Origin of the sequence: Methanothermobacter marburgensis str. Marburg (genome assembly GCF_000145295.1) — an archaeon.
GTDB classification, from domain to species: domain Archaea; phylum Methanobacteriota; class Methanobacteria; order Methanobacteriales; family Methanothermobacteraceae; genus Methanothermobacter; species Methanothermobacter marburgensis.
In genome coordinates, this window is the sequence record NC_014408.1 from 1,522,509 (window position 1) to 1,633,113 (window position 110,605).

Annotated in this window: 126 protein-coding genes, 4 tRNA genes and 1 other RNA gene (2 of these 131 only partly in view); 61 read left to right on the forward strand and 70 right to left on the reverse strand. The window is 49.2% G+C overall.

Annotation, left to right across the window (positions count from 1 at the left end):
- The 4 genes in view from gatB to hisE are tightly spaced (at most 5 nt apart) and all read left to right on the forward strand, a layout consistent with a single transcriptional unit that may run on beyond the window.
- Positions 1-105, forward strand: the 3' end of a protein-coding gene (gene gatB, locus MTBMA_RS08135; RefSeq protein ID WP_013296448.1) for an Asp-tRNA(Asn)/Glu-tRNA(Gln) amidotransferase subunit GatB. Its footprint begins 1,245 nt before the window's first position; 105 of the gene's 1,350 nt are visible here — the last part of the coding sequence; its start codon lies beyond the left edge, outside the window; it ends in the stop codon at positions 103-105.
- A gap of 5 nt (positions 106-110) precedes the next feature.
- Entirely contained in the window at positions 111-350 is a 240-nt protein-coding gene (locus MTBMA_RS08140; RefSeq protein WP_013296449.1) for a DUF504 domain-containing protein, read from the forward strand.
- Between the two features lies 1 nt (position 351).
- A complete protein-coding gene (locus tag MTBMA_RS08145) occupies positions 352-1,161 on the forward strand; it encodes a CBS domain-containing ParB/RepB/Spo0J family partition protein (protein ID WP_013296450.1) in 810 nt (269 codons plus the stop codon).
- Positions 1,151-1,441 (forward strand): phosphoribosyl-ATP diphosphatase, encoded by a 291-nt coding sequence (hisE, locus tag MTBMA_RS08150; RefSeq protein WP_013296451.1) that lies wholly within the window; start codon positions 1,151-1,153, stop codon positions 1,439-1,441. Before MTBMA_RS08145 ends, hisE begins: the two co-directional genes overlap by 11 nt.
- Before the next feature lie 69 nt (positions 1,442-1,510).
- Here the strand turns inward: hisE and MTBMA_RS08155 are convergent, their stop codons facing one another.
- Positions 1,511-2,080 carry a GNAT family N-acetyltransferase gene (locus MTBMA_RS08155; RefSeq protein WP_013296452.1) on the reverse strand — a complete coding sequence of 190 codons (570 nt, stop codon included), beginning with the start codon at positions 2,078-2,080 and terminating at the stop codon, positions 1,511-1,513.
- A gap of 310 nt (positions 2,081-2,390) precedes the next feature.
- Between MTBMA_RS08155 and MTBMA_RS08160 the strand changes: the two genes are divergently transcribed.
- Positions 2,391-2,723, forward strand: coding sequence for a winged helix-turn-helix transcriptional regulator (locus tag MTBMA_RS08160; protein WP_048901240.1), 333 nt, complete (start codon positions 2,391-2,393; stop codon positions 2,721-2,723).
- Here MTBMA_RS08160 and larB read toward each other — a convergent pair whose 3' ends face one another.
- Entirely contained in the window at positions 2,724-3,473 is a 750-nt protein-coding gene (gene larB / locus MTBMA_RS08165; RefSeq protein WP_048901241.1) for a nickel pincer cofactor biosynthesis protein LarB, read from the reverse strand. It abuts the gene before it with no gap.
- 138 nt (positions 3,474-3,611) lie between these two features.
- On the opposite strand from larB, the gene hypF reads away from it, so the two are divergent.
- Entirely contained in the window at positions 3,612-5,912 is a 2,301-nt protein-coding gene (gene hypF, locus MTBMA_RS08170) for a carbamoyltransferase HypF (RefSeq protein WP_013296455.1), read from the forward strand.
- Between the two features lie 96 nt (positions 5,913-6,008).
- On the opposite strand, the gene MTBMA_RS08175 is transcribed toward hypF, so the two are convergent.
- Complete coding sequence (locus MTBMA_RS08175) at positions 6,009-6,512, reverse strand: ArsR/SmtB family transcription factor (protein WP_013296456.1); 504 nt, start codon at positions 6,510-6,512, stop codon at positions 6,009-6,011.
- A 108-nt stretch (positions 6,513-6,620) separates the two neighbouring features.
- On the opposite strand from MTBMA_RS08175, the gene MTBMA_RS08180 reads away from it, so the two are divergent.
- The 4 genes from MTBMA_RS08180 (at position 6,621) to MTBMA_RS08195 (ending at position 10,955) form a co-directional block, all read left to right on the forward strand.
- Positions 6,621-7,145 carry a nucleotide exchange factor GrpE gene (locus tag MTBMA_RS08180; protein WP_013296457.1) on the forward strand — a complete coding sequence of 175 codons (525 nt, stop codon included), beginning with the start codon at positions 6,621-6,623 and terminating at the stop codon, positions 7,143-7,145.
- 14 nt (positions 7,146-7,159) lie between these two features.
- Positions 7,160-9,001, forward strand: a complete 1,842-nt coding sequence (gene dnaK, locus MTBMA_RS08185; protein WP_013296458.1) for a molecular chaperone DnaK — start codon at positions 7,160-7,162, stop codon at positions 8,999-9,001.
- Between the two features lie 81 nt (positions 9,002-9,082).
- Entirely contained in the window at positions 9,083-10,213 is a 1,131-nt protein-coding gene (dnaJ, locus tag MTBMA_RS08190; RefSeq protein ID WP_013296459.1) for a molecular chaperone DnaJ, read from the forward strand.
- Positions 10,214-10,535: 322 nt separating this feature from the next.
- Positions 10,536-10,955 carry a hypothetical protein gene (locus MTBMA_RS08195; RefSeq protein WP_370511816.1) on the forward strand — a complete coding sequence of 140 codons (420 nt, stop codon included), beginning with the start codon at positions 10,536-10,538 and terminating at the stop codon, positions 10,953-10,955.
- Between the two features lie 102 nt (positions 10,956-11,057).
- Here the strand turns inward: MTBMA_RS08195 and rnpB are convergent.
- The 4 genes from rnpB to MTBMA_RS08210 all read right to left on the reverse strand — a co-directional run bounded on the left by rnpB (position 11,058) and on the right by MTBMA_RS08210 (position 12,448).
- Positions 11,058-11,357: RNase P RNA component (rnpB, locus tag MTBMA_RS08830), an RNA gene on the reverse strand.
- Between the two features lie 30 nt (positions 11,358-11,387).
- Positions 11,388-11,462 (reverse strand) — tRNA-Met (locus tag MTBMA_RS08200).
- Between the two features lie 92 nt (positions 11,463-11,554).
- Positions 11,555-12,019: a hypothetical protein gene (locus tag MTBMA_RS08205; RefSeq protein WP_013296461.1), complete on the reverse strand. Its 465-nt coding sequence runs from the start codon at positions 12,017-12,019 to the stop codon at positions 11,555-11,557.
- Between the two features lie 15 nt (positions 12,020-12,034).
- Positions 12,035-12,448: a membrane protein gene (locus MTBMA_RS08210; protein WP_013296462.1), complete on the reverse strand. Its 414-nt coding sequence runs from the start codon at positions 12,446-12,448 to the stop codon at positions 12,035-12,037.
- Between the two features lie 86 nt (positions 12,449-12,534).
- On the opposite strand from MTBMA_RS08210, the gene map reads away from it, so the two are divergent.
- Positions 12,535-13,425: a type II methionyl aminopeptidase gene (gene map / locus MTBMA_RS08215; protein WP_013296463.1), complete on the forward strand. Its 891-nt coding sequence runs from the start codon at positions 12,535-12,537 to the stop codon at positions 13,423-13,425.
- 78 nt (positions 13,426-13,503) lie between these two features.
- Here the strand turns inward: map and frhB are convergent, their stop codons facing one another.
- Genes frhB through frhA form a run of 4 tightly spaced genes read right to left on the reverse strand, consistent with a single transcriptional unit; the run spans position 13,504 to position 16,888 of the window.
- Entirely contained in the window at positions 13,504-14,349 is an 846-nt protein-coding gene (frhB, locus tag MTBMA_RS08220) for a coenzyme F420 hydrogenase subunit beta (protein ID WP_013296464.1), read from the reverse strand.
- Positions 14,350-14,361: 12 nt separating this feature from the next.
- Positions 14,362-15,189, reverse strand: a complete 828-nt coding sequence (gene frhG, locus MTBMA_RS08225; protein ID WP_013296465.1) for a coenzyme F420 hydrogenase subunit gamma — start codon at positions 15,187-15,189, stop codon at positions 14,362-14,364.
- Complete coding sequence (gene frhD / locus MTBMA_RS08230) at positions 15,186-15,662, reverse strand: coenzyme F420-reducing hydrogenase, FrhD protein (protein ID WP_013296466.1); 477 nt, start codon at positions 15,660-15,662, stop codon at positions 15,186-15,188. The genes frhG and frhD overlap by 4 nt, the downstream gene beginning before the upstream one ends.
- Positions 15,663-15,670: 8 nt before the next feature.
- Positions 15,671-16,888, reverse strand: coding sequence for a coenzyme F420 hydrogenase subunit alpha (gene frhA / locus MTBMA_RS08235; RefSeq protein ID WP_013296467.1), 1,218 nt, complete (start codon positions 16,886-16,888; stop codon positions 15,671-15,673).
- Between the two features lie 240 nt (positions 16,889-17,128).
- Between frhA and MTBMA_RS08240 the strand changes: the two genes are divergently transcribed.
- The 4 genes from MTBMA_RS08240 to MTBMA_RS08255 all read left to right on the forward strand — a co-directional run bounded on the left by MTBMA_RS08240 (position 17,129) and on the right by MTBMA_RS08255 (position 18,496).
- Entirely contained in the window at positions 17,129-17,569 is a 441-nt protein-coding gene (locus tag MTBMA_RS08240; RefSeq protein WP_013296468.1) for a PepSY domain-containing protein, read from the forward strand.
- A complete protein-coding gene (locus MTBMA_RS08245) occupies positions 17,569-18,279 on the forward strand; it encodes a proteasome assembly chaperone family protein (RefSeq protein WP_238523370.1) in 711 nt (236 codons plus the stop codon). The genes MTBMA_RS08240 and MTBMA_RS08245 overlap by 1 nt, the downstream gene beginning before the upstream one ends.
- Positions 18,280-18,324: 45 nt before the next feature.
- Positions 18,325-18,399: transfer RNA gene (locus tag MTBMA_RS08250), tRNA-Arg, on the forward strand.
- Positions 18,400-18,421: 22 nt separating this feature from the next.
- Positions 18,422-18,496: transfer RNA gene (locus MTBMA_RS08255), tRNA-Arg, on the forward strand.
- Between the two features lie 82 nt (positions 18,497-18,578).
- Here MTBMA_RS08255 and MTBMA_RS08260 read toward each other — a convergent pair.
- From MTBMA_RS08260 to hpt, 16 genes are all read right to left on the reverse strand, one after another.
- The gene (locus MTBMA_RS08260; RefSeq protein WP_013296470.1) at positions 18,579-19,739 is read right to left on the reverse strand and encodes a TIGR00375 family protein; all 1,161 of its coding nucleotides are present in this window, start codon (positions 19,737-19,739) and stop codon (positions 18,579-18,581) included.
- A gap of 28 nt (positions 19,740-19,767) precedes the next feature.
- Entirely contained in the window at positions 19,768-20,541 is a 774-nt protein-coding gene (locus MTBMA_RS08265; RefSeq protein ID WP_013296471.1) for a proteasome assembly chaperone family protein, read from the reverse strand.
- Positions 20,542-20,552: 11 nt separating this feature from the next.
- Positions 20,553-20,717: an RNA-protein complex protein Nop10 gene (locus MTBMA_RS08270; protein ID WP_013296472.1), complete on the reverse strand. Its 165-nt coding sequence runs from the start codon at positions 20,715-20,717 to the stop codon at positions 20,553-20,555.
- Positions 20,714-21,493 (reverse strand): translation initiation factor IF-2 subunit alpha, encoded by a 780-nt coding sequence (locus MTBMA_RS08275; RefSeq protein ID WP_013296473.1) that lies wholly within the window; start codon positions 21,491-21,493, stop codon positions 20,714-20,716. Before MTBMA_RS08275 ends, MTBMA_RS08270 begins: the two co-directional genes overlap by 4 nt.
- Before the next feature lie 14 nt (positions 21,494-21,507).
- Entirely contained in the window at positions 21,508-21,687 is a 180-nt protein-coding gene (locus MTBMA_RS08280; protein ID WP_013296474.1) for a 30S ribosomal protein S27e, read from the reverse strand.
- A 14-nt stretch (positions 21,688-21,701) separates the two neighbouring features.
- Positions 21,702-21,980: a 50S ribosomal protein L44e gene (locus tag MTBMA_RS08285; RefSeq protein ID WP_013296475.1), complete on the reverse strand. Its 279-nt coding sequence runs from the start codon at positions 21,978-21,980 to the stop codon at positions 21,702-21,704.
- A 142-nt stretch (positions 21,981-22,122) separates the two neighbouring features.
- A complete protein-coding gene (locus MTBMA_RS08290) occupies positions 22,123-22,797 on the reverse strand; it encodes a DNA replication complex subunit Gins51 (protein WP_013296476.1) in 675 nt (224 codons plus the stop codon).
- Positions 22,798-22,816: 19 nt separating this feature from the next.
- Positions 22,817-23,551, reverse strand: coding sequence for a proliferating cell nuclear antigen (pcna) (gene pcn, locus MTBMA_RS08295; RefSeq protein ID WP_013296477.1), 735 nt, complete (start codon positions 23,549-23,551; stop codon positions 22,817-22,819).
- A gap of 51 nt (positions 23,552-23,602) precedes the next feature.
- Entirely contained in the window at positions 23,603-23,893 is a 291-nt protein-coding gene (locus MTBMA_RS08300) for a hypothetical protein (RefSeq protein ID WP_013296478.1), read from the reverse strand.
- Between the two features lie 185 nt (positions 23,894-24,078).
- Positions 24,079-24,393 carry a transcription factor S gene (locus tag MTBMA_RS08305; protein WP_013296479.1) on the reverse strand — a complete coding sequence of 105 codons (315 nt, stop codon included), beginning with the start codon at positions 24,391-24,393 and terminating at the stop codon, positions 24,079-24,081.
- 78 nt (positions 24,394-24,471) lie between these two features.
- Positions 24,472-24,891 carry an NUDIX domain-containing protein gene (locus MTBMA_RS08310; protein ID WP_013296480.1) on the reverse strand — a complete coding sequence of 140 codons (420 nt, stop codon included), beginning with the start codon at positions 24,889-24,891 and terminating at the stop codon, positions 24,472-24,474.
- A 9-nt stretch (positions 24,892-24,900) separates the two neighbouring features.
- The gene (locus tag MTBMA_RS08315; RefSeq protein ID WP_013296481.1) at positions 24,901-25,500 is read right to left on the reverse strand and encodes an endonuclease dU; all 600 of its coding nucleotides are present in this window, start codon (positions 25,498-25,500) and stop codon (positions 24,901-24,903) included.
- Between the two features lie 9 nt (positions 25,501-25,509).
- Entirely contained in the window at positions 25,510-25,767 is a 258-nt protein-coding gene (locus MTBMA_RS08320; protein ID WP_013296482.1) for a DNA-directed RNA polymerase subunit L, read from the reverse strand.
- A gap of 13 nt (positions 25,768-25,780) precedes the next feature.
- A complete protein-coding gene (locus tag MTBMA_RS08325; protein WP_013296483.1) occupies positions 25,781-26,350 on the reverse strand; it encodes an exosome complex RNA-binding protein Csl4 in 570 nt (189 codons plus the stop codon).
- A gap of 244 nt (positions 26,351-26,594) precedes the next feature.
- Positions 26,595-27,584 carry a diphthamide biosynthesis enzyme Dph2 gene (gene dph2 / locus MTBMA_RS08330; protein WP_013296484.1) on the reverse strand — a complete coding sequence of 330 codons (990 nt, stop codon included), beginning with the start codon at positions 27,582-27,584 and terminating at the stop codon, positions 26,595-26,597.
- A gap of 8 nt (positions 27,585-27,592) precedes the next feature.
- A complete protein-coding gene (hpt, locus tag MTBMA_RS08335; protein WP_013296485.1) occupies positions 27,593-28,174 on the reverse strand; it encodes a hypoxanthine/guanine phosphoribosyltransferase in 582 nt (193 codons plus the stop codon).
- A 152-nt stretch (positions 28,175-28,326) separates the two neighbouring features.
- Between hpt and MTBMA_RS08340 the strand changes: the two genes are divergently transcribed.
- The 9 genes from MTBMA_RS08340 (at position 28,327) to MTBMA_RS08380 (ending at position 34,581) form a co-directional block, all read left to right on the forward strand.
- Complete coding sequence (locus MTBMA_RS08340) at positions 28,327-29,655, forward strand: signal recognition particle protein Srp54 (protein WP_013296486.1); 1,329 nt, start codon at positions 28,327-28,329, stop codon at positions 29,653-29,655.
- A gap of 26 nt (positions 29,656-29,681) precedes the next feature.
- Complete coding sequence (locus tag MTBMA_RS08345; protein WP_013296487.1) at positions 29,682-30,890, forward strand: tRNA pseudouridine(54/55) synthase Pus10; 1,209 nt, start codon at positions 29,682-29,684, stop codon at positions 30,888-30,890.
- Between the two features lie 188 nt (positions 30,891-31,078).
- Positions 31,079-31,369, forward strand: a complete 291-nt coding sequence (locus MTBMA_RS08350; protein ID WP_013296488.1) for a 50S ribosomal protein L21e — start codon at positions 31,079-31,081, stop codon at positions 31,367-31,369.
- A 5-nt stretch (positions 31,370-31,374) separates the two neighbouring features.
- Positions 31,375-31,716 (forward strand): RNA polymerase Rpb4 family protein, encoded by a 342-nt coding sequence (locus tag MTBMA_RS08355; protein WP_013296489.1) that lies wholly within the window; start codon positions 31,375-31,377, stop codon positions 31,714-31,716.
- Positions 31,717-31,755: 39 nt separating this feature from the next.
- Complete coding sequence (locus tag MTBMA_RS08360; protein ID WP_013296490.1) at positions 31,756-32,337, forward strand: DUF655 domain-containing protein; 582 nt, start codon at positions 31,756-31,758, stop codon at positions 32,335-32,337.
- 26 nt (positions 32,338-32,363) lie between these two features.
- Positions 32,364-33,185: a 16S rRNA (adenine(1518)-N(6)/adenine(1519)-N(6))-dimethyltransferase RsmA gene (gene rsmA, locus MTBMA_RS08365; RefSeq protein WP_013296491.1), complete on the forward strand. Its 822-nt coding sequence runs from the start codon at positions 32,364-32,366 to the stop codon at positions 33,183-33,185.
- 67 nt (positions 33,186-33,252) lie between these two features.
- Positions 33,253-33,693: a hypothetical protein gene (locus MTBMA_RS08370; RefSeq protein ID WP_048901244.1), complete on the forward strand. Its 441-nt coding sequence runs from the start codon at positions 33,253-33,255 to the stop codon at positions 33,691-33,693.
- On the forward strand, positions 33,690-33,893 hold the full coding sequence (locus MTBMA_RS08375; protein WP_013296493.1) for a helix-turn-helix transcriptional regulator: 204 nt from the start codon (positions 33,690-33,692) through the stop codon (positions 33,891-33,893). Before MTBMA_RS08370 ends, MTBMA_RS08375 begins: the two co-directional genes overlap by 4 nt.
- Complete coding sequence (locus tag MTBMA_RS08380; protein WP_333473115.1) at positions 33,880-34,581, forward strand: HemK2/MTQ2 family protein methyltransferase; 702 nt, start codon at positions 33,880-33,882, stop codon at positions 34,579-34,581. Before MTBMA_RS08375 ends, MTBMA_RS08380 begins: the two co-directional genes overlap by 14 nt.
- On the opposite strand, the gene dapF is transcribed toward MTBMA_RS08380, so the two are convergent.
- Together dapF and lysA are read right to left on the reverse strand one after the other, a co-directional pair.
- A complete protein-coding gene (dapF, locus tag MTBMA_RS08385) occupies positions 34,484-35,356 on the reverse strand; it encodes a diaminopimelate epimerase (protein WP_013296495.1) in 873 nt (290 codons plus the stop codon). The genes MTBMA_RS08380 and dapF overlap by 98 nt on opposite strands.
- 5 nt (positions 35,357-35,361) lie before the next feature.
- The gene (gene lysA / locus MTBMA_RS08390; RefSeq protein WP_013296496.1) at positions 35,362-36,648 is read right to left on the reverse strand and encodes a diaminopimelate decarboxylase; all 1,287 of its coding nucleotides are present in this window, start codon (positions 36,646-36,648) and stop codon (positions 35,362-35,364) included.
- Positions 36,649-36,732: 84 nt separating this feature from the next.
- Between lysA and MTBMA_RS08395 the strand changes: the two genes are divergently transcribed.
- Positions 36,733-37,140, forward strand: a complete 408-nt coding sequence (locus MTBMA_RS08395; protein WP_013296497.1) for an NUDIX domain-containing protein — start codon at positions 36,733-36,735, stop codon at positions 37,138-37,140.
- Positions 37,141-37,169: 29 nt separating this feature from the next.
- On the opposite strand, the gene MTBMA_RS08400 is transcribed toward MTBMA_RS08395, so the two are convergent.
- Complete coding sequence (locus MTBMA_RS08400; RefSeq protein ID WP_013296498.1) at positions 37,170-38,336, reverse strand: acetylornithine transaminase; 1,167 nt, start codon at positions 38,334-38,336, stop codon at positions 37,170-37,172.
- Between the two features lie 79 nt (positions 38,337-38,415).
- Between MTBMA_RS08400 and MTBMA_RS08405 the strand changes: the two genes are divergently transcribed.
- On the forward strand, positions 38,416-38,841 hold the full coding sequence (locus MTBMA_RS08405) for a peptidylprolyl isomerase (RefSeq protein WP_013296499.1): 426 nt from the start codon (positions 38,416-38,418) through the stop codon (positions 38,839-38,841).
- Positions 38,842-38,924: 83 nt separating this feature from the next.
- Here MTBMA_RS08405 and MTBMA_RS08410 read toward each other — a convergent pair whose 3' ends face one another.
- From MTBMA_RS08410 to hisF, 4 genes are read right to left on the reverse strand one after another with little or no spacing between them, the layout of a single operon-like run.
- Positions 38,925-39,434 (reverse strand): GAF domain-containing protein, encoded by a 510-nt coding sequence (locus tag MTBMA_RS08410; protein WP_013296500.1) that lies wholly within the window; start codon positions 39,432-39,434, stop codon positions 38,925-38,927.
- Positions 39,427-39,930, reverse strand: a complete 504-nt coding sequence (locus MTBMA_RS08415) for a hypothetical protein (RefSeq protein WP_013296501.1) — start codon at positions 39,928-39,930, stop codon at positions 39,427-39,429. The genes MTBMA_RS08410 and MTBMA_RS08415 overlap by 8 nt, the downstream gene beginning before the upstream one ends.
- Positions 39,931-39,964: 34 nt before the next feature.
- On the reverse strand, positions 39,965-40,894 hold the full coding sequence (locus MTBMA_RS08420; RefSeq protein WP_013296502.1) for a DNA glycosylase: 930 nt from the start codon (positions 40,892-40,894) through the stop codon (positions 39,965-39,967).
- A 7-nt stretch (positions 40,895-40,901) separates the two neighbouring features.
- On the reverse strand, positions 40,902-41,741 hold the full coding sequence (hisF, locus tag MTBMA_RS08425) for an imidazole glycerol phosphate synthase subunit HisF (RefSeq protein ID WP_013296503.1): 840 nt from the start codon (positions 41,739-41,741) through the stop codon (positions 40,902-40,904).
- Positions 41,742-41,873: 132 nt separating this feature from the next.
- Here hisF and MTBMA_RS08430 point away from each other — a divergent pair.
- Positions 41,874-41,949 (forward strand) — tRNA-Arg (locus MTBMA_RS08430).
- A 53-nt stretch (positions 41,950-42,002) separates the two neighbouring features.
- Here the strand turns inward: MTBMA_RS08430 and MTBMA_RS09150 are convergent.
- The 3 genes from MTBMA_RS09150 to MTBMA_RS08445 all read right to left on the reverse strand — a co-directional run bounded on the left by MTBMA_RS09150 (position 42,003) and on the right by MTBMA_RS08445 (position 43,114).
- Entirely contained in the window at positions 42,003-42,269 is a 267-nt protein-coding gene (locus MTBMA_RS09150) for a dTDP-4-dehydrorhamnose 3,5-epimerase family protein (RefSeq protein ID WP_013296504.1), read from the reverse strand.
- Positions 42,244-42,396, reverse strand: a complete 153-nt coding sequence (locus MTBMA_RS09360; RefSeq protein WP_370511839.1) for a hypothetical protein — start codon at positions 42,394-42,396, stop codon at positions 42,244-42,246. The genes MTBMA_RS09150 and MTBMA_RS09360 overlap by 26 nt, the downstream gene beginning before the upstream one ends.
- Before the next feature lie 130 nt (positions 42,397-42,526).
- Positions 42,527-43,114 carry a flavin reductase family protein gene (locus MTBMA_RS08445; protein ID WP_013296506.1) on the reverse strand — a complete coding sequence of 196 codons (588 nt, stop codon included), beginning with the start codon at positions 43,112-43,114 and terminating at the stop codon, positions 42,527-42,529.
- Positions 43,115-43,527: 413 nt separating this feature from the next.
- Here MTBMA_RS08445 and MTBMA_RS08450 point away from each other — a divergent pair, with 413 nt between their 5' ends.
- The 6 genes from MTBMA_RS08450 to MTBMA_RS08475 all read left to right on the forward strand — a co-directional run bounded on the left by MTBMA_RS08450 (position 43,528) and on the right by MTBMA_RS08475 (position 47,163).
- Positions 43,528-43,920 (forward strand): hypothetical protein, encoded by a 393-nt coding sequence (locus MTBMA_RS08450; protein WP_013296507.1) that lies wholly within the window; start codon positions 43,528-43,530, stop codon positions 43,918-43,920.
- Between the two features lie 263 nt (positions 43,921-44,183).
- Positions 44,184-45,041 (forward strand): C39 family peptidase, encoded by an 858-nt coding sequence (locus MTBMA_RS08455; protein WP_013296508.1) that lies wholly within the window; start codon positions 44,184-44,186, stop codon positions 45,039-45,041.
- Between the two features lie 5 nt (positions 45,042-45,046).
- A complete protein-coding gene (locus tag MTBMA_RS08460; RefSeq protein ID WP_013296509.1) occupies positions 45,047-45,526 on the forward strand; it encodes a hypothetical protein in 480 nt (159 codons plus the stop codon).
- 86 nt (positions 45,527-45,612) lie between these two features.
- Positions 45,613-46,044: a hypothetical protein gene (locus tag MTBMA_RS08465; RefSeq protein WP_013296510.1), complete on the forward strand. Its 432-nt coding sequence runs from the start codon at positions 45,613-45,615 to the stop codon at positions 46,042-46,044.
- 251 nt (positions 46,045-46,295) lie between these two features.
- On the forward strand, positions 46,296-46,628 hold the full coding sequence (locus MTBMA_RS08470) for a hypothetical protein (RefSeq protein ID WP_013296512.1): 333 nt from the start codon (positions 46,296-46,298) through the stop codon (positions 46,626-46,628).
- Between the two features lie 235 nt (positions 46,629-46,863).
- Positions 46,864-47,163, forward strand: coding sequence for a hypothetical protein (locus MTBMA_RS08475; protein ID WP_048901247.1), 300 nt, complete (start codon positions 46,864-46,866; stop codon positions 47,161-47,163).
- 109 nt (positions 47,164-47,272) lie between these two features.
- Here MTBMA_RS08475 and MTBMA_RS08480 read toward each other — a convergent pair whose 3' ends face one another.
- Complete coding sequence (locus MTBMA_RS08480; RefSeq protein WP_013296514.1) at positions 47,273-47,788, reverse strand: FmdE family protein; 516 nt, start codon at positions 47,786-47,788, stop codon at positions 47,273-47,275.
- A 31-nt stretch (positions 47,789-47,819) separates the two neighbouring features.
- The gene (locus tag MTBMA_RS08485) at positions 47,820-49,574 is read right to left on the reverse strand and encodes a helicase C-terminal domain-containing protein (RefSeq protein ID WP_013296515.1); all 1,755 of its coding nucleotides are present in this window, start codon (positions 49,572-49,574) and stop codon (positions 47,820-47,822) included.
- A 92-nt stretch (positions 49,575-49,666) separates the two neighbouring features.
- Here MTBMA_RS08485 and cobI point away from each other — a divergent pair, with 92 nt between their 5' ends.
- Entirely contained in the window at positions 49,667-50,365 is a 699-nt protein-coding gene (gene cobI, locus MTBMA_RS08490) for a precorrin-2 C(20)-methyltransferase (RefSeq protein WP_013296516.1), read from the forward strand.
- Positions 50,366-50,417: 52 nt separating this feature from the next.
- Here cobI and MTBMA_RS08495 read toward each other — a convergent pair whose 3' ends face one another.
- Positions 50,418-51,167, reverse strand: coding sequence for a V4R domain-containing protein (locus MTBMA_RS08495; protein ID WP_013296517.1), 750 nt, complete (start codon positions 51,165-51,167; stop codon positions 50,418-50,420).
- Positions 51,168-51,290: 123 nt separating this feature from the next.
- Here MTBMA_RS08495 and MTBMA_RS08500 point away from each other — a divergent pair, with 123 nt between their 5' ends.
- The 3 genes from MTBMA_RS08500 to MTBMA_RS08510 are packed head-to-tail and all read left to right on the forward strand — an operon-like array spanning position 51,291 to position 53,460.
- A complete protein-coding gene (locus MTBMA_RS08500; RefSeq protein ID WP_013296518.1) occupies positions 51,291-52,505 on the forward strand; it encodes an FprA family A-type flavoprotein in 1,215 nt (404 codons plus the stop codon).
- A 5-nt stretch (positions 52,506-52,510) separates the two neighbouring features.
- Positions 52,511-52,924: a ferritin-like domain-containing protein gene (locus tag MTBMA_RS08505; protein WP_013296519.1), complete on the forward strand. Its 414-nt coding sequence runs from the start codon at positions 52,511-52,513 to the stop codon at positions 52,922-52,924.
- A gap of 2 nt (positions 52,925-52,926) precedes the next feature.
- Positions 52,927-53,460: a rubredoxin gene (locus tag MTBMA_RS08510; RefSeq protein WP_013296520.1), complete on the forward strand. Its 534-nt coding sequence runs from the start codon at positions 52,927-52,929 to the stop codon at positions 53,458-53,460.
- 103 nt (positions 53,461-53,563) lie between these two features.
- Here the strand turns inward: MTBMA_RS08510 and MTBMA_RS08515 are convergent, their stop codons facing one another.
- Together MTBMA_RS08515 and MTBMA_RS08520 are read right to left on the reverse strand one after the other, a co-directional pair.
- Entirely contained in the window at positions 53,564-54,349 is a 786-nt protein-coding gene (locus tag MTBMA_RS08515; RefSeq protein WP_013296521.1) for a hypothetical protein, read from the reverse strand.
- Positions 54,342-55,694: an FAD-dependent oxidoreductase gene (locus MTBMA_RS08520; protein WP_013296522.1), complete on the reverse strand. Its 1,353-nt coding sequence runs from the start codon at positions 55,692-55,694 to the stop codon at positions 54,342-54,344. The genes MTBMA_RS08515 and MTBMA_RS08520 overlap by 8 nt, the downstream gene beginning before the upstream one ends.
- 139 nt (positions 55,695-55,833) lie before the next feature.
- Between MTBMA_RS08520 and MTBMA_RS08525 the strand changes: the two genes are divergently transcribed.
- The 6 genes from MTBMA_RS08525 to tusB are packed head-to-tail and all read left to right on the forward strand — an operon-like array spanning position 55,834 to position 58,587.
- On the forward strand, positions 55,834-56,226 hold the full coding sequence (locus MTBMA_RS08525; RefSeq protein ID WP_013296523.1) for an arsenate reductase ArsC: 393 nt from the start codon (positions 55,834-55,836) through the stop codon (positions 56,224-56,226).
- Complete coding sequence (locus MTBMA_RS08530; protein WP_013296524.1) at positions 56,227-56,874, forward strand: DUF166 domain-containing protein; 648 nt, start codon at positions 56,227-56,229, stop codon at positions 56,872-56,874.
- Positions 56,875-56,931: 57 nt separating this feature from the next.
- Entirely contained in the window at positions 56,932-57,297 is a 366-nt protein-coding gene (locus MTBMA_RS08535; RefSeq protein WP_013296525.1) for a DsrE/DsrF/TusD sulfur relay family protein, read from the forward strand.
- A gap of 1 nt (position 57,298) precedes the next feature.
- Entirely contained in the window at positions 57,299-57,655 is a 357-nt protein-coding gene (locus MTBMA_RS08540) for a DsrE family protein (RefSeq protein ID WP_013296526.1), read from the forward strand.
- Positions 57,656-57,664: 9 nt separating this feature from the next.
- Positions 57,665-58,264, forward strand: coding sequence for a (Fe-S)-binding protein (locus tag MTBMA_RS08545; protein WP_013296527.1), 600 nt, complete (start codon positions 57,665-57,667; stop codon positions 58,262-58,264).
- Complete coding sequence (gene tusB / locus MTBMA_RS08550) at positions 58,264-58,587, forward strand: sulfurtransferase complex subunit TusB (protein ID WP_013296528.1); 324 nt, start codon at positions 58,264-58,266, stop codon at positions 58,585-58,587. Before MTBMA_RS08545 ends, tusB begins: the two co-directional genes overlap by 1 nt.
- Before the next feature lie 74 nt (positions 58,588-58,661).
- Here tusB and feoB read toward each other — a convergent pair whose 3' ends face one another.
- From feoB to MTBMA_RS08565, 3 genes are all read right to left on the reverse strand, one after another.
- Positions 58,662-60,608 carry a ferrous iron transport protein B gene (gene feoB, locus MTBMA_RS08555; RefSeq protein WP_148215635.1) on the reverse strand — a complete coding sequence of 649 codons (1,947 nt, stop codon included), beginning with the start codon at positions 60,606-60,608 and terminating at the stop codon, positions 58,662-58,664.
- A 10-nt stretch (positions 60,609-60,618) separates the two neighbouring features.
- Positions 60,619-60,849 carry a FeoA family protein gene (locus MTBMA_RS08560; RefSeq protein ID WP_013296530.1) on the reverse strand — a complete coding sequence of 77 codons (231 nt, stop codon included), beginning with the start codon at positions 60,847-60,849 and terminating at the stop codon, positions 60,619-60,621.
- A 132-nt stretch (positions 60,850-60,981) separates the two neighbouring features.
- Positions 60,982-64,986 (reverse strand): cobaltochelatase subunit CobN, encoded by a 4,005-nt coding sequence (locus tag MTBMA_RS08565; protein ID WP_013296531.1) that lies wholly within the window; start codon positions 64,984-64,986, stop codon positions 60,982-60,984.
- Between the two features lie 236 nt (positions 64,987-65,222).
- Between MTBMA_RS08565 and MTBMA_RS09095 the strand changes: the two genes are divergently transcribed.
- Positions 65,223-65,378, forward strand: a complete 156-nt coding sequence (locus MTBMA_RS09095) for a hypothetical protein (RefSeq protein ID WP_171770401.1) — start codon at positions 65,223-65,225, stop codon at positions 65,376-65,378.
- Positions 65,379-65,411: 33 nt separating this feature from the next.
- On the opposite strand, the gene MTBMA_RS08570 is transcribed toward MTBMA_RS09095, so the two are convergent.
- Both MTBMA_RS08570 and MTBMA_RS08575 read right to left on the reverse strand, forming a co-directional pair.
- Positions 65,412-66,569, reverse strand: a complete 1,158-nt coding sequence (locus tag MTBMA_RS08570) for a site-2 protease family protein (protein WP_013296533.1) — start codon at positions 66,567-66,569, stop codon at positions 65,412-65,414.
- Between the two features lie 74 nt (positions 66,570-66,643).
- Positions 66,644-67,858, reverse strand: coding sequence for a molybdopterin molybdotransferase MoeA (locus MTBMA_RS08575; protein ID WP_013296534.1), 1,215 nt, complete (start codon positions 67,856-67,858; stop codon positions 66,644-66,646).
- A 97-nt stretch (positions 67,859-67,955) separates the two neighbouring features.
- On the opposite strand from MTBMA_RS08575, the gene MTBMA_RS08580 reads away from it, so the two are divergent.
- The 3 genes from MTBMA_RS08580 to MTBMA_RS08590 are packed head-to-tail and all read left to right on the forward strand — an operon-like array spanning position 67,956 to position 71,065.
- The gene (locus MTBMA_RS08580; protein WP_013296535.1) at positions 67,956-68,861 is read left to right on the forward strand and encodes an ABC transporter ATP-binding protein; all 906 of its coding nucleotides are present in this window, start codon (positions 67,956-67,958) and stop codon (positions 68,859-68,861) included.
- A complete protein-coding gene (locus MTBMA_RS08585; protein WP_013296536.1) occupies positions 68,862-69,944 on the forward strand; it encodes an ABC transporter permease in 1,083 nt (360 codons plus the stop codon).
- A complete protein-coding gene (locus MTBMA_RS08590; protein ID WP_013296537.1) occupies positions 69,941-71,065 on the forward strand; it encodes an ABC transporter permease in 1,125 nt (374 codons plus the stop codon). Before MTBMA_RS08585 ends, MTBMA_RS08590 begins: the two co-directional genes overlap by 4 nt.
- 188 nt (positions 71,066-71,253) lie before the next feature.
- Here the strand turns inward: MTBMA_RS08590 and MTBMA_RS08595 are convergent, their stop codons facing one another.
- The 4 genes from MTBMA_RS08595 to MTBMA_RS08610 are packed head-to-tail and all read right to left on the reverse strand — an operon-like array spanning position 71,254 to position 78,335.
- A complete protein-coding gene (locus tag MTBMA_RS08595; RefSeq protein WP_013296538.1) occupies positions 71,254-71,814 on the reverse strand; it encodes a diacylglycerol/polyprenol kinase family protein in 561 nt (186 codons plus the stop codon).
- A gap of 8 nt (positions 71,815-71,822) precedes the next feature.
- Complete coding sequence (purL, locus tag MTBMA_RS08600) at positions 71,823-73,967, reverse strand: phosphoribosylformylglycinamidine synthase subunit PurL (protein WP_013296539.1); 2,145 nt, start codon at positions 73,965-73,967, stop codon at positions 71,823-71,825.
- 2 nt (positions 73,968-73,969) lie between these two features.
- A complete protein-coding gene (gene ileS / locus MTBMA_RS08605; protein ID WP_013296540.1) occupies positions 73,970-77,107 on the reverse strand; it encodes an isoleucine--tRNA ligase in 3,138 nt (1,045 codons plus the stop codon).
- Between the two features lie 22 nt (positions 77,108-77,129).
- A complete protein-coding gene (locus tag MTBMA_RS08610; protein ID WP_013296541.1) occupies positions 77,130-78,335 on the reverse strand; it encodes a methionine adenosyltransferase in 1,206 nt (401 codons plus the stop codon).
- Between the two features lie 93 nt (positions 78,336-78,428).
- Between MTBMA_RS08610 and MTBMA_RS08615 the strand changes: the two genes are divergently transcribed.
- Entirely contained in the window at positions 78,429-78,794 is a 366-nt protein-coding gene (locus MTBMA_RS08615) for a DUF192 domain-containing protein (RefSeq protein WP_013296542.1), read from the forward strand.
- A 40-nt stretch (positions 78,795-78,834) separates the two neighbouring features.
- Here MTBMA_RS08615 and MTBMA_RS08620 read toward each other — a convergent pair whose 3' ends face one another.
- The 7 genes from MTBMA_RS08620 to MTBMA_RS08650 all read right to left on the reverse strand — a co-directional run bounded on the left by MTBMA_RS08620 (position 78,835) and on the right by MTBMA_RS08650 (position 87,918).
- A complete protein-coding gene (locus MTBMA_RS08620; protein ID WP_013296543.1) occupies positions 78,835-79,227 on the reverse strand; it encodes a HEAT repeat domain-containing protein in 393 nt (130 codons plus the stop codon).
- A gap of 106 nt (positions 79,228-79,333) precedes the next feature.
- Positions 79,334-80,029 (reverse strand): dihydromethanopterin reductase (acceptor), encoded by a 696-nt coding sequence (locus MTBMA_RS08625; protein WP_013296544.1) that lies wholly within the window; start codon positions 80,027-80,029, stop codon positions 79,334-79,336.
- Positions 80,030-81,301 (reverse strand): serine hydroxymethyltransferase, encoded by a 1,272-nt coding sequence (glyA, locus tag MTBMA_RS08630; RefSeq protein WP_013296545.1) that lies wholly within the window; start codon positions 81,299-81,301, stop codon positions 80,030-80,032.
- Positions 81,302-81,493: 192 nt separating this feature from the next.
- Positions 81,494-83,473 carry a H(2):CoB-CoM heterodisulfide ferredoxin reductase subunit HdrA gene (gene hdrA, locus MTBMA_RS08635; protein WP_013296546.1) on the reverse strand — a complete coding sequence of 660 codons (1,980 nt, stop codon included), beginning with the start codon at positions 83,471-83,473 and terminating at the stop codon, positions 81,494-81,496.
- 182 nt (positions 83,474-83,655) lie between these two features.
- Entirely contained in the window at positions 83,656-84,555 is a 900-nt protein-coding gene (locus MTBMA_RS08640; protein WP_013296547.1) for an AEC family transporter, read from the reverse strand.
- 27 nt (positions 84,556-84,582) lie between these two features.
- The gene (gene radA / locus MTBMA_RS08645) at positions 84,583-85,518 is read right to left on the reverse strand and encodes a DNA repair and recombination protein RadA (RefSeq protein WP_013296548.1); all 936 of its coding nucleotides are present in this window, start codon (positions 85,516-85,518) and stop codon (positions 84,583-84,585) included.
- 21 nt (positions 85,519-85,539) lie between these two features.
- Positions 85,540-87,918, reverse strand: a complete 2,379-nt coding sequence (locus MTBMA_RS08650) for an OB-fold nucleic acid binding domain-containing protein (RefSeq protein ID WP_013296549.1) — start codon at positions 87,916-87,918, stop codon at positions 85,540-85,542.
- A gap of 325 nt (positions 87,919-88,243) precedes the next feature.
- Here MTBMA_RS08650 and hacA point away from each other — a divergent pair, with 325 nt between their 5' ends.
- The 6 genes from hacA (at position 88,244) to mmp11 (ending at position 93,653) form a co-directional block, all read left to right on the forward strand.
- Entirely contained in the window at positions 88,244-89,500 is a 1,257-nt protein-coding gene (gene hacA, locus MTBMA_RS08655) for a homoaconitase large subunit (protein ID WP_013296550.1), read from the forward strand.
- A gap of 15 nt (positions 89,501-89,515) precedes the next feature.
- Complete coding sequence (locus MTBMA_RS08660; protein ID WP_013296551.1) at positions 89,516-90,004, forward strand: 3-isopropylmalate dehydratase small subunit; 489 nt, start codon at positions 89,516-89,518, stop codon at positions 90,002-90,004.
- 5 nt (positions 90,005-90,009) lie between these two features.
- Positions 90,010-90,990: a 3-isopropylmalate dehydrogenase gene (locus MTBMA_RS08665; RefSeq protein ID WP_013296552.1), complete on the forward strand. Its 981-nt coding sequence runs from the start codon at positions 90,010-90,012 to the stop codon at positions 90,988-90,990.
- A 4-nt stretch (positions 90,991-90,994) separates the two neighbouring features.
- Positions 90,995-92,188: a cysteine desulfurase gene (locus tag MTBMA_RS08670; protein WP_013296553.1), complete on the forward strand. Its 1,194-nt coding sequence runs from the start codon at positions 90,995-90,997 to the stop codon at positions 92,186-92,188.
- Positions 92,189-92,285: 97 nt separating this feature from the next.
- Positions 92,286-92,702: a 6,7-dimethyl-8-ribityllumazine synthase gene (gene ribH / locus MTBMA_RS08675; RefSeq protein WP_013296554.1), complete on the forward strand. Its 417-nt coding sequence runs from the start codon at positions 92,286-92,288 to the stop codon at positions 92,700-92,702.
- A gap of 18 nt (positions 92,703-92,720) precedes the next feature.
- On the forward strand, positions 92,721-93,653 hold the full coding sequence (gene mmp11, locus MTBMA_RS08680; RefSeq protein ID WP_013296555.1) for a methanogenesis marker protein 11: 933 nt from the start codon (positions 92,721-92,723) through the stop codon (positions 93,651-93,653).
- Here mmp11 and MTBMA_RS08685 read toward each other — a convergent pair.
- Entirely contained in the window at positions 93,647-95,350 is a 1,704-nt protein-coding gene (locus MTBMA_RS08685) for a glycosyltransferase (protein ID WP_013296556.1), read from the reverse strand. The genes mmp11 and MTBMA_RS08685 overlap by 7 nt on opposite strands.
- Positions 95,351-95,487: 137 nt before the next feature.
- On the opposite strand from MTBMA_RS08685, the gene purE reads away from it, so the two are divergent.
- Both purE and MTBMA_RS08695 read left to right on the forward strand, forming a co-directional pair.
- A complete protein-coding gene (gene purE / locus MTBMA_RS08690; protein ID WP_013296557.1) occupies positions 95,488-96,492 on the forward strand; it encodes a 5-(carboxyamino)imidazole ribonucleotide mutase in 1,005 nt (334 codons plus the stop codon).
- A gap of 10 nt (positions 96,493-96,502) precedes the next feature.
- Positions 96,503-97,774, forward strand: coding sequence for a UbiD family decarboxylase (locus MTBMA_RS08695; RefSeq protein ID WP_013296558.1), 1,272 nt, complete (start codon positions 96,503-96,505; stop codon positions 97,772-97,774).
- Positions 97,775-97,908: 134 nt separating this feature from the next.
- Here the strand turns inward: MTBMA_RS08695 and amrS are convergent, their stop codons facing one another.
- From amrS to MTBMA_RS08715, 4 genes are read right to left on the reverse strand one after another with little or no spacing between them, the layout of a single operon-like run.
- Positions 97,909-98,916: an AmmeMemoRadiSam system radical SAM enzyme gene (amrS, locus tag MTBMA_RS08700; protein ID WP_013296559.1), complete on the reverse strand. Its 1,008-nt coding sequence runs from the start codon at positions 98,914-98,916 to the stop codon at positions 97,909-97,911.
- A gap of 18 nt (positions 98,917-98,934) precedes the next feature.
- On the reverse strand, positions 98,935-99,918 hold the full coding sequence (gene thiL, locus MTBMA_RS08705; RefSeq protein WP_013296560.1) for a thiamine-phosphate kinase: 984 nt from the start codon (positions 99,916-99,918) through the stop codon (positions 98,935-98,937).
- Between the two features lie 28 nt (positions 99,919-99,946).
- Positions 99,947-100,372 carry a sirohydrochlorin nickelochelatase gene (gene cfbA, locus MTBMA_RS08710; RefSeq protein ID WP_013296561.1) on the reverse strand — a complete coding sequence of 142 codons (426 nt, stop codon included), beginning with the start codon at positions 100,370-100,372 and terminating at the stop codon, positions 99,947-99,949.
- Positions 100,344-100,742 carry a Zn-ribbon domain-containing OB-fold protein gene (locus MTBMA_RS08715; RefSeq protein WP_013296562.1) on the reverse strand — a complete coding sequence of 133 codons (399 nt, stop codon included), beginning with the start codon at positions 100,740-100,742 and terminating at the stop codon, positions 100,344-100,346. The genes cfbA and MTBMA_RS08715 overlap by 29 nt, the downstream gene beginning before the upstream one ends.
- Before the next feature lie 265 nt (positions 100,743-101,007).
- On the opposite strand from MTBMA_RS08715, the gene MTBMA_RS08720 reads away from it, so the two are divergent.
- Genes MTBMA_RS08720 through MTBMA_RS08730 form a run of 3 tightly spaced genes read left to right on the forward strand, consistent with a single transcriptional unit; the run spans position 101,008 to position 102,698 of the window.
- The gene (locus tag MTBMA_RS08720) at positions 101,008-101,910 is read left to right on the forward strand and encodes a hypothetical protein (protein ID WP_013296563.1); all 903 of its coding nucleotides are present in this window, start codon (positions 101,008-101,010) and stop codon (positions 101,908-101,910) included.
- On the forward strand, positions 101,907-102,143 hold the full coding sequence (locus tag MTBMA_RS08725; protein WP_013296564.1) for a hypothetical protein: 237 nt from the start codon (positions 101,907-101,909) through the stop codon (positions 102,141-102,143). Before MTBMA_RS08720 ends, MTBMA_RS08725 begins: the two co-directional genes overlap by 4 nt.
- Before the next feature lie 30 nt (positions 102,144-102,173).
- Positions 102,174-102,698, forward strand: coding sequence for a hypothetical protein (locus MTBMA_RS08730; RefSeq protein WP_013296565.1), 525 nt, complete (start codon positions 102,174-102,176; stop codon positions 102,696-102,698).
- A 49-nt stretch (positions 102,699-102,747) separates the two neighbouring features.
- Here MTBMA_RS08730 and MTBMA_RS08735 read toward each other — a convergent pair whose 3' ends face one another.
- From MTBMA_RS08735 to MTBMA_RS08750, 4 genes are all read right to left on the reverse strand, one after another.
- Positions 102,748-104,079 (reverse strand): magnesium transporter, encoded by a 1,332-nt coding sequence (locus tag MTBMA_RS08735; RefSeq protein ID WP_013296566.1) that lies wholly within the window; start codon positions 104,077-104,079, stop codon positions 102,748-102,750.
- A gap of 36 nt (positions 104,080-104,115) precedes the next feature.
- Complete coding sequence (locus MTBMA_RS08740; RefSeq protein ID WP_171770417.1) at positions 104,116-104,679, reverse strand: potassium channel family protein; 564 nt, start codon at positions 104,677-104,679, stop codon at positions 104,116-104,118.
- Positions 104,680-104,783: 104 nt separating this feature from the next.
- The gene (gene cobJ / locus MTBMA_RS08745) at positions 104,784-105,857 is read right to left on the reverse strand and encodes a precorrin-3B C(17)-methyltransferase (protein ID WP_013296568.1); all 1,074 of its coding nucleotides are present in this window, start codon (positions 105,855-105,857) and stop codon (positions 104,784-104,786) included.
- 87 nt (positions 105,858-105,944) lie between these two features.
- On the reverse strand, positions 105,945-106,442 hold the full coding sequence (locus tag MTBMA_RS08750) for a hypothetical protein (RefSeq protein WP_013296569.1): 498 nt from the start codon (positions 106,440-106,442) through the stop codon (positions 105,945-105,947).
- Positions 106,443-106,584: 142 nt separating this feature from the next.
- On the opposite strand from MTBMA_RS08750, the gene MTBMA_RS08755 reads away from it, so the two are divergent.
- Together MTBMA_RS08755 and MTBMA_RS08760 are read left to right on the forward strand one after the other, a co-directional pair.
- Positions 106,585-108,048: a DNA-directed DNA polymerase II small subunit gene (locus MTBMA_RS08755; RefSeq protein WP_013296570.1), complete on the forward strand. Its 1,464-nt coding sequence runs from the start codon at positions 106,585-106,587 to the stop codon at positions 108,046-108,048.
- 17 nt (positions 108,049-108,065) lie between these two features.
- Positions 108,066-108,629 (forward strand): class II aldolase/adducin family protein, encoded by a 564-nt coding sequence (locus tag MTBMA_RS08760; RefSeq protein ID WP_013296571.1) that lies wholly within the window; start codon positions 108,066-108,068, stop codon positions 108,627-108,629.
- A gap of 88 nt (positions 108,630-108,717) precedes the next feature.
- Here the strand turns inward: MTBMA_RS08760 and MTBMA_RS08765 are convergent, their stop codons facing one another.
- From MTBMA_RS08765 to MTBMA_RS08775, 3 genes are all read right to left on the reverse strand, one after another.
- Positions 108,718-108,972 carry a UPF0147 family protein gene (locus MTBMA_RS08765; RefSeq protein WP_013296572.1) on the reverse strand — a complete coding sequence of 85 codons (255 nt, stop codon included), beginning with the start codon at positions 108,970-108,972 and terminating at the stop codon, positions 108,718-108,720.
- Between the two features lie 74 nt (positions 108,973-109,046).
- Positions 109,047-110,036, reverse strand: coding sequence for a cobalt-precorrin 5A hydrolase (locus MTBMA_RS08770; protein WP_013296573.1), 990 nt, complete (start codon positions 110,034-110,036; stop codon positions 109,047-109,049).
- Positions 110,033-110,605, reverse strand: the 3' portion of a protein-coding gene (locus tag MTBMA_RS08775) for a cobalamin biosynthesis protein (protein ID WP_013296574.1). Its footprint extends 321 nt past the window's final position; only the last 573 of its 894 coding nucleotides appear in the window; its start codon lies beyond the right edge, outside the window; it ends in the stop codon at positions 110,033-110,035. Before MTBMA_RS08775 ends, MTBMA_RS08770 begins: the two co-directional genes overlap by 4 nt.

Here is a 110,605-nt window from a genome sequence, read left to right on the forward strand (position 1 = left end):
GGCAAGGAGGCTGCCATAAACTTCCTGGTGGGGCAGGTGATGAGAATCACCCGCGGAAAGGCAGAGCCTGAACGGACAGTTGAACTGATAAAGGAAAGGATCTGAGGTGCATGGCCAAGAACGTCCTGGATCTTCTTATGTGGCATCCTAAATGGGATATTAAAAGGTGCAGGATAAGTTACATCCACAGGGGGGCTCAGAGGAACCTCAAAACAGTTCAGGGATCAGATATTGAAAGGCTCGAAAGGGGCTTCCTTGTGCTGAGTAACGGTGCATCGATACCCTACCATCGTGTGGTTAAAATAGTCTGCGATAACAGTTTCATCTGGAAAAAACAGAAAAAGGGATAGGATGAGCAATAAGGCACTTGTGAAGGATTACATGACCCGGGACGTTATAACGGTCTCCTCAGACACATCAACCGCGGAGATCATCAAGCTCATGAAGGAAACAGGTCACGATGGATTTCCGGTCAAGGATAACGGTACCGTGATCGGAATGGTGACTGCCTTTGACCTCCTCATAAAGCCATGGGTCAAAACAGTATCAGAGATCATGTCAAGGGATGTGGTGGTTGCAGACCAGGATATGTCCCTCAATGACGCTGCGAGGGTCATGTTCAGGATGGGGATCTCAAGACTGCCGGTCATAGATAAGGAAGGTAAACTTGTGGGTATAATAACAAACACCGACATCGTGAGATCCCATATTGAACGTTCCACCCCCATGAAGGTTAACTACTTCAAGAAGACACTGGAACAGCTCTATGGTGTTAAACCTGAGGTTAAACGGATGAAGGTCCCCATCGAGAAGCTGCGGCCCACCCAGAGCAAGGTATACGCCGATGAACTCCAGGGTAGAACCTATGAAATTAAAAGGGGCCTTGCAGAGCCCACGATAGTTGTGAAGACAGGTGACAGGTATGTCCTGGTCGACGGTCACCACAGGACACTGGCATCCTACAGGCTGGGCTGCAAGGAGATAGACTCATATGTCATCGATATCAAGAAGGACATGAAGCTGGGTATGGAAAAGACAGCGGACCTCAACGGCGTTTATACTCTGGACGACATTGAGGTTATAGACGACGCCCAGCACCCCCTGATTGCGATAACAACCAGCATGAGAAAGGCTATGGCAGGTAAGAAGAATGGTGGATGAGGGAATTTTAAGGGAAATCTACGCTGTACTTGAGGACCGTCGCGATAACCCGGTGGACTCCTACACCTCCAGACTCATGACAGATGATGAGAAAAGGGCTGAGGATAAGATACTTGAGAAGATCGGTGAGGAGGCAGCAGAGGTGATCATAGCCTCAAAGAATAATGAGCGCCTCGTGGAGGAGTCTGCTGACTTGATATTCCACACACTTCTACTCCTTGTATACAAGGGGATCCCCTTTGAGAGCCTGCTTGAGGAGTTCGCTGCAAGAAGAAAATAAATAACAATGCAGTTACCTCAGTGAAGTGGTACTTCCATCATAAGAAAAAATAAGTGATAACCACACACCTCAGTGAAGTGGTAGTTCCATCTGGTGGAATTCTCTTTTTAAGATTTTTATCTCCTTTTTACCTGTGAATCTGAATCCAAACTTACTGTAAAGGTTCAGGGCGGGGGTGTTTGTGGGTGAGACATCCAGCGTGAGCCTATCAAGACCCCTCTCCTCTGCAATCATCTGGGCCTCCTGGAGGAGCCTGAAACCAACACCCTGACCCCTCGCCTCAGGCGCGACTGCAAGGGATGCTATGTAGAGGTCACCATCCTCAACCTTCTGGGTACTCAGGGAGTCAATGAGGTCCATCATCATGACCCTCATGGCATCTATGGGTCCCAGCTTTCTGAATAAATCAATAAATTCAAATTCACTGCCTTCAAGGTCATATGCCAGAACACCGAGAACATCTCCTTCACTGGTCGCTAGGATTATTCTCTCAGGGTCCCAGCAGACACCATTCCTTAGAAGTTTTTCCAGAGTCCCTTCGGGATTTTTGAAAAAGAGGTCAAAGAGTTGCCGGTCAGTCTCATAGATGAGCCTTCCTACAGTGCCCGAGAAGCGGGGTTCAAACTGGACAATATCCATAGTACCATCTTCATTGAATAGTTATTGATTTCCTGGACATGAGTACTTTATAATTAGAAATAATAAAAAGATGGGGGTGCTGTGAAAAAATGGGGGTAGTTAAAAAAATAATTACTGCTCTGCGTCGAGCATTTCGCCGTATTCAATCTCTATCTGGCAGCCCTTGGGGCCACAGCAGAAGTGCTGCAGATCAAAGTTCACAAGCATGATTTCACCTCTCAACCTTCTTTACTATAATAAAGTAACTTAAAGTATTTAAATAATGTACTTACATAAACTACATATACATACATAAAGTATACTGGATTACATGGTTGATACCATGAATGATGACGACTACATATGCTCTGTTGAGGCCGCCATTAACGAGATAGGGGGTAAATGGAAGTCACTTGTCCTCTGCGCCCTCAAGGATGGTAAGCTCCGCTTCAGTGAAATAAACCGGAAGATACCCAGGATAACCCAGAGGATGCTCACCAAGACCCTCCGTGAGCTTGAGACAAACGGCCTCGTAAACCGGCTGGTATACCCTGAGGTGCCCCCCAGGGTTGAGTACTGCCTCACTGAAAAGGGGAAATCAGTCATCCCCATCCTCGACGAGCTCTGTGAATGGGGCAAGAGGTACGGTACACACGAAAAATGATCAATCACCTGCAAAGGCCCTCAGTATTTTAACCGCAAGTACAGCGGCCCCAAAACCGTTATCTATATTGACAACCCCTATCCCGGGGGAGCACGACTGTAGCATGGAGTTAAGTGCCGCAAAACCGCCCTCACCGACCCCGTAACCAACTGATGTTGGTACCGCTATAACCGGCACATCAACAAGGCCCGCGACCACAGAGGGAAGCGCCCCCTCCATGCCAGCCACCACAATCAGCACCTTAACATCTGATTCAAGCATGTCCTGCAGTGGTTCAAGGAGCCTGTGGATGCCGGCAACCCCAACATCATATGCAGTGAGAACCTCACAGCCAGACTCCTCTGCAACCACCCTTGCCTCCTCTGCAACGGGTATATCTGAGGTTCCCGCAGAAAGTACCCCGATCCTACCCAGCCTTTCAGGTTCCCCTGACCTCACAGCAAGCACCCTGGCCGTTTCATGGTAATCGGCGGTGTAATCGTCTCCAAGATCCAGGCCATCCATGATCCTCTCAGCCCTTTCAGGCGGGAGCCTTGTTACAATAACGTCACCAACAGTTCTTATAATGTTAATTATATCCTCATCACTCTTTCCAGGTGCAAATACCGCCTCAGGGAAACCTGTTCTTTTCTCACGCAGTATATCAAACCTGACCCTATCACCCAGTTTAAGCTGGGCCGATTCAATCGCCCTTTCTGCCTCTTCAACCGAGATTTCACCCCTGAGGAGTTCCCTCAAAATCGATCTCACTGACATCACTACCTAATTTATAAGTTCATGAATATAATCTTAGCATGATGTACTGAACTGTCATCTGTATAAGTTCATGAATTAATCCTAGAATGATGTACTGAACTGTCATCTGTGAAAATCCTTAAAGGAGATAGAATGTACCGTGCCCAGCTCACTGTTGAGGGAATAGTGCAGGGGGTTGGCTTCAGGCCAGCCGTCTACAGGCTTGCACATGAACTTGGACTTACAGGATACGTCAGGAACATGGGAAACCTGGTTGAAATTGTCCTTGAAGGAGATGAAGAGAGGATAAAAAGATTTATCGAGCGTCTTAAGGCAGAAAAACCCCCCATCTCAAGGATAACCAGAATAAATAATGAGATGACCGCCATCGACAGCCCATCCTTCAGCGATTTCAGTATAAAGGAAAGCTCCTCAGAGTCATCAGGGACATCCGTGATACCTGCAGACGTTGCAACCTGCAGCAGGTGCCTTGAGGAGATAATGGATGAGGATAACAGGCGTTACCTCTACCCCTTCACCGCATGCACAGACTGCGGGCCCAGGTTCACAGTGATTGAATCCATTCCCTATGACCGTGAGAGGACCAGCATGCGTGAATTTCCCCTCTGTAGCTCCTGCATGGAGGAGTACCTCAACCCCCTTGACAGGAGGTATCATGCAGAGGCAACATGCTGCCCGGTATGCGGTCCCAGGCCATTTCTGTGGCGTGGAGATGTTATTGAGACAGATAACCCCCTGAAAATGGCTGCAGAGTTTCTTGATGAGGGTGAAATACTCGCGGTTAAGGGTATAGGGGGCACACACCTGGTCTGCCGGGCTGACGATGAGGATGCCGTTATGAAACTCCGCTCAAGGCTTGGAAGGCCCAGCCAGCCATTCGCCTGCATGTCTCCTGATGTTCCCTCAGTGGAGGTCTATGCATGCATATCTGAAGCAGAGGAGAAGGCCTTAACCTCCAGGAGAAGGCCAATAGTTGTCCTGAATAAAAACAGTGACTACCCCCTGGCCCCATCAGTTGCACCGGGCCTCCACAACATAGGGGTCATGTTACCCTACTCTGGAATGCACCATGTCCTCTTCAGGTACACCGCGGCCCCAGCCTATGTTATGACCTCAGCCAATAAACCCGGTGATCCCATGTTCATCAGGAACAGTGAGATAACCAGGGGCCTTGAGGGTATAGCCGATTACTTCCTTCTCCATGACCGTAAAATCATAAACCGCTGCGATGACTCTGTTGTCCGCTTCAGGGGTGGAGAGATGGCCTTCATAAGGAGGTCCAGGGGGTACGCGCCTGAACCCTATGACCTCACCCATCTATCAGAGAATCTGTCAGCCCTCTGCCTTGGACCGGAACTTGATGTGACCTTCTCTGTGCTCAAGGGGGGCCAGTGCTATGTATCACAGCACATAGGCAACACATCACGGTATGACACCCTCCTCTTCCTCAAGGACGCTGTGAATTACCTCATGGGTATAACAGGCACAGAATCCGTGGATGTAATAGCCTGTGACCTCCACCCCCAGTTCCTGACAACCTCCTATGCAGAGGAACTCTCTGAAAGGTTCTCTGCGGACATCCTGAGGGTCCAGCACCACCATGCCCATGCCCTGGCACTCATGCTCGATAATGGTGTCGGTGAGTGCGTGTGTATAGCTGCAGATGGTGTTGGCTACGGTGCAGATGGCACGTCATGGGGTGGTGAGATCCTCCACTGCCACGGCCCTGAATATTCAAGGGTTGGGAGCCTCATGCCCCAGAAGATGCCTGGGGGTGACCTTGCAACAAGGTACCCTGCAAGGATGTTGCTCTCAATGCTCCTGGACAGCTACGATGGGGACATCCGTGAACTCTTCATTGAAAGGTACCTGGATTACTTCCCCCACGGTGAAAGGGAGATTGATGTTGTATTAAAGCAGATGGAAACTGGGCTCAACACAGGCGTGAGCAGCAGTACAGGCAGAGCCCTTGATGCAATTTCAGCCGCCCTCAGAATATGCGGAATGCGAACTTACGAGGGCGAATGTGCCATGAAACTTGAATCAACCGCTTTCAGGGCTAAAGGAGAACTCAAAATACCCTTCAGAATCATGAAGAGGGATGGTAGGTACATCCTTGATACATCAGGCATACTCATGGATGTCATGGATTTTCTGGAATCCGGTGAGAAGAGGGCGGAAATAGCCCATGCAGCCCAGCGAGCCGTTGCAGAGGGGCTTGCAGAGATGGCTGTCCTTGCAGCCGAGGATCTGGGAGTTGAGGTTATAGGGGGAACCGGCGGTGTTTTCTACAATGAGGCCATAAGCCTTGCGGTGAGGGATTACGTTAAAGAGAGGGGTTACAGTTTCATTCAGCACAGAAATTCATGTGCAGGTGATGGCTCAGTTTCCCTTGGGCAGGCGGTTGCAGCTGCACTCGAATACAGAAAATAACTAGGGTCCTCTGATGTCCTCAGGAAATGGAATCTGGTGTCTCAGGAACTGCTCTACGGGCCTCAGATAAATGCAAAAAAGCCGGCTTGGTGGGAACTAATCCATCTTTCTTCTCATCTCTGCCTCGCGGAGGAGGTCCTCGGCCCGTTTCTTGAGGTGATCGTAGAGCCTTATGAGGTTCTTTAACTCCTCAATGGCCTCCCACTGGCCGTTCCTTATCTTATTTTCAAGGTTAAGCAGTCTGGACCACTCGTCACCTGGGGGGAGCTGTTTCCTCTGGAGGAGGTCATCCACCACATCCACCCTGAAGTTGTTCCTGTTTATGGTTATGCTGATGTGGATGTCCCTTGATATATCATAATATTTGCGGGGCCTTCCCCTCTCTATCTTCCTGAAGAAGGAGCTTAAAATCCCTGCCTCCTCCATCGCCCTGAGGTGCTCTATTATGGCCTTCTGGCCAATATCCAGTTCCTTTGATATTTCACTGACAAATCTGGGCTCCTCACGGAGGAGGTTTATGATCTCCCTCCGGGTCTTGCAGCCCATAACATCAAGTATAACTTCCATGTTCCGCTCTTCGGTGGATTTTTCTCTCATCATGGTATGGTATGTCGAAAGGTTTATATAACCTTTTGTAAGTATAATAGCTATAAGGTTATAGGTAACCTCTGGTAACTTTAATTTCTGTAAAAAATGAAAGGTGAAGCAATGTGCGAAGAGAAAAAAACTGATTCTAAGCCATCCAATAACTGTGAGGATGAATTAAAGGAACTTAAAAAACGACTGAAAGAACTTGAAAGTGAACTTGCGGTTAAGGAAGAGGAAATCAGCGAATACGTATCACACCTCCAGAGACTCCAGGCCGACTTTGAAAACTACAAGAAACAGAAGGAAAAACAGGAGCTGGAACTCATAAAAAATGCAAATGAGAAGCTCATACTGAACCTCCTGGACGTATACGAGGACCTTGAAAGGGCCATTGAAAACCGGGAGAATGATGGTGACGGCCTGGAGGTCATCTACAGGAAATTCAGGGACACCCTCAGGAAGGAGGGCCTGAGTGAGATACCCGCCGAGGGTGAAAAATTCGATCCATTCCTCCACGAGGCGGTTATGGTTGAGAGCCATGATGAATACGATGATGGAATCATAATAGAGGAGTTATCAAGAGGTTACAGACTCAACGACAGGATAATAAAACATTCAATAGTCAAGGTATGTAAGAAAAGCTGATTTGAGGTGATCATGTGGCAAAAAAAGAAAAAATTCTCGGTATTGACCTTGGAACAAGTAACTCTGCAGCCGCAGTACTTATAGGTGGAAAACCAACCATCATACCCAGTGCAGAGGGGGCTTCACAGTACGGTAAATCCTTCCCAAGCTGCGTTGCATTCACAGAGGACGGACAGATGCTTGTGGGTGAACCTGCAAGGCGTCAGGCAGTCACAAACCCTGAGAACACCATAACAGCCATAAAAAGGAGTATGGGTACAGACAGAAAGGTAAAGGTCCAGGGTAAGGAGTACACACCACAGGAGATATCCGCATTCATCCTTCAGAAGATCAAGAAGGACGCAGAGGCCTTCCTGGGTGAGGAGATAAAGAAGGCCGTCATCACAGTACCCGCCTACTTCGACGACAACCAGAGGACTGCCACCAAGGACGCAGGTACCATAGCAGGGCTCGACGTTGTAAGACTCGTCAACGAGCCAACAGCAGCAAGCCTCGCCTACGGCCTTGACAAGGAAGACGAGGACATGGTCATCATGGTCTTCGACCTGGGCGGAGGTACACTGGACGTTACAATCATGGAATTCGGTGGGGGCGTATTCGAGGTTAGATCAACCAGCGGTGACACCCAGCTGGGTGGAACCGACATGGACAACGCGATAATGAACTACCTCGCCGATGAATTCAAGAAGGAGACCGGCATAGACCTCATGGAGGACGACCAGGCAGTCCAGAGACTGAGGGAGGCTGCCGAGAAGGCCAAGATAGAACTTTCAACAACCCTCACAACCGAGGTGAACCTCCCCTACATCACCGTGGCCCAGGACGGACCAAAACACCTCATAAAGACCATCACAAGGGCAAAACTGGAGGAACTGGTTGATCCTATCGTTCAGAGATGTGCAGGGCCAATGGAACAGGCGCTGAAGGACGCCAAGATGACCCGGGAGGATGTGGATAAAATAATACTGGTCGGTGGACCCACAAGGATGCCCATAGTCCAGAAATTCGTTGAGGACTTCATAGGAAAACCCGTCGAGAGGGGAATAGACCCCATGGAGTGTGTTGCCATGGGTGCAGCCATACAGGGCGGTGTCCTTGCAGGGGAGATAAAGGACCTTGTACTGCTTGACGTGACACCACTGTCCCTGGGTATAGAAACCCTCGGAGGGGTCTTCACCAAGCTAATAGAGAGGAACACCACGATACCCACCAAGAAGAGCCAGATATTCTCAACAGCGGCAGACAACCAGACCTCCGTGGACATACACGTCCTTCAGGGCGAGAGGCCCATGGCCGCAGACAACACAAGCCTTGGAAGGTTCCAGCTGGTGGGAATACCCCCCGCGCCACGTGGAGTGCCTCAGATAGAGGTGACCTTCGATATAGACGCAAACGGTATACTGAACGTATCAGCAAAGGACCTTGGAACAGGTAAGGAACAGGCCATAACAATAACAGCACCCAACAAACTCTCAGAGGAGGAGATAAAACAGAAGATAGAGGAGGCCAAAAAACACGCCGAGGAGGACAGGAGAAAACAGGAGGAAATCGAGATAAGGAACAACGCCGATTCAATGATCTACACCGCCGAGAAGACCCTCGAGGAACTTGGAGATAAGGTGCCATCAGATAAGAAGGAGACTATTGAAAAACAGGTCAGTGAACTGAGGGAACTCATAGCAGGTGACGATGTCCAGGCCATCAAAGCAAAGACCGAGGAACTCACAAAGACAGTGCAGGAAATCGGAGCGGTTATATACCAGCAGGCTGCCCAGCAGCAGGCAGAGAACACCGCATCACAGGGTGAAAACCAGGGCGACGATACCATAGATGCTGACTTCGAGGTCAAGAACTGAGACCTCCCCCACCCTTTTTATTCTCTGATGTGCAACTATTTTTAGCTGATCACTTCCAGATTCTATACCAGGTGAAAATCGATGGCTAAGCGTGACTACTATGAGGTTCTCGGTGTGGATAGGGGTGCCGATAAGAAGGAGATAAAGAAGGCCTACCGGAGGCTTGCAAGGAAGTACCACCCCGACGTCAGCGATGATCCTGATGCTGCCGAAAAGTTCAAGGAGATAAGTGAGGCCTACGCGGTCCTCTCTGATGATGAGAAGAGGAGAAGATACGACCAGTTCGGCCATGCAGGTATGGAGGGCTTCAGTCAGGAGGATATATTCAACAACATAAACTTTGAGGACATATTCAGCGGCCTGGGATTTGATATAGGGAACATCTTCGACATGTTCGGTTTCGGTGGGGGAAGGAGACATGGCCCCCAGAGAGGTGCTGACCTCACATACACCCTTGAGATAAGTCTTGAGGATGCCTACAGTGGCCTTGAAACAGATATAAGGGTCCCCCACACAAAGAAGTGTCCCGTCTGTCATGGGAGCAGGGCCGAGCCAGGTACAGGTACAAGGACATGCTCCACCTGTGGGGGCAGCGGACAGGTGCGGCAGGTGCGTAACACCCTCCTCGGGCAGATGATGAACATAACCACGTGCCCTGACTGTCAGGGGGAGGGAACCATTGTTGAGAAGCCCTGCAGCAACTGTAACGGTAAGGGAGTTGTCAGAAAAACCAGCACAATCCACGTGAAGGTTCCTGCAGGTGTTGAGACAGGATCCAGACTCAGAATCCCCGGTGAAGGGGAGATGGGTCTTCGTGGCGGGGAACCAGGGGACCTCTACGTGGTCATTAAGGTCAAACCCCACAGCATCTTCAGGAGGGAGGGGGCAAACCTCTACACAGAGAAGCCAATAAGTTTCGTGCAGGCCGCCCTGGGTGACACCGTGGAGGTTCCAACCCTTGACAGGCCAGTAAAGTTGAAGATACCTGCAGGAACCCAGAGTGGCACAACCTTCCGCGTCAAGGGACACGGGATGCCCCACCTGAAGTGGAATGGCTACGGAAACCTCTACGTGAAGGTCAAGGTTGTAACACCAAGAAAGCTGAGTCCAAGGCAGAAGGAACTCCTCAGGGAATTTGCAAGTATCAGTGGGGATGAGATCCACGAGGATAAGGGATTCTTTGATAAGGTCAAGGATGCCATAATCCACTAACTACCATCCCCCACTCATTCTAAAGGTTAAAGATGCAATATCCACTAAAACCCTGTTTTACAATATTTTTTAGCTTTTACTGATCACAGGGTGAACCTCAGCCGATGGAATACTCCTCTTTAATACATTAAGAACTAACCGTAATATTTATATTATCTTTTTCCTTAAAGTTACTATAAACTTTGAGGTGAAGCATGAAAAATCCCGCAGGTATTCTAATTTTAAGGAAAATAGCAGCAGATTTCAGGGGATGATCAGATGAAAAAGAGTTATTTTCTGATTCTCGGTATTCTTGCTGGTTTCGTTGTGGGTTACTGTGTTAGTGAACTTCTTGCAGAGTTGTCCCTCTCCCAAGGGGGATGATCTTCCTCAACCCTTAACAGACGCTGAAGCCGCTAAATATAAGGAGGAGTGCCGTGCACTTGACCTTTCCACTTCAGGGGAGGATCCATATGCCCTCAACGGTCATAGGGTCTGGGTTGAGGGAACGGTGTATAAAAAGGGTGAATCATACGGCATCAGGCCACAGGAAACCTTCATTGCCCTCAAGATCAACACCACACCAGAGTACATACTCCTAAGCTACGCCGGAACAACCCCAATAAAAATTGGAGACCGAATAAGGGTCTACGGCGAATACTTCTACCCTGCAGAGGACACAACCACACCTGAACTCAAAAATAAAGAACTTCCCATGATAAAGGTCGTCTACATTGAGAGAATAAGAGTCAAAAGTCCCTAAAAGATGTGAAACTCACCGAACTTCTGCGCACAGTAGCTCCAGTGAATGCAGAACAGATAACGCACTTGCGGGGTATCCTGCCGGGCTGAATATTGATAAAGGGCATGCCGGGAGTAACCCACCTTCTGTTTCGGCAGCATTCATCTCGGCGGACTACCTCTGCCTCCTACAGTAATCACAGGCAGTATTTGTCCTTGCATCCCGCGGAATGGCCGTTTCACCGGTCCTCCTGGTGTCAGTCTGCTCCTTTAAGGGTGAAGCTTCATTATCATCCACCAGAAGACGTGTCGTTTCTGCTCCAGGGTCCAGCCTCTCAGCTGATGCCTCACGGCACCGCGGTTCTGTATGATGGGTGGAGTTTCCTCAGCCCAAAAATGGGCCGTCAGCTGCCCTCCGGCTTGCCCGATAGATGAACATGAGAATAAAAACTGATAGCGGGGCCTAGATTTGAACTAGGGATCTCGGGGTTATGAGCCCCGCGGGATCACCAGACTACCCCACCCCGCTAAACATTAGATTTGTTATTTTAATATATAAAGGTTGTGGTGAGGTCTGGTTTTACTCCATCAAACTTTAAAATAGGATGGTTTTGAGGTTGGTTATTCTTCCTCCTTCTCCTCAAGCTTCCTGAGCCTCTTGTCAAGGGACTCAATCTTCTTGTTGGTGTAACCCCTGTACTCGTTGAAGCGGTGCTCCAGTTCATCTATGTTCCTTGATACCAGTTCAAGCCTCTTCTCAAGGTCAGATATATCGTCCTTGGTGGCCAGTGACCAGTCCTCTATGAGTTCATCGCTCTTCTCATTAAGGAATGCGTCTATCTTGTTTGAGATGACATCCGTGCTTATGGGAACCTCCCTTACCTTGCCCATGATCCTGTCACTGACATCTGAAACCTTCTCTCCAACACCTGCCATGTAACCTTCCCTCCCTTCACCTGGTTTTTCAAATGCGCCGTAAACTCTCGTTACCGGCGCCATGTTCCCTGATTCCATCAGGTAGTAGTATATTAGGACAATTATGGCCCCTGCAAGTATCAGGATTGCAAGAAGCTCCACCGGTCCCACATTAAAACCTCCAGATCATTTTTTAAGTTTTGCATTGAGTTCTGCTTCCTTCTTCTCAATATCCTTCAGCATCCTCTCCAGTTTCCTGAACTCTGTTCTTGCCTCAAGGAGTGCAAGTCTCTCACTTATCTCACTCTGAAGATAACCCACCTCATGCATTATCTCAGATGTGTTCTTCCTTATGGCAGCCAGTTTCTCCTGCTTGTCCTTTGGGAGAGGTATGGTTGTCTCCATCAGGCGCTTTGCCTGCAGGTCGTTCTCAACAAGGGATATCTTTTTAAGTTCGATCTGCTTTTCAAGAAGCTGGATGTCGTTCTGGGATTCCCTAACCCTCCTCCACTGTATAGCCACAATGATAACTGTCACAAAAGCCAGGATGGATATTATAAGCCACAGTATGTTCTGAGGTATTGTTGCGGTGCTCGCCATATAGCTCCCCCTTGAAGTATTATCTGCTGGAAATAATATATAACTCCTTATTTAAATAAGTATCAGAACTCAGTTAAGTGGTAACGATGATCGAATCATACTTAAAGGCAGGTAAAATTGTATCAAAGGTTCGAAAAGAGGCTTCAGAAATCATAAGGGATGGTTTACCGGTAATAGAACTCGTGAATTACGTTGAGGATGGTATCAGAAGCAGGGGAGGTGAACCGGCATTCCCCTGCAATGTCTCCATCAATGAGGTCACCGCACACTACACTTCCCCTCCAGGTGACGAAAGCACAATATCCGAGGGCGACCTTGTTAAGCTTGACCTCGGGGCCCATGTGGATGGGTTCATAGCCGACACAGCCATCACAGTCCCTGTGGGTGATGTGGATGATAGGTGTTACAGAATGATGGATGCTGCAAGGGAGGCCCTTGAGAATGCTATCTCCACCATAAGGGCTGGTGTTGAGGTTGGTGAGGTTGGCCGTGTTATCCAGGAGACGATAGAGTCCCATGATATGAAGCCAGTGTCAAACCTTACAGGTCACAGCATGGACAGGTGGATACTCCACTCAGGGCTTTCAATACCCAACATAAGGGAAAACAATCCCCATGAACTCGAGGAGGGGGATGTGCTTGCAATTGAGCCCTTCGCAACCGATGGTGTGGGGCTTGTTACAGACATGCCCCAGACCCACATATTCAGGTTCCTCCGTGAAAGACCCCTCCGGCTTGTCCATGCAAGGAGGGTCCTCGGTAAGATAAGGGAGGAGTACCATTCCCTTCCATTTGCACAGAGATGGCTTGAAGAGTACTTTGAACCAAAAAGGCTCAGCGCCTCCATGAGGCTCCTGATACAGTCAAGGGCCATCTACCCCTACCATGTGCTTCGGGAGAAGAGCGGTGCCACCGTGGCACAGTGGGAGCATACGGTCATCGTTGAGGGTGATGGGTGCACCGTGATAACAGAATGAAATAATAGGTTGATGGGATCAGAATGGTGCGGGTAATCCATCTCCTTCCTCAAAATAAAAGAAAAACAGTTGATGGGATTAGAATGGTGTTGGTAATCCCATCTCCTTCCTTGCGGCGATGTTCTTCTCTGCTTTTTCCTTTTTCTGTGCGGCAAGTTTTTCAAGCAGTCCCAGGCCAGGTTTAACTTCCTCTATTGGTTTTGTCTCAAATAGGCCTGCTTCAACTGCCTGCTTGAATATTGAGTCCCCTGCGTCTGTCCTGGTTATGACGGTTGACCATCCATCAGGTGACCCCACTGAACCGGTTGAGACGTCTGCAAGTTCAGCCACGTAGTCCTTGCAGATCTTGCATCCTGCCTGCTCGTATCCATGGGTCTCCTTGAGTGGGAGGGTGAGGACATCATCCTGGGTGTATACCCAGAACTTCCCTTTACCTATATCCATCTTCTCAACGAGTTCCATGCTTACTCCGAGTTTCTCGCAGATGAAGGTCTGGAGTGATGTGTATGGGAAGTTTTCCATGCAGTATATACCCACCAGCAGCTTTATCTTATCTGCAAGGAACCTGACACCGAATGGGTAGGTCTGCATTTTCCTTATACCCATTGTCTGGCAGGGTATGGCAACTGTACCGAGTTTCTCTATACCGTACTGTCTGACGGCCTTCTTGAGCATCATCACGTTGGGTGAGAATGTGTACTTGGTACCGGCTGCTGCCTTGAGTTCATCTGAGCTCATGGCAACCATTGGCTGTGGTTTCCAGAACTCCTCACCTGGACCTGCAACAACTGCACCCTCAATGATACCCTCATCAAGGGCGTAAGCTAGAAGACCTGTGACTATTCCCCCGTCCTGGGCTAGTTTCTGAATCTCCCTGTCAGTTGATCTGGCGGAAACAATTTCCTTGTAAGTACCTAAAACCATTTTTCCAGCCTCCTATAGCCCTAACTCCTTTTTAATCTGTTCTTCTGGCCACCAGCTTCTTGGGCACTGCACGTAGCAGATTCCACATTTTATGCAGCGGTCACTGTTCAGTTCCGGCCTTCCGTTGGTCATATCAAGGGCCCTTGTCTGGCAGGCCATTGCACATGTTCCGCATCCAATGCAGAGACCCTGGTTCACGACCTTTGTCTGAAGGTCGCATCCGCATGCTTCGGTGTAACCTGCAAGGTCCAGCATTGGCTGCAGGTAATCCATATCATTGTTGAGAAGTGCAACAACGGTCTTTGCTATTATTTCAGGTGATGGTGGGCATCCTGGCAGTGCAAGGTCCACATCTATGAGGTCTGCTATCGGTACAAAGGACTCGTGTGATGGCTGTGCCTGCTGGCCACCCCTTGAGTACCTTGTGAAGCAGCCTGTTGCTGCGCATGAACCGAATGCGCAGACCAGTTTAGCCTTTTCCCTGAGTTCTTTGAGTTCGTGCAGGCTGTGTTCGTCCTGCAGACAGACAGAACCCTCCACAAGGGCCAGGTCCATCTCTGGCATCTCCCAGAGATCCACCAGGGTCTGTCCATATACTATGTCCACCATATTGGTGAGCAGTTCTGCGAGAATGTCGTAATTTTCAGTTAACGACATGGCGTCTCCGGTACATCCACTCAGGTGAATGTAACCTATTCTTGGTTTTGCATTTTCTTCAGCCACTTTTTCAACCTCCTCTTTTGAAGCTCCAACAGGTTCCGATTTTTCCTTTTCGGGTTCTTCCCTCTTAGCTTCAGCCTCCAATCCTAAAAATCTTTTGATTCGGGCGATTAAACTCATTTAGAAACCCCAATCTCCTCTAAGATCATCTGAATGGCCCTGGGAATAGCCTTCTTTACCGGGGGTGTGAGGCCCATTTCCACATTGGGAGCTGATATCTCCTCGGGTTTACACCCAATTACCACAACGTCAATTTTTTCACTGAGTTCATGGAGGGGCTGGCTCACTGGCCATGTGTGCATATTCTCATAGGATCCCTTTGGAATCTCAGTTACGTCGAATTTTCTGAGGGTTCCGGGTTCTGCATTGAATTCAACAACGTCCACAACTATCATCTTCTTCCACTGTTCATGTGGCAGTGAGAAGACAAAGTGTGGACCGCCAGTTCCAGCGTCTATGAACATTACATTTTCTGGTTTTTCCTTATCCTTGAAGTATTCTTCAAGGGCCTTGATAACCTCTGGGCCGAATCCATCGTCCTTGAAAAGGATGTTTCCACAGCCCACCACTAGAATCTCAGCGTCGTATGGCATGTTATTCCCTAGATTTTGACCATTTCGTTTTTAATCACTGATTTGTCCTCATCATCAACAACCATCACGTGTGTTGCGCATGAGAGACATGGGTCGTATGCACGTATAACGTGTGGTCCGTATTCATGGTGGAATCCTTCGGTTGCTGGACCCATTGTTGGGATGTTCCAGGTTGTTGGGACAAGTGCGCTGTAGAACTGAATCTTGCCGTTCTCAACCTTGGCCATGTGCACGTCAAGTCCCCTAGGAGCTTCTATTGCACCTATACCCAGTTTACCTGTACCTCTCTCATCGAAGTCTGCCCTTACAGGTGCTGATGTGTCGAGTTCATCCAGTATTTCTATTGCCCTTGAGAGTGCAGTTTTCATCTCAAGTGCCCTTGCAACGTGCTGTGCCACAACACCTCTTTCCTTGAAGCCCTGGAATTCGACCATCCTTGCCCTTGGGCCGACCTCCACGTTTCTTCCATCGTAGAGTGGTATTGTTGAGCAGGCCCTCTTGGCTATTTCAGGGTCATCGTACCAGCTTTCTGGCATTATCTCTGTGAACCTGTCAAGGTCGAATTTTGTCCTGTCACCATATATCTGGTGGCTTGCGAGTGTGGGCTGGTTGTGGACACCAAGACCTTCTGGAAGGCCCTTGTCCTCTATGAGGCCAATCATGAGTTCAACGTGTTCATTAACCTTTGGTTTGAGCTGTTTGAGCCTTGCGTAGAGCCTTTTTCTTGCAAGTTCTGTTATGTTGTCGGCCATTCCACCTATCCTCACATCTGATGGGTGGATACCCTCACCTGCCACCATGTCAACTACGTACTGTGCATTTTTCCTTATCTCAGAGACTGAGTTTATGGCATCTGCCATCAGGTTTTCAGGCACGAAGTCAGGTGCTATGAGGAAGTGGTGGATTGCATGGCTGTTTACGTGGTGTGCAGCCAGTGTGAGTTCCCTGAGGAGTCTTCCGGCCTTTGGAACCTCAATGTCAAGGGAGTCGTCTATTGCCTCAACGGAAGCCAGTGTGTGGGGTATAGGGCACACTCCACATATCCTCTGAACCATTACTGGAGCTGTTTCAGGTGCTTTACCTGTCACCATTTTCTCAAGGCCCCTGACAGGAGTAATACTGAAGTATCGCCCCTTTGTCACGATTCCTTCATCATCGACTTCCATGACAAGTTCTGCATGTCCTTCTTGTCGTGATGTCGGCGATATAACAATCCTTTCGCTCAAATGTATCACCTCTTGTTTTTAAAGTTCAAAAAACCTTCAATATTATAACTATTTTTAAATGTTATAAGTTTTTCAATTATAAAAAAAGTGAAAACTATTTATATTATGTTGTAAGTGAATTATTATTAGTAGAAAATCTACTTTATAATATTAATTTTTTATTCAGTAATACTGAATATTTATTTATATATGTACCCACATAGTCCATATGTGTTGTCAAACACGCAAGAAGGTGAGTTGATGATAAACTCAAAGATCCTAGCATCAGTGGCAATAGTCCTGATAATTGGAGCTGTTGCAGCAGGTTATCATGTGAGTCAGAATTCCGAAACACTGTGGAAGTTCACCAACCCCCAGGGGGGTCAGAGCCAGGGCCCACAGCAGGGTGAGTCAAGCGTCCACAGTGAATCCCCCTCAACCACATCATCTCAGGGTGGCAGTGGTTCAGGTTCAGGTGGGGCTTCAGATATGAATGTGAAGATCTCATCTTCAGAGGCAAAGAGCATCGCGCAGAAGTACATAAAACAGGAGGGTGCCACTGCAGGGACCCCAAGGCTTGTTACGTTAAACGGTAAAAGGGTTTACATTGTGCCCGTGGAGATTAACGGCCAGGCCGTTGGGGAGATCTACATTGACCCCATCACAGGCGAAAACCTTGGAGGGGCTGGTGGTGCTCCATGATGATCAAAACAGAAACCGAATGCTGTACAATTTATGCGGAGGATGTTGAGGATGCCGTTGTCCTTGAGGGCTCCCCTGGTGTGGGGCTCATAGGCAACATCCTCGGGTGGCTCCTTGTTGAGGACCTCAAAATGAAGGAGATAGGGTACATTGACTCCAAGTACTTCCCTCCACTTGCGGTTCTCTACAAGGGGGTCGCAATACATCCCTTCAGGATATATGAGGGGGAGGGGATAGTGCTCTTCCTCTCGGATTTCATCCTTCCACCTGCGGTGGTCTATGACATGACAAATGCAATTGTGGACTGGATGACCCGCAACAGCAGCAGGGAACTCATAACCTTCAACAGCATGGTTGTCCGTGAAAAGTCGCAGCCGGTTGCAGGTGCAGGTAACAGCCAGGAGGTCATCCAGAGACTCGCAGATCTCGGAATACCCATAGTCCCCTTCGGTAACCTCAACGGTATTTCAGGAACACTGCTTACAAGGTGCGCTGTTAAGGATATACCTGCCTCATGCCTCTTTGCAGAGATACTAAACCCCTACCCCGACCCCAGGGCCGCTGCAAGTGTTGTTGAGGTTCTAAATGAGATGCTGGGTACAAATGTTAACCCCGAGCCACTCCTACAGGAGGCCCAGGCCATAGAGTCACGCCTCAAGAAGCTCGCAGAGACCGTTCAGGGGGAGGCAGAAACACCCATCTACATGTAAAAGTTTATATATGAAGAGATCCAATATCTTTTTACTCTTTTGGTAGGGCCCGTAGCCTAGCCAGGATAGGGCGTCGGACTTCTAATCCGAAGGTCCCGGGTTCAAATCCCGGCGGGTCCGCTAAAAACAGGTGAGTACGGAGGGGCCCGTAGCCTAGCCAGGATAGGGCATCAGACTCCTAATCTGAAGGTCCCGGGTTCAAATCCCGGCGGGTCCGCTCACATTTTTCTATTCTGATTTTAAGGTTGACTTATAAAGGTATCTTTTAAATAAAAAGTCAATTTCCGTTGATTATAAATCTACCTGAAGTATGCGTCAAGTGTCTCGGCAGGGAACCTTATCTCACCGTATTTACCCCCGCCGCCGGGTATCACGGTGAGTGAGCCCTCTCGAAAGGCCTCAACTGCCACCGCAACACCGGCATCGATACTTCCAATATCCTCAATGGGGGCACTGAGAAGGACATCGATCTCTGTCCCGAACTCCCCCACAAGGCCCTCCCAGATGCCCTGCACGAACTTTGTTGTGACACCCTTACCATACTTCATCCCTATTATCTCTGCAAGGGGCATGATATGGACATACGGCGGCCTGTGGGGGGGATGGTGTGGCTCATCCCAGGTTGAAAGTTCATAGATCCTGTAGTCAACACCCTTCTTGATCCTGCCTCCGCAGGGGCATTTCATCTTCATCTGAAGTGCCTCTTCAGGGCTGTAAATCCTGTAGCACCTTGTACATGCGGTCATATGGTACTTTCCAAGGCGGGGGTCCAGGCCATAGTTTGCCCTGATCCTGCACTTCCTGATTGACCTTTTGAGGGATGTGAAGGATATGTCATCCATTTCAAGCTGGTTGAACTCCCTCCCAAGCCTGTGGGGCCACGGTGAGTGGGCATCTGAATTTGTGAGGAATGGTATATCTGCAAGTTCAGATATCTTATCGGCCATTTCAGTGTCCGCAGAGAGTCCCAGTTCAAGGAAATCCGGCCTTTTTCCGTAGCAGTCCATGTAGGTGTCATATGATTTGTACATGCTGGTCCATGGTGTGAAGGCATGTGCCGGACCCGCGATACCATCGTATTCATGTACCATTTCAAGTATCTGGGCCCCGTTCATCCGCACCCTGGGTCTTCCATCTGAGGTGGTGGTTGAGGGCATCCTCTCCCCCATTTCCTCTGCAGCCTCCAGGGATGGAAGTATTATGAGGTGGTGAATCCTCCTTGAGTCCTCAACCTCCGCGGTTATTATGAAGCTGCACTCATCCCGCACATACACACCATCCCCTGCGTATTCCGTGGATTCCTCAATGATTTTCCTCCACCCAGGGTGGAATGCGTCCCCTGTTCCCACGATATGGAGGCCCTTGAGTTTTGCCTGGGGCGCTATTGCTTCAATGACCATGTTGCGGGATGTTGCCCTTGAAAAACAGCTGTGTATATGTAGATCGGCATTTAAAATCATTTAATCAGCCAGAAAAAATAATTGAGAGTTAACCTATGTAACGGAGGTCCTCCTCGCCGGGTTTGAGATTCAGCCTGTCAATCATCTCCTGCTCCATCTGCTGGGCCCTGGAGATCATCTTCCGTGTCTCCTCTGCACGCTCCTCGAGTTTCTCAAGGTCAACCTGGAGCTTTGTCATCTCAAGGAGCACCTCCAGAAGCGCCCTTGCAGCCTCCGCATCTATGAAGTAGCCTGGTGTTTCACCCATGAGGCAAACTCCACGCATACCCCTCATCCTTCCCATTCCAAGGAGTAGTCCCGATGCACCTATTATACCCCCATCTGCAGAGCGAAGGATAACATCATGATCTTTAAGGCTCTCAGCAAGTTCCATGTCCGTGGCTGCACCGTAAACCCTTGCCTTTTCAACAGGCTGGCCGGTTGCAAGTCCTCCAAGGGTGTATATCCTCTCAACCCCGTAGCCCTCAACAAAGTCGAGTATCATGCCGCAGATCTCATACTGGCCCTCAGGTGAAAGACCCTGGGTGTTCCCAACAAGTATTATATAATCCCTTTTATCCTCACCTGCATCCCTGAGGTAGTAGAACTCGTTCTTCATTGGTTCAACTATGCCATTCTCATCTACCAGAACCTGTGGTGGGAATGATGGAGAGTAGAGTTCAGCGAACCTGACAGCCTGGAGTTCATCTATTATATGGTCAGCGGCGAGTTTCCCGACATGCCCTATCCCTGGAAGTGCCTCAATGAAAACCGGGCTGGAAAGTTCAACATCCTCCAGAATATTTATGGTTGTTTCCCTCATTTTATTCACCACTACTTCTCAAGTAAAACCTCTCTTTTGAGTCTTCTCCGGTATTCGCCATACCTGTCCTCAGGGGAAAATTTTGGGGGATAAACAACCCCTGTTGATCCACCGCAGCGGGGGCATACATCCCTAAGGGTGTACTCCATGCATGAACGGCATCTTCTCATCTTCATGTCAGTTCACGGAGGAATTCTCCCTCTCCACCCTCTTTTTCCACTATATCTATGCACCTCTGGGCCGCTTCCTTGAGCTGTTTCTCGGCCTTGAGGTAATCTGTTGATTTCACTATAAGCCTGTACCTGGGGGCCCCGACGGCCTGGACGGTTATGCCCTCATCCTGGGCGGATTTAAGGGCCTTCCTGATTATTTCAACACCGTTGGGTGCATATGACTTTATATCAACATATCCTGTGATCTGAACCTCGGGGGGTGTTATGTTACGTTTGGCAACCTCTGTTATGACAGCGGCCCAGTCCTCTGGGACGCCCTCCTCCAGAAGTGCATTTTCACCCTCCTCTGCAGCGGTTTCAAATGCGCCGTAGAGGTCGCCGAATATGTCCATGAGTTCGTATCCGACCTCCTCGTAGGCCGTGTCGAGGTCCTTTCCCAGGTCCTTTGCTGCCAGTTCAAGGAACTTTTCAGCCTTCTGCTCTATCTTCCAGGCCTGGATCTTCTTTGTACGCTGGTCCTCCCTTATCCTTTTCATGGAAACATCCACGTGCCCCTTCCTTGGGTTCACGCGGAGGACCCTGGCAACTATCTTCTGGTTCTCCCTTACGAAGTCCCTTATATTCTTAACCCATCCAGAGGATACCTCGGATATGTGAATGAAAGCCTCCTTCCCTGGATATTCCTCCAGGGTTGCGAAGGCGCCGTAGTTGAGGACCTTGTGAACGGTCCCAACCACCAGTTCACCCTCTTCAGGCCATTCATTTTTTCTTCTTACCATGAAAAACACCTAGATTAATCCAGGACCTCTAGAATCTGGGCTTTGATCTTTGATTTTCCTCCTGTTGGCTCAACAAGTGTTTTACCGCAGATTATGCACTGGACGTATGAGGCTGCCCTGTCAAAGACCACCTGCTGGTTCCCGCAGTCCATACATTTAACCCGGAGAAAATTACCTTTCGTATTGTAGAACATCACACATATCACCCCTAGGCTACAAATTCAACTCTTCCAGCCCTGAAGGACCTTTTCTTGATGTGTGATTTTCCACATTCCTTGCATTTGAGCCTGAGGTCAAGTTTCTTGACGGGTTTGTTACCTGAGGGTAGCGGACGTGGGTAACCCCTGTAACCGGCTGTTACACGTCTAAACTGCCTCTGACCCCATTTGAGTTCACTTGCCTTTCTTCTTTTTGATTCAAGTACCTCGTGAACTGTGTGTTTTCTACAGTTTGGACAGTAAGTTCTTCTTTCCTTGGGAATCTTCATATCTAATCACCTCTTAAGTGAAAAAGTAAGCCTTTAAAATAACTGGAACTTTTTTTATACTGGGTTAGTATATCTCAAATCTCTATTTATACCTTTGTATGGAACCTTTCAGACAGACAGAAATGTACCAGGAGAATGGTATTTATGAGTACCTTATCCTCCTGCCCTTCCTTGCATTTATAAACACATCTGCATTGAGCGATGGGAGTGTAACAATGTCCTGCGGTCGAAATGGGCCGTAAATTTTTTCATCGACCCCCATTATCCTTGCAGGCACCTCCTCAAATATCAGCACCGTCTCAATGCCTCCCCTATCATCCAGTGCATTGGCCCTGATTTCATTTTCAGAGGGTTGGGAATCTTTTTTCTTCGGCTTCTGGATAACTTCAGGTTCTGCACGGGGTTTCTTTTTCTCTTTATCAAGTTCTATCGAAGGAATTATTTTCTCCCTGAATTCCCTCAGGGTCTCTATAAGTGAAAAGTAGAGTTCCTCCTCCTCGGGTGTCATGTTGAGGGGGGTTGTATCCTGGAGGTCAAACTGGGGTTTCCCGTTGAACAGGTGGTATGACCTCTGGACGTTCATCACTGCACTGTCTGTTATCTTGTGCTCCCTTCTCTCGCAGATCTCGGTGGCTATCCTCTGGGTGTCCCTTATAAGGTAGTGTTCCTTTGCAAAGGGGTCATTTCCAACCGCCTCGAGGAGATCCTCCAGGTAGCTGTGGACCCTCTCATAGAAGTCATCACCAACCCTTGCAAGACCGCTTTCAGTTCTCTCCTTTTTCTGAATCCTCCTCAGTTTCTGAAAGAATTCGTCCAACCCCATTCCTCACCAGCAGTTATTCCTCTGCCTCGATTCTTGGAGCAAGGAGGAAACTCAGCTCTCCCTCATTGCTGGCCATCTTCAGTGTTAGTTTAAGGGGCATGTCATCTCCCAGGTTGATGATTGCTGTCTCACTGAACTTATCGGCCTTGAGCATCTCCTTTATCTTGTCAAGTGAGTAAACACTCCTTGCAGGTTTAGTTATCTTTTCACCATGGAGATATTCTATCTCGGCGTCTCCGAATTCCCCCTCGGCAGATGCCATGAAGCGATCCTCATCAACACGGAATGTTATCTTATCGGAGAATATGTCTATATCTGCTATTGAGTCCTTGAGGAGCTGGAATGGCACCTCAAATTCGTTCTCATACTGGATTTCAGGAGGACTTGGGGTTTCATATTCAATGTCAATCAGCCTTATCTTGAAGGTCCTTACTGCCTCTCCCTCAAACTGGACTATAAGGTTCCCCTCATCGGTTGATAGTATAACCCTGTCGTTTGCCTTGGCCCTCTTGAGGACCTTCATGAGTTCCTCTGTATCCACGTTTATTTTCTCTGGTTCATCGCAGACATATTCATCGAACAGTTCAGATTTCAGTTCAAGGTGCACGTATGTGATATGGGACCTGTCAAGGGCGTCGAGACGCAGGCCTTCGGCACTGATCTGTATCTGAACCTCATCAACAATGGATGATATGGCATCGAAGCTCGTCCTTAAAATGTTAGGATCATTCAATTCTGCCTTGAACATTTTCGTCCTCCTTATCCTATATAGCTAGATATTGGGGTCATTCTTTATATACTATTTCTCCTCTTTTTCCTCTTTCCCTGTTTCAGCACTCTTAACCTGTTTATAGAATCTTTCAAGGGGGGTCCTGCCTACAATGCTCTGTACCATTGAGGCACCCAGCAGCAGGAGACCAGTGAGTATGAGGAATGCTGCAATGACTGTGTTCTCACCTGAGACAACGTTATCCACAACCCTCTCTGATGAGCCGATAATTGCGATTATTCCTGCGATTATAAGGACCGCTCCAAGGGCCATGGCTGAGTACCTGACTATTTCATCCCGGTACCTTATTATCAGTGTCACCGGGAACCCATGATCAGATTCATCATTCTGGATTTCTTCCCTTATCCTTGATATGAAACCCTTCAGAAACTGGGTTCCTCTGGTTTTTCCTTGTTTTCAGCTCCGGAATCTTTGGTTCCGGTTTTTTCGGTGCTCATCGTGAACCGTCCTCAATCTTCAGAATCTAAAGCAGAGCACTTCATGCCTCAATCGTATTCCCTCCAGGTGTACTTGCAGCGGGTGCACCTGAAGAACCTTGTTTCAGATTCATCAGCCCTTCTTGTCTGCTGCAGCCACCAGAAGGCCTCCATGTTACCGCATTTTGGGCATTCCACCCTTGTTGTTGGTAGTGTGCTCACATCATCTCCTGTGAATATGACGTTGTCCTTTGATTCAACTTCCTCTGAAAAGTTGTATTTGTCCTTGAGTTTATCTGTGATATCCTTTTCATAGCCACACTGACAGCTGAATTTTCCCTTCGCAGGAAACATTACAGCTCCGCACTTGGGACAGAACTCCATTTTCTTCCTCCTGATAAGAGAAACTAAATTTTTTGATTTTTAAAATTTTTCTGCAATGACACTTATAATTTTTTTGATTTAATTTACTCCATTCTGGTTTCTAATGGATTTTATGAAGTCATCAAGTATCCGTGAATGGTCAAATGCAAGGTTATCATAGGGTATATCCTCAATATGAAACACCCTGGCTTCGGCAGCATCGGATCCTCCAACAGGTCTTCCTGAAGCAACTGCAGTGAAGCAGATGCTCACAGTGTGTCCCCTGGGATCCCTTGAGGGGTCCGAGTATACGCCAAGAAGACCCTCCAGTTCCACCTCAAGTCCGGTCTCCTCGAGGGCCTCCCTCCTTGCAGCTTCTTCCACTGTTTCTCCGTATTCAACGAATCCTCCTGGAATGGCCCATGAGCCCTCATATGGGGGTTTTCCCCTCCTTACAAGTACCAGGGTGTTCTCTGATAACCTTATTATCACATCCACCGTGAGTAGTGGTGTCCTCATATCAATACCTCATGCGCTGCCCCTTGACTCACCAAGTTTAACCCCTGATGCAATGAGATGTGCCGCCCGGAGGGGCTCGGGAATGGAACTTCTGGTCGTTGAGAGCCTCACAATCTCAGCTGCATCCTCCTGGTCTATACCGGCAGTCTGTATGTAAACTGTCTCGGTGGATTCTACCCGGTGGATCTCCCCGGCGTCATCTATCATCTGCCACCTCTTCTTCCAGTCAGGGAATCTGTGCTTCAGGGCTATCCTTATCCCCTCAAGGTCAGGGTATTTGCGTACAACCACTATGACAGGGAGTCCAGTTCTTGAGGATATCTCATTTATATCCGCCACGTTGAAGCCGCCGAAGGTGAGGCCATCCAGCATTATAACCCTCAGCTGGTTGAGGTGTCTTGAGCCATTCACCATTTCAACTATCTTCTCTGTGGCATCATCCCCATCCACCCTTATCTTCGTTGTGAGGACCCCGTCAAGCCAGTGCCCTCCCCTGAAGACTGTGCCCACGAGGAGCACGTCCTCGTCACTTTTGGGTGTGAATGGGGCGTCATCTATCCCGAGAATCCTTATCTCGGATTTTATCTGCCTGAAATTACGGTTCTCCATAAAAAATAGTTAGGCGGACTCTATGAGTGACCTGAACTCATCGCATCTCTCAATTAGAGTCCCAGCTGCCTTGATGAGTGATTTCTTGGGGCTCCTTGCCCTTATGTAAAGCTGTGGTTCCCCCACTATGGGGTGGTCGATGGAGTAGGCCGCGGCCTTAACGGTTTCATCCTCCATCAGTATGCTCCTCAGTACATTGCAGAGGGTGTGTGTTTCGCCCTCGAATACTATCTCCATTTCATATCTCTTGTTAAGAATGATTTCCATTTTTCATTACCCCTTAACCTTCATAATTCGCTGATAGTTTCCTTTTTTCCCTGTTTTCACAGTTGGGACACCTCACCTCGTCCCTGCCGTTCATCTCCATGAAGTGCCTGCACCTTGTGCACATGGCCTTTATGACACCAAGGTCACGGGATGAGGTCTGGAGGTCTATACCATCAAGGCCCATAACCTTCGTAACCCTTGCCTCCACTATATCCCCTATCCTGAAGGCCTCTGTAAGTTTAGAGAGGTAGCCCTTCTTTGCCTGTGAAACATGGACGCCCCCAACAAAGTAGGTTGCAAGGGCCCTCCTGTTACCCTTGATGCTGTGTATTCTCACAAGGGCCCTCTGGCCCCTCACATCTATTACCTCTCCAATAACCCTTGAGCCTGTCCTGAGGACGGGGGGTGTGCTGAACTTTGAGATTACCTTTATGCTCTTATTCCTATCATCCCTTGCAACCTCTCCAACAACAAGGGACTTTATTTCTCCATCGTCGTCGTAGGTCCCCTCTGAGGGGAGTACCTCTTCACTTACAGCTAAAAAGTCTCCGGGAAAAACTATGTCCCCAGATTTAACTTTCATCCATTCACCTCTTGAAGGTAAAAACAATACCTCATAGTTATAGTGGGTTATGATTACTTTCTGATTATATATATGCTTTTTGTATGATAAGTTGAGGATCGATCGTTACTCACAGCGTATGGCTGTAAGATGTCAACATGGTTTTCTGCAGGATTATCCGTCTGCTTCTCAGTGAACCACCGATCCCAGGTAAGATCGTTAACATGGTTTCTGCAGGATCCAGTTAAACCATCAGTGAAGCTATTCAAGAAATTATCTCATCGAGGACGTAATCCTCCCATTCCCTTTCACCAAGGGCTATCTCAAGTTCCGATGGGTTAAGGAGTGGTCTATCATAGATCTGTGAGTCGTCAATGGCAATCCTTGGGCAAGCTGTAACCACGAACGCCTCGATCTCCCTGAATGGCAGCAGTGCCTCCGGTGATACGTTTTCAAGCAGGAAGATGAATGCATCCCTTCCAGCAGCCTCCAGCTTCCTCTTTACCTCAAGGGCCAGTTTGAATCTCCTCTGCCCCTCCTTTGATGAAACTATTATCCCCCACCTACTGGCGGAGGAGGCCCTGTTTATCCTTGCGAATCTGATCCTGAGGACCCTATCTGCGAATTCATCCAGTCTCCTTACTTCACCATGGTAGGGGTCAGCCACCACAACATCCCTTCCTGTTAAAAGTTTTATGCCCAGTGGATGGAAGTTTCCGCTTCCGATGAAGAGGTATGCATCTGCATCGGTATTTCTGATGGCTGAAAAGTTACACCCGAGTACCTGGCCCTCGGCGGTGTTTACCCCTGAGCCCTTAACAACCTCAAATCCCCTCTCCTCAAGGAAAGACGCTGCCTCATCAAGGAGGTGGAGGTGCTGTGCGGTTGTTGCAAGGCCCACCCTTTCGTGGCCATCCAGGAGACGGGCAGCATCCTCAAGGACCCCCCTTACATCAACCCCTGAACGGGCCTCGATGAATATGACGGGCACCTCATAGTCAATGGGAAATGGTGTGTGCCCGTAGTGGATTATGAGATCAGCCATGCCCTTCATCTTCCTGTCTGAAACATCACATGCTCCGAAGCATGGGTCTGCAGATATAAGAGCTGTCGCATCCGTTTCTGATTCTATAATCTCTGCAAGTTCAACAGCCCTTGTTTTAAGTCCCTCAGGAAATTGAAGTCCAACAACATCTACTTTGAGGCGTTTTATTTCCCTGATAACCCTTTCTGTTTCAAGATCATAGAGTGACATTTAATCATTCAGCCCCCATCCGGGATGTCCTCAACGGTGACCCGCCCGTCAACAACATCTGCCTTCACAAGGCTCCTTACAGTGAACCCTGTCCTCTCCTTCACCACCCTTGAGCCCTCACCCTTATCTATGACGGTTACAACGTCCACAACCTCCACTTCCATCTCCCTGAGGGCCTCGAGGACAGCCAGCAGTGTTCCGCCGGTACTCACGACGTCATCTATTACCATTACACGGTCGTCCCCATCAACACCGTTTATGTAAAGTTCTCCCTCACTGTAACCTGTCATCTGGTGGACCGCAACCTCCCCGGGGAGGCCGTACCTCCTTTTTCTCACGACAACAAAGGGTATGCGGGTTTTGAGTGATAGCACCGTGGCATGGTGTATACCCATGGCCTCAATGCACACTATCTTATCCACACTGGCCGGATCTGGGTTGAATCTTCTCACTATTTCATCTGCAATTTCCTCAAGGAGTTCAGGCTCTGTGAGTGGTATCCCATCAGTTACAGGGTTAACAAAGTAGTCATACTCCCCCTTCTTTATTACAGGGGAATTTCTGAGGCTTTCCTTTAGTTTATCAAGCATTTTTCAATCACCCGTTATGGTCTGTGAACAGTGATAATAACCGGGACTATTCAGTGTATCCACAGCGTCACAGGATACGCTTTATAAAGGATCTTAATATATAAGTTGGCCCCAACAATAGTTAATGATTACTGATCACTGCAGGTGAAACTATGCTTGGAAATCTGGGCAGGAGTCTCAGTAAAACTATGAAAAAACTGGCAGGGATGACCATAGTTGATGAGGAGGTCGTGAAGGAAGTCATTAAGGATATACAGAGGGCCCTGATCCAGTCTGACGTTAACATAAAACTTGTATTCAACCTTTCAAAATCAATAGAGGAGCGGGCTCTTAACGAGGAGCCCCCAAAGGGGATAACACCCAAGGAGCACATCATAAGCATAGTCTACGAGGAGATGGTTAAGCTCCTTGGTGAAAGGTCCCATGAATTAAAGATAGAGGAGAAACCCTACAGGATACTCTTCCTGGGGCTTCAGGGAAGCGGTAAAACAACAACCATCGGTAAACTTGCAAGGTACCTTCGTAAGAAGGGTTTCACCGTGGGTGTGGTCTGTACAGACACCTGGAGACCCGCGGCCTTTGAACAGCTGAAGCAGTACACAGAGGGCCAGGATATCAGTGTCTATGGGGACCCTGAAAACAAAGACGCCCTTGACCTTGCAGAGAAGGGGCTTGAAAGGTTTCAGAAAAAGGATGTTATCATATTCGACACCGCAGGAAGGCACAAGGAGGAGAAGGACCTCCTCAGGGAGATGGAGGAACTTTCGGCCGTCATTAAACCCCATGAGGCCATACTCGTAATCGATGGGACAATCGGCCAGCAGGCAAGGGAACAGGCCCTTGCATTCAGGGAGGCCACAGATATCGGGTCAATAATCGTTACAAAGCTTGATGGGTCAGCCAAGGGTGGAGGTGCACTCTCAGCGGTTGCAGAGATTGGTGCCCCCATCAGGTTCATAGGTACCGGGGAGCGAATAGATGACCTTGAGGTATTCGACCCTGAAAGGTTCATATCAAGACTTCTTGGAATGGGGGACCTCAAGAGCCTCCTTGAAAAGGTTGAGGAGGTCTCAGATGAGGAACTTGCTGAGGAATCCCTCGACGCCATACTATCCGGGAAGTTCACACTGAAGGATATGAGGGTCCAGTTTGAGATGATGGGCAAGATGGGGCCCCTGCAGCAGGTCATGAATATGCTCCCGGGTGTCGGGAAACTCCCCAAGGACGCCACAAAGATGACCGAGGAGACCATAAGGAAGTACCTTATCATAATGGACTCCATGACAGAGGAGGAACTGGAAAAACCCGACATAATCAAGCAATCCAGGATCAGAAGGATATCAAGGGGGTCAGGTACCCGGAACGAGGACGTCAAGGAACTTTTAAAGTACTACAGGGTCACCAGGAAGGCCATGAAGGGCCTTGGCAGAAGGAAGATGGGTGGCCCAATGGGTCAGCTGATGAGGCAGTTCATGAGGTAGATCTGATTTAAACCAGGAGAATTAAAATGGACGTTCAGGAAAGACTTGATGCCATCTTGGATATCACAGACTCTAAAATATGTCCCCACTGCCTTGGAAGACGTTTTTCTGACGTCATGGAGGGTCCTGGAAACCGCCTGAGGGGTGAAAGGCTTGTTGAAAAATTTTCACTCCATCTGGAAGGCCCCTGCCTGGTATGTGGCGATGTGTTTGAGAGGCTCGATGAGGCTGCCCTGAGGGTCAGGGAGAAGGTGGATGACCTAAACCTGGAGTACTCATCGGTACTCGTGGGTACAAGGCTCCCTGATGATGTGCTCAGAATTGATGAAGAGATAGACAGGCGCCTTGGAATCCAGGTGGAGGGTATCAAAAGAGAGGTGAACCGTGAACTCGGCAAGAGGGTCACCTCCATCCTCCGATGCCCTGCGGACTTTGAATCACCTGACCTTGTAATAACTGTTGATCTCAGGGGGCAAATAAGGGTCCATGTTCAGATAAACCCCATCTTCATTGAGGGACGATACCGTAAACTTGTCCGTGGTATACCCCAGACAAAATGGCCCTGCAGGAGCTGCCGCGGGAGGGGGTGCAGCAGGTGCGATTATACCGGTAAAATGTACCCCACATCCGTGGAGGAACTCATATCAGAACCTGTCCTCGAGGCGACAGGGGGAAGTGACAGTAAGTTCCATGGCTCTGGCAGGGAGGATGTGGATGTGCGGATGCTTGGAACCGGAAGACCCTTTGTGCTGGAGATTAAGGAGCCGGCAATCCGCACACCGGATCTAAGGGCACTGGAGGATGAGATAAACAGAAGAGCGAGGGGCATGGTTGAGGTGGCTGATCTGAGGTTCTCCTCAAGGAACCGGAAGGTGGAACTCAAGGAGTCATCAAGGAAAAAGTACAAGGTCTACCGTGCCATTGTTGAACTCGAGGGTGCCGTGTCTGATGAGGACCTGGTAAAGCTTGAGAAACTTGACCTGATAAGGCAGCGGACCCCGTTGAGGGTTTCACACAGAAGGGCTGACAGGATCAGGGAACGCAGGGTCCTTGAAATATCCTGGAAACGCCTTGACGATCACCTGGAACTTATAATAAAGGCTGAGGGTGGACTGTACATAAAGGAACTGATCTCAGGGGACTCGGGCCGTACAGAACCCAGTGTGAGCAGCATCCTGGGTGTACCTGCAAGGTGCGCCAGCCTTGATGTCCTTGAGGTCGGGGAGCCCGCATGAAGCTTCATCTGACCCTGAAGACAAGCTGATGATGATCTCCCCCTTCAATTTGAGAGATCCCCTGCCCTGAGGAAAAATATATATTTATGGAAATGTTAAATACAGAACTTATAAGTTTAGATGTCTGATTCTTGTAAGGTTTTAATAACTGTTACAAGCCATCACAGGCTTTTTATGGAGGTTAAAAAATGAGAAGATCAAGAGGTTTCAGAAGTAAAACAAGACACAAGCTTCAGAAGGTCAAAAGGCCTGGAAGATCAAACCCGATAACAAGGAAGATCCAGAGCTTCAGTGAGGGTGACCTTGTACACATAATAATAGATCCAAGCATCCACCGGGGCCAGCCCCACCCCCGCTTCCATGGTAAAACAGGCCGTGTTGCCGGTATGATGGGCAGATCATATGTGGTGTCCATAAGGGATGGTAACAAGGAGAAACAGCTTGTGGTGAGGCCAGAGCACCTTCAGATGCAAGAGTGATTCCCATGATAGGGAAAAAGGTTCTGGAAAGTGAACCTGTTTCAATGGCAGAGGTTAAGGAGATACTTGAAAAATTCGGGGAAGAACATGAGCTCACCTACGAGCAGAACCTTGTCCTTGACCATGTAACCCGCTTTTCAAGGCTTGACCCTGAAACCAGCAGGGGTCTCATTGAGGAACTGATGGGTATCCCCAACATAAAGAGGAGGCATGCTGTCAAGATCGCAGATATCATGCCTGTGGACCTATCTGACCTCCGTTTAATCTTTGCCAAGGAAAGGGTCCCCATAAAGGCAGAGGACCTGCCAGGCATACTCGAGGTAATAGATAAATACCGGGTCGAATAAAAATAATATCTGACCTGAAAAATTAGAGTATGTGATTTCATGGAAGAGTACGCTATCATACTGGATTACCTTCCACTTGGTTACGTGAGTGAAGGTTTCGGTACATTCAAGAAGAGGCCTGTTGCCCAGGCTCTGGGAAAGGATGAGTTTACCCTCCTTGAGTTAACACCCAGGCCAGATGTTGACCTTGAGATTCATGAGGAGGTCTACATAGGTAAGGGTAAAAGGGATAAGATAGCCAGGATCAACAGGAGACTCCGGCACAATGAACTCACGGCCACAGCCAGGGTTGAACTGCCCTACGTCATTGAGGAAATAATAAAGTCCAACGAGGACAGGTTCGTGCGTTTCTTCAATGAGGCGGGCCCCATAAGCACCAGGCTTCACCAGCTTGAACTTCTTCCAGGAATCGGTAAAAAGCATATGTGGGATATCCTGAAGGCCCGTGAGGAAAAGCCCTTTGAGAGTTTTGAGGACATAAAGAACAGGGTCCCGATGCTATCAGACCCTGTTAAACTCATCGTCAGGAGGATCCTCATGGAACTGGATGTTGAGGGCGCCAAGCGGGGAAAAAGGAAGTACACAATATTCACAAGACCTCCCCAGAAGAAGAGGGACTGATTTTAACCCAATAACCAATTTATTTTATGACGGGACTCTACAGAGAGACAAGGGACGTTCTGAGGAAGTACGGTGTCAGGCTCAGAAGGAGTCTGGGGCAGAATTACCTTGTTGATGACGGCAAGAGGCAGCGCATACTGGGATATGGCAATCTGGGACCCGATGATCATGTCCTGGAGATAGGGGCCGGCATAGGTACACTGACACTCCCTATGGCAGAACTTGCAGGTCATGTTACTGCAATCGAAAGTGACCCCTTCATCGCAGGGATCCTTGCCGATAGAATAAAAGGGGACAATGTGGATATCATTGTTGGCGACGCCCTTAAGGTTGATTTTCCCGCATTCAACAAGGTGGTATCCAACCTGCCCTACCAGATATCGTCCCCTGTAACCTTCAGGCTTCTGAGGCATGAATTCGAGTTAGGGGTCCTCATGTACCAGAAGGAGTTTGCTGCAAGGATGGTTGCAGAGCCGGGTACACGGGATTACTCAAGACTCTCTGTAATGCTGCACTTCCTTGCAGAGGTCCAGATAGTTGATTACCTCAAACCGGGCTGTTTTTTCCCAAGGCCCCGTGTTGACTCTGCAGTCGTGACCGTAAGGCCCACGGGATTCAGTCTCCCTGCACTTTTTGAGGATGTGTGCCGTGCCCTCTTTCAGCACAGAAAGAAAAAAACCTCCAAGTCACTCAGGGAGTCTTTCCACGAGATAAAGGCCGACCTGGACTTCAGTGAGGTTCTGGATGTTCTTCCATCTGAGATACTTGAGAAGAGGGTCTTTCAGCTGAAGCCAGAGGAGATACTTGAAATAACAGAACGCATGGAGGAACTCTCAGCGTCCTCATGAGCAGGGGGACCCTCTGAAGTGCAGTCCACTATAGAAAAATATAAATATTATGTAAACTATTTTTTACATGGTGGTTGTTTTGATAATAGCAAGACCCGAATGGTTTGGAAGAAGAAAGTATGGTGGCTGGGGAGTTTCAGTTAAAACCTGGCAGGGCGCTGCATACCTGGCATCTGTGCTTCTAATCCTTGTAGCGGTCCAGCTCCTGCCCCTCAGTACCATGGCAAGAATATATGTGACAGCAGCATGGCTGGTATTCCTCTTCCTTGACATGTTTGATGTTATGTGGAAAGTCAGGAGGGATGAAAGGGAATACATCCACGAGGCAGTAGCCGAGAGAAATGCGGCCTGGGCCATGATGCCGGTCCTTGTTTTGGGAATATTCATCCAGCTCATCTCAAGTTCCCTTAAGGGTGACCCCTACGTGGATCCAGTCCCGGTGATTGCACTGGTTGCAGGGGTTATCGCCAAATCAGTGACAAACTATCGCCTGGAGAGGGAAAATTGAAAACCCTGATAAGGGAATACAGAAATAAACTTGGACTGACCCAGGAGGAACTGGCAGAGATGGTGGGGGTTACAAGGCAGACCATAATAACCCTTGAGAGGGGTCGCTACAACCCCTCCCTCATCCTCGCCCACAGGATCACAAGGGCCCTCGGGGGGGAGCACATCGAGGATATATTCCTCCTTGATGAGGATGGTTGAAATGATAAGGTACGGTGATCTGAAAATCGAAACATGCAGGGACGTATATGAGCCTGCAGAGGACACCTTCCTCCTTGCAGATAACCTTGAGGTTGGAGAGGGCGAAAGGGTCCTTGAAATAGGCACCGGTACTGGGCTGGTTGCCATAAAGGCCTCAGAGAAGGCTGATGTGACTGCAACAGATATAAACCCCGCTGCAGTTGAATGTGCCAGGAAAAACGCTGTCCTGAATGGCTCCGGGTTAAGGGTACTCCAGGGTGACCTCTTTGATCCTGTGAGGGGTGAGAAATTCGATGTTATACTCTTCAACACCCCCTACCTCCCTGTGGGGGAGGAGGATATCACAGAGGGTTCCATAGACCTTGCCTGGAATGGGGGACCCGACGGGAGGAGGGTTATAGACCGCTTCCTGGATGATGTGGCTGAACACCTCAAGCCCGGTGGAAGAATCCAGCTCGTTCAATCCTCACTCTCAGACACCAAGAGGACACTTGAAAGGCTCAGGAATCTGGGTTTTGATGCAGAGGTTACTGCAAGTGAAAGGTACTTCTTTGAGGAGATAGTCCTCATAAGGGCTGTTATGAGGGGGGCTAGGGATCCCTTACCAGTATCCCATCGAACACGAGGACCGCATCACCCTCCATGTAGGCCCCCAGCTCTGTACCCTCCTGGTAGACGTCTATTTTAAGTTCACCTCCAGGTAGATGCACCAGGACGCTGTCATCCAGTTTTTCAAGTTTAACCCCTGCAATCACACTGGCTGTGGCCCCTGTTCCACATGCCATGGTTGGCCCGGCGCCCCTCTCCCATGTCACCATGATGATCTCAGATGGGTCAACCACCTCAACAAAGTGCACGTTGATTCTCTCAGGGAAGAGGGGGTGGTTTTCTATTGCGGGGCCAAGCCGCTTCAGGTCCACCGATCCGGTATCATCCACAAATATCACCGCATGGGGGTTCCCGACGCTCAGAGCTGTGAGTTTGATATCCTCACCCTCAACCGGGAGGAAACGGTCTATGAACTCGCATTCCCCCACATCCATGGGTATCTGGTCTGTCTTGAATGTTGCTGTGCCCATATCAACCCTTGAGGAGACCACTGAACCATCATCCCCAATCTCAAGCTCCACGGTTTTGATGCCTGCAAGGGTTTCAACATCAAGTTTTCTCTTTCTCACAATGGCATTGTCGTATACAAACTTTGAGAAGCACCTTATTCCGTTACCGCACATCTCTGCCTCGCTTCCATCGGCGTTGAATATCCTGAACCTTATATCCCCATCACCAGCTGCTGGCTGGACAAATATGACGCCATCAGCCCCAACAGAGAATCCCCTCGTGCAGACTTCCCTGACGAATTCAGGCTTTTTATCCTCGGGTATGCACTCCTGGGTGCTCTCATCTATAACCACATAGTCATTTCCAAGCCCATGCATCTTGGAGAACATTACCATCCTCGTCATTCTATCTACCTCTTAAGGAGCCTTGCAGGTACAACCTGCCCTGCCAGTAGATCAGCGAATGTTTCCCTCCTCCTCACAACCTCGGCGTCACCATCCCTTACAAGCACCTCGGCTGGTCGTGGGCGGGAGTTGTACTGGGAGGCCATTGAGAAGGAGTAGGCACCTGCATTCATGATGGCAAGGATGTCACCCTCATTGACCTCAGACATGGGCCTGTCCCTTGCAAATAGGTCCCCTGATTCACACACATTCCCTGCTATGTCTATCTTTCCTGAGGGCCCAGCAAGGGGCCTGTCTGCAACCAGGATGTGGTGGTAGGAGCCATACATGGCAGGCCTCAGCAGTGTGTTGAAGCCTGCGTCAACCCCTGCGAATTTCCTGTAGCTCTCCTTTACTGTGTTAACGCGTGTTAGGAGATATGATGCATCCCCAACTATGTACCTTCCAGGCTCAAGGCACATCACAGGCCTTCCAAGGCCATAATCAGATAGTTTATCCTTGAAGAGGCCCGTTATCCTTGATGCGAATTCATCGATGTCCAGTGGCTCCTCATCTGGAGTGTAGGGTATGCCCAGGCCGCCGCCGAAGTCTATGAATTCAAATTCGATCCCTGTCTCCCCATGGACCCTTCCTGCGATATCCATTAGGGACTCAACTGCCAGCATGAAGGGCTCCGGGTCAAGTATCCCTGACCCTATATGGGCATGTATACCCACCGGCTTAAGGCCAAGGTCAAGTGCGAGACTGTAAACCTCCGGGGCCTCGCTTTCCATGATACCGAACTTGCTCATCTCCCCGCCGGTGATGCAGTGCTCATGGTGGCCTGCACCCACAAGGGGGTTGACCCTGAATGATACCTCAAGTCCCTCAGGGGCCATCTCCGCCAGCCTCAGAAGCTGTGACCTTGAATCAATATTGATCCTCACACCCGCTTCAAGTGCAAACTGCAGCTCATCATCCCTCACATTGTTGCCGGTGTAGAGAATCCTTTCAGGGTCAAAGCCTGCCATGAGGGCTATGTATATCTCCCCGGGAGACACGGCATCGATTCCGCTACCCTCCTCCTCCAGTATCCTCATGACCGCGAGGTTGGTGTTGGCCTTGCATGCGTAGAATACCTGGAAATCTGAATAGTTCCTGGAGAATGCCCTGTGGAGCCTTCTGTAATTTTCCCTTATTCTCATCTCATCGATGACATAGAGGGGGGTGCCGTATTCTTCTGCCAGTTCAACTGCATCGGCACCCCCAATCACAAGGTGTCCCTTATCGTTAACCTCAATATCAGAAAACATAATGGATGATCCTCCCAGATTAATTAATGAATCAATCAAATCTTTCATTCAACTGACTAATAAAAGTTCGTGGGATGTGAAAATATGAAACCATTCATACCGGTCGTTAGGGCCCTTATAAGGGGTGATGATGGTGTTCTCATTCTGAAAAGATCCCGTGATTCGGCAACAAACCCCTCAATGTGGGAGCTTCCCGGTGGAAAACCTGATGGTGGTGAAACACTGGATGAGGCACTATCACGGGAAGTCCATGAGGAGACAGGCCTTGAAATCAGGCCCATGCATGTTCTGGGCGCATTTGAGCAGGTTTTCCCGGAGAAGGTATCTGTCAACATTATCTTCTCTACTGAGTTTAGAGGGGACGTTCCGAAAATCAGCAGCGAACACGAGGACTGGTGCTGGTTCAGGGGTGGTGAAATGGACTTTTCACCCTGGCTCCGCGAATTTAAAAATAAAAATCCATGGCTTTTTGAGCACCCCAGACCTCGATGACACCCCTTAAACCATGAATCTTACTGAAACTAGGAGATGACCTGTCCGAGGACATCGACCGCTGCGTCTATCTCCTCCTTCTTTATGACAAGTGGAGGAACCAGCCTTATCACGTTACCCGCAGTGCAGTTTATAAGCACGCCCATCTCCCTTGCCTCGTCAACGACCCTGCTGCAGTCGCCATCAAGTTCTATCCCGATCATGAGGCCCACGCCACGGATGTCCCTCACAGAATCACAGCCCTGCAGAACCTGCCTGAGCCTTGCCATGAAATAGGAACCCATCTTGGCCGCCCTCTCAGGTAGCTTCTCATCCAGCAAAACCTCAATGGTTGCTATGGCAGCTGCACACCCCAGCGGGTTCCCCCCGAATGTTGATCCATGGTCCCCTGGTTTGAATGCCGATGCAACCCTTTCATCTGCAAGCACGGCGCCTATGGGGTATCCTCCGCCCATGGCCTTTGCAACCGTGGTGATGTCAGGTCGCACATCAAACAGCTCCGATGCAAACATGGCGCCGGTCCTTCCAAACCCTGTCTGCACCTCATCGAGTATGAGGAGAACATCGTTCTGCCTTGCAAGTTCCCCCACGTCCCGCAGGTAGCCCTCAGGGGGGACTATAACCCCGCCCTCACCCTGCACGGGTTCAAGTATTATGGCTGCCGTGTCATCGCCTATGGCATCTGCCATTGCCCCCAAGTCACCGTAGGGGACATGTTTGAATCCCTCTGGCAGTGGCCTGAATGGTTCGCTGTACTTCCTCTGTCCCGTGGCGGTTACAGTTGCAAGGGTCCTTCCATGGAAGGAGTTCTCCGCGGCTATTATCTCAGATTTTCCTGTGAACTTTCTTGCAAGTTTTATGGCCCCCTCATTTGCCTCAGCACCGCTGTTTGCAAAGAAAACCCTGTCATGGGGGGATATACCTGTGAGGAGCTTTGCAAGTTCCGCCTGCTCCCTGGTATAGTATATGTTGGATGAGTGGATGAGCCTCTGGGCCTGGTGACAGATTGCAAGTGCAACCTTTGGGTGGGCATGTCCAATGCTGTTAACAGCAACACCAGCAAAGCAGTCAATGTAGGAGTTACCATCAATATCCCATACAGTGGCGCCCTTGCCATGGGAGAGCACAATGGGCTGCCGCGTGTAGGTCTGCATGATAAATTTTTTTTCAAGTTCAATTACTTCCTCTGAATCCATGATATCACCGAAACATGTGGTGGACTTATATTAATCTTGAACCTAAATGGATAATAAATATGTATGTTATGGTGGTTAAATGAAAAGGGCTGTTATTGAAACCGTTAAGGGAGAAATAGAGCTCATCCTCTTCCCTGAGGATGCCCCGAATACAGTTGCCAATTTTGAGAAACTTGCAAATACCGGCTTCTATGATGGACTCACGTTCCACCGGGTAATACCTGACTTTGTGATTCAGGGTGGTTGCCCGGTGGGTGATGGTACCGGTGGGCCAGGTTACACCATAAAGTGTGAGATAAATCCCAATAAACACGTGAAGGGGGCCCTTTCAATGGCCCATGCAGGGAGGGACACCGGTGGTAGTCAGTTCTTCATAACACTCTCCCCCCAGCCTCACCTTGATGGGGTTCACACCGTCTTCGGGCGGGTTGTGAAGGGCATGGATGTTGTTGAATCAATAGAGAGGGGCGACCGGATGCTGAAGGTCAGGGTCTACGACGAATGAGGATTCCCTTTTCGATTTCATTGAGGATTAGGATTAGGACATCAGGTCAGGGTCTACGAAGAGTGAAGATTCCCTAGAGGGTTCTATCTGAGGGGTATCTCGCCACGGTAGAACCTTCTAAGGACCCCTGCGTAAGTCTCTGCGATCTTCTCAGCCACCCTGAGGTGACCCTCATTGTAATTTTCAGGGGGATCCGCTGCCACTATCTGCCCTAGGATCCCCTCATCATCCTTCACTGCCAGAGATAGGAACCTTGAAACCTTTATGTGTCCCTCGGGTATCCCATGGGCTGCAGGGTGCCCTGCGGGGTTGTTGGTGAAGAATGACTCCCCTGTATCAAGGGAGTACCCGAGGAGGCCCCCGTACCTCCCGCTTTTTGGGAGCCTGAACCTTGCCTCGCCCATCTCCTCATAGTAACTGCAGTAGTCTGTCAGGTGGGAGAACCTTATACCGACACTGTCACCATTTTCAGGGTCAACGTAGGCAACATAGCAGTACCTGCTTCCGGTTCTCATTTTTATTTCATCAAAGACAATATCAGAGGCTTCCTTAACAGACGAGACAGATTCAAGTTTTTCCCTCAGATCATTCATCATGGCCCTCCAGTGACCTTATATACCTGTAGAATGGGTGCCCGGGTCGAACCCTGTCCAGGACCCTGCCCCGCACCTCATAAAGGGGGTACCTTCCCCCATCGGTTATGACAGCGGCACCATCCAGTCCCTCAACCCTGAGGATCCTGGAGCCAACCATAACCTCATGGCCCATCCTGAGGCCAGAGGTGCTATCCCTGATGATTATGTATCCCCCCTTATCCCTGATTATTTTAATGGTGGGCTTCTCAGTTTTCTCCCTGATCCTTAAGAGTACACCTTCATGATAAGTCTCGCCGAGTCCCTTCACCTGTTCTATGAGTTCCTCCTCAAGGGCCGATCTGAGACGCATCCATGCCTCAACCTCCCTGCAGCCTATCCTGTCCCTTGTTGACCGCTGGGGGCACTTCCAGCAGTATTTTTCATCCAGGACCCTTCTGAGTTTCCTGAAAGATTTCCCTGCGGCCCTCCTGAATTCATCAATAACATCCTTCATCTTAAAGGTCCCGGGCACAGCTTGCCCTTCATCATTAACCCCTGAGTTTTTCAAGTAGCCCTGACCTCCTTGCGTGGTTGAAGAGGTAGAGCTGGACGTAACCAGCCATTTCACCGTACTCGCGGGCTGCAAATTCAGCAATCTCCCTGGCACTGAAGTTTCTATCAGGGTACAGGTGGTTCATTATCCTCCTCACCCAAACATCAACAGGGAAGGCCTCGGTCTTCCTGAAACCATAGAGGAGTATGCAGTCAGCCACCTTCGGTCCGACCCCTGGCAGTTCAAGGAGGACCTCCCTGGCATCCTGGTAGTCCATCCTGTGGATTTTGCTGATATCAAGTTCCTCAGAGAGTATCCTTGAGGTCTCCCTTATGTAGGGGGCCCTGTAGCCCACCCCGCATGATCTGAGGTCAGTGAACCTGAAATCATCGGGTAGTTTATCCTCGCGCCTCTGAAGGTCCTCAAGTGATTCCTCCTCAACCCCTGCAAGGGTGGCAGGGGATGGGAAGGTGTAGAACCGCTCCCCCCTGAATAGGTGGCAGTCACCCCACCCCCTTTTGATGTCATCCACTGCCCTCGTCCATCTCTTAATGGAGCAGTTGGCAGAGGCTATGGATGAGATTATGCACTCAAATGGATCCTTTGCAAGGAATAGCCTCAGCCCCCTTGATGATTGAATGGTGTCTGAGAGCCCTTTATCCTCAAGAAAACTGTATAAATCTTCAATTTCAAATTTAAGGTCGAATATGTACTCTATCTTCTTCTTTAAAGGTTTTCTGGGGACATCAGAGTAGGGGTTCACCCTGAGGACTTCATCCCCAGCCCTCACCTCCACAGGGCAGGGCACTCCCCCGATTATGAGGAGCTCCCTGAAGGCGCCGTCAACCCTTTTCCATGGTGGCTGGGATGTCTGGCCGCTCTCCTGGGTCAGTTCAAGGTCGAATTCCCTTACAGGTATATCCATGTATAGTTTAACCCCGTTTTTCCTGTAGCCTGACCGGGATACCCCTTGAATGAAGGTACTCCTTCACAGCGGGGACCGGATACTCGTTGAAGTGGAATATGCTTGCAGCGAGGGCCGCGTCTGCCTTTCCATCTGTGAAGGCCTCGTATATGTGCTGGGGGTTTCCCACCCCCCCTGATGCTATGACAGGTATGTCCAGGTTCTCGCTCATGGTCCTTGTGAGTGGAATGTCATAGCCCTCCTTTGTGCCGTCGCGGTCCATGGATGTGAGGAGTATCTCCCCTGCCCCCATCTCCTGGCACTCCATTGCCCAGTTTATAGCGTCTATCCCTGTGAACTCCCTTCCACCGTATATGCTGCACTCGTACCAGCAGTAGCCGTCATCAACTTCTATTATGAACCTCTCATCTGATTCCCGGGGGTTTTCAATGTATCTCCTCTTGGCATCTATTGCAACGACACATGCCTGGGACCCCACGAGTTTTGATGCCTCACTGATGAGTTCAGGGTTTTTTATTGCCGCCGTGTTTGTTGAGCACTTATCTGCGCCGGCCTTCAGCATCTTAACGTAGTCCTCTGGTTTCCTTATGCCTCCCCCCACACATATGGGCACGAAGACGTTCTCGGTGGTTGCCTCTATCACATGGGTCATGGTCTCCCTTCTCTCATGGGATGCTGTTATGTCAAGGAAGACTATCTCATCGGCACCATCCTCGTAGTAGCGGGTTGCAAGTTCCACAGGGTCCCCCGCATATCTTATCCTCTTGAATTCAACGCCCTTCACGACCCTGCCATGAGGCACCTGGAGGTCGCAGTCAAGACATGGTATTATCCTCTTTGCAAGCATTTCAATCGCCACTGGCCCATAATATTCCTGAAACTTTATGTATATCTAAAGGGTACCCTCTATAAATCTGTGGTGGTGTACGGCTATGAGAAAATATTTAAATGGTTAAGTTTAAATAGAGAAGTGTCTGTAGGGCCCGTAGTCTAGCCTGGAATATGACGTGGGACTTCGGATCCCAAGGTCGGGGGTTCAAATCCCCCCGGGTCCGTATTTCATCTGGTTCTGAATTTATACCTGTTAATTATAAACTCATAAGGTCGTCTATTCCATTTTACAGCCCCATTCATAGGGTATCAAGTCATTATCATTAGGGTCCAGCCGTCTTTCATCAACGTTTTCAGGATCATATAGAAGGGACGGCATGCCTATGACCACAGCAATATCTGTACCAATATTCTTTGTTCCATGAAATATCCCGGGAGGTATGTAAACAGCTCTTGGGTATCTTTCGCCCATAAAGATTTCATTTATTATACCATAGGTGGGTGAATCCCTGCGGTAGTCATAGAGCCAGTTTAACCATTCCATGCACACAGATCAGGCGATCTTGTTGCCTGGAATGTATGTGCCACCCTTTAACCATCCCCGGATATGAGTAAGATGCTATTATCTGTTTTATATCCGCCGCTTTCATTCCATGATCATCCAGACGCATTAGCTCTATAAGAAACCCCCTTTCATCTGAAAATGTCACGAGGTCCTTTATCACCCCCCTTCAATGGGTCTCTCACCATTAAATCCTGGCATTTTCTGCACGCGGGGTTTATCCATTTCTTCAAATGTCTTCATGGACTTTCCTCCTTATACATCCATGAAAGGGGATCCTTCCCATCGGGGAACATTGCACCATAAGGTTCAAAATATTTAAGATCCGTTACTGTGCAGAAATGCATCCCCCTATCCGATTCTACCATCATCAATGGTCTGGCTGCTTCTGTATCCCATGAACCATCATTCCTGTTGTATATACGATCATCGACCTCCAGATGCACAACCTTACCTACTATCAGTAGATATGGTACCTCCATGTAGGTATCCTCATAAATTCTGTGAAGTTCGCATTCCATCCATGCATAGCATCCCCTGATTCCCGGCACTGTCACCTTTGCTGATGGTTTCTCTTCAAGACCAGCCAGTTCAAATTCATCAATCTCTGGGGGAACATGGGATGCTGTGGGGATTACTTTCTCAACCATGTCTGCACCTGGCAGATTTATAACAAACTCCTCTGTCTCCATTATGTTCACATATGTATCCCTCATCTTAGCTGATGCCACACAGATAAGGTCAAATGGCCTGAGAATGGGCATCAGACATGAATAGGGGGCTATATTCCTTATACCTTCACCACTCACGGTTGATATGAATGCCACCGAAGTGGTATTAATGATTCTCTCTTAAAATTTTTTAATATCATATAATCACCGTATTCTATATTAATTTAATAAATATATAAGGGTTTCAGTGTTATATAATTCCTAAATAATCGGACAGCCCGGTGGAAAAACCAGCCCCGAAAACCTAAGAAGAAGATCCAGACAACCAGCAACACAGAAAAACATCAGAACATCAAGCACCGAGGAAATGCAGAACATCAAAGGTAAATGCTGGCAGTTTGTGGGTGGTATTTTAGGAAGGGTCTTCTGGGCCTATTATACGGTCTATGGTCTGATTCAGTGGTATGGCGATAATATCAACCCCGGGTTTAAGAGGATCCCCCAGGCATACCGGTGGGTTCACAGGTACCATCTCGACAGATAAAAAAATAGATAAATGGTGGGTTTTAATGAAATCAGAGAAGAGTTATTTTGTAAGTATGGCTGGAATGGTGATTGTTCTCATATCAACACTCCTAATCCTATTCTCAGGGGGCATTCCGGCAAGCGGACTCTTTCAACTCATCTATCAGCGGCTGAACACAGCCCTCTTTTACCTGCTGCTCAATCTACTCCTGCTAAGTCTCCTGAAGGCATGGTGGGGGGAGAACTGGCCACCATGTCTCCTATCCCTTGCCATCATCAACATCACAGGTATCACCTATTCAACACTCATGGATATCAGTTTAACCAAAGGCACAATAGAGAGCCTATGGTCAGCCATTCTCCCAGCCGGAATAATCAACATCATCCCAGAACCCCTCAAACACAAAAGAACCCCAAAAGAGGGGATGAAAAAATAAATTAAATAAATCATCAACACCCTCGCCCATATCCACCAATTAACAGTATCCCCAAACCTGTACCAGAAAAAAAGGGGGATATACAGGGTTCCCGAAAACAAACCAGAAAAAAACCAATGACCCCGATGATCACCAGGTGACACGAAAGCAACCCCCCAGAAGAATCCTTTCCCATCAACGTGAATAATACATTAAAAGTGAACCGTAATATATATATGAGTTTTTCTTATAGATTTATTATCAATTTATGGTGGTGATAATGGATGAGAAAGTCGTGTCTTTGGGGTTTGCTGATCCTCCTCACACTCGCAGTATCCTTTAACGCTGCCGCAGCCGCAGAAACCCCGCAGGATAACAGCAGCAACCCCACCGATCCCATGGAACTATCCACAGCAGATAACCCTGAAGGGAACTTCACGGATCCAGCAGAGTTCACCATAGACGATAACATCACAGCCGACACCACAGGAGTGGTTATGCAGACCAGGAACTACACCTGCGGGCCGGCAGCACTCGCCACACTACTCCAGAACCTTGGAATAAACACAACCGAAGATGAGCTCGCAGACCTCGCCGAAACCACAGAAGACGGAACAACAATGCAGGGACTCATCAAAGCAGCAAAGGCCAAAGGCGTGAATGCAGTCGCAAAGAGGGTTTCTGTAGAAAACCTGAAACCTGGGATGATAGTCTACATGGACGGTCATTACAGTGTCATAAGAGATGTGGATAATGAGACAGTTTCACTGGCAGACCCCAGCCTCGGGAAGATATCAAGACCACTTGAAGAATTTAAAGATGAATACAGTGGTATGGCACTACTTATAAGTGGAAACAACACATCAGCGGACGGAACAGGAGATAACCTCTCAGAAAACACCACAGAAGAACCATCGCCAGAAGAAATTGAAAACATAAAAGGAAGATATCACACAAGCTACACGGAATACAGGAAAGTATACGTGCGTATAGAATATCGGTGGGTCTGTGGGTGGCACAAAGAGGTTGTAGGGGGTATACATACAATATTTGGAACTTTTCCACTTTACAGAGAAGTATGGGGCTGGTACAGAGTCTATGATCCGCACTATGAACTAAGAGTCATAGCCATTAAGAGGTGAAAAGTATGGATAGAAGGCATTTTCTGATTCTTGGTCTGCTTGCTGGCTTTTTTGTGGGTTACGGAGTGAGTGAGCTTCTTATAGCAGGTATTTCCCTTCCATCCAGTGGAAATGATCTCGCTAAACCCTTAACAGGCGCTGAAGCCGTGAAATATAAGGAGGAGTGCCGTGCACTTGACCTTTCCACTTCAAGGGAGGATCCATACGCCCTCAACGGTCAGAAGGTCTGGGTTGAGGGAACAGTGTATAAAAAGGGGGAATCATACGGTGTCAAACCACAGGAAACCTTCATTGCCCTCAAGATCAACACCACACCAGACTACATACTCCTAAGTTACGCCGGGAAAACCCCAATAAAAAAGGGGGACCATATAAAAGCATATGGTGAATACTTCTACCCTGCAGAGGACACAACCACACCTGAACTCAAAAATAAAGAACTCCCTCTGATAAAAGTCGTCTACATTGAGAAAATAAACAGCTGATACATCAAACACATGGAACACAAAACACTCCAACATTCTAGTTAATAGAACAGTAACCAATTATTTTTTAAAAGAGGGGAAAAGCTATGAAATATAAAAGGTTTATATTAACGTTACTGGCGGTTTTTGCCATAACTGCGGCTATAGTTCTATCAGGGTGGCTGCAGGGGGATGAGCTGGCCCCATTCTTCTATGTTGTCTCAGGGGACCCTGTTGATTCAGCAGCCTATATTCTCATTTTAGATGTCATTGCTATACTGTTCATGACTGGTTTGAAGGGGGTTATCATAGACACGGGTGGATGCTATGACCATGACTTTACCGGGACACTACTAATCAGCGCCCTGTTCACACTGGGATTCAACCTCATAGGTTTAACAAACGCCATCCTCACAGAAACACCCATCAACAAAAATGTTGTGGGCACCACATGCGTCGCGATTACAGTAACCGCCACCGCATATATCGCCTTTACAGTGTTAACCATAATCAAACCAGTAACTGATTCAAAAGATTGAGAAAAAAGCATCATTAAAATACAGCAAGCAAAAAACTGAAAGTATCGGTTGAAGATGAGGGGTGAATGGCATGGTGAGGAGTTTAACTGGTGGAAGGTTTATTATATGGTTTGCCGGGACAGTGTACGGGGGTCCCTGGGGCAAAGCGGGTGCCCTTTATCTCATCTTTGAACCTGCAGAAAGGCGTCGTACACATTGTGGGTGGTGGTATTAAAGTACCGCCATTCCTCCTTATTCAGGAGGTTTTATAAATGTCATTTGATGAAAGAAGGTTTTTAGGCCTATTCACGGTTTTGATGGTAATTTCATTCCTCTATGTGTTTGATGTCCATGGAGCCTCAGAATTCATGGTTTTTCTCTTGATGCTTACCATGCTCTCCCTCTATGGCTATAGAACTTCAAACCAGCACAAAGGGCAGCTTAAAATTTTTGTTGAAACGGTCCTAACAGCACTCCTCCTCTACATCATACTGGTACTTCAACCAGCGCTAAACACCTTAAACTGGTATGTTGCCATCATATTACTGACAACACTCCCTGATCAACACACCCCAACTGAAAACCCTCCCAAGAACCAACAGTAAAAACAAAGAAACATAGAGTACCTTTTTGGGATGCTAAGCCCTAACTTATATCAATTGTTGAGGTAGAAGGGTGGCTTCATTGTGGAGATATTTGGGGGTTAGATTTCGATGGGTTCCAGGATTACAGTGAAAGCTAAATGGTCTGGTACCGTCACGAGGGTTATAGATTTGCATCATAATGGGGCCTCCCTACCCATTGGTAGGTGGTGATCTAGTGCGACGTGCATATGTACTCATGGCTGGGGTTATATTGCTCCTTTTTCCCTGGATGCTGAGCAGAAATTCAGGTTTCCTTCTGGGCCTGGCATTCGCCATCTTCACGGGACTCGTTATCGCACGCTTCAGTAAGCCTGCTGAAGAAAAGACCAACATGATAATATCAGCAGTATCCTGTTATACAATCCTTGTCCTGCTGCAGGCTCTTAGAAGTTTTCCATTAAATTCCTGGACATTGCTGTTCACAGCAGGGTCATTTTTCCTCTCACTGATCCTCATGCAAACAGGAAGCATTCTAAACAGCGCCCTCCCCCAGTAAACATTTAATTTCTGGGAAGCCAATGCTGAGACCAGGTAATCAATTTAACGTTTTTATCTGGATGATCATCTGGTGAACTGAATATAACCTAATGATAAAAAATAAAATTTTAGGCCCTGAAACATGGGATGCAGACTATTTCACCATTCTTTATTCTTGCCCTGTGCTCCGAAACCGGTTCTCCGCATTCAGCGCATCTCACCGATCCATAGATCCTCGCCTTCTCTGGAATCTCCTCCACCACATCGGTGACATCAAAGAGTTCATGGGGGTCCATTTCAAGTATCCTGTCTGTCATTTCAGCCCTGTCAGCAGCTCCCAGTTCATCCATGAGTTCATCAATGGTCTTTTTAAGGGATATCCTTATTCCCTCCCCTGTTTTTCTGTTCAGGAACGTGTAGACATGTTTTCCATGGTCCCTGAATATCAGGTTTCCCTTACCGAATGTGCATCCTGTCATAAACTGGATGGAGTCTATGCTGCAGCTGTCGTTCTCAACAACCGCGACTATCTCCTCATCCTCTGATCTTCCAAACCTATCTGCCACGATCTTTCCAACCTTGTATCCAAGGGCTGTCCCTGCACAGGAATGACCGTGAAATTTGACTATGTCACTATAATCCATTAAATCACCTTTTAGAGTCTATCATATGAAATTATTCATTGACTATGGCCTCCTTGAAGAACTCAGGGAGGAGCGACCTGTAGAGGGGGCTTCTGAAGAGCATCTCTATGTTACCGTCCAGTATGTAGGTGTAGCATGAGTCGTCATGCGCCCTCATCCCACGCCCATATGCCTGCATCAGTGTCATTATGGTCTTGTAGGCGTACCACCTCTGGTCCATCCTCTGCCTCCTGTTCACCTGCTTATCCCCAAGGTAGGGGAAGGGTATCTTGTAGATCACCTGGAACCTGCACTTATCATAGGGTAGATCAACACCCTCACTCATCGATGGGCTCACAAGGACCAGCGGTTCAGTGGAGTCCTCAAAGTATCTTAGAACGGCCTCCCTGTTGGATGCCTTGTGGTCGATGAGTCTCCTGTTTGGTATGTTCTCCATTATGAACCTCTGGCAGCGGTAGTTGTGTGTATGTATGAGTCCCTTATCGTTTCTGTGCCTTTCAAGTATTCTGTTCAATATGGGGATGGTCTCCGGGGCCGTCTGCTTTATCCGGTTCCTTGACATTTTCCCGGCGATCTTCAGTTCTATGGGTCTTCTTGATGCCGGGAATGGGCTGTCGACCCTTACGATGTAGGCCTCATCGGGTTTTATGCCCAGCCACTGGCAGAAGAGCCTCTCATTCAGTATTGTGGCGCTCATGAAGAGGCATGACTCAGAGTAGGAGAAGAGGCGGTCATGTGCATAGTGGTGGACCCTGAGGGGTTTGAATGAAACCGATTCACCGTCGGAATCAATAACCCAGTTTTTTGGTTCATCCTCAAGGCTCATTTTAAGTTCCGAAAGCCTCTTGATGGTCCTCTTTATCCTGTCCCTCCTCTTCCTGGGCAGTGATTCCAGTTCAAGGTCACTGTAGTGGTCGGCTATGGCCTCAACCTGGAGGATCCACTCGGCGGGGTCATCCTCCTGCATCATACTGGAGGGTATTGTCCTCTTAATGTCCTTCCTGAGGCGCCTGTTGGATATGGTGACCTCCAGTCGCTTCATGAGTTTATCCTCGATGTTGTGGGCCTCGTCCAGTATCATGAGATTCCTCCTGTCAAAGTGGCCCACGTAGTTCAGTTCAAGGAATGCGTAGTCATAGTTCATGAGGGTTATGGGGCTGTTTATGGCCTCTGCCTTCTGTTCCCAGTAGTGGCAGTGCTCATCTGTCCTGAAGAATACCCTGTTGCCATATGAGTCCTGGAATGCCTCCTCACCCAGGAGTGTTTCGCCCCTCACAACACCGTAGGGGCAGTGGAAGTTCTCTGATGAGGGGGTTGTCTGGCAGGTGCCCATGTCACAGGTTGACTCCAGGTCGTCGTTGCGGCAGAGGAAGTTGCCCCTCCCCTTCACAACCGGAAACCCGAATTCAGTGGCATACTGGTCCTGGAGCTGTTTTGTCATTGTGAGTATGTATGCAGGCTGGTAGATGCCTGCGAGGGTGCATGCTATTGCCGACTTTCCAGTACCTGTACCTGCCTCGAGTATAACGTAGCGGTAGCCGTCCTCAAGTGCCTGGTAGATGTCGTTTATGATATCAAGCTGCCCTGGTCTCGGCTGGGGAAAGGGAAAGTTCTCTATGATTTCGCAGGGTATGTGGGGATACCTCTTCTGGAGGTCCTCGTTGATGGAATCTGATTTCTCATCGGATTTTATGAGGTTCCTGAAGAATGAAAGGCGCCCCCTGCCCCTGCATGTGCAGTTATCCCTCATCATTCCACAGTCGGGACAGAAAAGTGGGTTTTCCATGGAGTCTATTTAAGGGTGAGGAACTATATAAGTTTAGAGAGTGCCACTGAAAACAAATTCATTGACTGCAGAATGATTATCAGGTGTTTCTAATGAATGGAAAACTCATAGGTGTGGGTGTTGGACCAGGTGACAGTGAACTTTTAACCATAAGGGCCCTGAAGGTTTTAAAATCAGTTCCAGTTATATGCGCTCCCCGTTCGTCATCTGAAAGGGACAGCATAGCCCTTTCAATTGTGAAGGATGTTTTAAGTGAACGTGACGATGATTACAGGGTGATTGATCCTGTATTTCCCATGACAGATGATAGGGGGGAACTTGAAAGGCACTGGGATGAGGCTGCCCGCCTGGTTTCAGGGGAACTTGCCTCAGGGAGGGATGTTGCATTTATAACCCTGGGTGACCCCTCCATCTACAGCACCTTCAGTTACCTTCAGAGGCGGATTGAGGATATGGGCTTTGAGACAGAGATGGTTCCTGGTGTGACATCGTTCACAGCGTGTGCTGCAAGTGCAGGTACGTCGATCGTGGAGGGTGATGAGATCCTTGTTGTGGTGCCAAGGGTCGATGAGCGCTTCAGGAACATAATTGAAAACGTTGATGCCTGCGTTATAATGAAGACCTCACGTCATGGGAGGCGCGCCAGGGATGTTGTGGAGTCTGACCCCCGGGAGAGGGATGTCGTATCTGTGGAGAACTGCAGCATGGATGATGAGGTGGTTGAGAGGGGCTTCCCGTCACAGGGGAGGTACCTTGCAACGACCATAGTGAGGTTCAGGGGCAGCATCTAATCGTGAAAGCCCTGGTGGGGTTCCTGGGTATCCTGACCATGAACCGGAACCCTCATGGGTTTATGAGGAACGAGCACCTCTCATCCCCCCTTGCATAGCATTCTGTCTCCTGTATTTCAACATCAGAATTGAAGTATCTGCCAAAAACGGCCTCAAGTATCCCTAAGTCCAGGGCACAGGCGGATTCCCCGATGTCAGGAAGCAGTCCGCATTCAAAGCAGTCGTAGGCCCTGATTATAAGTGGATCAGTGCTTTCCACCTTGAGTGTCCCCAGCCGGTTTATTCTCCAGAATCTTCTGAGGTTTTCAAGGAGATCCTCGAGGTTCCCTGCCCCTAAACTGGGGTATATGACCTCCCCTATCTTCAATCCCGCCTCGTGGAGAATGGGGTCGATGTTTATACCCTCCTTTATGAGTTCAACCCTGAGTACATGGAACATCAGCCTGAAGAACTCAAATGGGTCCCCCACTGAGGTCAGGTGTTTTGCAAGAAACTCTGTTTTTTCCTCATCCAGTTCTCCGCGCTTTTTTCTTCTGAGTTTACCCAGGTACCTTGAGTTTATTGAGAAGACCTTTATTCTCCTGTCTGCAGGGTCCGGCCTTTCAACGATGAGTCCGGCCATTCTGAGATCAGATAGGTGCTTTGATACCGTGGACTTGGATTTCCCGGTTATTCTGACTATATCCTGAAATCTGAGTTCCCTCTTTATGAGTTCTGATAGTATAAGTGATTTAACGGGACTCTCGATTACCTCTATTCCCCTATCCGTTGCGAATATTGTGAACTGCTGTCTTTCCCTCATTGAGCAGAGTTATGTTTCACCACCCATAAAATTGTTTCACTACCATAGAACAGAAAAAATTATATATTAGTTCGTAGGTTATAGTACATTCGATGACATACGAACTAAATATCCGGTGATAAGATGAAGGCCGCAGCAAAAAGAATATCCGATGGAGTATACTGGACTGGAGTCCTGGACTGGGATCTTAGAAACTACCATGGATACACCCTGCAGGGCACCACATACAACGCCTACCTTGTCTGTGGAGATGAGGGGGTTGCACTGATAGACAACTCCTACCCCGGCACCTTTGATGAGCTCATGGCAAGGGTTGAGGACGCCCTGCAACAGGTGGGAATGGAGAGGGTTGACTACATAATCCAGAACCACGTTGAAAAGGACCACAGCGGTGTCCTGGTGGAACTCCACAGGAGGTTCCCTGAAGCTCCCATCTACTGCACAGAGGTGGCTGTTAAGGGGCTCCTGAAACACTACCCCTCCCTCAGGGAAGCAGAGTTCATGACCGTGAAAACAGGGGATGTGCTTGATCTTGGCGGGAAGACACTGACATTCCTGGAGACCCCGCTGCTCCACTGGCCAGACAGCATGTTCACCCTACTTGATGAGGATGGGATACTCTTCTCAAACGACGCCTTTGGACAGCACCTCTGCTGCCCCCAGCGCCTTGACAGGGAGATACCAGAATACATCCTCATGGATGCTGCCAGGAAGTTCTATGCAAACCTCATAACCCCACTCTCAAAGCTGGTACTCAAAAAATTCGACGAAGTTAAGGAGCTTGGGCTCCTCGAAAGGATCCAGATGATCGCCCCATCCCATGGGCAGATCTGGACAGACCCCATGAAGATCATAGAGGCCTACACAGGCTGGGCCACAGGCATGGTGGATGAGAGGGTCACGGTGATCTACGACACCATGCACGGTTCAACCAGGAAGATGGCCCATGCCATAGCAGAGGGAGCTATGAGTGAGGGGGTCGATGTTAGGGTCTACTGCCTCCATGAGGATGACCGGAGCGAGATCGTGAAGGACATACTTGAAAGCGGCGCCATAGCACTTGGAGCCCCCACCATATACGACGAGCCCTACCCAAGCGTCGGAGACCTCCTCATGTACCTCAGGGGCCTCAAATTCAACAGAACCCTCACCAGGAAGGCCCTTGTATTCGGGTCAATGGGTGGAAATGGTGGTGCCACAGGCACCATGAAGGAGCTCCTTGCAGAGGCGGGATTCGATGTTGCCTGCGAGGAGGAAGTGTACTACGTGCCCACAGGTGATGAACTCGACGCCTGCTTTGAGGCCGGTAGAAAACTTGCAGCTGAAATCCGGAGGTGAGTGACATGAACGAAAACAGGACAGGCATATGCAGGGATACTGAGATCGAGAAGGTGGTTGATGCCAACTTCAGGGGAGAATGCAGCGAGGTTGGCATGTACCTTGCAATGGCGAGGCAGGCCCAGAGGGAGGGCCTACCTGAGGTGGCAGAGGCCCTCAGAACCATAGCCCTTGAGGAGGCTGAGCATGCCGCCAGGTTTGCAGAGCTCAATGGCGTGATCAGAGACAACCTCAAGGAGAACATCGAGATGATGCTTGAGGGTGAAGAGGCTGCCAGCAGGGAAAAGGGTGAAGCGGCCCTCAGGGCCACAGAGTGTGGTGTTGATGAGGCCCGTGACTTCTTCCATGAGAGCTCAAGGGATGAGGGAAGGCATGCCCGTATGCTCAGGGGCATTCTTGAGAGGTACTTCAAGGGATAGAGATGTACGTCTGCAGGATATGCCAGTACCAGGTCCCTGACAGGGATTTCAGCGAACTTGGGGATGGCTGGGTCTGCCCCCAGTGTGGTGTGGGAAGAGACGAGTTTGAACACTCAGCCGATTCATCATCCCCTGAGCAGCCATTCATGCTCATGTTCAGGGCCATCACAGAGAGCCTCTGGAAGGTCCTCGGCAATGGTTCCCAGGGAGTCACAAGGGAGATGGGCTTCGTCCTGGCAGAGATCATTGACCCTGAGGATCCTGTAAAATCAACAGCAGAATACTTCCTCAGCCATGGATTCGCGGCATCCATCGAGTGCTCTGAAGGAGAGAAGCATGTGATGGATGTGAAAAACTGCAGGTTCTATGGTTTCTGCCGCTCCCTTGAGGACGATGGGGTCACAGTATCCACCTGCCCCTATGCAAACACCGCTGCAGCGGCCCTTGAGACCTCCACAGGATACAGGTACAGGATAAGGAGGCTTCCAGGGGAATACGGTCACATCATCGAACTTTCAGGGGTATCAAAAAAATAGGGGCTACCAGATTCAAACCCTCCATCCTCTTAATTGAATTTTTTCTTATCCTTGCCAGATAAAACAGAATTTTTATGAATTTGAATAAAATCAGGGCCCTGCACTATTTTTTATTATAATAAAGGTTGGCGTAGGGTGGTTCGTCTGCAATTTCTCCAACTATCCTCTCTGCAAGTTCAAGTGATCTCTCACTGCCCTCAACCAGCATATAAAATGCCCCCTCGGCACCGCAGACTCCTCCAGCTGCAACCGGCTCTGCAGATGCGCCTGTTAGAAGTTCCAGGGCATCAACCTCGGTGAATACCCTGCCGGGTATGGGAAGCATGCCTGGCCCATCGGCAGCTGCTGAGTTGAGTTTGAGTGCAGTAGCATCAAGGTCCCCGGGTATTATCTTCTCAAGGCCCACGGGTACTATAAGACCTGTTTTTCTCCCCACCGCGGCCTGCAGTGCAGCAAGCACCGTGCCCCCCATGGGGTGACCTATGTAGACAGCGGCCCTTCCTGATCGATAGTCGAGGGCGTTGGCACCCTTGAGTACGAGGTCCCCCCTTCCAAGTTCGTCTGCAACATCAAATATTTCAAGACCACGCTCCCATCTGCCGTCTCTGATCACGACGTCACCTGGAAAATCTGTGCCCATGCGACCCATATCATCCCTTCTGATATTTGCGGGGACCGTTATACCCCTGTGAAAGCCCCTTCGATCAAATCCATCCTCACCGATTCCGGCCAGGATCTCCTCTGCTATGTAGCCATTGGTTGTCCCTGCAATTATAACAAGGGTTCCATCCTCAAGAACCCTCTCCACCTCTGGGTGCCGAAGCATTCCCCTGGCAATCAGGCGTTTACCCGCCGCAGGGGTTATGAGAAACTGCTTCATTTCAATCATCCTGCTTGCTGTTCACCCTTTTGAGTTTTTCACATGCAGCCTCCGCTGCAAGGATTATGGGGTCGATGACCATTGAAACAGGGGGCGCATACGAAAACTCTGTCCAGGCAAGATCTGAACATGTGAGTCCCTGTGATATGGCAAGTGACATGGTGTCAACCCTTTCAGCCACCCTCTCCTTTGCAACCATCTGGCACCCGATTATCCTTCCCTTAAGGTCACATATCATCTTCACATCAATCCTCTCGGCGCCGGGATAGTATCTGGCCTTTGTAAGGGCCCTCTTCTTTCCTGAGACCACCTTTATCCCGCTCTGGAGTGCCATGACCTCTGTGAGCCCAACAGCACCGAACTCGAGTTCACCTATCTTTGATACCATGGCGTTGAGAACCGGCCTGAAGGTTGCATCAAGACCCACTATGTTCCTTGCAGCCACCCGGGCCTGTCTCACAGCAGTTGAACCCAGTGGTGACTGGGTCCTGAAGCCTGTCACGGCATCGTAGACCTCAACGCAGTCCCCGACGGCATAAATGTCAGGTACGCTTGTCTGCATCCTCTCATTGACCCTTACCGCCCACTGTCCCAGTTCGCATCCCGCCATCCGCGCAAGTTTTGTCTCTGGCCTCACCCCTGTTGCGAGGACCACAAGGTCTGCCTCAATGCACTCATCTCCCACAGCAACCGCCTCGACCCTTTCGTCTCCGGTTATCCTCTCAAGTGCCTTTCCAAGGACAACCCTTATCCCCTTCTCCTCAAGGTACTCCTGTACTATGGCTGCCATGTCAGGGTCCAGGGAACGGGGGACGATCTGTGGCAGCATCTCTGTCACGGTGACTTCAAGTCCCATTTTCAGAAGCCCATATGCTATCTCAAGACCTATGAGCCCTGCGCCCACCACTACGGCTTTTTTACTTTTGGAGGCCCATTCACTTATCCTCTCACCGTCTGTGAGCGTCCTTATGGTGAACACCCCCTCAAGGTCAACCCCCTCAACCGGTGGTATGAATGGGGAGCCCCCGGTTGCAAGGACAAGGACGTCGTAGGGTATTTCATGGCGTTTACCATCCTTCACATAGGTCACGGTTTTTTTATGGGAGTCAACCTCTTCTACCTCGGTTTCTGTGAGGATATCTATGTTGCGTTCCCTGTAGTCCTCTGGCTGGTGCATCACTATATCATCAAAGCACTCAACCTCCCCGCACATAACGTAGGGTATGGCGCAGGGTGAATATGCCACGTGCTTATCACGGGTTATAACAGTTATCTCTGCATCCTTATCATATTTTCTTATGTTTGAGGCCGTTGAAAGTCCTCCGGCCCCTCCACCAACTATAACAACTCTCATTTATCCCTTTCTCCCTCAGAGTTATCACTTATGGTTTTATTTTTTATCTCATAAATAACTCGATATATTTATAAATTTGGATGTATGAATAGATTTCAGTGCACGGGTTTATGTGCCAGAAACTGTAAAGAGGATCACCATGAAGAAGAGGGTTCTTTTCATATGCAGAAACAACTCAGGAAGGTCCCAGATGGCTGAGGGTATTCTCAGAAACATGTACGGGGAACACTACCATGTCCAGAGTGCCGGAAGCCAGCCAAGGGAAATCAACCCCCTGACAGTGAAGGTGATGGAGGAGATTGGAATCGATATGAGCTCCCATAAGCCCACCGACCTCAGGGAACTCGAGGGTGAGGAGTTTGATGTGGTTGTGAGTCTCTGTGATGAGACATGCCCTGTATTCCCTGGTGGTAAGAGGTACATCCATGCTGAGTTCCCGGACCCTGCAGGTGGGGATATAGCCAGATTCAGAAGGATACGCGACGAGATCGCAGAGTGGATAAGGACTGAATTCAAGCCGGGGGATGATTGAATGGTCAGGGTTGCAATAGTGACAGACGGCCCCTACGGTGAAAGGACCCACGAGAACATAGGTGAGGAGTTTGAAACAGATTTCATTGAACTTGAGGCCCCCTCAGGCATATTCGCAGATGAAGTTGAAATACCAGAGGAAAAGATTGAGCAGATAGTATCAGCGGATATCGTTATAACCTACATACTCCATCCTGACCTCACACTTGAACTTGTGGACCGCATCCACAATCAGGTTGACTGGATAATAGTGGGTGCCTGGAGGGGTGAGGGCTTCAGAAATCAGCTGCTGGGCTACGGGAATGTCACAGCACCAGAGAACATGTGCGACCTTGAGGAGAACGGGAATCCCTCCTTTGATGAATTCGTATCGAAATTTGGAAAGCCAGTGGTTGAGGTTGATGTTGAAGACGACAGGGTAAAAGATATAAGGGTCCTCAGGTGTTCACCCTGCGGTGCAACACGGTTTGTTGCAGAGGAACTTGTCGGAACTGAGGTGAAGGATCTGCCTGTACGTGCAGGTCTTAAGATACAGCATTACCCCTGCAGAGCCGCCAAGATGAGGTTATTTGCAGATGATGAGTGCAAGAAGGAGCTGGCTGCCAGGATCCACTGTGAGGCCTTTGAGAGGGCACTTGAAAATCAGTGAAAACTATCATTATTATTCATAATAAATTATTTATTTTATGGATGCGAAGATAGATCCATGGAGAAAAAACTGCTCACAATAGTCCTCCTTGAGGGTCCCTACCGCCATCAGTATGCGGATATAGCATCAGAACTGGCAGAAAGCGCCATGAAAAATGGCTACGATGTTAACATATTCCTTTACATGGATGGAACACATGTACCGAAAAGGGACCAGGCCCCCCAGTCATTCCCCAATGTGGCGGAAAAATTCAGGGCCCTTGTAAGGTCCGGTGTTAATGTGATATCCTGCATAAGGTGCTCCACAGCACGGGGCTACACCTGTTCAGAGAAGCCCTACATAAAGGGCGTGGAGATAAAAAGTGTTTATGAACTGGCAGAATGGATAAAGAAAAGTCACCGTGTGATAAGTCTGGGTTGTTAAAATGAAATCCTCACTCATAATAATAGACAGGGCCCCCTATGGATCTGAAGATGCGTTCAGTGGTTTCTATGTTGTCATAGCATGTCTGAACAGTGGCCTTGACTCTGATGTTCTCCTAATGGAGGACGGTGTCTACGCTGCAGTTGCAGATCAGAAATCAGAGAGCATAGGGTACCCGAATGTGGAGGAGCTCACATACCTCATATTTCCAGAGGGTAGCATACTGGTACATGAGGGGTCCCTCAGGGAGAGGGGGCTTGTGGAGGAGGATCTTGTTGAGGCTGCAGAGATAATAAACGATGAGGAGCTCCATGAGATAATCTCTGCAAAGGGTGAAACCGCAGTTATCAGGATATGAGGTGCCGTTATGGAAATGGATGAGGTTAAAAGGGAGCTCATCCCTGATGGGTCCCTTGTAAGGGAGGTTACCCTCAAACAGGTTAAGCCATGCATTGCAAGTGAGGGGAAAATAAGGGTCCTTATGGAGCTTGACTCTGAAATCGGAGACATCATACCCCTCCTGGCAAATATGTATCCGCCAGGTGCTGTGAATTATGTTAAGAAGAAAAACATTCTCACTCTCACCATCTACGACAGGCTCATAAGCCTCTACCCCTCAGGGAAGGTCAGCATGAACAAAAACCATGACGTGGAGGAGGCCTTTGATATCATAAGGAGGATCATGGAAAGGATAAACCAGGCCTTCGAGGCCTACATGAGGGGTGTGCGTGGAAGGGACGTGGAAAGCATTGGACCCCTCGATATACAGAGGTGCCTCCCTGGTAGCAACTGTGGAGAATGCGGTGAATCAACATGCATGGCCTTTGCAATGAAGCTCCTGAACGGTGAGCAGAAACTCGATAACTGCTACCCCCTCAAGGAGCCATGGATGCAGGAGAATGTCCAGTGCCTTGAGAAACTTCTTGGTGAGCAGCTCATGGAGACACTGGGGTGGAGCGGTTACTGATGGGTTCTGTGGGGTTCCTTGTAACTAAAAGTCCATCTGAACTGGGTTTCAGGACATTCCTTGACCTTGTGGGGATATGGAGGGAGGATGAACTCACCGTGTACCTCATATCCAGTGGTGTGTATGCTGCAATGAAAAAAAACAGGTATTCCCACACCATCAGAGAACTGTCAGAGACCGAGGCTGTTTTTGCAAGGAAGGAGGATCTAATGGCAAGGGGCATAACCCGTGACATGCTCATTGATGGTGTGGAAATACTTGAGGGTTTTGACAGGATAGTTGTGGATATCATGGAGAAGCACCGGATGGTCTTCACCATCTAATCCTCTGGTTTTACAGGTTTTCTTGCACCCCTTATACCTCCACGGGAGACCATGATTTCACCTCCATTCTGTTATCATAAACCAGTCAGAGTACCTGCCGTGTAGACAAGGAATGACGCAATCCAGGCAACCAGCAGGGAATATGCGGGGGAGAAGAGGGCCCATTTTGTACCGGCCTCCTGCTTTATTACGGCAAGTGTTGCGAGGCAGGGGGTGTAGAGCAGTATGAATACCATGAAGGAGAAGGCCTCCAGTGGCGTGAATATCCCCTGAATGGTTGCTGCAACATCACCGGTGCCGTATACCGTCCCGAAGGTGCTTATTACAAGTTCCTTTGCGGCAAACCCGAATATGATTGCAACCGCGGACTGCCAGTCCCCGAAGCCCAGTGGCTGGAAGATGGGTGCTATCATGGACCCTGTAATCCCCAGGATTGATGATGAAACGTTCCCTCCCGGGAAGTTCGAGAGGAACCATATCACCAGTGAACCTGCCAGTATGATGGTCCCAGCCCTCTTTATAAACTGAACACCCCTCATGTAGGTGTGGATGAGAAGTGCCTTAAGTCTTGGAAGCCTGTAGGGTGGAAGCTCCATGAGGAAGAGTGAACCTTCACCCTCCAAGATTCTATCACCGAGTAAGCGGGCGGTCAGTATGGCCACCACTATCCCGAGAATGTAAAGTGAGAATATCACCCAGCCCTGGTAGATAACCGGGAAGAGGGCTGCTGTGAATAGCACATAGACAGGGAGCCTTGCGCTGCATGACATGAAGGGCACTATTAGTGCCGTTATTATCCTCTCCCTCTCAGAGTCTATCGTTCTTGTGGCCATGACGCCCGGTACGCAGCATCCGAAACCCAGCACCATGGGGATGAATGACCTTCCACTGAGGCCCCCCAGGGTGTTCATCACACGATCCATGACAAATGCAGCCCTGGCAAGGTAACCTGAATCCTCAAGGAAGGACAGGAGGAAGAAGAGGATGAATATGTTGGGTATGAATACCAGGACCGACCCTACACCACCTATCACCCCATCAGATAGAAGGGATGCCAGGATAGAATCACCCATGACGCCATGAACCGCATCTGCAAGGTATGAAAAGGCGGAATCCAGCAGGTCTGTCAGTGGGGCCCCTGCAGTGAATGTCAGCTGAAAAATCAGCCACATCACCCCAAGGAGTACCGGAAGGCCAAGGTACCTGTTGAGCGCAATTCTGTCAATAATCTCTGAACCTGTAACCCGATCCACCGGTGGCTTTCTGAGTGTACTCTCAAGGAGGGCCTCTATAAGCCCATACCTGGCATCGGATACAATCACGTCGGCCTTCACAGAGTATTCATCCTCAAGGATCCTGCGAATCCTCCTGAATTCATCATGAATTTCCTCTCCGACCATTGAGACCACCCTCTCATCGCCCTCAAGGAGCTTTATTATGATCCATTGCGGTGGAACTTTGAGTTCGCTACCCCTGATGAGTTCATATAATCTGTTCAGAGATTCATGTCTCAGGAATTCATATCCGGGGATCCTGGGTTCACCTTTACTCCATTCGATTACCCCTTCAAGGAGCTCATCCTGCTCGCCTTCAGTTGCCTCGATCCTCACAACAGGCACGCCAAGGAGTTCCTCAAGCTTCCCATAATCCAGACTGTAACCCCTCCTCTCAGCCTCCCGATTGAGGTTCACTGCGATGATGGTGTTAAGGCCAAACTCCATTATCTGGAGGGCCAGGTAAAGGTTTCTTTCGAGATTGGATGCATCGACAACGTTTATCACAAGATCCGGAGACTCCTCAAGGAGGTAATCAATCACCACCTCCTCCTCTGGAGAACCAGCTGCAAGGCTGTAGGTTCCAGGGAGATCTATGACCTCAATGTCACATCCCCTGAAGTGCAGGTATCCCTCCTTCTTTTCAACGGTTTTACCTGGCCAGTTGCCGACGTGCTGATTTAGACCTGTGAGGCTGTTGAATAGGGTGCTCTTACCCACATTCGGGTTTCCTGCAAGGGCTATCATCAGTGACAAGCTAATCTCTCCTTACCCTTATCCTTGAGGCCTCCTCCCTGCGGATGGATAAGGGGTGGCCCCTGACCCTCACCTTGAGGGGGTCGCCGAGGGGTGCAACCTTTTCAAGGGTTACCCTGGACCCCCTGACGATCCCCATCACCGTGAACCTGTGCTTTATCTTACCAGTAATGTCAACTGAGGTGACCGTTACCATCTCTGATTCGGATATTCTGTCGAGTGTAGTTTCCATGACACCACCTTTTTAGGTATTCCTAAACTTTAGTTATACCTAAACTCCCATCACATATAAATTTTTAGGTTTTCCTAAAATGGGTTTCATGAGGGTGAAAAATCAGACATCAAAAAAATAAAAAATAGGGGTTTAATTTCTTCCCTGATAGAAATACCCTGCTCCAAGGAGGCATACAATTCCTATGATGCCAGCAAGAGCATAAAATGGTGTCTGGGTGCTTGCTGAACCGCTCTGACTTGAAGCAGCAACCTCATAGGCCTTACCTGACTCACCGGCAGGTTCCGACTGTGAAACCTCACTGGCCTCAGATGACTCACCAGAACTGGCAGCCTCACTGGGTGTGGAACCTGATATTCCACCGGATGAACCTGATGACGGTGCACCGGTTTCACCAGCACCAAGACCATCATCCCTCCCTGTGGAGGTATCAGACCCGGTATCAGATCCCGGTACATCAATGGATTTGCCTGTGGCTGCAGCCATTGCACTTGCAAACTTCCTCAGGGCAGCCTGATTAAGGGAAGAGAGTTTCACAACCCACTCATTGAAGACGATGTTGGCACAGGTATGGTGACAGCAGACAACACCATACTCATTGACCGCCGAGATATACTCATCTGCAAGCCTCTGAAGCGTTGTTGAATCAGTCCTCCACAGGCCCCTTCTGCTGGCCTCAAGAAGCCATGCCACGGTGGAGGCATACGAGTAGGGCTGAACACTCCTGAACCTGTCCCTCACAGAGGAATCAAGGACATAGGTCTCGGCGACCCTCTGCCACATCCAGTCCTGTACAAGTTCAGGTGTGACTGCGCTCCACCCGAAGAGGTGTCCTATCTCCTTTGAGATCTGATGACCCCCTGAGAATCCCTGGCTTAGCATTCCCTCAATCCACTTTGGGTTGTAGGTCCTTGTCCTCAGTTCAGCTGCAAGGAAATCTGAGAGTGTCTCAATCCTCGGGGCGAACCTTGTGTTGGCAATGTAGGATGCAACATTCTTACCTGACATTGCCCTTGAAGCCATTGTGAGCCCTCCGAGGTACTGGTAGACATCATCGTTGTCCAGGACCCCGTAGACACTGTCCCTCACCTGCACGGTTGCATCTACATTTGATAGCTGCTTCATGAAGACCTCCTTTGCATCAATGGCGTATATGTCCTTTCCATAGATGAATCCCATGTGGTTAAGGTAGGTTTCAACAAGCTGTGACTGGTTGTTCCACTTGGCAGTGGACTCAACAACAGCAGGTATCCCTGTACCGTAACTTCCAGGTGCGCTGCCGAATATCCTTGCCCCTGCAAGTGTATCTGCCATTGGCAGACCCCTGGCGGTGTAATTCGTGAGATCCTGAAGGTAGTGTTTTCTGAGATAGTTCTGGTTCACCGGTTCATCCAGTTTCATCACAAGCCTTATTGCCTCGTCCATCCTGTCTATGCTGTAGGCAAAGGTATCCCTGAAGAGCCCGCTGATGGTTACAAGGACATCGATCCTTGGCCTTCCCAGGGTTGCGAGGGGGGTCACGTTGATCCCTGTGAATCTTCCTGACTTATCCCATACCGGCTCAGCACCTATCAGTCTCAGCACCATGGCTATTGTCTGTCCATTGGTCCTCATGGTTTCAATGGCCCAGAGAACAACCCCAACGGTTTCAGGGTACCTGCCGTTCTTTGCAAGGTAGTCTGCTATGAGATCATCGGCCATCTTCTTACCGATCTCCCATGCAGCCCTATCCGGTGCCAGTCTGGGGTCAAATGAGTAGGAGTTTTTACCAGTCGGCAGGAGATCGGGTATCCTGATGGGGTCGGCGCCTCTTCCCGGCTCAACGAATCTGCCTTCAAGGGCCCTCAGGAGATTGCTGATCTCACAGTCACTGGCCAGCTTCTCCCTTATGGCGTTCCTGAACTCTGTGGTGTTACGTGTCGCCGGGTCAAAGCTCACAATGGCCTCAACCATTGCATCAAGTAGCTGGCCGCTCAGTGGTTCTCCGAATACATGCAGACCGTAGGGTATCAGTGTTGCTGAGAGTTCATCGAGTCTGTGTTCGATCCTGTCAAGTGCCTCCTCAAAGGATGCGTTGAGGTCAAGGTTCAGTTCCCTGTGAAGGTCCAGCTTCACCGTGAGGTTCCTTATCTCATCTGCGATTATCAGTTTCCTCTGGGGATCCTCTGATGAGTGGTAGCTGTTGATCTTGTGCTGGAGTTCAGCCAGGTCTCCGTAGAGTTCGCCCACGACCATGGGTGGAATGTTGTGGTTGATGAGCACCGCATATCCCCTCCTCTTGGCCTGTGTTCCCTCACCGGGGTTGTTGACGATGTAGGGGTAGATGTGGGGAAGGTCACCTATCATGACGTCTGGCCAGTCAAGTGAGGAGAGTCCAACAGATTTGCCTGGCAGCCACTCAAGGGTTCCGTGTGTTCCAAGGTGTATAACTGCATTGAAGTTCTTCTGAAGCCACAGGTAGAATGCCAGGTACTGGTGGTGGGGTGGGAGCGTGGTTGAGTGTATGAGGTCAGCTGCGTCCTCGCCAAAACCGCGCATTGGCTGTGGCCCAAGGAATACGTTTCCCAGCATCACACCGGGTATCACGATGCTGCCATTGTATACCATCACGTTTCCTGGCGCTGGCCCCCAGGTTGCTGTTATGTTGTTCCTGAGGGCTTCAGGAAGGAGGCTGAACCATGCCATGTATTCTGATACGGGTATGGTTACTGCACCTGCCTTCACAACCTTTGCAAGTTCCCCTGGGGCCCATGATCCCACATTGAGGCCCGGTCCAAGGAGTATGTTGATTACCTCTGCAGTTGACTTTTCATCCACTGTGTAACCTGCTGCCTTCAGGGCCCTCAGTATCGTGCTTATGCTCTCTGGTACGTTGAGGTAGCTGGCACTGATACCATCCTTACCGCCCCCTATGTTGTAGTAGATGAGGGCTATCTTCTTCTCTGAGTTTGAAAGTTCCCTCAGTTTCACCCAGTTGATCATCCTCTCTGTGAGCCTCTCTATCCTGTCGGGTATGGGTACGTAGTACGTGTACCTCAGGCCTGTCTCCGGGTCAACCATCTCAACGCCGCCGCCGATCATGATGGGCTCTATTCTCCCATCAATCTCTGGGAGGGCTATCTGCCAGTAGACCTCGGATGAGAGTCCTGATATGCTCTCGTTCCATGTTTTGAGGTTTGACGCATATACCGCTGAGAGTGCGGGTACATCAAGTTCCCTCAGTATGCTGGTGGAGTTCACCGGATCCCCGTTATAGAGGTTGAACCCCATACAGGTTATGAGGCCACTTATCCTTGGTGTTCTGTTGCCATCCAGGAAGAACTTCTCTATGACATTCCTCTTTGTTGGTGTGTCCGCTGCAAATCCAAGCATCACATTGTAGCCCTTGCGCTCGAGGCTCTCAACTATCGCAGTGTGCATCCTCATGTCGCTTCCACGGTAGTAGGTGTCAAAGGTCAGGATCCCTATCCATGGTTTTCCCGGCTTGTAGTGTCCGCTCTGCACATACCATGAATAGTACTGGTCCCAGCTGGTGAACTGCTGTGCTGATTCAGGATGGTAGACAAAGGATTTTATGGCTGGAATTGCTGTGAGGTTCTCCCCTGGTCTGAGCTTCATCCCTGCATCCCTCAGAAGGAGAAGCATCATCCTCCTGAAATTTTCAGGGCCCCCCTGGTCCCATATATTCTTAACAGTTGCATTGTCCTCGCCTATCTGGGGATAGCTCTTGAATGTGTTCCCTGTTCCTATGGCTATGATCCTTCTTGCTGATGTGACGTTGAGGATCTGGTTGACCTTTGCAACCGTGTTTGGACTGCTTATCATCTGTATAAGTATCACGTCGGCCCTTCTGCCAGCTTCAATGGCTGCTGCATCGATCTGCGGGTCGTTTCTCAGGAGTTCATCATTGGTGAACATTGAGAGGTTGAATCTGTAGCCGTTCTGGCCTGCCAGTTTATACCCCTCCACTATCGCCTTTGTACTGGATGTTGACCCGGTCAGTATCAGAAGGTTGTAGTGGGATGAGTTCTCTGCAATAACGTCTCCCGTGGTGTTGCTGCTGTTATCCGCTGCTGAAACACCTCCTGTAAACATGAGTGCAATGATTAGAATTAATGGAATCACTGATCTTCTCATATTCTCACCTCCATTTAATTTTATTTTAAATCAAATATTGTTGAATTAAGATTTATATAAAATTTGCTTTAATAAAAATAAAAATTATTTTAATATGCTGTGTATCTGAATTTGATACCTGGCAGCCGTCAATGGCTCAAAAAAGATGAGTATCTTATCTGCAGATTCATGATCAAAGAGGGCCCGCTGGTGTGCTTTACAAAAATAATATCCTATCCGCAGCTAAATCAGATCACATGAAGAAAAAGAAGAAGATGGTGGGCGTGAGGTGCCAGTGCCACGAACCCCCGGCCAGGGAGAGCGGCATGAGGACTGTTATGTGTCCCCGCTGCGGTAAGATATACAGGACCGATAAGGAAGACGATCTCTGCTTCAGCTGCCAGAGGCGCTGATCAGAACTCGGTCTACAGCGTATAGCTCAGCTATCAGAACATCATCAGAATACCGCGCCCTGTACCCCAGATTATACTCACCGCTATGATGAGTATAACAAATATGGAGACATAGCTGACCGCCGGTTTAACAATCCTCTCCGGTAACCTGTAGCGCAGGAGCTCCTCAAACATGAGGCCTCCATCAAGGGGCTTGGCAGGTAGAAGGTTAACCGTACCCACCGCGAAGTTCAGGAAGAATATCCAGAAGAAGAGCTCCTCCAGGTAGGTGAGGGCAAATGGAAGGGTACCTCCAAAGACCGATGCCACAGACTCCCTCACCTTCAGGTGGTTGCTGGTTCTGATACCCATGTAGGCCCTGCTTGAGTTGTTGGGGTTTCTGCCTGTCTTAAGCCTGAATGTCCCCTGATCAGTGTCTATTGTGATAACCTCACCAACCCGTATCCTCTTAAGGGCCATTCCATAGGTGGTGAGGTTTGTGGTTGGCATTCCATTTATGCTCTCAATGACGAGGCCCGGTTTGAGGACCTCGCTTGCAGGACTTCCAGGGACCACACTGTCTATCTGAACACCGTCGGCCTGGAAGGCAGCGGGCATGGCATATGCTGAAATACCAAAGAATAGTGCAAAGCATATACCTGCAAGTATGAGGTTCGCCACTGATCCGGCGGCATATATCCTCAGCTTTGAGATGGGGCTCACCTTCTTGATGTCATCCTCGTCAGGTTCAACGAAAGCGCCCGGAAGTATTGCCAGAAGAAGGAGGCCAATGGATTTTATACGGACCCCCTCAACCCTTGCAAGTATCCCATGGGCGAATTCATGCACCACTATGACCGTGGCAAGGCCCACTATACCGTAACCCAGAGGCACGTAAACCGGTGATCCCGGTATGTCAACACCCGGCACGATGAGTGAAGCCTGTGGAGTCACGAATATGTTCTGAAGGGACATCACCATGAGGTAGAGCATGTAGAACATGAAGAAGAACGCCACAGGGATGCCCGCATTCAGTATCCACCTCCAGAGTCTTGGGTGGCCTGACGCTATGCTGTCGATGAATCCCCTCATCCTCTTTGTTCTCCTCAGGAGGAGAGGTCCCTGTATCTCAATCTTGAGTCTGTCCCTGAAAAGAACAGCGAGTGTCCATATCAGGATAAATGCGATGACGTAAAACCACAGTGCATTCATATTACATAACACCTGTTTTAATGGTTGTTGAAGCGGTCATATAAAAGCTCCCATTTATATGTGCTGGCAGGGTTTCAGAGTGTCATTGAATCAAAGAGGAGGACCTCACACTCCTCACCTTCAGCTATACCCTCAAGGTTCTCATCTATCACTATGTAGGCATTTGACTCCACCATTGACCTTATTATACCCGAACCCCTGCTCTGGACGGGTTTAACTGTTCCGTTATCTGCATTTGCCCGCACGTATTCCGTCCTGCCGGGTCCAGATGCAACCTTACCAAGACACCGCCTCTTCACTGTTCTGTGACTGTAATCCAGGTGCTGCATTCTGAGAAGATAATACCTTGCAAGGACATCGAACTGAACCATGGCAGCGACAGGATACCCTGAAAGCATGAATACAGGTTTACCCTCAACAATTCCGAATGCCACAGGTTTGCCTGGCCTCATTGCCACCCCATGGAAGAGTACGTCGCCAAGGCTATCCACGGCATCCACAACCACGTCTCCACGGCTCACCGCTGTTCCGCCGGTTGTTATGACCATGTCATGTTCCTTCACTGCCCCTCTGATTTCATCCACTATGATATCCATGTCGTCGGGGGCGTGGCTAACCTCTGCATCACCACCTGCACTCTCCACAAGGGCCTTGAGGGTGTAGAGGTTTGAGTTGGGTATCTTACCTGGTTCAAGGTCCGCTGAAGGCTCCATGAGTTCATTACCTGTTATTATCACCTTTACCGAGGGCTTTTTATACACCCTCAGCTGGCTGTAACCTGCCGATGCCGCCATGGCAATTTCTGCAGGCCTGAGGAGGGTTCCTTTACTCAGGACGGTATCCCCTGCCCTGAAATCCTCTCCTGCCGGTGACACGTTCTCTCCAGGAAACACAGGTCTTACAACACTGATCTCAGATCCTGAGCTGACAGTGTACTCCTCCATGACAACAGCATCTGCTCCGCGGGGTATGGGGGCCCCTGTTGCGATTTTAACAGCCTCCCCCCTATCCACATCCACATCAGATACATCCCCGGCCCCTATGGAATCTGTGACAGTGAATCTTGATGGATTCTCAGGTGACGAACCGAATGTATCCTCGGCCCTCACCGCGTATCCATCCATCGCTGACCTGTCAAAGGGGGGGGAGTCAAATCTGGCTTTTAAATCCTCCGCAAGAACCCTTTTATGGGCATATAAGAGATTAAGGGTTTCAGTCTCAGTTGATCTCTGATTTTCATCAAGAATCCTGAATGCATCCCTCACTGGTATGAGTTCTGATAGAAACATGTGACCATCACCGCTTAAGTACTGTTTATACTATTAATATATAAAGGGGGATATAAATTCCCGGCTGGAAAAATAATCTTTGATTCATGGAGGTTTCATGATAGAGGTGGACTCTGTCTCTAAAAGCTTTGGAAGAATCAGGGCCCTTGATAACCTCAGCTTCAGTGTGAGGGAAGGGGAACTCATGGGCATAATCGGCCACAACGGTGCCGGTAAGACCACCGCAATACGCATAATAGCAGGGATACTGCACCCTGACTCTGGCACAGTCCATGTGGGTGGCTATGATGTTACCAGGGACCCACTCAGGGTTAAAGCAATGATAGGTTATCTTCCAGAGGAGCCCAACCTCTATGAGCGTTTCAGGGCTGCGGATCTCCTGAGGTACTTCGGTGAGCTCTATGGTGTCCCCAGGGATGTGCTGGATGATAGAATATACGAGTTACTTGAACTCGTGGGTATGAGTGAACGTGCAGCGGACCCCATAAACACGTTCTCCAAGGGCATGCGGCAGAGGATCGGGATAGCAAGGGCCCTCATACATGACCCCCCAATCATAATATTCGATGAACCCACCATGGGCCTTGACCCGGCAACAGCATTCTCAATAAGGGAATTCATAAGGGAGCTCAAGGGCTCAAGGACCATGATACTCTGCACCCACTACATGGAGGAGGCCGATTACCTCTGTGACAGGGTCGCCATAATAAACAGGGGGCGCATACTCGACATCGGAACCCCAGATGAACTCAAATCCAGGGTCCAGGGGGACCTGATACTTGAAGTTAAGGTATCAGAGCCCTCATTGATCAACAGGGACTCTCTTATGAAGGTGAGTGGTGTTAAATCCGTTGAAATAGATGGTAAAATCATCAGATTCTCCCTTGGTAGCCGTGAATCCATAACAGAGGTTATAGAGAATATTCCTGGAACGGTCTTCAGTGTGAACACACGGGAGGCAACACTCAACGACGTATTCATACAGAGCCTGAAGGGGTCCTAGATGAATCTCCTAACAGTTACAAAATGGGAACTCACGGGGACATTCAGAAGCCGTAAATTCCTCTTCATATTCATATTCCAGATACTGGTACTTTCACTCACCATATTCATGTTCAGTGGCTTCATTGAGATGATAGGTGAGGGAAACACCTTCACCCCCTCCCTAAGGGGTTTTGCAGAGCTCAGTGTCACCGACCCCTCAGGTATCATCTCCGGGCAGCTAAACCCCGACGTCCTCTATATACATGGGGGTGCGCCCTCCAGGCTCCTTGTCGATAACTTCACAGGCATCCCCCTGAATGCAATGCTCTACCTTGACTATTCTGATCCAAGAAGGACCGTTGTAAGGGACGAGGTGGAAGCAGCGGTTGAAAGGGCCTCCACCGTGATAACCAGGGAACTCATTGAAACCCCAACGCCGAGACCTGAGGTCCGTGAGGAGACACGGGGTGAGGCCCTTCCACTTCAGCTTGTGAGGCGTGTCATGGTTTCAATACTCCTATTTCTCCCGGTTTTCCTGTTCGGAAACCTGGTGGTGGACAGTATTGTGGGTGAAAAGGAGAGGAAAACAGGTGAAGCCCTTATTGCAATGCCCATAAGGCGCTCTGAGATAATCATCGGGAAGTGCCTCTCTGTTACCGCAACGGTGGCGCTGCAGGTGGGTGTATGGATGATCCTCATAATGGCGGCCGGTTTCCAGATAAGCAACCCGGCAGGTGCCTATCTAACCGTTGTGCTCTCATCAACGCCCATCATAGGGCTCACTGCACTCATATCGGTTTATGCAAAGAACTACCGTGAGGCCGGGATAGGTATAACCTTTGCCTACATAATCGCAGCAGCATACCTGATTGTGCCGGCCCTCGCCTACATGGCCGGTTCCTCAGGGTCCCTCTCACCCATGACCCTCACCATAAAGCTGATATCAGGAGTTAACCTGAATGCAGCTGACCTCATACCGCCCCTGTTCTCGGTCCTCATACTCAACATCCTCTTCTATGGCCTTGCAGTCAGATTATTCAGCAGGGATGATGTGGTTTTTGGTCCAAGGCCCGGTATTTTAAGGTTGATGGTGAGACCATGAAACTGAAGGCCCTTACAGTTAAGGAGGCGCGGGACATATTCTCAAACAGGATCTACATGCTGCTTGTCCTGGTGCAGGTCATAATAATACTGGGTGCCTATGGACTTGCAGTTGTAAGTTCCGTTGCAGCAGATCCAGAGCTCATTGGGGAGTGGGGTGGTTCCAGGTTCCTCAAGGTGGGTGTTGTGGGGGATGAACGTCTGCTCATTGAGGGCCTTGAGAGGGAGGGTCTGGGTGTTACGAAATTCCCGGATCTTGCTGATGCCAGAAAAAGCCTTGGATCAGGGGTGGTTGCCATTGTCTACACCAGCGGTGGGGATGTCCGTATCGAAGCAGACACCGGCAGTGCATTCTACACCATCATGAGCGAAAGGCTTCAGCGTGCCGCCTCATGGTATGCGGAGCAGAAACAGTTCAGGGAGGCGGCTATTCCATCATCCAAAGTTAAAGCTCTGGAGAATCCTGTTAAACTGAAAATTATCCCCGTTAACAGGGAAAGGTATGCTCCACTTGCAGTTGAAAGCTCCTACTTTGTGGAGATAATGTACGGGTTCATAATACCCTTTGTGGTTTTCCTCCCATTCTTCCTAGGTAGTAACATTGTAACCGACAGCGTGGTTGGTGAGAAGGAAAGGAAAACCTTCGAGGTCCTCCTGATGGTCCCCCTATCCGAGACCAGCATAATTCTTGGTAAGATAACCCCTGCACTCATTTTTTCATTCATTCAGAGCCTCCTGTGGCTCGGGATAGTGATGCTCCTTGGGGTGCCTGTTTACAATATCCCCCTGCTGTCCATTATAATGTTCCTCACGGGACTGGGATTCACAGGGACCGGTCTCTTCATATCCATCCTCGCAGACAGCACAAAGGAGGCCAACTCTGCCATCACGGTGGTGCTCTTCTTTGCAACGTTCCTGCTCTTCGTGCCCCTATTCATGGATATGGGCATCTTCAACCCCATAATACGCTTCATACCAAGCATCATAATGGTCAAGCTCTCATCGAGCCCATATCTCAACCCGGGTCTCATCTATGACATGTTACCGGCAGCATTTTTATCTGTAATCCTCTTTGCGGCTTCAGTTGTCTCATTCAGGAGGGAAGGAGTCATAAGACTCTGACCCTAACAAAAACCATATTTTTTGTCTCATCAGATGATAAGACTCTGACTGTTACCATCCACCTGACTACAATGCCCCTACTGAGTTGTCTCAAGTAAAAACGCTGACAAGGATCCTTTTTTAAAGAGGTGAGGCAGGATCAGTTGTTTCATCAGGTGAAAAGACTCTGATCCTCACAAAAAATCTGTTCAGTGGACGAGGAGCAGCATCACAGCCCCGGCACCGATGGGAATGGTTATGTTATCCTCAACCGGGGTGTAGGCCTCCACCAGCATACCCGCAATAGCCCCTGTGAGTGCGGTTAGGGGGTCAAGGAAAAAGAGGGCCCCCAGGAACCCTGCTAAAAGGAAGGCCGCTGAACCCTCAATGCTCTTATCAGGGTTAAAGGGGAGGGGATGTGAACCATACTCCTTGCCGATGATTGTGGAGAGTGAGTCACCCAGGGTGAGTATTATAACTGAGGCACTGGCCACTGAAATGTTAAAACCAAAGAGGGCATATGTGAGGGCCATTCCCAGAAAGTAGTAGATGAAGCCCCTCTCGGTATCATCCCTCCGGCAGCTCCTGAGAACATAGGAGAAGAAGGGGAGGGTGAACCTTCTGTCAAGCTGAAATATCACCTCACCCATGAGTGCTGCTGCGAGGGAGAGGGCCACCATGGGGAGGGAGCCAAGGTAGCCTGCAAGGATCACGAACACTATGCCTGCTGCATGTATGATTTGCCTGAAGAACTCCCTCCTGTACCTCAAAAAAACACCTATGTGGACATGTATGCCTCAATAACCCCATGGTAGGCATCATAAAGTTCAGATACATCCAGGGCTACATCATCAAATTTCAGGGCACCACCGCCAGTGGTTCCTATCACAGCGCAGGGCACTTCAAGTTCCTGGATTATTTCCTCCACGGATCCTGTCACTGTTAGGATGTACCTTCCATTTGATTCAGAGAATAGTGCCTCATGGATGTTACTGAAGCTTCCAGGGATCTTCCCTGTGTCTATGGTTGCCCCGATACCTGACTTTATGGCCATCTCAGCGACTGCAACCCCTATACCGCCTGCTGAACAGTCATGGATTGCCGTTACCTTATCCCCAAATCTCTCAATTATCCTCCTGACTGAGTTTGCAGCGTCAAATTCTGCCCTGAGATCTGTCTCGGGTGGCTTACCATCAACAATGCCATGAACTGTCCTTAGGTACTCTGAGGCGCCCAGTTCAGGTTTTGTATCCCCGATGACGATTATCTTCTCGCCCTCAGCCTTGAAGTCCATTGTCTTTATGCTATCAAGTGGTAGCCTCCCTGCAACTCCAACGACGGGGGAGGGGTTCACTGTAACACCTTCGGTTTCATTGTAGAAGCTCACATTACCGCTTATTACCGGCGTGCCGAAGGTCTCTGCCATGTCAGCCATTCCCCTCACACATTCCCTGAACTGCCAGAAAACCTCTGGCTTCTCCGGGTTTCCGAAGTTGAGGCAGTCCACTATGCAGAGTGGCCAGGCGCCCATTGAAACAACGTTCCTTATTGCCTCCCCCACAGAGGCTGCGCCACCACCATATGGGTCCAGCTTTGTGTGGATGCTGTTGCAGTCAACGGTTAGCGCAACTCCAGTCTTCTCATCGACCCTGAGGACCGCCGCATCATCACCTGGCTTCACAACGGTCCTTATCTGAACCTCATGGTCATACTGGCGGTAAACCCACCTCTTGCTTGCAATGTTCGGTGATGACAGGAGTTTAAGGAGCGCTTCAGTGAGAAGGGGGTGCTGGACCTCCACCTGCCCCTCAGGTAAATCAGGTTTTTTTGCCTCCCTTTCAATCACAGGGGGATCCGCGAGGAGCTTTGCTGGCAGGTCCGCTATAACCTTCCCTTCGCTTTCAACTATCATCCTTCCGGTATCTGTAACCTCACCTATGACCGCGGCCGGAAGCTCATATTTCCTGCAGATCTCCATTGCCTCATCAACCCTGTCAGGGCTGAGCACGAATATCATGCGTTCCTGCGACTCTGAGAGCATTATCTCATAGGGTGTCATTCCCTCCTCCCTCAGGGGTATCGCCTCCAGGTTGACCCTTGCACCGTTATCACACTTGGCCACGAGTTCAGAGATGCAGCACGTTAAACCCCCGCCCCCGAGGTCCTTCACGCCTGAAACCTCTATTTTCTCCATTATCTCAAAGCTCGCCTCCATCACCATCTTCTTGGTGAAGGGGTCGCCGACCTGAACCGCTGGTCGGTCCTCCAGTTCAGATGAACTTGTGAGTTCCTCAGAGGCAAAGGTTACGCCATGAATTCCATCCCTGCCTGTTCTACCCCCCATGAGGAGGAATACATCGCCTGGCCGCGGGGCTATCCCCCGTTTTATCTCATCCTTGCGCACAAGGCCTGCGCACATAACATTCACAAGGGGGTTCAGCTGGAAGTTATCGTCAAATTCAACCTCGCCTGCAACTGTTGGAACCCCCACACGGTTCCCGTAGTCGGATATGCCCTTAACCACGTGTTCAAAGAGGTACCTTGATTTCTGGTCCTCAAGGTATCCGAATCGAAGGGAGTCAAGGAGGGCTATGGGCATGGCGCCCATTGAGATTATATCCCTCAGAATCCCGCCTATACCTGTACCTGCCCCCCCATATGGTTCTATCGCAGAGGGGTGGTTGTGGCTCTCAATTCCAATGGCCATGGCCAGTTCATCGGTGACCTCAACCACACCGGCGTCATCACCAGGACCTATGATTACCCCCTCACCCTCGGTTGGGAAGAAGCCGAGGACCGGGCGACTGCTCTTGTATGAGCAGTGCTCAGAGAACATCACATCCAGCATCCCGTATTCGAGGGGATTCGGATCCCTCCCAAGTTCTTTCCTTATGAATTCAATCTCTGAATCTGTTAAAACCATTTTCACACCTTATCTGAAGGTTTTATGGATATTATAAGGTTTTCATCCGATATCTTCCATTCCTTGGTGTATTCGAGTTCGGTGTAATCAAAGGAGAGATGACTGGCCCTGACCTCATTCTCAACGAATTCCCTCTGGGGCTCGGTCAGTTCCCTGAACTCTGGGCTACATTTCACTGAAACCTCTATTCTGGCCTCAACGTCCAGGTCAAGGTCCTTCCTCATATCCTGGATCCTCCTTACAAGTTCGCGGGCCATTGCCTCGCTCATTATCTCAGGTGTGAGTTCCGTGTCAACGAATACACTTCCGCCCTCAAACTGTGCATTCACGATGTTCTCAGGGAGCTCTGTCTCAAATATTATATCATCGGGTTCCAGGACGATTATTCTGCCGTCCAGATCAACCCTAAAGCTGCCCTCTGATTCCAGTGCGGCTTTAACCTCAGCGCCATCCGCCTCCTCAAGTTTTCTCATGACAGGTGGCATGTCCTGCCTGAGCTTTGGACCCAGAGTTGCGGGGTTTGGTTTGGCTATTATCCTCATATCAGGGAATTCAGTTGAAGTCCTGATGGACTTGGCGTTGGCCTGTTCAGCTATAACCCCCTTGAGGGATTCAGCGGCCTCCAGAACCTTATCGTCCTCTGATACCACAACTATCTCCCTTACAGGCCATCTCAGCTTGTACCTTGCAGTGTCCCTTGCCCTTGCACATGCCTCTATTATCTCGCGGACGATGTCCATCTCTGCCTCGAGTTTGCCATCCACCGCATCCTCACTCACCATCCAGTCCAGCATGTGTATGCTCTCAGGTGAGTCGGGTTCAGCCCCCCGCACAAGGTTCTGGTAGATGTCCTCGCATACGTGGGGTGCTATGGGTGATAGTGTCACTATCAGTGTCTTGAGGGCTGTGTAGAGGCTGTGGTAGGCTGCCAGCTTGTCTGGGTCGTCCCTCTCTATCCATGTGCGGCTCCTTATGAGCCTTATGTACCAGCGGCTGAGGTCCTCCACTATGAAGTCGTGGATTTCACGGGTTGCCCTGTGGAAGTGGAGGTTATCCAGGGCCTCTGTCACCTTCAGGGCCACAGAGTTAACCCTTGAGATTATCCATCGATCCTCATCCCTGAAGTGGAGGTCCTCCAGTTCATGGTCACCTGGCTGGAACCTGTCAAGGGACATGTAGGTTGTTGCGAAGACGTAGACATTCCAGAGTATGTTGAACATCTTATTAACATTCTTAAGTTCGTCCCATACGAATTTAAGGTCCTCCCATGGCTTGTTGGCCCATAAAAGGTAGAACCTCAGGACGTCTGCCCCGTACTTCTCTATGACATCCTCAGGTTCAACAACGTTCCCCAGGGACTTGCTCATCTTCCTGCCCTCTTCATCAAGGGTGAAACCGTGCATGAGCACCCGCCGGTAGGGTGTCTCATCAAGTGCTATCACACCGCAGCCAAGCTGTGAGTAGAACCAGCCCCTTGTCTGGTCATGTCCCTCGGTTATGAAGTCGTAGGGGAACCATTCACTGAAGAGTTCCTTCTCTCTGGGGTAGTGTAGGGCTGCCCAGCCTGCAACCCCTGAGTCTATCCAGACATCCAGGACATCGGGTGTCCTCTTCATTCTGCCCCCGCATCTACCGCACTCAAGTATTATCCTGTCCACATGGGGCCTGTGGATGAAGTCCCCTTCAAGCTGGCCCTCAACAGCCAGCTCCCTGAGCTCCCCTATTGATCCAACAACGTGTATGCTGTCGCAGTCCTCGCAGACCCATATGGGGATGGGTATCCCCCAGTAGCGCTGCCTTGAGATGGTCCAGTCCCTCGCATTCTCTATCCAGTTCCTGAACCTGCTCTCCCCTGCCCATGAGGGGATCCACTGTACCCTGTCGAGTTCACTGAGCATTTTATCCTTTATCTCTGTTATCTTAAGGAACCACTGCTCTGTGGCAAGGTAGATTATGGGTGTCTTGCATCTCCAGCAGAACCCGTACCTGTGACTGATGGTCTCTGCCCTCAGGAGGAGGTTCTTTGATCTCAGGTCATCTATTATGTCAGAATCGGCGTCCTTAACAAAGAGTCCCCTGTATTTCCCTGCATCCTCAGTGAAGACCCCTGCCTCATCCACAGGGCAGAATACGGGGAGGCCATATTCTTTACCTATCTCAAAGTCCTCTGGACCATGACCAGGGGCTGTGTGCACGCACCCTGTACCCTCTGTGAGTGTCACATGGTCCCCCAGGATGACCCTGTGCTCCATGTCCCTGTGGCATGGCACCTCCTCATCCAGGGGGTGCCTGTAGGTGAGGCCCTCAAGTTCAGATCCCCTGACGGTCTTTATGATCTCAGCTTCCTCCCCCAGGACCTTCTCAACGAGTGCCTCTGCCATTATGTAGGTTTCCCCATCCAGACGGGTGTGGGCATAATCAAAGTCAGGGTGGACCGCAACGGCCATGTTTGCAGGGAGGGTCCAGGGTGTTGTTGTCCATACCAGTATATACGTGTCCCCTGAGACTGGGAACTTCACGTAGATGGATGGGTCCTCCTTCTCATGGTAGTCTATCTCTGCAAGTGCCAGGGCCGTTTCACAGCGCGGGCACCACGTTATCACCCTGAGGTCCCTTAAAAGGAGGTCCTTCTCATGGGCCCTCTTCAGGGTCCACCAGCATGATTCCATGTAAGCAGGGTCGAAGGTCACGTAGGGGTCATCCCAGTCCATCCAGACCCCAAGGCGCTGGAACTGGGATGTCATAACAGCCTTGTTTTCCATCGCAAATTCCCTGCACTTCCTGACAAATTCCTCTATACCGATCTTATCCTCAATGTCCTTTTTGCTCCTGACACCCAGGATCCCCTCAACCTTGTGCTCTATTGGGAGGCCATGGGTGTCCCATCCAGGCTGCCTCCTGACATTGAAACCCCTCATTGATTTGAACCGGAGGTAGGAGTCCTTCATTATCTTGTTCCATGCTGTTCCAAGGTGAATCCTTCCGCTGCAGTAGGGTGGGCCGTCCAGGAATGAGTACCTTGGGCCCTCCTCCCTCAGTTCCTTCACGCGTTCATAGATATCCCTTTCTTCCCAGAAACTCTGAACCTTTTCCTCTATCACATGGGGCTTGTAGGATTTTTCGGCTTCCTGGATTGGCATGAATTTCTCCCTCAGCTGGATATTAGAATGTCCGGAGCTGGCCCTTGACCAGCATCTCGGTTATGCTTGGTATGTCCTCAAGCCATGCGTCCATTACTCCTGAAACCTTTCCTGTGATGTCATCCATGGTGTAGCCGTCCTCAAGGATCACCTGGGCTGTGGCGGCCTTGGGGTGGTCGATTGGCTTTCCTATCTGGCTGAGTATCATTATATGGACCTGTTTAACTCCCTCGATGCTCTCCACTATGTCTGCGGCCATCTGGTTTGAGAGCAGATTGTAGATCTTACCTACATGGTTTATAGGGTTCTTACCTGATGTTGCCTCCATGGACATTGGCCTGTTGGGTGTTATGAGGCCGTTGGCCCTGTTACCCCGTCCCACTGATCCGTCATCACCCATCTCAGCGGAGGTCCCTGTAACTGTTATGTAAACGGATGGCTCATCGTCCTCACAGCGGTCGGCTGTATTTACAAAAACCTCAAGGTTTCTCTCTGTGATCCCTGAGGCCAGCTTGAATACCTCATCCTTCACCACATTCTTGATCTCAAGGTATTCCTCTAGGTCTGATACGTATCTGTCCACCATTGCACAGGCAACTGTAAGGGTTATGTTGTCGTTTTCCCTGAGACCCATGACCTTTATGTCCTCACCCACTGCGGGGTATTTCTTCTTGAATTCAGGGGAGTTGAGGAGGTTCTCTGCCTCCATCACTATCCTCTCGGTCTCTGAGAATGGTGCGAATCCAACCCCGAATGATGTGTCATTTGATAGGGGCGCCCTTCCCTTCCTTGCAAAGACATCCCTCAGGTCCCCTGAACCGTGCCCGATCTTGCACTCCACCACGGTGCAGGTCTCAACATCAAGGTTTATTATGTTGTCCCTGAGGTACTCCTTGGCTGCTGATATGGCTATCCTGTCAAGGCCTATCTTCTCTCCATCAACCTCGGCGATGCCCCTTCCCGTGAGGAGTATCTCTATCGGTTTTATAACCTCACCGCCTCCAAACTGTGGTGCGGATTCTCCGGCTGTTATCTGTACCTCGTCGGTGTTGTGGTGCATTATGGCACCGAATCTGTCAAGGTAGGCGTTGCAGAGGGCCCTGCTCACTGATTCAGCGATCCCGTCACTTATACTGTCAGGGTGTCCTATGCCCTTCCTTTCAACTATTTCCACCTTCTGGTCCTCGATTGGTGTCTGGTTAAGGGGTTCAACGATAATATTTCTCACACTGATAACCTCCTGATGAATATGCACAATAATGGTTTATGGTTTTGAGCTGATGATATAAATAAATATAACACAGTGTTTTCAGGAGAATCTATGATGGAGAAAGAGGTGTTCAATAAGACAAGGGGCGCCACTCTTGGTGCTGTGAGGTTTGCAGATACATTCCTTTCACGTTTCAGGGGTTTGATGCTCAGGAGGAATGTTGAGACTGGACTTGTACTTGAAATACCCGAGGGACGTGGAAGATATGGCTCGGGAATACACATGTTCTTCATGCTGGTCCCGCTTGACGTTCTATTCGTTGATAAAAATATGAGGGTGGTGGATATGGCTAAACTCAAACCATGGCAGGTCTACAATCCAGTGAAACCTGCAAGGTATGTTATAGAACTTAAAAAGGGAAAAATTGATGAAACCGGGACCCGAATAGGCGACACGCTGGAATTTAAGGATATCTGATTCCACCTCAGGAACCCTAAAATGTGAAATCCCATGGGAGCTAGGATCCCGCCCTCTTTTTTATCTCGGAGATTGCAACCTCCGCCACCCTCCGAACCATTGGGCTCTCATCGTCAAGGAGGCCCTCAAGGTCCTCGACTGAATCCTCATCACCGAGTATTCCAAGGGCCAGGGCACAGGCGTACCTCACACCGGGTTTCTCATCTGAAAGATGCTCCCTCAGGGGTTCAACAGCCCTTTTATCATCAAAGGTTGCAAGGGCGAGTGCAGCCGCCTCCCGGACATGGTAGTCCTCGTCATCAAGGGCCTCTATGAGTGGTTCCACAGCCCGGGGATCTGCAACCTCTGCAAGGAGTTCAACAGCGTCCTCACGCACAACCCAGTCAGGGTTCTTGAGTTCCTCAAGGAGAAAATCAATCCTCTTACCCTCCATTAAAACACCCCCTATCTCCATTATTTCTGTTGCAGATGATAATTAAATTTTATGAAGGAGAATGGGTGCTGACCTTAAAACGTAATGTTGGAGGGCTTTGGAATGGTCATATGTTCCCGAGAATTTCCCCGGGCCTCTCAAACACGGTTATGCCCTCCATTGAAGAGAGCCTCTCTGTGTTTCTGATGTCCACCTCCCTCATGTGGATGGTTATTATCCTCCCCCCTGAGACAGCACCATATGGACATGCGCTCTGACACAGACCGCAGCCCCTGCACTTGAGGAGCCTTATCTCAACCCCCGGCACTATGGCGTCCCCGGGACATGCAGCTGCAGCAAGGCACTGCTCGCATCTCCTGCAGAGTTCAAGTTCAAGTTTTGATGGGAGGACCGTTTCAACGTCCCCCTCCTCAAGGTCCACCGGGACGCAGTACACCGGCACTCCCCCCTTACCTGCCTGGGCCACGGCGTTTGTCACAAGTGTGTCGGCTATGCCATGAACTATCTTGGCCACGGTATTGGATGTTACAGGGGATACCACCAGAAGGTCATACCTACCCATGGAGAGCCTGCCTGTTATGGGGAAGCTGTAGCCCTCGTCACTTTCAAGGACAAATTCCCTGTAGTATCCGCCAGAAAGTTTCCTGACCCTTTCAAAGAGGCCGTACATCCTCAGAACCTCCTCTGCGGCACCTGATAGGAGTATGGTTACCTCGTGACCCCTGGAAACCATCTCCTCCAGTGCCTCCACACTCTCAAGGAGGAGGTGCCCGGCCCCTGTGAATGCCCAGGCAATTCTCATCTACAGGATCTCCATGTACTTGTAGGCCCCTGACTCCTCAAAGGCGTAGTGGACCTTTGTATAGGAGGACATGAACTCTGAAACCTCTTCCTTAACATTCCTGCCATCAATAACAACCTTCTTTATGTATTCTGCAACCTCTGACATCTCTGACTCCTTCATTCCGCGCCTTGTTATCTCCTGTGTACCTATCCTTATTCCTGATGGGTCGTCTGACCTGTTAACATCGTCCCATGGGAGAAGGTTCTTGTTGAGTATTATGTTGTTGGCCTCGAGTTTTTTGGATATCTCGGCGGCCCTGCCAATGTCTGATACATCCATCACAACCTGATGGGATTCTGTGAAGTCGAGGTGCTCACAGAGTACGTTGAATCCAAGTTCATTGAGGTTTTCTGCGAGTTTCTTTGCGTTTCTGATTGTCTGTGCCGCGTATTCACTTCCAAACTCAAGCATCTCTGCGGTTGCTATTCCAAGTCCTGCCACGTGGTGGAGGTGGTGGTTACTCACAAGTCCCGGGAAGACAGCCTCATCTATGTCATCTGCAAGTTCCTCCCTGCAGAGGATTATGCCGCCCTGGGGTCCGGGGAATGTCTTGTGTGTGCTTCCCACCAGCATATCGGCGCCCTCCCTGAGGGGATCCTGGAAGTATCCGCCTGCAATTAGGCCAAGGACGTGGGCGCCGTCGTACATTATCCTTGCACCCACCTCCTCTGCGGCCTCAACTGCCTCCTCCACAGGGTGGGGGAAGAGGAAGAGGCTTCCGCCGAAGAGTATTATCCTTGGTTTGACCTCAAGGATCTTCTTCTTCATTGCATCGGCGTCTATGTTCATGTTTTCAAAGTCAAAGGGGTGGGTGTATATTTTGAATCCCCTCACACCGGCTGCACTGACCTTGGCATGTGATATGTGGCCGCCGTATGGGACCTCCATGGCCATCATGGGGTCGCCAACATCTGCAGTTGCAAAGAAGCAGGCGAGGTTGGCCACAACACCCGATGTTGGCTGGACATTTGCATGTTCTGCCCTGAAGAGTTTCTTTGAGAGTTCAATTGTGATCTCTTCAATCTCATCTATGTACCTGCAGCCCTCATAGAGCCTCTCACCGGGAAGACCCTCTGCATAGCGGTGTGAAAGGTCAGAGATGAGGGCCTCCTTGACCCTTGAACTGGTTATATTTTCACTTGCTATGAGGTTGATGCTTGACTCCATCCAGCTGTTATGATCCTTCATGAGATCTCTTATCCTCTCGGTATAATCCTGATTGCTGACCATGAAAATCATCTCCATTAGGAAATAGTTAAAATTACAATATAAAATTGGTGCCGCTATTATACTTGCAGCCAATCATGAGCCAATCAGATGAAATCCTGCAAGATGATGCGAAACAGACGGCTACAGAATAGCATTGAAACAGAATCAAATCAGCAGAGATAAAAGAAAAGGTTTTGATGGGTCCCAGCCCATCTATTTTGAAGCGGGTTCGTTGAGTGCAGCTTCGATCTGAGCCATGATCTGCTCTGTTTTAAAGTGCTGCTGGTCCATTGCACCTGATGGGCATGCTGCCACACAGGTACCGCAACCCTTACAGAGGGCCACGTTGACGTTGGCATGCCCTTCCTCTATGCTTATGGCACCGAATGGGCAGAGCTCAATGCAGACCTCACAGCCACCGCAGACATCGGAATCTGTAACTGCGATTATTGGCTCAATTTCCACTTCACCCTTGACCATTGGTATTGCTGCACGTGCAGCTGCACCTGAAGCCTGCGCAACAGCGTCAGGAATGTCCTTTGGACCCTGAGCCACACCTGCAAGGTACACACCGTCTGTCAGTGTGTCAACAGGTCTGAGTTTTGGGTGTGCTTCCATGAGGAACCCGTCTGCAGATTTGGATAGACCGATTGTCTGCCTCAGTGTCTCTGCACCCTCTGGTGGCACGAGACCAACACCAAGGACAACCATGTCGTAGTCGTACTCTGTGACCTTACCCAGGAGTGTGTCCTCTGATCTCACTGTGAGTGTGAGGTCAGGGTTCTCGATGACCTCAGCGGGTCGTCCCCTTATGAATTTGATTCCATATTTCTCCTGTGAGCGTTTGTAGAATTCCTCGAATCCTTTACCGAATGCCCTTATGTCCATGTAGTAGAGTGTGACCTCTGTGTCAGGCATTTTGTCCTTGATGAGCTGTGCGTTCTTCATGATGTACATACAGCAGACACGGGAACAGTAGGGTTTTCCAATCTGTTCGTCCCTTGAACCCACACAGTGGATGAATGCAACCCTCTTTGGTTTTTCGCCGTCTGATGGTTTGAGGACCTTACCATCGGTTGGTCCTGAGGCGTTGATCATCCTTTCGAGTTCAAGACCTGTTATGACGTTGGTGTGTCGGCCGTAACCGTATTCGAGTTTCTCTGTTGGGTCATAGGCGTCGTATCCTGTTGCCACGATTATTGTACCAACTTCGATTTCGATTTCCTCTGGTTCCTGGTCGTGTTTAACGGCTCCCCTTTCACAGACCTCATCACAGAGCATGCACTCTATACAGTAGTCCTTGTCAATTGTTGCGCAGAGGGGGACAGCCTGTGGGAATGGTATGTAGACAGCCTTGGTCATACCGATTCCCTCGTCGAAGTAGTTTGGCATTTCAATTGGGCATACCTCTACACAGGAACCGCATCCGGTACAGAGTTCCTCGTCTATGTACCTTGGTTTCTTCTCGATTTTGACCTTGAAATTACCTATGTAACCGTCAACTTCCTTAACCTCTGCGTAGGTTATGAGTTCAATGTTGTCGTGTTTACCGACATCCACCATTTTTGGTGCAAGGATACACATTGAACAGTCGAGGGTTGGGAAGGTTTTGTCCAGCTGCCCCATTCTTCCTGAGATACTTGGCCTCTTTTCGACCATGTAGGTCTTGAATCCCATGTCCGCCAGGTCAAGGGCGGCCTGTATACCTGCAACACCTCCACCGATGACAAGGGCCTTGTCATCCACACTAACCTTTGATGCCTCGAGGGGCTCCAGGAGCCTTGCCTTGGCAACCGCCATCCTCACAAGGTCCTTGGCCTTTTCTGTTGCACCCTCAGGGTTGTCCATGTGGACCCATGAGTCATGTTCCCTTATGTTTGCAAATTCGAATAGGAACTGGTTGAGTCCTGCCTCTTCAACACATCTCCTGAAGGTTGGTTCGTGGAGCCTTGGGGAACATGCAGCCACAACTACCCTGTTTATCCCGAGTTCCTTGATGTCCTTCTGTATCTCGAGCTGACCTGGGTCAGAACAGTAGTACTTGTAGTCCTTTGCAATCACAACGTTTGGTAGTTTCGCAGCGTAGTCCCTTACAGCCTCAACGTCGACCACACCGCCGATGTTCACACCGCAGTGGCAGACGTAAACACCGATTTTTGGTTCTTCCATTGTTTCTTTTTTTTCTTCTGCCATTAGATCACCTTGCATAGGGATATCTAGCAATGATATTTATTTGATGTAAGGTATAGCACAGTGCTAAATAAACATTTCTATCAAAAACTTTAAGTAAGATTTATATAGTATTACATTTATTTTCATTCGGTGGCTAAAAATTAAAAATATTTTCATTATACTCTGGATTTAAAATAAACTTTTTAGAGTATAAGTGACCATGCTGGCAGTGACACGAGACCCAGTATTGTGCTCATGAATATGCACGATGATACAAGGTCAACATCAAGGTCATTCTCAATTGCAAGTACCGCTGCAAGCATGGCCGAGGGCATTGAGGCTTCAAGTACCGTTACAGAGAAGTCCAGACCCTTAAATGACAGCAGATAAACAATGAATGCTGCAATCAGAGGTGATACTATGAGCCTCAAGGCACTCACAAATGTGGCATCAGCCAGTGAATCCCTCAGGAACCTGAAGTTCAGTGAAAGACCAAGTGAAATCATTATTAGGGGAACCGCTGCACCGGCCAGATAACCAAGAACCGTGCCTGCAATTCCCACAGGTAATCCCATCAGGTTGAAGGTAACCCCCAGTATGAATGCCCAGAGGGGTGGAAAGGTGACTGCCCTTTTAACGACTGCAGTCCCCTCAGCCCCTGAAATAAATGATAGTATAAGCCCAAGGGATGTGAACATAACTGTTGTGCCTGTATCATAGAATATTGCCCTTAAAAGACCCTCAGATCCAAATATTCCTTCAGTTACAGGGTAACCCAGGAAACCTGAGTTCATCATTGCTGCAGCCACAATTATCCCCCAGGTTTTTCGGGAATCCATACCCCTCCTTCTTGCCCACAGGGATGCTATGGTCCCAGATAATGCACCTGTGGTTATACAGACGAGTGGTATCAGGAACAGGTCCGCTATTCCACTTAAATCAGCCCTGTAGAGTGACGTGAATATCAGGGAAGGTATTGCAAGATTGATGACAATCCTGTTGAGGGATGATGCATCCTCCTCCCTCAGCATGCCACTCAGTTTAAGTGCATGTCCTGTGAGGACAAGGATCAGTATGGATAGAACCGTTTCAAACGAGCCCATAAAAATCAAATAAAAATTAATTAGGGTTTAATCAACAATACCTGCTTCTGTTATCTTGAAGACACACTCACCCTCTGGGAGGTGGGGGCTGTCAACAAGTCTCGCTATCCTCTTACCTGCAAGTCCCTTCTTGAGCCACAGGCGGTAGGTCGCTGCATGGCCCAGGACGTGTCCGCCTATAGCCTTTGTGGGGCTTCCAAAGAAGGCGTCGGGTCTTGCCTGAACCTGGTTTGTTACGAAGACAGCTGCATTGTAGGTGTTTGCTATGTTCTGGAGGGTGTGGAGGTGCTGGTTGAGCTTCTGCTGCCTTGTTGCCAGGGCCTCCCTCCCAACATACTCCGCCCTGAAGTGGGCTGTGAGGGAGTCCACAATTACAAGGCGTATGTTCTTGCCCTCCTGTATGAGCTCATTCACCTTCTCTGCCATGAGTATCTGGTGACTTGAGTTGAATGCCCTTGCAATATGTATCTTATTGAGAACCTCCTCAAGGTCCAGTTCAAAGGCGTTGGCTATCTGCTCTATCCTTTCAGGACGGAATGTGTTCTCTGTATCTATGAATACAGCCTCAGCATCCAGGCCACCCCTTTCCTCTGGTAGCTGCACAGTCACTGCTAGTTCATGGGATAGCTGGCTCTTACCTGATCCAAACTCTCCGAAAACCTCAGTTATTGCCTGTGTTTCAATCCCGCCGCCTATGAGTTCATCCAAGGCCTTGCTCCCTGTTGTTATTCGGCCCACGTCCTTTCGACGTTCCATCACATCAAAGGCTGTTTCAAAGTCTATCTTCTCAGCCCTTCTGGCGGCCTCTATCACCTTTTCAGCCACGCCCTCACCAATTTCAGCCTTCACAGAGAGTTCCTTGGCGGTGGCTGTGGCAAGACGCATCATGTCCCCGAATCCTGCGTCCCTTAATTTCTGTGCCGTTTTGGCCCCTACATTTGGTAGATCTTCCAGTTCAACCATTTTAATCTCCCTTAGATCATTTTAAAGTTCAATATTCACAACTTTTCTGGGTATAAACCTCGGTTCCTCATTGTATTCATCAAAATCCGCGTTTCCGATAACCTCCACAGTGACGCCATTAAGGTCCTCAACCCTCTCCTCAAGTGCTGATTCATCTGCAGACTGGTTTATGATATCAACAACCTCCCTCGTGGACATCCCCAGGAGTTTCTCGGCCTCCCTTCCAAAGAAGGTTATGAGGACCTCGCCGGTATCATCCATGATCCTTCCAGGGATCATGAGGAGGTATCGTGGCTCATCCACAAGGGCGCCGCAGAAGTTACAGATGTTCTCGTCAGAGAGTTCAAGCCTCTCATTGCATGATGGGCACTTTATGGATAGAATTCTCCTGCCTGACATTTCTGTAAGTTCACCCTTTATCATGACATTTCTTGAATCCTCCTGAAGGTCCTCAATGTTTACAAGAGGATATAAGATCTCCTGGAGCTCCTCAAATGAGGGTAACCCGCTGATATCCCTTTCAGTTGCCGGTTCAATCCTTGAATTTCTCCCTATGCTGAGTTCAAGTCTCTCTCCACCCATATCATCCCTGTAGATTACGCGGGGGTTTTCTATTCTCACCGCATCTCCAATGCTCAGTGGTCTCTCAGCAGCATCATCCCAGAGGCTTGCCCTTATGGATCCTGTGTCATCAGCAAATTCAACGGTTCTCACAAGGCCGGGTGTCCCGTCACCCCTCTGGAACTCCCTGGGATCAAAGAGATCAACCACCCTCGCAATTATCCTTATGTTCCTGTCGTCCTCCTCAAGTTCATCGATCTTCTTTGTGGTGTAGAGCATCTCCTCAAGCTCCTCAAAGGAGGGCAGGTTCTCAATATCCTCTGGGAGGGGCTCCACTATTCTGGTTGTTCTTCCTGTGTTGAGTTCCACGCTGTAAAGCCCTAGTCTTATTCGGGCATTCTCTATTCTCACCGCATCCCCCACATTCAGGGGTTTTTCTGCTTTCTCGTCCCAGAGACTGACCCTTATCCTGCCTGTCTCATCTGCAAGTTCCATTGACCTCACGATACCGGTCCCATCCTGCCTCTCAAATTCCCTCGGGTCGCTGAGGCTGAATATCCTGCCTGCAACATCCACCTCCTCACCCTCATCCTCCATTTCAAGTATCTCGGCTATCTTGAGGGGCCTCAGATGTTCCCTGTACTCCTCAAGGACCTTAAGGAGCGAACCATCAGACTCGGGGTTGACGGTGATGCGGGTGTTGAAGTTAGTATTTATGCGGTATGACTGGTTGAACTCATCAAATTCAACCCTTGCACCGGATATCCTTACAATGTCCCCCTTGTTGATCTTTATGCGGGTGTCATCATCCCAGAGTGTTACCCTTGCAGAGCCTGTATCATCTGTAATCTCAATGGATCTTACAGAGCCCGTTGTTCCATCGTTTCTTTCAAATTCCACAGGGTCATGAACCCTTGTTACAAGGCCCATCACAGTTGCACTCTCCATCTCATGGAGGTCCCCTATCTTAACCACCTTCTCACTGTAATCGGGAACATCATATTCCCCTGGCACAATCCTTGTGAGGCTGGTGTGTGTGAGTGTTACACTATCATCCCTTCTCCTTGTCTGGGCCCCCAGTATTTTAACCGCATCTCCCTCCTTAAGACCAAGCTCCTCCACAAGGCCTACGTCGTTGTTCCAGATGGTGTATGTGGTTGAACCTGTTTCATCCATTATGTCAAGGGAAATGAACCTTCCCTCACGGCCATCCCTCTCAAAGGTCCTCACTCGGGATATGCCTGTTATTCTTGCAATGACGTTGACCTCCTGGTCCTCGGCAAGGTCAGCGATGGGTGTTATATCCTCCCTGTATTCTGGAAAGTCCGGAAAATCAGCGGGGTCAAGGACCTCAACCCTTGACCTTGGCATGAGATGTGCCTCCTTTCTGCCCCCGAATCCACCCCTTATTCTAACATCCCTTATCCTGATCACATCGCCCTCATTGAATTTCTTGAGGAGCTTCATGTTCTCTGTCCAGAAAACCGTTCGAAGTTCACCTGTATTATCTGCGATGATAACATTGGCGAGTTTTCCCTCTCTCCCCTTCCTTGTTGTGAAGGTCCTGGGACTTGATATTTTCATGACCCTGCCTGTCACCGGTGCCTCTGCACCCTCCTCAAGTTTGGATATGGTGTCCATCCTGTGCTCTTCCTTCTCTGACAGCATCGTATTTTCATTTTCAAGGATCTCATCAACCACCGTAGTTGCAATTGCAAGGTCATCCAGAAATCCAACGTCCCCATATTCCTCTTTCCTTTTCTCTATTAGCTCCTGAAATTCCTCAAGGGACATTCTGTCCTTAATCCTTTCATATTCCCTCTTAAGTTCTTCCTTCATTTGGGTCCCTCACTTGATTAATAATATTATGCACCGTCTATAAAAGACTTGGTGAGGTCCTGGAAACTAATATTCCTGGAACTGTTACTACCTTGTATTACTAAATATTTAAATTTTATTATCAAAGTATTTATTAATGGTGGGTGAAAATATAACTGTAAAATTCAGCCGAGTTTTTCAGTATGAAGGTGAAATGCAGATATCCAGTGAACATATGGGGAAATCTGAACTTTAAGGATGCTCTAATTTTCACAGCCAGCCCCATGGACCCATTGCTGGAAATTTTATGATACCTTCAGTATATTCTGCTAAAGGAGGATAGAAGATGTCTATGACTGTTTCTGAGAAAATACTTGCCAGGGCTTCAGGTAAAGATCGTGTGGAGGCCGGTGAAATAGTTATGGCCAGTATAGATGTCGCCATGACCCATGACCTCACAGGACCCCTGTCGGTTGAATCCTTTGAGAGGATAGGAAGGGACAGGGTCTGGGACCCTGAAAAAATCGTTGTGATATTCGACCACCAGGTACCTGCAGATTCCCTTGATGCTGCCCAGAACCACATGATAATGAGGGACTTTGTGAGGGAACAGGGCATAAAGAACTTCTATGATGTCAGGGAGGGTGTATGCCACCAGGTGCTACCTGAAAAGGGACACGTGGTGCCTGGAGAGGTTATTGTGGGGACAGACTCCCACACCTGCACCCACGGCGCTCTGGGGGCCTTTGCCACCGGTATAGGATCAACTGACATGGCAATGGTCTTTGCCACCGGAAAACTGTGGTTCAGGGTACCTGAAACGATACGCTTCGAAATAAGCGGCTCACTCAGGAAACATGTGTATGCAAAGGACGTCATACTCAGCATCATAGGAGAGGTTGGGGCAGACGGTGCCACCTACATGGCCTGTGAATTTGCAGGTGAAACCGTCGCAGATATGAGTGTGTCAGACCGTATGGTGCTCTCCAACATGGCAATAGAGATGGGGGGTAAAACCGGAATAGTGGAACCCGATGAAAAAACCATAAGGTACGTGGAAAGGAGATCAGATAAACCCTACAGGGTCTTCAGGGCAGACCCCGATGCCCCCTCCCTCAATGTCATGGAGGTTGATGTCTCTGACCTTGAACCTCAGGTGGCATGTCCCCACAACGTTGACAATGTGAAGCCCGTCAGTGAGGTGGATGTTGAGATAGACCAGGTTTTCCTTGGTTCATGTACAAACGGCCGCCTCAGTGACCTCCGGGATGCCGCTGCAATACTGAAAAACAGGGATGTTGCAGACAGCGTCAGGATGCTGGTGATACCCGCCTCAAGGGAGGTCTACCGCAGGGCCCTCTCAGAGGGTCTCATGGAGATATTCGTGGACGCAGGCGCCCTGGTATGCAACCCCTGCTGCGGACCATGTCTCGGTGGTCATGTGGGACTTGTGGGCCCAGGAGAGGTCAGCCTTTCAACATCAAACAGAAACTTCAGGGGTCGGCAGGGAAGCCCGGAGGCAGAGGTATACCTATCATCCGCAGCGGTTGCAGCCGCATCCGCAGTTACAGGCAGAATCACCCATCCTGCTGAACTTGAATAGTGGAGGTGCTTAGATATGAAAGGAAGAGTCTGGAAATTCCCCGACGACGTGGACACCGACATAATCATACCCGGAAGGTACCTTGTGATGCGTGACCCTGAAAAACTCAGGGAACACGTCATGGAGGGTCTCGACCCTGAATTCCCCTCAAAGGTCAGGCCAGGGGATTTCATAGTTGCCGGGAAGAACTTTGGATGTGGATCATCAAGGGAACACGCCCCCCTTGCCCTCAAGGGTGCTGGAATAGCCGCTGTTATTGCAGAGTCCTTTGCCAGGATATTCTACAGAAACGCCATAAATGTGGGCATACCCCTCCTTGAGGCGCCAGGAATAACAGGTAAACTCAATGAGGGTGATGAGATAGAGGTGGACCTGGAAATGGGCGTTATAATACGGGGAGACGAGGAATTCCCCTTCAAGAGACTCCCTGATTTCATGGTGGAGATACTTGAAAGTGGTGGTCTCATACCCTACCTCAGGAAAAAGGGAGAATTTGAAGGGTGAATACCATGAAGATAGCCGTTATACCCGGGGATGGTATCGGTAAGGAGGTCATGGAGGCCGCCCTCCACGTTCTCAAAGGACTGGACCTCGACCCTGAATTTTTATATGCAGAGGCAGGGGATGAGTGCCTTGAGAGGACAGGGACAGCCCTTCCAGATGAAACAATTGAAATCATCGGTGAGGCGGACTCCACCCTCTTTGGTGCCGCGGGTGAAAGTGCAGCGGATGTTATAGTTAAATTAAGGCGTGAATTTGATCTTTTTGCGAATTTGAGGCCTGTGAAGTCCCTTCCGGGTGTCCCGTGCCTCTACCCGGACCTTGACTTTGTCATAGTGAGGGAGAACACTGAGGACCTCTATGTGGGTGATGAGGAGTTCACCGCTGATGGTGCGGTTGCAAGGAGGGTCATAACACGCTCTGCTTCTAGGAGGATAAGTCGATTTGCCTTTGAGTATGCTAAGAGGGAGGGCTGGAGTCGTGTGACCGCGGTGCACAAGGCCAATGTCCTTAAAAAGACCGATGGAGTGTTCAGGGAGGAATTCTACCGGGTGGCATCAGACTACCCTGAGATGGAGGCAGAGGACTACTACGTGGACGCCACAGCCATGTACCTCATAACACAGCCCCAGGAATTCCAGGTCCTGGTCACAACCAACCTCTTCGGGGACATACTCTCAGACGAAGCAGCAGGACTCATAGGAGGACTCGGACTCGCGCCATCAGCAAATATAGGAGAAAAAAACGCAATATTCGAACCAGTCCACGGATCAGCACCCCAGATAGCCGGAAAAAACATAGCAAACCCCACAGCCATGATACTAACAACAACACTCATGCTAAAACACCTAAACAAAACACAGGAAGCACAGAAAATACAGAAAGCACTGGAAAAAACCCTTGAAGAGGGTCTGGTTACACCGGACCTGGGTGGAAGCCTCGGTACAATGGAAATGGCTGCTGAGATAGCAAAAAGAATTGAGGGGTGATGCTGTGCGTACAGAGGACGTGAGGGCCGACATACCACTCCTCAGGGAGAATGTGTACCTTGATGCCGCGAGCACAACCCCAACCCCCCTCCCCATTGTGAGGGCAATGACAGAGTACTTTGAAGGATACAACGCCAATACAGGACGAGGGGCGTATTCACTTGCAGTTGAAGCAACCATGAAACTTCAGGAAGCCCGGAGAAAGGTTGCAGGATTCATAAATGCCTCTGAGGACGAAATAGTATTCACAAAGAACACCTCCGAGGCCATAAACATTGTGGCGAGTGGCCTCAAATTCAGGAAGGGGGACTCGGTGGTTGTACCCAACATCGAGCACCACTCCAACTTCCTGCCCTGGCTCAGGCTCCGTGAAAGGGGTGTTGATGTAAGGATAGTGATGGCAGATGAAAATGGCGTTGTGGGCCCTGCAATGGTTGAAGAGGCGGTCGATGAGACCACACGGCTTGTAACCATAACCCACATCTCCAATGCCCTTGGTACGGTGCAGGATGTGAAGGAGATTGAAAGGATCGCCCATGAAAACGGTGCCCTCTACATGATTGACGGGGCCCAGTCCATTGGACATATGAAGGTCGATGTTAGGGAGCTGGGGGCAGATTTTGCAGCCTTCCCTGGCCACAAGGGGACCCTGGGTCCTGTGGGGACGGGTTTCCTCTACTGCAGGAGTGAGTGCCAGGATGAACTTGAACCATTCATGCTGGGTGGGGGTACCGTCATTGATGTCTCAGAGGATGACTACGTCCTGGAAGAGTTTCCCTCAAGGTTCGAGGCAGGGACCCTCAACATAGCAGGCTTCATAGGTCTGGGGGCATCCATAGATTACATCAACAGGATAGGAATCCATAAAATCAGAAAGCATGGCCTGAAAATGACAGAAAAACTCTGCAGTGAGGTTTCATCCATTGACAAAATCCAGTGCTATGGTGACCCCCAAAATATTTATGGTATTCTTTCCTTCAACATAGATAATATGGACCCCCATGACGTTGCAAAGCTGCTGGATGAAACCGCCGGTGTGTGTGTTAGAAGCGGCCACCACTGCGCGATACCAGCCATGAGGCACCTTGGAGTTCATGAATCCGGTGGCACCGTGAGGGCATCCATACACTACTACAATACAGATGAGGACATTGAGGTCCTTGCAGAAACCCTGAGGGAAATAGCAATGATGGGGTGATGGGATGAATAAGGCACAGATAATAGCACTGCTCATAGTAATCATAATGGTCTTAAGTACCATTGCAGGCGCACTTGTACTCTAAAGGAGGTATTAAATGGCAGATGTCAGAATAGGGGCTGTGGTAGCCGAATTCAACTATGACATAACACATATGATGCTTGAACTTGCAAAAGAACATGCCAAATTTCTTGAATCCGAAATAACAAGGGTTATAGCTGTTCCAGGGGTATTCGATATGCCGCTCGCGGTTAAGAAGCTTCTCCTGGATGATGAAATCGACGCTGTTATCACACTGGGGGCTGTTATTGAGGGGGCAACGGACCATGACCAGATAGTGGTCCAGCACGCTTCACGTAAGATAGCGGACCTTTCACTTGAATACGATAAGCCCGTGGCCCTTGGAATATCCGGCCCCGGTATGACAAGGTTGGAAGCCCACCAGCGTGTTGACTATGCAAAGAGGGCCGTTGAGGCAGCCGTTAAAATGTACAGAAGACTCAACGAAATTTGATATTTCTGGAGAACCTCCATGGAAATACTCAGACCATCAGACTTGAAGGAAAGGTTCAGGGACCCCTGGATATCACCCTACACCAAGGTCCTCACCATGGTGGACGGGGACCTCGTTGAGATCCTGGAATACCACCCCTGCATCTCAGGGTCAGAGTGGATGATATACCAGTACAGCAGGTCAAGCAAGCTGATAGAGAGGGCCCGGAGGGATGGTAACCGGCACACCTACCTTGCACATACCGGTAAGGTCCCAATAGAACTCAGGGCGAGTCTCAACGCCGCTGGAATAGAGGAGGTGGCTGTTGAGGGTGACGAGGTCCGCGTTGTGCATGCCGGCCTTGCAGGTGCCGGGGTCGGTGCTGCCATGTGCCGGGGCATGGCAGAGGGTGTGAAGAGAATCGAACTCTATGAGGTGGGAGGGGGCTCAAAGCCCGGGAGGGCAGCCGTGATAACACCCCGCCTCGAAAAGGTTGTCCTGGGTATAGATGACACAGACACCCCTGAAAGCGGCGCGACCTGGACCCTTGCCAACAATATGGGTATGGAGATTTCCAGGAGGGGATTTGAGTACATTGACCATGTGACGGTTCAGCTCTACCCGCACAACCCCCACAAAACACAGAACTGTGTTTCAGTTGCCCTTGCCTTCGCGGTGCAGCCCGGTAAGAGCACTGAACTTGTCGATCTTGCTGCAGATTTTCTTGAAGAGAACACCCTTTCCGATAAAACTTCAATTGCAGTTTTCAGGGGAATAAAGGTTCCAGAAGAGCTTAAAGAGTATTCAATGATGGCCAAAAAGAGTTTTATGGAAGTTGAGGATGCCGAAGAAGTTGCAGAGTCCCTTGGAATAGACCTCATCGAGGTAACAGGTTCACAGGGTAAGATAGGGGCCCTTGCAGCCATCGGCCTCTATGATGATCCAGAAGAAGCTGCAAGGGTATACTACTGACCTGAGAACCATATGTTAAGGAATTTCCCCTCAGATGCAGATGCAAACCTCATGTCAGATGAACCCCCTCTTCTGATATCAATTTTTATTATATGGCCCCCATAGTAGATCCTGTAGCTGGAGTCCTCTCCCCTGAACCTTATATTCCTTATAACCTCACCATTAACAGATAAAGTGTATGAACCATTCTTCATGACCCCACTGGCCTCTGCAACCAGCCGATTGTCAACGTAAACCATGACCTCCGACGCCTGGGACTCATCGTACTGAATTATGATACCGTTATATACCGTCATGTTTGAGCTGGATATGTTCCTAATTGCATAGACGTTGCTGAATATCTTTCGAAGATTTCCATCCTGGATCACGTCTCCCACGTTAACCCCGAGGGCCTCCCTTGCACTGGTTGGGATTCTCATTATGTTACCTTCACCCTCACGGGTCCTGTTGAGTGTATAGGCCTCACCATTCAGAACCGCCGTGTCACCATAATTGAGCCCAAGGGTATTTATCGCCTCCTCGGGAATTCTTATGGATTTATTCTCATTTTCAAGTGCGCTGTCAACCCTGTATGGTCCCCTGACATCAAATGTTCTGTTTTCATTGCTCTTCTTCCATATTATGAGGTTACCTGATGTCGGTTCAATTGATATTTTACCATCGTCCACCTTGACTGCGCCCAGCAGTGTTGAGATCATTGCAAGAAGGATAAGGCCAGACACCAGAATGGGAAAGTGCATGTATATGAATGATCTAGCCGTCTGAAGCTTGCCCCGGGAGCGCCTGAAAACGTATATTGATCTTCTTATTAAGCTTATGAAGTAATAGAGAGCAACTATGGATCCTAAAACCGCTATAATGATCCCCGCTGTTGCTGGTATTGCCCTTATAAAGAATATACTGAATATCCCAAGGGTTGTAAGTGAAAGACCCAGTATGCACATTCTTATGGACTTTCCCATGGTGTCCATCATGGTTATTCTGCCGTACTCGAGTGCCCTGTCAACTATGGTCCTTACAACCTCATTGGCCACCAGATTAAGGTCCTTGAGGCTTGCCATGTCATGGTGTATTGTCCCTATATCCACCTCCTTAACTGTGAGGCCAAGGACATCCGCATCAAGGACTATGCCAACATCGACCCCATAATCATCCTCGAATTTCATCTTCTCAAGGGCAGATCTCCTAGCTGCGAACTGTCCGCTTAGTGGCTGTTCAAATTTTATCTCAGGGAAGAAGAAATTCAGGAGTGGCTTTGCAGTTAACTCAGTAACCCTTCCAGCCTTTCTCCTGAAACGTGTTTTTGTGAGGTCCGCCCTCCCCCTCAAGATGGGCCTTATCATCCTCTCAATCTTTTCTGTTGTCATATTCTCAAGGTCAGCGTCAACAAAAACCACTATGTCCCCGCTGGAATGCTTGAATCCCGTCCTCAGTGCAGCGCCCTTGCCGCGGTTGCTGGCATGCCTTATAACCCTTGCACCTGCAGCCTCTGCCACGCCGGCGGTGTTATCTGTGGACCCATCATCCACCACTATGACCTCACTCACTAGTTTAGAGCCTTTAGCTGCTTCTACAACCAGTGCGACGGTCTTTTCCTCATTGAAAGCTGGTATAACCACTGAAACTGTCTGGTCATCTTCCTTCACTGTCCTGAGGGCACATAAAAAGAAGACCAGGATCAGAATAAGCCATGACATCCCTACACCTTCTCCTACCTATGAAGTTCTATTGGTTGAAAACCCTTAAATATTAAGCTATTAAGACGCTTCGGGAGATTCTATTAAATATGAATTGGAATAAATATCTATCCATAAATGTAAAGGTGAATCTCTAAATGAAGCCCAGAGTTATGATACTCCTTGGAAGTGCATCAGACTTCAGGATAGCTGAAAAGGCCATGGAGATCTTTGAAGAACTCAGGATACCCTATGATCTCAGGGTTGCCTCGGCCCACAGGACCCATGAAAAGGTGAAGGCTATAGTCTCTGAGTCCATAAAGGAGGGTGTTGAAGTCTTCATAGGTATAGCAGGACTCTCTGCCCACCTTCCCGGCATGATATCGGCTAATACCCACCGCCCGGTGATAGGTGTCCCGGTCGATGTTAAACTCGGAGGACTTGACGCCCTTTTCGCATGCTCACAGATGCCCTTCCCTGCCCCTGTTGCAACGGTTGGTGTTGACAGGGGAGAAAACGCCGCAATACTGGCTGCACAGATAATAGGGATAGGTGACCCGGAGGTGAGGGACCGGGTCTCTGAACTCAGAAGGGGTTTCTATGAGAAGGTCCGAAGGGATGAGTGCCAGGTACTCAACAGCATAGAGGGGTCATACTACGCCCCCCTCGATGTTGAACTGCCAGAAATACAGGAAAAGGAAAAATCTGGTGAAGAAGACGCCCCGATGGTATCTGTGATTCCTGGCAGCTACTCGGACATGAAAATCGCCAAGAAGACAACAATGTTCCTTGAGAGGATGGGTATAAGCTATGACCTCAACGTCATATCACCCATAAGGTACCCCGACAGGTTCGAGAGGTACCTTGAGCGGATGGAGAATGTTAAGCTCTTCATAGCGATAAGCGGACTCTCTGCCCATGTTACAGGTGCCGTGGTCGCCCTCAGTGACAGGCCTGTGATCGGTGTTCCATGTCCCCTCAAAATGAACGGCTGGGATTCCCTCCTTTCAATGGTTAACATGCCGCCAGGTGTCCCTGTTGGGACCGTTGGAATCGGTAACGGTGGTAACGCGGCAATACTGGCGGCTGAAATGCTTGGAATATATGACAGTAAAATTGAGTCCAGGATAAAGAGGATAAAAAGCCGTTCAGTCAAGTTCTGATGGTGATTCAATGAGAGAGTTCCTTGATAGGCTTGACGAAGAACCCGTGATAATTGAGGATGAGGTTTCGACCCGATTTGAGGCGGCAGGTATACTGAGGAGGCATCCAAGGGATGTTGTGATACTGAGGAATGTACGGGAATCAGATATCCCTGTCATATCTGGCCTCTGCAATACCAGGGAAAAGATCGCCCTCTCCCTGAACTGCCAGGTCAATGAGATAACCCAGCGCATTGTCCATGCAATGGAAAACCCGACACCCATCAGAAATGTGAGGGGCCTTGAGGGTTACAGTTCAGAGGATGCCGACCTCTCAAGGCTCCCGGTTCTAACCCACTACCAGAGGGATGGAGGCCCCTACATAACAGCAGGGGTCATATTTGCCAGGGACCCTGAAACCGGAATCAGGAACGCCTCCATCCACAGGATGATGGTCATATCCAGTGACAGGATGGCCGTCCGTATAGTTCCAAGGCACCTTTACACATACCACCAGCGGGCCGAGGAGATGGGTGAGGACCTTGAGATAGCAGTGGCCATAGGCATGGACCCCGCCACCCTCCTTGCTACAACCACATCCATACCGATAGATGCCGATGAAATGGAGGTTGCAAACACCTTCCACGACGGAAAACTGGAACTTGTGAGGTGCAGTGGAGTTGGCCTTGAGGTCCCCCCTGCAGAGATAATACTTGAGGGCCGGATACTCTGCGGTGAAAGGGAAAGTGAGGGTCCCTTTGTCGACCTCACAGACACCTATGACGTTGTAAGGGAGGAACCTGTCATAGCCCTTGATAGAATGCATATAAAGGAAGATGCCATGTACCATGCGATTCTGCCAGCAGGATTTGAACACAGGTTACTTCAGGGGCTGCCCCAGGAGCCAAGGATATACAGGGCAGCTAAGAATACGGTGCCCACGGTCAGGAATGTTGTTCTAACCGAGGGAGGATGCTGCTGGCTCCATGCAGCCATATCAATTAAAAAGCAGAGTCAGGGGGACGGCAAGAATGTGATAATGGCGGCCCTTGCAGCCCATCCATCCCTCAAACATGTGGTGGTTGTGGATGACGACATAGACGTTTTTGACCCTGAGGAAATCGAATATGCCGTGGCAACAAGGGTGAAGGGCGATGATGACATATTGATAGTCCCCGGGGCAAGGGGCTCATCCCTGGACCCTGCAGCACTTCCCGATGGTACAACAACCAAGGTTGGTGTTGATGCAACGGTGCCCCTCGCTGGCGCAGAAAAATTCCAGAGGGTCAGTCGGTCCGAGTGAAAGGGTACCCTAAGAATTTATTTTTTGGATAGTACTTCGTTTTCTTCCTATTTTATGGACACAAGTCTCAGCCAAAACACAGTTACAGAAATAAAACAGCACTTCTATTCTCCAATACCTTGAGACTCAGTTAACTAATCTATTACAACGTCTACATCGGCTCTGCAGGAGCTGCACTTACCATCCCTGATCCCCACTGTTCTTGTGAGGTAGCCATCCCTCTTTATGATTAGCTCACCACAAACCGGACAGTAGGTGTTCTCAGCATCGGTTCCTGGAAGGTTCCCCACGTACACATACTTCATCCCCGCCTCAAGGGCAAGCTCCCTGGCCCTCATCAGTCTCTCAACCCCGGTTGGGGGCACATTCTGCATCCTGTAATGTGGAAAGAACCTCGTGAAATGGAGTGGAACCTCAACCCCGACCTCAGATACCATGAAGTTCACAAGGGCCACTATATCATCATCAGAGTCATTGTAACCGGGTATGAGTAGGTTGGTGACCTCTATATGGATACCCATCTCATGCATCCTTATGATGTTCTCGAGTACGGGTTCAGGCTTTGCATCACATAGCTCACGATAGAATCGCCCAGACATTCCCTTGAGATCAACATTTGCAGCGTCCAGTAGGGGTCCAAGCAGGTTGAGGGCCTCCTCACTCATGTAGCCATTTGTAACATAAACCGTTTTGAGGCCCTCTGCCCTTGCACGTTCTGCAGAGTCCAGGGTGTACTCAAGCCACATGGTTGGCTCATTGTAGGTCCATGCTATGGAGGTGCAGTTACTTCTGAGGGCATTTTCAACCGCCTCCTCCGGTGAGATGTACTTGGTTGGGAAGCCATCTATGCGTGCCTGTGATATGCTCCAGTTCTGGCAGTACCTGCACCTGAAGTTACATCCAACACTGCCAAGGGAGTAGACGAGGCTGCCAGGGTGAAAGTGGAAGAGTGGCTTCTTCTCTATCGGGTCAACCGCCTCTGAGGATACCTCCCCATAGGTGAGAGAATAGATTTTACCGTCGCTATTTTCACGCGTGAGACAGTACCCCCTTCCCCCTTCGGGTATCAAGCACTTTCTACTGCATACCAGGCACCTCAACCTATCATCGGCCTTCTCATAGAGTATGGATTCCTTCCTCATGGTATCCCCCCACTGCAGTCAGGGGCGCAGATGTTCATAGCCCCTCACATGAAGTTTATATGTATCTCCATGCTTATCAACCATTTCAATGGAGGGTGACTCTATGACCTCACCTATGATGTGTACTTCCATTATTCTGGAGAGTTCATCCATTGCATCAGGTGGTGCAGTGAAAACAAGTTCAAAATCCTCCCCATAGTACAGGGCAAGTTCCAGTGGATCCACTCCAAGGAGGGATGCTGCCTCTGATACCTGGGGAGGTACAGGTAACTTCACCTCGTGGATCCTCATCCCCACGCCGCTGGCATCCCTCAGCTCACCAAGTTCACTTATGAGGCCATCGGTTATGTCTGTGGCCGAAGACACAAGCCCAGACTTCGCCATTCTGGATGCCTCTTCAACCCTTGCAATGGGTTTCAGGGATTTTTCAACCGCAGCCTCAAATCCAGCAGTATCTGTTCCCGATAGAAGAAGTTCTGTGCCTGCAGCTCCAAGTCCAAGGGGCCCCGTAACTGCAATGAGGTCCCCTGGCCTGGCACCGGACTTCATCATCACAAATTCCTTTCTGACTCTTCCAATGGCTGTGCCCCCCATTATTATCTCATCCCCCTCATTGGTATCTCCCCCAATGAGGGGTGCGCCGTAGTAACTGCAGGCCTCCAGGACGCCGCTTATGAGGGAGTCGAAGGATTCCAGCTCAAGGTCAGGAAGGGCCATGGAGAGTATGAAACCCTCCAGTGCAGCCCCCATTGCAGCCAGGTCGCTCATGTTCACTGTAACCGTCTTCCATCCCATATCTTGATAACTCATTGTAGGGGGAAAGTGCCTGCTTTCAATTAGAAGGTCTGAGGTCAGTGCAAGGTATTCCTCCCCCATATCAAGAAGTGCGGCATCATCTCCAAGACCAAGAAGCTCTGAGGGTTTGAAAAATGAGGCTGATCTTGATATTATCCTTGAGATGAGTTTCTTCTCGCCAAGGGATGATATTCTATCAGGGGGCATTTCTATCAAAATAAATTGGGGGTTACCCTTAAATTGCTGATTTAACCCTGTCCCGGATTATCTCAGCAATTCGCGGATCTGCCCCTAGGGGCTCGGTGTAGACTATCTCACCGTCGAATTCAAATTCCTCATGCTCATGTTCATGGTGATGGTGATGTTCAGTGCCATTATCAAGACCCAGAATGTGTGGTATGTCGTGTTTGGTGTGGACTCCATGGGCCAGGAAGACCGGTGTAACAATAATCTTTTCAACGCCCATTGCTGCGAGTTCATTTATTGCCTCTGGTATTGATGGCCTGGATATGTTCATGAACCCCACTGCAACAGGATGGTCAACCTCCTTCCTGTAGATATCTGCTATGCCATTTATGACCTCCTCACCGTAGGGCAAGCGGCTTCCATGCCCCACAAGAAGAACACCTATCTTAGTTTTTTGGCCTGAATTTGAATCCATATGATATCACTCCATCTTCACCCTCTTCTCTCACCTTGCGGAATACCATTTCGACCTCGTCGCCTATCTCTATTGAATCAGGGTCGCAGTCAACAATCTGGCTTGTTATCTTAGCACCTTCCTCCAGTTCAACTATGGCCACCACGTAGGGAGCTATATCCTTGAACTCGTCGGTTGGGGTGTTTATCACGGAGTAACTGTGTATCTTTCCCCTCCCGCTGAACTTTAGGTCCTCAAGCTTACCTTTACGTCTGCATTCAGGGCATATTATTCTGCTTGGGAAGAAAACGTTCCCGCACTGGAGACATTTTGAACCTGTAAGATTGTAGCGCTGGGGTATATGGCGCCATGTCCTAACGGTTTCTGTCATGATGTGACCTCCATAAATGTAATCAGTTTTCATTATCTATCTTGATTCATTATAATTAAATCATATGGTCAGAGGATATTTAAATCCCTTGTGCTTCCAAGGGAGTAATAAAGATTCTTATTACCCCCTGAGTTGATCCATGGGATAACCTGGCCTTTTTTCTATTTCTAATGGTTTAGATCGCCATTGAAGCCCCAGAACGGTTAATATATCATTTCAGTAATATTTTTATGTTGGTAATACTTAATTTTAATCTGGTGATACGATGGATGATGGAGGCTATGTGATGGCAGGTTTCAGTCTTCTTCTCATGGTGCCGGCCATGATACTCGCCCTGATGATACTCAGCATCGATGATTCATCAGTGGAAAGAAGTGCTGATAGGTCCCTATCTGAGAGTATGACAGGGGCCCTGTGGGATATCAGGGACAGCATCCCGGTGATAACAAGGGAAGTACTAAATGGAACTGCACAGGAGGCCATAAACGGTACACTTCCTCCAGACCTGGATGCCAGGGCCCGTGTAAGAGCAGGGGTACAGGGGCGTATTGACAGGTTATGCGCTGTCCACAGAAACATGAATCTAAGCTGCAGGGTGAATTCAGTTGAGGGGGCAACCGACGACCCCTTCTGTATTGAGGTTAACTCCACTGTTGATATTAGGGCAGGAAAAATCCACCACACTGAGAACATTTCGGTAAGGGTACCTGTTGAGGATCTGCCTGATCCCCTGCCCTTCAGGGTTCTGGGAAGGTTGCAGCACAATGAAACGTCAATAGAGTATGGCAGGAGCCTCATGGACCACCTTTCTTCAGGGAACAGGGAAGCCTATGATGGGGCTTCCGGTCCTTTCCTGATAAGAAGGTGTCCCTATGAACCCTACACCATCCATGGATCCAGCGGAGTCCTCTACACCTGCCTCCTAAATGGATACTACCATGAGAGTCACGATGGGTCCTGCTACCTCTGTAGACTGGAGGGAAAAACCTCCTGTCCGCACCTGGGTCTTGAAACCTTCATAATACCCTCAGGAAATTTTGAGGAGGCCCCGGTATCTGTTGACCATGTTCTATTCACGACAGCGTACGCCGGGGAGCTCCACAACGTATCAGGATTCATCATATACCTTGACGGGGCCCACAGAAAAAAGTACGGTGTTATACAGTGATATTCTCAACAGATTTTCTGCTCTCCCTCATAATCGTGGCCATTATCGTGGGCATATCTGCAGAACTGATGGAAATACAGGAGACCCGAATGAATGAAAGATTCAGAGAAACATACACAAGGGCTAAAGGTGCCACAGCAACGGATGTTCTCATAAATACACCTGGAGATCCTGTTAACTGGGAAAAGCTTCCTGTAGGCACCTGCAGGTATCCTGGACTTGCCGTCCCATGAAAAAGAGGGGTCATATCCTATGAAAAAATCATGAAAATTCGCTCAAGACCAGAATTACTTGAAAGGGCATTCCCGGGCATTCATGTGAGAATTGTGCTGAGTCCCCTCAACGACAGAATAAGCCCCATAATCATTGGCGGTGAACTGAAGGGGAATGAAATACAGGTATTTAGAAAAACCGTCAACTGCAACTTCCTGTCTGATTATGTTATCAGGCGGGAGGAATGCCTGTGTCCCTCCGGTCATGGCGAAAACTGGACCTGCATGAATTTTCGCGTTAATGACTCACTGGATTACTACCTCATATCAGATGGCTGCAGCGGATCATTCATCCTTGACACGGACTGCAACAGAAGCCATGAAGAGATAAAAATCCGTTCAGGAAGTTTAAAACTGAATTTAACAGGGCAGGGCGTGGTATGGATCCATTTACATGGATGTGGAAGGGGGGTAATAATTGCCGGGCTTCCCCGCTCTGGAATGGATTGTCCGCTGAAACCTGATTACTTTGAGGTCCAGCCATGCTCCCTCCAGATCCTCATATCCCCCTACTGACCCAGAGCCCCCCACCAGCATTACATGGTTCTGAGGTCTTAATGATGATTCAGAGCCCTATAACTGCTATTATGGCTATTACAAGGCACGTGTTTGCCACCGGGTCGGTCATGCTGGTCGACAGTGGGATAACTATGTTGTCAGGGTCCAGTTCAAGTCTGTAGGATGCTGAGCTCAGATAAAAGCCCACCATAAGAAGGAATGGGGTCAGAAGGTACCCTGCAAGTGAACTTATAAGAACCATCCTCTCAAGTCCAAGGGACCCTATACCAAGGGAAACACTCACAACATGAGCCAGAAGCCCGATTGTTGGGTATATGATCAATGAAAGTACTGATATTATTCCAAAGTTTCTGAGGGCCTCTCCATGGGGTCTGAGGGTTGCAGGGACTATACCAGAGTGGAGCCCAGAGGAAAGCCTTGCTCCGAGTATGCTCACAAGGTCTCCACTTTCACCTGAAAACAGCGGTACCAGTGCAAGGATTGCAGGGTTGTCAAGTATAAACGATAGTTTGCTGTTTAGGACCATACCCGCAGTGGTTCCCAGGGCTGAGCAGAGGAGAAGTACGGGCACGCTCTGTCTTATGATCCTTCTAAGGTTATATCTGCCCTTAATTCCCATCGCAAGGCCCAGAACACCCATCAGAATAAACAGAAAAAAGAGCACCCATTCAAAAATGCCGTTCCTTACAGCCTCAAGGATGGCCAGTGCCGCGAATATTGATGGGAGCGTGAAAAGGTCGCCTGAAGCTGCTATGAGGGGTGTTGTGACGTTATCAGGGTCCCAGCCATTCTCATAGCTCTTGAGGGATATGAGGACGGTTGCCGGGAGAAGGACGGCACCTGATATTATTCCGCCGGCCACAGAGATAACAATGAAATCCATTATTCCCATGCTTCGAAATCCGAAGATATGGCAGAATATCCAGGCCATGAATCCAAGGAAAATTGACATAACCACGGTCAGTATTATGGTCGCCTCAATGTTCTCTGTAAGGACATCTGATTTTCGAAGTTCCGGTGAAAGGGTACCTATATGCAGACCTGAACCGAGGCGTGAACCCAGGGCCCCGAAGATATTACCCCTCATCCCTATGGCACCGGGTATCAGTACAAGTAGGCCTGGATATGACTCAAGGAGGGGAGACATCTTACCCAGAAATATACCTGCCACAAGGTCCCCCAGGGCACATATGAAGAGTGCGACGAAGCTTTCCCCTATAACCCTTTTAGAACCCCTGAAAAAGCTTCCAAAACTCTTGAATAGGTTAAAAGCCCTGACCCATCCCCTTGAGGCCGTTATGGATAAATTCACGGTAAATGTTAGCAGGGACTGTAGTATGAGCCGAGTCGTCCTCAGTAATCTTCCTGTTATCCTCATTGACCTCACCTGCTAACATTTACATCATCTCTGGGACTATTCTATGCTGCACCCTATATCCTCAAGGGTCATCTCACCCTTTGCAAGTGCAAATAAGAGTTCTGAACCTGCTTCGTTTCCCTTGGCGATAAGAGTATCGTTCTCTGCAAGTACCGTGTTTCTATCGGGTCCGTAAATCCAGGATTCTCCTCTTCTGATGGCTATGATCCTCATACCTGTTCTGGTTGCAAGTAAAAGGTCTCCCAGTGATTTCCCTGCCAGCTCTGATCCCTCATCAATTGTCACCCTGACTATTATCTCATCGGACTCCTCCATGACCATCTTGAAGACAGGGTGGGGTTTGATGCCCTTCAGCACCAGGTCAGCGATATCCTTGGCAGAGTTTGCTATGCTTTCAGCTGCCTCACCCACCTCTAGGAGGGCTGTCAGTTTTTCGGCGTCCTCAACAGATCTTGCAGCAAGAAGTGACTCCTTTTTTATCTCATAGTTAAGCCTGTTGACCTTGTTTTCAAGTTTTATGACTTCCTCTGCCGCGTCCCTGCTGTTAAACAGGAGGGCAGAGTATGCAAGATCCACCATCAACTCCGAGAGGTTCTTCATTTCGATGAGAATATCCTTAACACTTTTGGACAACTTTCATCCTCCTAGGCTGCTGAAATGATATTGGGTGATTTAAAATAAATATCTTGCTGCGGTGAAATCAGTTATTTACTGGAGTTTCCTCCTGAAGCCATGAGGCACTCCCTTCGAAGCTTGAGAAGTTCCTTCTTCCTCTCGGTTAAATCATCCGGTTCTGAAATCAGCCGCTTAAGACCCCTCCTGACGCACTCAACAGCCTCATCGGTGTGTATCCATCTGCAGTCCTGGCAGCTCCATACGCCCTTATCCCGTATCCAGTAGCCCCCTGTGGACCCTTCACCGCATGGATAGAATGGGCAGTAACAGAATGCGCAGTTCTGACCCTCAAAGTGGCAGGGGTAGAATTCACACTTCTCATCAGGGCCTGAATCTTTGCCGTAAGGATTCTCCTCATAGAACTTCCTTGCAAGTTCATGGAGTGGGGCCTCAACCGCGTATCCGCGGGGTGTGATCATGTATCCATCCCTTGTGTAGGTTGTAACGTTGCCGACTATGATGGTGGTGGACATGTCCACAAGGGATTCATTTAGGTCTCCAAGAGCCACAATACTCACCTGTGGACTTCCATTTTCGGTCCTCACCACACCCACGGGAGTTTCCGGTTCAAGTTCAGATCTTAGTATTTCAAGTGCCTCCCTGAAGGGTTTCTTCCTCCTCTTTCCCAGAGGGTTATAAAGGGCTATTACAAGTCCCGTCCCTGCAGCTGCCCTGATCTTTCTTCTTATCTCTGATAGGGGAGTGAGGATGTCGCTTAGACTTATAACCGCAAAGTCATGGAGAGGTGCCCCCAGGTGGGATGCTGCATAGTTGACCGCGGTCACGCCGGGTATAACCTCAAATTCAACCCCAGAATACTTATCAAATATCTGAAAGAATACATTGGCCATCCCATAGACACCCGGGTCTCCTGAACTAACCAGTGCGACGTTGAGACCTTCAAGGTGTTTCTCGATGGCCTTTTCCACTCTCTCAAGTTCAGACCCCATTCCGCTTTTTATTATCTCCTTGCCCTCCAGGAGGTCCTCTATCTGTTTTATGTACCTAACATATCCTATGACAACATCGGATTCTTCAAGAGCCCGGAGGGCCCTCACTGTTATATCATCCCTTGTGGGTCCAAGTCCTATTATCCTTATCATGAGAACACCTTCAGGTGAATCAGGAGCTTAGTGATGTGAAGCCACTGCAGCGGATTTCCATGTATGAATTTACCTCCCAATTGATGCTCAGTAAATCCTGGTTACTGAAATGATTCTAAGGGTCCTGACATCGACCCATACCCCTGATGACCTAGTTTCAGCCCTTGCAGCTGCAGTTACAGTGAACTGCTCGGTTGGCCTTATGACTATCTGACCGCTTCCTGTCTGGTTTTCACGGTACCCGGTCGCTGTTATGTTGATATTGATGTTCTCAAGTGATGTGTCCTCTGTTGTTGTCGCATTGAGGGAGCGGATGTTTATTCCATCAAGGCCAGTACGGGCTTTAAGGGCATCTGCAACATCTGCATTGTTTATTATCCGGATCTCCTCAGGCCCTCCAGTGATTGTGGAGGTTATATTCTTACCTGAATCCAGAAATGAAGATACGGTGTCTATCTGCATTTCAATAAGTTTTTCCACATCCGGTGGTTTTGACGTTACAAGTGTGTATGAACTTATGAGCCCGGCCTCAAAGAAGGCCAGGAATATTATGAGGAACAGGAATAATTTAATGATCCTTGGCAATGCATCACCTTTTTTCTGTGAATGGACCCAAAGGGTAAACTACTATTTCGATAAGAATATATGAACTCAATGAAATATTTAACCGTGAACCCATTTTAAAGATTTCTGAATTCCCCTAACCAGTTCATGCAGTATGATTGAAATGAATGAAATAATAGGAAAATTTGCAAGGGAAGGAATTTTAATAGAGGATAACGCATATTTCAGGCTGAAAGAAATGGATGATCCTGCAACAGCCTCCTCGGAGATTATAGTTAAGATAAAAAAGAATGGTGGGGGTAAATTCACTCTTCTGACCTCGGAGATGCTTGATGACCTCTTTGAGTTGACTGAGGAAATAGATAACCCCGCGGAAATAAAGGCGAGGGGTCCAATCAATGTTCCAAGGGAGAGGGAATTCGACTTCAGGGTCATCACAGATACCAGTAAGAGATCATACACCAGTGGGGAGATAGGTGACATGATCTCCTACTTCAACAGCAGATTCAGCTGCCTCAGGGATCTCCTCAAAAGACGCCCTGAACTTAAGAGCCATGTGCCCATTGCGGATCTTCGCGGCGGGGACGACGCTGTGAGCATCATAGGGATCATCAATGAGATACGAACCACCAAGAACAACCACAGAATGCTTGAACTGGAGGATGATACAGGGGAAATAACAGTGGTGGTTCACAATGAAAACCATAAACTGTTTGAAAAGTCCGAGAAGCTTGTTAGGGATGAGGTCATAGGTGTTCAGGGTGCGAAAAAGGGGAGGTTTGTGGTGGCCTCCGAGATCTTCCATCCTGGTGTACCACGAATACAGGAGAAGGAAATGGACTTTTCAGTTGCCTTCATATCTGATGTCCACATAGGAAGCCAGACCTTCCTTGAAGATGCATTCACCAAGTTCGTTAAATGGATAAACGGGGACTTTGGGACGGAGGACCAGATGAATATCGCGGCTGACATTAAGTACTTGGTGGTTGCAGGTGACATCGTTGATGGTATCGGGATATACCCTGGACAGGAAAAGGAACTCATCATAAGGGATATCAATGAGCAGTATGAGGAGGCTGCAAGGCTTTTTGGAGAGATAAGGGATGACATAAAGATTGTGATGATCCCTGGAAACCACGATGCATCGAGGATCGCTGAGCCCCAGCCCGCAATACCCGAGGAATATGCGAAGCCGCTTTACAGCCTAAAAAATGTTGAATTTTTGAGTAACCCGTCCATGGTGAGTCTTGACGGTATAAAAACCCTCATATATCATGGCAGAAGTTTTGACGATATGGCCATGAGCGTGAACGGGCTTTCCCATGAAAGGTCCGATCTCATAATGGAGGAACTCCTTGAGAAGAGACACCTTGCACCTATATACGGTGAAAGGACCCCCCTTGCATCTGAAATAGAGGACCACCTTGTGATTGATGATGTCCCCCATATCCTTCATACGGGACATGTCCATATAAACGCATACAAAAAATACAAGGGTATTCACCTTATAAATTCAGGTACATTCCAGTCGCAGACGGAGTTTCAGAAGATATACAACATTGTCCCAACATGTGGCCAGGTCCCGGTGCTCAACAGAGGGGTAATGAAGCTTCTGGAGTTCAATTAGTCCAGGCAGGTGATTACTTGAATCCATTGAGGGATGTTGTTGATGTTTCGGTCCACCTCTACAGGAGGGGTCTTGTATCTGGCATTGGAGGAAACGTGAGTGCAAGGGTGGATGATAGGGTTTTCATAACACCCACAATGGTCCCCCTTGACCAGGTGACACTTAAGAATGTTGCAATGGTTGACCTTGAAGGGAATATCCTCAGGGGCGGAAGACCATCCTCGGAACTGGAACTCCATCTTGAGGTCTACAGGAGGAGGCCTGATGTCAATGGTGTGGTGCACACCCACTCACCATATGCCAGGGCATTTTTAGTTGCCGGGATTGAGATTGAGAAAATGGAGGGCTTCAGGGGACTCGGACAGGGAAATCTTCCTGTAGTATCATATTATCCCCCTGGAAGCAGGGACCTTGCATCAGCCTGTGCAGAGACGATGGTGAATGAAAATGCGGCTGTCCTTGAAAACCACGGTGTGGTATGTGCAGGTGAAACTGTTAAGGAAGCCCTCCTGCTTGCAGAGTTCATTGAGGAGCTGGCAAAAACCCGGTTCATTGCTGAGGTCCTGAAATTCATGAAATAGTTAAATTAATTGTTTAAATAGTTATGGAAGAGATTTATTCCCTAGGAACCGTTTAAACCAGACAAAATAGGATATAAAAAACAGAGATTTATTCCCTTATGGATTCAAGTTCACTGAGTATTTCCCATACCAGTGTCCTTGCATGTATCGGGATGTTGGGGTCGTTGCTTATCTCATCCAGAATTGATATGACCGTGCTCGCCCTCACTGTGCTGTCCTCATCAGGGTTGTTGAGGATCTCCTTTGATTCCTCGGCAGCCCTTCTGATGTTCCTTGGGACACTATTATCTTCCATAATATGCTTTAAAATTTCAGAAACGCGATCAAATGTTTCGTTACTCATGTTGGGTCCTCCCTGCTGAATTCCTGAAGAATGCAGAATAATGTTTATATTCAATTTGGTTTATATCATTTGGGTTAAAAAGTTTTTGGTGTCCCTGAAACCGCCACTGCAACCGCAACTCCTGATGACGTTGTTTTTCTTATAACAAGTCTTGATCCGGTTCCTGCACTTTTAAGAGCCGCGGCTTCGCATACACTTCCAACACCAAATTTTTCGTTGACAAAATCTGAAAATGAGTGTGTATCCTGTGCTTTGAGCTCCTGCAGAGGTATGATTTCCAGGGGGACCCCCAGATCCTCTGCTGCATCAATTATTCCCCTTTCATTTTTCTTCATGTAACCTGTTGCCAGTGCATCGATCCTCTCGGGGGGTAGCTTCAAGAGTCCAAGTGCTTCCACAATTGCACCGGTTACCCGGCTGGACTCAACTCCCCTCCTTGTCCCTATACCCACTGAAACCTTGAGGGGAGCCAGTCTCATGACCTCAGAGTTACACTGGGCCCTTACAATCTCATCTCCATCCATCATGTACCTGTAGGTTCTGGACAGTTCACCATCAATGAGGGGCCCCAGGTTCCTTGATGAGTGCAGTTCCACAGTGTGCCCCTCCACAATTGAGGAATTGAAGTGCTTCACGAGGTGCCTGTCAAGTATCACGTAGAAGTATCTTGCTGCAAAGCTGTCAATTCCCACAAGACCATTAACATCAGTTGCTGTTGTTATAACGGGGTTTGCGTTGAGTATGTCTGCAATTTTGACTGCAAAATCGTTTGCACCTCCTGCATGTCCCGAAAGGAGACTTATGACATTCCTTCCCATTTCGTCGATGACAATAACTCCTGGATCAGAGAATTTGTTTTCAAGAAGCGGGGCGATCTTTCTCACCATTATACCTGCTGCCATTATACCAATTATCATGTCGCTTCTGGAAAACACCTCCCTGAAATCTATATCCCTGTGCAGGGTTTCAACTGAGAGAATGGTGGGATCGTCCTTAAGACCTGTCTTCAGGCTCTCACCAAGTTTCCTGCCATTTTCTGTGAGTGTCAGTATACTCACTCTCATGGTATCACCAGCATTATTCCTGTTGCAGACACGATGAACAGGACAAGAGATATTGAACTCAGTTTCAGTGCATCTTTAAGCTTTTCAGTTGAAAGGAACTCTCTGGGATCCCCAAGAACATATACTCCTGGTTTTTCCAGCTGAACGGATAGTGCTCCAGCCGCTGCAGCCATTGTGAATCCTGAGTTTGGACTGGGGGTGCGTCTGGCGTCCCTGAGGAGTACTCTCAGCGAATTTTTCCAGTTCATGGACAGGAAAAACGCTGCAAGAACAATCATAAAACCTGTCACTCTGGATGGTATGTAGTTCAGTATGTCATCAAGTCTGGCAGGGAACCATCCCAGATCCCTGTTTTCGTCATCAAGGTATCCCACCATTGCATCAAGTGTATTAACGACCCTGTAAAGGAATGCTCCAGGAAGTCCAAGTAGGATGAAGTAAAAAAGAGGCGCTGTAACAGAGTCTGTAAGGTTTTCTGTGAGTGTTTCAATGGTTGCTGAGAGTATCTGCTCATCTGTGAGTGTGGTGGTATCTCTGCTTACAAGATAGGAAAGTTTCTCCCTTGCCTC

What these genes read in the sequence shown, in the direction of transcription:
- MTBMA_RS08345 (WP_013296487.1), top strand. Translation starts at nt 29,682, where the DNA reads ATGGACGTTCAGGAAAGACTTGATGCCATCTTGGATATCACAGACTCT.
- MTBMA_RS08180 (WP_013296457.1), top strand. Translation starts at nt 6,621, where the DNA reads ATGTGCGAAGAGAAAAAAACTGATTCTAAGCCATCCAATAACTGTGAG.
- hypF (WP_013296455.1), top strand. Translation starts at nt 3,612, where the DNA reads ATGTACCGTGCCCAGCTCACTGTTGAGGGAATAGTGCAGGGGGTTGGC.
- frhG (WP_013296465.1), bottom strand. Translation starts at nt 15,189, where the DNA reads ATGAGTTTAATCGCCCGAATCAAAAGATTTTTAGGATTGGAGGCTGAA.
- rsmA (WP_013296491.1), top strand. Translation starts at nt 32,364, where the DNA reads ATGACGGGACTCTACAGAGAGACAAGGGACGTTCTGAGGAAGTACGGT.
- MTBMA_RS08480 (WP_013296514.1), bottom strand. Translation starts at nt 47,788, where the DNA reads ATGGATTATAGTGACATAGTCAAATTTCACGGTCATTCCTGTGCAGGG.
- MTBMA_RS08280 (WP_013296474.1), bottom strand. Translation starts at nt 21,687, where the DNA reads ATGTTCTACAATACGAAAGGTAATTTTCTCCGGGTTAAATGTATGGAC.
- MTBMA_RS08210 (WP_013296462.1), bottom strand. Translation starts at nt 12,448, where the DNA reads ATGGCGAGCACCGCAACAATACCTCAGAACATACTGTGGCTTATAATA.
- MTBMA_RS09095 (WP_171770401.1), top strand. Translation starts at nt 65,223, where the DNA reads ATGAAGAAAAAGAAGAAGATGGTGGGCGTGAGGTGCCAGTGCCACGAA.
- MTBMA_RS08720 (WP_013296563.1), top strand. Translation starts at nt 101,008, where the DNA reads ATGGATGATGGAGGCTATGTGATGGCAGGTTTCAGTCTTCTTCTCATG.
- MTBMA_RS08585 (WP_013296536.1), top strand. Translation starts at nt 68,862, where the DNA reads ATGAATCTCCTAACAGTTACAAAATGGGAACTCACGGGGACATTCAGA.
- MTBMA_RS08455 (WP_013296508.1), top strand. Translation starts at nt 44,184, where the DNA reads ATGAGAAAGTCGTGTCTTTGGGGTTTGCTGATCCTCCTCACACTCGCA.
- MTBMA_RS08570 (WP_013296533.1), bottom strand. Translation starts at nt 66,569, where the DNA reads ATGAATGCACTGTGGTTTTACGTCATCGCATTTATCCTGATATGGACA.
- map (WP_013296463.1), top strand. Translation starts at nt 12,535, where the DNA reads ATGATCGAATCATACTTAAAGGCAGGTAAAATTGTATCAAAGGTTCGA.
- MTBMA_RS08470 (WP_013296512.1), top strand. Translation starts at nt 46,296, where the DNA reads ATGTCATTTGATGAAAGAAGGTTTTTAGGCCTATTCACGGTTTTGATG.
- MTBMA_RS08540 (WP_013296526.1), top strand. Translation starts at nt 57,299, where the DNA reads ATGAAATCCTCACTCATAATAATAGACAGGGCCCCCTATGGATCTGAA.
- MTBMA_RS08575 (WP_013296534.1), bottom strand. Translation starts at nt 67,858, where the DNA reads ATGTTTCTATCAGAACTCATACCAGTGAGGGATGCATTCAGGATTCTT.
- frhB (WP_013296464.1), bottom strand. Translation starts at nt 14,349, where the DNA reads ATGGTTTTAGGTACTTACAAGGAAATTGTTTCCGCCAGATCAACTGAC.
- MTBMA_RS08400 (WP_013296498.1), bottom strand. Translation starts at nt 38,336, where the DNA reads ATGGATTCAGAGGAAGTAATTGAACTTGAAAAAAAATTTATCATGCAG.
- MTBMA_RS08360 (WP_013296490.1), top strand. Translation starts at nt 31,756, where the DNA reads ATGGAAGAGTACGCTATCATACTGGATTACCTTCCACTTGGTTACGTG.
- cfbA (WP_013296561.1), bottom strand. Translation starts at nt 100,372, where the DNA reads ATGGATTCAAATTCAGGCCAAAAAACTAAGATAGGTGTTCTTCTTGTG.
- MTBMA_RS08660 (WP_013296551.1), top strand. Translation starts at nt 89,516, where the DNA reads ATGAAAGGAAGAGTCTGGAAATTCCCCGACGACGTGGACACCGACATA.
- MTBMA_RS08405 (WP_013296499.1), top strand. Translation starts at nt 38,416, where the DNA reads ATGAAAAGGGCTGTTATTGAAACCGTTAAGGGAGAAATAGAGCTCATC.
- MTBMA_RS08560 (WP_013296530.1), bottom strand. Translation starts at nt 60,849, where the DNA reads ATGGAAACTACACTCGACAGAATATCCGAATCAGAGATGGTAACGGTC.
- MTBMA_RS08410 (WP_013296500.1), bottom strand. Translation starts at nt 39,434, where the DNA reads ATGAATGATCTGAGGGAAAAACTTGAATCTGTCTCGTCTGTTAAGGAA.
- MTBMA_RS08350 (WP_013296488.1), top strand. Translation starts at nt 31,079, where the DNA reads ATGAGAAGATCAAGAGGTTTCAGAAGTAAAACAAGACACAAGCTTCAG.
- dph2 (WP_013296484.1), bottom strand. Translation starts at nt 27,584, where the DNA reads ATGTCACTCTATGATCTTGAAACAGAAAGGGTTATCAGGGAAATAAAA.
- MTBMA_RS08620 (WP_013296543.1), bottom strand. Translation starts at nt 79,227, where the DNA reads ATGGAGGGTAAGAGGATTGATTTTCTCCTTGAGGAACTCAAGAACCCT.
- MTBMA_RS08625 (WP_013296544.1), bottom strand. Translation starts at nt 80,029, where the DNA reads ATGAGAATTGCCTGGGCATTCACAGGGGCCGGGCACCTCCTCCTTGAG.
- MTBMA_RS08355 (WP_013296489.1), top strand. Translation starts at nt 31,375, where the DNA reads ATGATAGGGAAAAAGGTTCTGGAAAGTGAACCTGTTTCAATGGCAGAG.
- MTBMA_RS09360 (WP_370511839.1), bottom strand. Translation starts at nt 42,396, where the DNA reads ATGCGTCTGGATGATCATGGAATGAAAGCGGCGGATATAAAACAGATA.
- MTBMA_RS08240 (WP_013296468.1), top strand. Translation starts at nt 17,129, where the DNA reads ATGATAAACTCAAAGATCCTAGCATCAGTGGCAATAGTCCTGATAATT.
- thiL (WP_013296560.1), bottom strand. Translation starts at nt 99,918, where the DNA reads ATGCCCCCTGATAGAATATCATCCCTTGGCGAGAAGAAACTCATCTCA.
- MTBMA_RS08485 (WP_013296515.1), bottom strand. Translation starts at nt 49,574, where the DNA reads ATGGAAAACCCACTTTTCTGTCCCGACTGTGGAATGATGAGGGATAAC.
- cobJ (WP_013296568.1), bottom strand. Translation starts at nt 105,857, where the DNA reads ATGATAAGGATAATAGGACTTGGACCCACAAGGGATGATATAACAGTG.
- purL (WP_013296539.1), bottom strand. Translation starts at nt 73,967, where the DNA reads ATGGTTTTAACAGATTCAGAGATTGAATTCATAAGGAAAGAACTTGGG.
- MTBMA_RS08500 (WP_013296518.1), top strand. Translation starts at nt 51,291, where the DNA reads ATGAAGGCCGCAGCAAAAAGAATATCCGATGGAGTATACTGGACTGGA.
- MTBMA_RS09150 (WP_013296504.1), bottom strand. Translation starts at nt 42,269, where the DNA reads ATGGAATGGTTAAACTGGCTCTATGACTACCGCAGGGATTCACCCACC.
- hisE (WP_013296451.1), top strand. Translation starts at nt 1,151, where the DNA reads ATGGTGGATGAGGGAATTTTAAGGGAAATCTACGCTGTACTTGAGGAC.
- MTBMA_RS08245 (WP_238523370.1), top strand. Translation starts at nt 17,569, where the DNA reads ATGATCAAAACAGAAACCGAATGCTGTACAATTTATGCGGAGGATGTT.
- MTBMA_RS08370 (WP_048901244.1), top strand. Translation starts at nt 33,253, where the DNA reads ATGGTGGTTGTTTTGATAATAGCAAGACCCGAATGGTTTGGAAGAAGA.
- MTBMA_RS08515 (WP_013296521.1), bottom strand. Translation starts at nt 54,349, where the DNA reads ATGATTGAAATGAAGCAGTTTCTCATAACCCCTGCGGCGGGTAAACGC.
- MTBMA_RS08415 (WP_013296501.1), bottom strand. Translation starts at nt 39,930, where the DNA reads ATGAAGGATGTTATTGATGAATTCAGGAGGGCCGCAGGGAAATCTTTC.
- hpt (WP_013296485.1), bottom strand. Translation starts at nt 28,174, where the DNA reads ATGCTTGATAAACTAAAGGAAAGCCTCAGAAATTCCCCTGTAATAAAG.
- glyA (WP_013296545.1), bottom strand. Translation starts at nt 81,301, where the DNA reads ATGGTCAGCAATCAGGATTATACCGAGAGGATAAGAGATCTCATGAAG.
- MTBMA_RS08450 (WP_013296507.1), top strand. Translation starts at nt 43,528, where the DNA reads ATGAAATCAGAGAAGAGTTATTTTGTAAGTATGGCTGGAATGGTGATT.
- MTBMA_RS08765 (WP_013296572.1), bottom strand. Translation starts at nt 108,972, where the DNA reads ATGAGTAACGAAACATTTGATCGCGTTTCTGAAATTTTAAAGCATATT.
- MTBMA_RS08320 (WP_013296482.1), bottom strand. Translation starts at nt 25,767, where the DNA reads ATGGAAATCATTCTTAACAAGAGATATGAAATGGAGATAGTATTCGAG.
- MTBMA_RS08460 (WP_013296509.1), top strand. Translation starts at nt 45,047, where the DNA reads ATGGATAGAAGGCATTTTCTGATTCTTGGTCTGCTTGCTGGCTTTTTT.
- MTBMA_RS08715 (WP_013296562.1), bottom strand. Translation starts at nt 100,742, where the DNA reads ATGACAGAAACCGTTAGGACATGGCGCCATATACCCCAGCGCTACAAT.
- MTBMA_RS08530 (WP_013296524.1), top strand. Translation starts at nt 56,227, where the DNA reads ATGGTCAGGGTTGCAATAGTGACAGACGGCCCCTACGGTGAAAGGACC.
- MTBMA_RS08260 (WP_013296470.1), bottom strand. Translation starts at nt 19,739, where the DNA reads ATGATTTTAAATGCCGATCTACATATACACAGCTGTTTTTCAAGGGCA.
- MTBMA_RS08265 (WP_013296471.1), bottom strand. Translation starts at nt 20,541, where the DNA reads ATGAGGGAAACAACCATAAATATTCTGGAGGATGTTGAACTTTCCAGC.
- radA (WP_013296548.1), bottom strand. Translation starts at nt 85,518, where the DNA reads ATGGTTGAACTGGAAGATCTACCAAATGTAGGGGCCAAAACGGCACAG.
- MTBMA_RS08650 (WP_013296549.1), bottom strand. Translation starts at nt 87,918, where the DNA reads ATGAAGGAAGAACTTAAGAGGGAATATGAAAGGATTAAGGACAGAATG.
- MTBMA_RS08685 (WP_013296556.1), bottom strand. Translation starts at nt 95,350, where the DNA reads ATGTCATGGCTTATTCTGATCCTGGTCTTCTTTTTATGTGCCCTCAGG.
- MTBMA_RS08465 (WP_013296510.1), top strand. Translation starts at nt 45,613, where the DNA reads ATGAAATATAAAAGGTTTATATTAACGTTACTGGCGGTTTTTGCCATA.
- feoB (WP_148215635.1), bottom strand. Translation starts at nt 60,608, where the DNA reads ATGATAGCCCTTGCAGGAAACCCGAATGTGGGTAAGAGCACCCTATTC.
- MTBMA_RS08565 (WP_013296531.1), bottom strand. Translation starts at nt 64,986, where the DNA reads ATGAGAAGATCAGTGATTCCATTAATTCTAATCATTGCACTCATGTTT.
- MTBMA_RS08545 (WP_013296527.1), top strand. Translation starts at nt 57,665, where the DNA reads ATGGAAATGGATGAGGTTAAAAGGGAGCTCATCCCTGATGGGTCCCTT.
- MTBMA_RS08580 (WP_013296535.1), top strand. Translation starts at nt 67,956, where the DNA reads ATGATAGAGGTGGACTCTGTCTCTAAAAGCTTTGGAAGAATCAGGGCC.
- MTBMA_RS08640 (WP_013296547.1), bottom strand. Translation starts at nt 84,555, where the DNA reads ATGGGCTCGTTTGAAACGGTTCTATCCATACTGATCCTTGTCCTCACA.
- MTBMA_RS08145 (WP_013296450.1), top strand. Translation starts at nt 352, where the DNA reads ATGAGCAATAAGGCACTTGTGAAGGATTACATGACCCGGGACGTTATA.
- MTBMA_RS08495 (WP_013296517.1), bottom strand. Translation starts at nt 51,167, where the DNA reads ATGAGGGAAAGACAGCAGTTCACAATATTCGCAACGGATAGGGGAATA.
- hdrA (WP_013296546.1), bottom strand. Translation starts at nt 83,473, where the DNA reads ATGGCAGAAGAAAAAAAAGAAACAATGGAAGAACCAAAAATCGGTGTT.
- MTBMA_RS08175 (WP_013296456.1), bottom strand. Translation starts at nt 6,512, where the DNA reads ATGATGAGAGAAAAATCCACCGAAGAGCGGAACATGGAAGTTATACTT.
- MTBMA_RS08325 (WP_013296483.1), bottom strand. Translation starts at nt 26,350, where the DNA reads ATGAAAGTTAAATCTGGGGACATAGTTTTTCCCGGAGACTTTTTAGCT.
- MTBMA_RS08160 (WP_048901240.1), top strand. Translation starts at nt 2,391, where the DNA reads ATGGTTGATACCATGAATGATGACGACTACATATGCTCTGTTGAGGCC.
- pcn (WP_013296477.1), bottom strand. Translation starts at nt 23,551, where the DNA reads ATGTTCAAGGCAGAATTGAATGATCCTAACATTTTAAGGACGAGCTTC.
- MTBMA_RS08275 (WP_013296473.1), bottom strand. Translation starts at nt 21,493, where the DNA reads ATGGTAAGAAGAAAAAATGAATGGCCTGAAGAGGGTGAACTGGTGGTT.
- cobI (WP_013296516.1), top strand. Translation starts at nt 49,667, where the DNA reads ATGAATGGAAAACTCATAGGTGTGGGTGTTGGACCAGGTGACAGTGAA.
- MTBMA_RS08420 (WP_013296502.1), bottom strand. Translation starts at nt 40,894, where the DNA reads ATGGATATACCTGTAAGGGAATTCGACCTTGAACTGACCCAGGAGAGC.
- hisF (WP_013296503.1), bottom strand. Translation starts at nt 41,741, where the DNA reads ATGCTTGCAAAGAGGATAATACCATGTCTTGACTGCGACCTCCAGGTG.
- purE (WP_013296557.1), top strand. Translation starts at nt 95,488, where the DNA reads ATGAAGCCCAGAGTTATGATACTCCTTGGAAGTGCATCAGACTTCAGG.
- MTBMA_RS08590 (WP_013296537.1), top strand. Translation starts at nt 69,941, where the DNA reads ATGAAACTGAAGGCCCTTACAGTTAAGGAGGCGCGGGACATATTCTCA.
- ribH (WP_013296554.1), top strand. Translation starts at nt 92,286, where the DNA reads ATGGCAGATGTCAGAATAGGGGCTGTGGTAGCCGAATTCAACTATGAC.
- MTBMA_RS08285 (WP_013296475.1), bottom strand. Translation starts at nt 21,980, where the DNA reads ATGAAGATTCCCAAGGAAAGAAGAACTTACTGTCCAAACTGTAGAAAA.
- amrS (WP_013296559.1), bottom strand. Translation starts at nt 98,916, where the DNA reads ATGAGGAAGGAATCCATACTCTATGAGAAGGCCGATGATAGGTTGAGG.
- MTBMA_RS08315 (WP_013296481.1), bottom strand. Translation starts at nt 25,500, where the DNA reads ATGGAGAACCGTAATTTCAGGCAGATAAAATCCGAGATAAGGATTCTC.
- dapF (WP_013296495.1), bottom strand. Translation starts at nt 35,356, where the DNA reads ATGACGAGGATGGTAATGTTCTCCAAGATGCATGGGCTTGGAAATGAC.
- hacA (WP_013296550.1), top strand. Translation starts at nt 88,244, where the DNA reads ATGTCTATGACTGTTTCTGAGAAAATACTTGCCAGGGCTTCAGGTAAA.
- MTBMA_RS08380 (WP_333473115.1), top strand. Translation starts at nt 33,880, where the DNA reads ATGAGGATGGTTGAAATGATAAGGTACGGTGATCTGAAAATCGAAACA.
- MTBMA_RS08395 (WP_013296497.1), top strand. Translation starts at nt 36,733, where the DNA reads ATGAAACCATTCATACCGGTCGTTAGGGCCCTTATAAGGGGTGATGAT.
- MTBMA_RS08730 (WP_013296565.1), top strand. Translation starts at nt 102,174, where the DNA reads ATGAAAATTCGCTCAAGACCAGAATTACTTGAAAGGGCATTCCCGGGC.
- MTBMA_RS08510 (WP_013296520.1), top strand. Translation starts at nt 52,927, where the DNA reads ATGTACGTCTGCAGGATATGCCAGTACCAGGTCCCTGACAGGGATTTC.
- MTBMA_RS08520 (WP_013296522.1), bottom strand. Translation starts at nt 55,694, where the DNA reads ATGAGAGTTGTTATAGTTGGTGGAGGGGCCGGAGGACTTTCAACGGCC.
- tusB (WP_013296528.1), top strand. Translation starts at nt 58,264, where the DNA reads ATGGGTTCTGTGGGGTTCCTTGTAACTAAAAGTCCATCTGAACTGGGT.
- MTBMA_RS08525 (WP_013296523.1), top strand. Translation starts at nt 55,834, where the DNA reads ATGAAGAAGAGGGTTCTTTTCATATGCAGAAACAACTCAGGAAGGTCC.
- ileS (WP_013296540.1), bottom strand. Translation starts at nt 77,107, where the DNA reads ATGCCAATCCAGGAAGCCGAAAAATCCTACAAGCCCCATGTGATAGAG.
- MTBMA_RS08740 (WP_171770417.1), bottom strand. Translation starts at nt 104,679, where the DNA reads ATGAAGAACCTCTCGGAGTTGATGGTGGATCTTGCATACTCTGCCCTC.
- MTBMA_RS08340 (WP_013296486.1), top strand. Translation starts at nt 28,327, where the DNA reads ATGCTTGGAAATCTGGGCAGGAGTCTCAGTAAAACTATGAAAAAACTG.
- MTBMA_RS08270 (WP_013296472.1), bottom strand. Translation starts at nt 20,717, where the DNA reads ATGAAGATGAGAAGATGCCGTTCATGCATGGAGTACACCCTTAGGGAT.
- MTBMA_RS08615 (WP_013296542.1), top strand. Translation starts at nt 78,429, where the DNA reads ATGATGGAGAAAGAGGTGTTCAATAAGACAAGGGGCGCCACTCTTGGT.
- MTBMA_RS08755 (WP_013296570.1), top strand. Translation starts at nt 106,585, where the DNA reads ATGAATGAAATAATAGGAAAATTTGCAAGGGAAGGAATTTTAATAGAG.
- MTBMA_RS08305 (WP_013296479.1), bottom strand. Translation starts at nt 24,393, where the DNA reads ATGGAGTTCTGTCCCAAGTGCGGAGCTGTAATGTTTCCTGCGAAGGGA.
- MTBMA_RS08505 (WP_013296519.1), top strand. Translation starts at nt 52,511, where the DNA reads ATGAACGAAAACAGGACAGGCATATGCAGGGATACTGAGATCGAGAAG.
- dnaJ (WP_013296459.1), top strand. Translation starts at nt 9,083, where the DNA reads ATGGCTAAGCGTGACTACTATGAGGTTCTCGGTGTGGATAGGGGTGCC.
- MTBMA_RS08535 (WP_013296525.1), top strand. Translation starts at nt 56,932, where the DNA reads ATGGAGAAAAAACTGCTCACAATAGTCCTCCTTGAGGGTCCCTACCGC.
- MTBMA_RS08695 (WP_013296558.1), top strand. Translation starts at nt 96,503, where the DNA reads ATGAGAGAGTTCCTTGATAGGCTTGACGAAGAACCCGTGATAATTGAG.
- MTBMA_RS08155 (WP_013296452.1), bottom strand. Translation starts at nt 2,080, where the DNA reads ATGGATATTGTCCAGTTTGAACCCCGCTTCTCGGGCACTGTAGGAAGG.
- frhD (WP_013296466.1), bottom strand. Translation starts at nt 15,662, where the DNA reads ATGCCATACGACGCTGAGATTCTAGTGGTGGGCTGTGGAAACATCCTT.
- MTBMA_RS08665 (WP_013296552.1), top strand. Translation starts at nt 90,010, where the DNA reads ATGAAGATAGCCGTTATACCCGGGGATGGTATCGGTAAGGAGGTCATG.
- mmp11 (WP_013296555.1), top strand. Translation starts at nt 92,721, where the DNA reads ATGGAAATACTCAGACCATCAGACTTGAAGGAAAGGTTCAGGGACCCC.
- MTBMA_RS08770 (WP_013296573.1), bottom strand. Translation starts at nt 110,036, where the DNA reads ATGAGAGTGAGTATACTGACACTCACAGAAAATGGCAGGAAACTTGGT.
- MTBMA_RS08310 (WP_013296480.1), bottom strand. Translation starts at nt 24,891, where the DNA reads ATGAGGACACCACTACTCACGGTGGATGTGATAATAAGGTTATCAGAG.
- MTBMA_RS08140 (WP_013296449.1), top strand. Translation starts at nt 111, where the DNA reads ATGGCCAAGAACGTCCTGGATCTTCTTATGTGGCATCCTAAATGGGAT.
- MTBMA_RS08475 (WP_048901247.1), top strand. Translation starts at nt 46,864, where the DNA reads ATGGCTGGGGTTATATTGCTCCTTTTTCCCTGGATGCTGAGCAGAAAT.
- MTBMA_RS08735 (WP_013296566.1), bottom strand. Translation starts at nt 104,079, where the DNA reads ATGAGGATAACAGGAAGATTACTGAGGACGACTCGGCTCATACTACAG.
- lysA (WP_013296496.1), bottom strand. Translation starts at nt 36,648, where the DNA reads ATGTTTTCTGATATTGAGGTTAACGATAAGGGACACCTTGTGATTGGG.